This is a genomic window from Pantoea sp. X-Soil-TKNS-1207, assembly GCF_059730485.1.
Genome location: NZ_AP035958.1, coordinates 403,700 through 518,664 on the forward strand (window position 1 = coordinate 403,700; position 114,965 = coordinate 518,664).

100 protein-coding genes and 1 tRNA gene (2 of these 101 running past the window's edge) are annotated in these 114,965 nt (G+C 57.3%); 53 read left to right on the plus strand and 48 right to left on the minus strand.

Annotation, left to right across the window (positions count from 1 at the left end; translation table 11 throughout):
* Nucleotides 1-556 carry the 5' end (the start) of an acetate--CoA ligase gene (acs, locus tag AC6I8V_RS01775; RefSeq protein WP_497844232.1) on the minus strand. The gene continues 1,400 nt to the left of window position 1, outside the view, so 556 of the gene's 1,956 nt are visible here — the first part of the coding sequence; its start codon is at nt 554-556; the stop codon falls past the left edge of the window.
* A gap of 571 nt (nt 557-1,127) precedes the next feature.
* On the opposite strand from acs, the gene gltP reads away from it, so the two are divergent.
* From gltP to AC6I8V_RS01805, 6 genes are all read left to right on the plus strand, one after another.
* Complete coding sequence (gene gltP / locus AC6I8V_RS01780) at nt 1,128-2,423, plus strand: glutamate/aspartate:proton symporter GltP (protein WP_497844233.1); 1,296 nt, start codon at nt 1,128-1,130, stop codon at nt 2,421-2,423.
* Between the two features lie 218 nt (nt 2,424-2,641).
* Entirely contained in the window at nt 2,642-2,917 is a 276-nt protein-coding gene (locus AC6I8V_RS01785; protein ID WP_497844234.1) for a type II toxin-antitoxin system RelE family toxin, read from the plus strand.
* Between the two features lie 81 nt (nt 2,918-2,998).
* The gene (locus AC6I8V_RS01790; protein WP_497844235.1) at nt 2,999-3,370 is read left to right on the plus strand and encodes a helix-turn-helix domain-containing protein; all 372 of its coding nucleotides are present in this window, start codon (nt 2,999-3,001) and stop codon (nt 3,368-3,370) included.
* 253 nt (nt 3,371-3,623) lie between these two features.
* Nucleotides 3,624-4,535 (plus strand): N-acetylmuramic acid 6-phosphate etherase, encoded by a 912-nt coding sequence (murQ, locus tag AC6I8V_RS01795; protein ID WP_497844236.1) that lies wholly within the window; start codon nt 3,624-3,626, stop codon nt 4,533-4,535.
* Nucleotides 4,535-5,956: a PTS N-acetylmuramic acid transporter subunit IIBC gene (murP, locus tag AC6I8V_RS01800; RefSeq protein WP_497844237.1), complete on the plus strand. Its 1,422-nt coding sequence runs from the start codon at nt 4,535-4,537 to the stop codon at nt 5,954-5,956. Before murQ ends, murP begins: the two co-directional genes overlap by 1 nt.
* 253 nt (nt 5,957-6,209) lie before the next feature.
* Complete coding sequence (locus AC6I8V_RS01805) at nt 6,210-7,754, plus strand: methyl-accepting chemotaxis protein (RefSeq protein ID WP_497844238.1); 1,545 nt, start codon at nt 6,210-6,212, stop codon at nt 7,752-7,754.
* On the opposite strand, the gene AC6I8V_RS01810 is transcribed toward AC6I8V_RS01805, so the two are convergent.
* Complete coding sequence (locus AC6I8V_RS01810; protein WP_497844239.1) at nt 7,751-8,710, minus strand: cupin domain-containing protein; 960 nt, start codon at nt 8,708-8,710, stop codon at nt 7,751-7,753. The two genes, AC6I8V_RS01805 and AC6I8V_RS01810, sit on opposite strands and share 4 nt — an antisense overlap.
* A 103-nt stretch (nt 8,711-8,813) precedes the next feature.
* Between AC6I8V_RS01810 and AC6I8V_RS01815 the strand changes: the two genes are divergently transcribed.
* The 4 genes from AC6I8V_RS01815 to AC6I8V_RS01830 all read left to right on the plus strand — a co-directional run bounded on the left by AC6I8V_RS01815 (nt 8,814) and on the right by AC6I8V_RS01830 (nt 13,619).
* On the plus strand, nt 8,814-10,001 hold the full coding sequence (locus AC6I8V_RS01815; protein ID WP_497844240.1) for an MFS transporter: 1,188 nt from the start codon (nt 8,814-8,816) through the stop codon (nt 9,999-10,001).
* 374 nt (nt 10,002-10,375) lie between these two features.
* Complete coding sequence (locus tag AC6I8V_RS01820; protein WP_497844241.1) at nt 10,376-10,585, plus strand: YdgH/BhsA/McbA family protein; 210 nt, start codon at nt 10,376-10,378, stop codon at nt 10,583-10,585.
* 210 nt (nt 10,586-10,795) lie between these two features.
* Nucleotides 10,796-11,851, plus strand: a complete 1,056-nt coding sequence (gene yncE / locus AC6I8V_RS01825) for a 7-bladed beta-propeller protein YncE (RefSeq protein WP_497844242.1) — start codon at nt 10,796-10,798, stop codon at nt 11,849-11,851.
* A gap of 121 nt (nt 11,852-11,972) precedes the next feature.
* Nucleotides 11,973-13,619: a dihydroxyacetone kinase subunit DhaK gene (locus AC6I8V_RS01830; RefSeq protein WP_497844243.1), complete on the plus strand. Its 1,647-nt coding sequence runs from the start codon at nt 11,973-11,975 to the stop codon at nt 13,617-13,619.
* A gap of 91 nt (nt 13,620-13,710) precedes the next feature.
* Here the strand turns inward: AC6I8V_RS01830 and sbmA are convergent, their stop codons facing one another.
* Complete coding sequence (sbmA, locus tag AC6I8V_RS01835; RefSeq protein ID WP_497844244.1) at nt 13,711-14,946, minus strand: peptide antibiotic transporter SbmA; 1,236 nt, start codon at nt 14,944-14,946, stop codon at nt 13,711-13,713.
* 295 nt (nt 14,947-15,241) lie between these two features.
* Here sbmA and AC6I8V_RS01840 point away from each other — a divergent pair, with 295 nt between their 5' ends.
* From AC6I8V_RS01840 to AC6I8V_RS01850, 3 genes are read left to right on the plus strand one after another with little or no spacing between them, the layout of a single operon-like run.
* Nucleotides 15,242-15,976 carry a gluconate 2-dehydrogenase subunit 3 family protein gene (locus tag AC6I8V_RS01840; protein ID WP_497844245.1) on the plus strand — a complete coding sequence of 245 codons (735 nt, stop codon included), beginning with the start codon at nt 15,242-15,244 and terminating at the stop codon, nt 15,974-15,976.
* 2 nt (nt 15,977-15,978) lie between these two features.
* Nucleotides 15,979-17,763, plus strand: a complete 1,785-nt coding sequence (locus AC6I8V_RS01845; RefSeq protein WP_497844246.1) for a GMC family oxidoreductase — start codon at nt 15,979-15,981, stop codon at nt 17,761-17,763.
* Nucleotides 17,764-17,774: 11 nt separating this feature from the next.
* Nucleotides 17,775-19,094, plus strand: coding sequence for a c-type cytochrome (locus tag AC6I8V_RS01850; protein WP_497844247.1), 1,320 nt, complete (start codon nt 17,775-17,777; stop codon nt 19,092-19,094).
* A gap of 553 nt (nt 19,095-19,647) precedes the next feature.
* Here AC6I8V_RS01850 and AC6I8V_RS01855 read toward each other — a convergent pair.
* The 4 genes from AC6I8V_RS01855 to AC6I8V_RS01870 all read right to left on the minus strand — a co-directional run bounded on the left by AC6I8V_RS01855 (nt 19,648) and on the right by AC6I8V_RS01870 (nt 25,628).
* Nucleotides 19,648-21,057, minus strand: a complete 1,410-nt coding sequence (locus AC6I8V_RS01855) for an MFS transporter (protein ID WP_497844248.1) — start codon at nt 21,055-21,057, stop codon at nt 19,648-19,650.
* Nucleotides 21,058-21,256: 199 nt separating this feature from the next.
* Nucleotides 21,257-22,777, minus strand: coding sequence for a p-aminobenzoyl-glutamate transporter (gene abgT / locus AC6I8V_RS01860; RefSeq protein WP_497844249.1), 1,521 nt, complete (start codon nt 22,775-22,777; stop codon nt 21,257-21,259).
* A 95-nt stretch (nt 22,778-22,872) separates the two neighbouring features.
* A complete protein-coding gene (locus tag AC6I8V_RS01865; RefSeq protein WP_497844250.1) occupies nt 22,873-24,318 on the minus strand; it encodes a M20 family metallopeptidase in 1,446 nt (481 codons plus the stop codon).
* Nucleotides 24,315-25,628: an amidohydrolase gene (locus AC6I8V_RS01870; RefSeq protein ID WP_497844251.1), complete on the minus strand. Its 1,314-nt coding sequence runs from the start codon at nt 25,626-25,628 to the stop codon at nt 24,315-24,317. The genes AC6I8V_RS01865 and AC6I8V_RS01870 overlap by 4 nt, the downstream gene beginning before the upstream one ends.
* Nucleotides 25,629-25,744: 116 nt before the next feature.
* On the opposite strand from AC6I8V_RS01870, the gene AC6I8V_RS01875 reads away from it, so the two are divergent.
* Nucleotides 25,745-26,647 carry a LysR family transcriptional regulator gene (locus AC6I8V_RS01875; protein ID WP_497844252.1) on the plus strand — a complete coding sequence of 301 codons (903 nt, stop codon included), beginning with the start codon at nt 25,745-25,747 and terminating at the stop codon, nt 26,645-26,647.
* Nucleotides 26,648-26,726: 79 nt separating this feature from the next.
* Nucleotides 26,727-27,152 carry a VOC family metalloprotein YjdN gene (gene yjdN, locus AC6I8V_RS01880; protein WP_497844253.1) on the plus strand — a complete coding sequence of 142 codons (426 nt, stop codon included), beginning with the start codon at nt 26,727-26,729 and terminating at the stop codon, nt 27,150-27,152.
* A gap of 128 nt (nt 27,153-27,280) precedes the next feature.
* On the opposite strand, the gene AC6I8V_RS01885 is transcribed toward yjdN, so the two are convergent.
* From AC6I8V_RS01885 to AC6I8V_RS01895, 3 genes are all read right to left on the minus strand, one after another.
* Entirely contained in the window at nt 27,281-28,147 is an 867-nt protein-coding gene (locus AC6I8V_RS01885) for a nucleoside-specific channel-forming protein Tsx (RefSeq protein ID WP_497844254.1), read from the minus strand.
* Between the two features lie 354 nt (nt 28,148-28,501).
* The gene (locus AC6I8V_RS01890; RefSeq protein WP_497844255.1) at nt 28,502-29,857 is read right to left on the minus strand and encodes a sensor histidine kinase; all 1,356 of its coding nucleotides are present in this window, start codon (nt 29,855-29,857) and stop codon (nt 28,502-28,504) included.
* Complete coding sequence (locus tag AC6I8V_RS01895) at nt 29,854-30,513, minus strand: response regulator (RefSeq protein WP_497844256.1); 660 nt, start codon at nt 30,511-30,513, stop codon at nt 29,854-29,856. The genes AC6I8V_RS01890 and AC6I8V_RS01895 overlap by 4 nt, the downstream gene beginning before the upstream one ends.
* Before the next feature lie 167 nt (nt 30,514-30,680).
* Here AC6I8V_RS01895 and AC6I8V_RS01900 point away from each other — a divergent pair, with 167 nt between their 5' ends.
* The 3 genes from AC6I8V_RS01900 (at nt 30,681) to AC6I8V_RS01910 (ending at nt 33,372) form a co-directional block, all read left to right on the plus strand.
* Nucleotides 30,681-31,049 carry a helix-turn-helix domain-containing protein gene (locus AC6I8V_RS01900; protein WP_497844257.1) on the plus strand — a complete coding sequence of 123 codons (369 nt, stop codon included), beginning with the start codon at nt 30,681-30,683 and terminating at the stop codon, nt 31,047-31,049.
* A 106-nt stretch (nt 31,050-31,155) separates the two neighbouring features.
* Nucleotides 31,156-32,052 carry a LysR family transcriptional regulator gene (locus AC6I8V_RS01905; protein ID WP_497844258.1) on the plus strand — a complete coding sequence of 299 codons (897 nt, stop codon included), beginning with the start codon at nt 31,156-31,158 and terminating at the stop codon, nt 32,050-32,052.
* A gap of 111 nt (nt 32,053-32,163) precedes the next feature.
* Nucleotides 32,164-33,372, plus strand: coding sequence for an MFS transporter (locus AC6I8V_RS01910; protein WP_497844259.1), 1,209 nt, complete (start codon nt 32,164-32,166; stop codon nt 33,370-33,372).
* An 89-nt stretch (nt 33,373-33,461) separates the two neighbouring features.
* Here the strand turns inward: AC6I8V_RS01910 and AC6I8V_RS01915 are convergent, their stop codons facing one another.
* Nucleotides 33,462-35,852 (minus strand): glucose/quinate/shikimate family membrane-bound PQQ-dependent dehydrogenase, encoded by a 2,391-nt coding sequence (locus AC6I8V_RS01915; RefSeq protein ID WP_497844260.1) that lies wholly within the window; start codon nt 35,850-35,852, stop codon nt 33,462-33,464.
* A 283-nt stretch (nt 35,853-36,135) separates the two neighbouring features.
* Nucleotides 36,136-36,534: a hypothetical protein gene (locus tag AC6I8V_RS01920; protein ID WP_497844261.1), complete on the minus strand. Its 399-nt coding sequence runs from the start codon at nt 36,532-36,534 to the stop codon at nt 36,136-36,138.
* Nucleotides 36,535-37,154: 620 nt separating this feature from the next.
* Here AC6I8V_RS01920 and AC6I8V_RS01925 point away from each other — a divergent pair.
* The gene (locus tag AC6I8V_RS01925) at nt 37,155-38,393 is read left to right on the plus strand and encodes an MFS transporter (RefSeq protein ID WP_497844262.1); all 1,239 of its coding nucleotides are present in this window, start codon (nt 37,155-37,157) and stop codon (nt 38,391-38,393) included.
* A 103-nt stretch (nt 38,394-38,496) separates the two neighbouring features.
* Here AC6I8V_RS01925 and AC6I8V_RS01930 read toward each other — a convergent pair whose 3' ends face one another.
* On the minus strand, nt 38,497-39,657 hold the full coding sequence (locus tag AC6I8V_RS01930; protein ID WP_497844263.1) for a Gfo/Idh/MocA family protein: 1,161 nt from the start codon (nt 39,655-39,657) through the stop codon (nt 38,497-38,499).
* A gap of 281 nt (nt 39,658-39,938) precedes the next feature.
* On the opposite strand from AC6I8V_RS01930, the gene AC6I8V_RS01935 reads away from it, so the two are divergent.
* Nucleotides 39,939-40,805 (plus strand): glucosamine kinase nucleotide-binding domain-containing protein, encoded by an 867-nt coding sequence (locus AC6I8V_RS01935; protein WP_497845742.1) that lies wholly within the window; start codon nt 39,939-39,941, stop codon nt 40,803-40,805.
* Nucleotides 40,806-40,833: 28 nt separating this feature from the next.
* A complete protein-coding gene (locus AC6I8V_RS01940) occupies nt 40,834-41,955 on the plus strand; it encodes an ROK family transcriptional regulator (protein WP_497844264.1) in 1,122 nt (373 codons plus the stop codon).
* A 741-nt stretch (nt 41,956-42,696) separates the two neighbouring features.
* On the opposite strand, the gene AC6I8V_RS01945 is transcribed toward AC6I8V_RS01940, so the two are convergent.
* Both AC6I8V_RS01945 and AC6I8V_RS01950 read right to left on the minus strand, forming a co-directional pair.
* Complete coding sequence (locus AC6I8V_RS01945; RefSeq protein ID WP_497844265.1) at nt 42,697-43,788, minus strand: ABC transporter ATP-binding protein; 1,092 nt, start codon at nt 43,786-43,788, stop codon at nt 42,697-42,699.
* Between the two features lie 12 nt (nt 43,789-43,800).
* The gene (locus tag AC6I8V_RS01950) at nt 43,801-44,400 is read right to left on the minus strand and encodes a GNAT family N-acetyltransferase (RefSeq protein WP_497844266.1); all 600 of its coding nucleotides are present in this window, start codon (nt 44,398-44,400) and stop codon (nt 43,801-43,803) included.
* Between the two features lie 271 nt (nt 44,401-44,671).
* On the opposite strand from AC6I8V_RS01950, the gene AC6I8V_RS01955 reads away from it, so the two are divergent.
* The 5 genes from AC6I8V_RS01955 to AC6I8V_RS01975 all read left to right on the plus strand — a co-directional run bounded on the left by AC6I8V_RS01955 (nt 44,672) and on the right by AC6I8V_RS01975 (nt 49,414).
* Entirely contained in the window at nt 44,672-44,827 is a 156-nt protein-coding gene (locus AC6I8V_RS01955) for a hypothetical protein (RefSeq protein WP_497844267.1), read from the plus strand.
* Nucleotides 44,828-44,929: 102 nt separating this feature from the next.
* Nucleotides 44,930-46,270: an ABC transporter substrate-binding protein gene (locus AC6I8V_RS01960; RefSeq protein WP_497844268.1), complete on the plus strand. Its 1,341-nt coding sequence runs from the start codon at nt 44,930-44,932 to the stop codon at nt 46,268-46,270.
* 45 nt (nt 46,271-46,315) lie between these two features.
* The gene (locus AC6I8V_RS01965) at nt 46,316-47,188 is read left to right on the plus strand and encodes a carbohydrate ABC transporter permease (RefSeq protein ID WP_497844269.1); all 873 of its coding nucleotides are present in this window, start codon (nt 46,316-46,318) and stop codon (nt 47,186-47,188) included.
* Nucleotides 47,188-48,003 carry a carbohydrate ABC transporter permease gene (locus tag AC6I8V_RS01970; RefSeq protein WP_497844270.1) on the plus strand — a complete coding sequence of 272 codons (816 nt, stop codon included), beginning with the start codon at nt 47,188-47,190 and terminating at the stop codon, nt 48,001-48,003. Before AC6I8V_RS01965 ends, AC6I8V_RS01970 begins: the two co-directional genes overlap by 1 nt.
* Before the next feature lie 79 nt (nt 48,004-48,082).
* Complete coding sequence (locus tag AC6I8V_RS01975; RefSeq protein ID WP_497844271.1) at nt 48,083-49,414, plus strand: glycoside hydrolase family 28 protein; 1,332 nt, start codon at nt 48,083-48,085, stop codon at nt 49,412-49,414.
* A 170-nt stretch (nt 49,415-49,584) separates the two neighbouring features.
* Here AC6I8V_RS01975 and AC6I8V_RS01980 read toward each other — a convergent pair whose 3' ends face one another.
* A complete protein-coding gene (locus AC6I8V_RS01980) occupies nt 49,585-50,655 on the minus strand; it encodes a tartrate dehydrogenase (RefSeq protein WP_497844272.1) in 1,071 nt (356 codons plus the stop codon).
* Nucleotides 50,656-50,740: 85 nt separating this feature from the next.
* Here AC6I8V_RS01980 and AC6I8V_RS01985 point away from each other — a divergent pair, with 85 nt between their 5' ends.
* The 4 genes from AC6I8V_RS01985 (at nt 50,741) to AC6I8V_RS02000 (ending at nt 55,477) form a co-directional block, all read left to right on the plus strand.
* Nucleotides 50,741-51,646: a LysR family transcriptional regulator gene (locus tag AC6I8V_RS01985; RefSeq protein ID WP_497844273.1), complete on the plus strand. Its 906-nt coding sequence runs from the start codon at nt 50,741-50,743 to the stop codon at nt 51,644-51,646.
* A gap of 549 nt (nt 51,647-52,195) precedes the next feature.
* Nucleotides 52,196-53,617 carry a sodium:solute symporter family protein gene (locus AC6I8V_RS01990; RefSeq protein WP_497844274.1) on the plus strand — a complete coding sequence of 474 codons (1,422 nt, stop codon included), beginning with the start codon at nt 52,196-52,198 and terminating at the stop codon, nt 53,615-53,617.
* A gap of 1 nt (nt 53,618) precedes the next feature.
* A complete protein-coding gene (locus tag AC6I8V_RS01995; protein ID WP_497844275.1) occupies nt 53,619-54,800 on the plus strand; it encodes a sialidase family protein in 1,182 nt (393 codons plus the stop codon).
* A complete protein-coding gene (locus tag AC6I8V_RS02000; protein WP_497844276.1) occupies nt 54,800-55,477 on the plus strand; it encodes an SDR family NAD(P)-dependent oxidoreductase in 678 nt (225 codons plus the stop codon). The genes AC6I8V_RS01995 and AC6I8V_RS02000 overlap by 1 nt, the downstream gene beginning before the upstream one ends.
* Before the next feature lie 52 nt (nt 55,478-55,529).
* On the opposite strand, the gene AC6I8V_RS02005 is transcribed toward AC6I8V_RS02000, so the two are convergent.
* Nucleotides 55,530-57,506: a sigma-54-dependent Fis family transcriptional regulator gene (locus AC6I8V_RS02005; RefSeq protein ID WP_497844277.1), complete on the minus strand. Its 1,977-nt coding sequence runs from the start codon at nt 57,504-57,506 to the stop codon at nt 55,530-55,532.
* A 196-nt stretch (nt 57,507-57,702) separates the two neighbouring features.
* On the opposite strand from AC6I8V_RS02005, the gene AC6I8V_RS02010 reads away from it, so the two are divergent.
* The 3 genes from AC6I8V_RS02010 (at nt 57,703) to AC6I8V_RS02020 (ending at nt 60,497) form a co-directional block, all read left to right on the plus strand.
* The gene (locus tag AC6I8V_RS02010) at nt 57,703-58,722 is read left to right on the plus strand and encodes a Gfo/Idh/MocA family oxidoreductase (protein WP_497844278.1); all 1,020 of its coding nucleotides are present in this window, start codon (nt 57,703-57,705) and stop codon (nt 58,720-58,722) included.
* Nucleotides 58,722-59,501 (plus strand): TIM barrel protein, encoded by a 780-nt coding sequence (locus tag AC6I8V_RS02015; protein WP_497844279.1) that lies wholly within the window; start codon nt 58,722-58,724, stop codon nt 59,499-59,501. The genes AC6I8V_RS02010 and AC6I8V_RS02015 overlap by 1 nt, the downstream gene beginning before the upstream one ends.
* 78 nt (nt 59,502-59,579) lie before the next feature.
* A complete protein-coding gene (locus AC6I8V_RS02020; RefSeq protein ID WP_497844280.1) occupies nt 59,580-60,497 on the plus strand; it encodes a substrate-binding domain-containing protein in 918 nt (305 codons plus the stop codon).
* Nucleotides 60,498-60,571: 74 nt separating this feature from the next.
* On the opposite strand, the gene AC6I8V_RS02025 is transcribed toward AC6I8V_RS02020, so the two are convergent.
* From AC6I8V_RS02025 to AC6I8V_RS02035, 3 genes are all read right to left on the minus strand, one after another.
* Nucleotides 60,572-60,862, minus strand: a complete 291-nt coding sequence (locus AC6I8V_RS02025; RefSeq protein ID WP_497844281.1) for a DUF1330 domain-containing protein — start codon at nt 60,860-60,862, stop codon at nt 60,572-60,574.
* Nucleotides 60,862-61,743, minus strand: a complete 882-nt coding sequence (yghU, locus tag AC6I8V_RS02030) for a glutathione-dependent disulfide-bond oxidoreductase (RefSeq protein WP_497844282.1) — start codon at nt 61,741-61,743, stop codon at nt 60,862-60,864. The genes AC6I8V_RS02025 and yghU overlap by 1 nt, the downstream gene beginning before the upstream one ends.
* A 101-nt stretch (nt 61,744-61,844) precedes the next feature.
* Complete coding sequence (locus tag AC6I8V_RS02035; protein ID WP_497844283.1) at nt 61,845-62,864, minus strand: LacI family DNA-binding transcriptional regulator; 1,020 nt, start codon at nt 62,862-62,864, stop codon at nt 61,845-61,847.
* A 101-nt stretch (nt 62,865-62,965) separates the two neighbouring features.
* Here AC6I8V_RS02035 and AC6I8V_RS02040 point away from each other — a divergent pair, with 101 nt between their 5' ends.
* Nucleotides 62,966-63,976 (plus strand): Gfo/Idh/MocA family oxidoreductase, encoded by a 1,011-nt coding sequence (locus AC6I8V_RS02040; RefSeq protein WP_497844284.1) that lies wholly within the window; start codon nt 62,966-62,968, stop codon nt 63,974-63,976.
* A gap of 90 nt (nt 63,977-64,066) precedes the next feature.
* Here the strand turns inward: AC6I8V_RS02040 and AC6I8V_RS02045 are convergent, their stop codons facing one another.
* Nucleotides 64,067-64,951: a sugar phosphate isomerase/epimerase family protein gene (locus AC6I8V_RS02045; RefSeq protein WP_497844285.1), complete on the minus strand. Its 885-nt coding sequence runs from the start codon at nt 64,949-64,951 to the stop codon at nt 64,067-64,069.
* A gap of 308 nt (nt 64,952-65,259) precedes the next feature.
* Here AC6I8V_RS02045 and AC6I8V_RS02050 point away from each other — a divergent pair, with 308 nt between their 5' ends.
* The 3 genes from AC6I8V_RS02050 to AC6I8V_RS02060 all read left to right on the plus strand — a co-directional run bounded on the left by AC6I8V_RS02050 (nt 65,260) and on the right by AC6I8V_RS02060 (nt 68,591).
* A complete protein-coding gene (locus AC6I8V_RS02050) occupies nt 65,260-66,288 on the plus strand; it encodes a LacI family DNA-binding transcriptional regulator (protein ID WP_497844286.1) in 1,029 nt (342 codons plus the stop codon).
* Nucleotides 66,289-66,481: 193 nt separating this feature from the next.
* The gene (locus tag AC6I8V_RS02055) at nt 66,482-67,405 is read left to right on the plus strand and encodes a TIM barrel protein (protein WP_497844287.1); all 924 of its coding nucleotides are present in this window, start codon (nt 66,482-66,484) and stop codon (nt 67,403-67,405) included.
* A gap of 10 nt (nt 67,406-67,415) precedes the next feature.
* The gene (locus AC6I8V_RS02060; protein WP_497844288.1) at nt 67,416-68,591 is read left to right on the plus strand and encodes a Gfo/Idh/MocA family protein; all 1,176 of its coding nucleotides are present in this window, start codon (nt 67,416-67,418) and stop codon (nt 68,589-68,591) included.
* A 92-nt stretch (nt 68,592-68,683) separates the two neighbouring features.
* On the opposite strand, the gene AC6I8V_RS02065 is transcribed toward AC6I8V_RS02060, so the two are convergent.
* From AC6I8V_RS02065 to nac, 7 genes are all read right to left on the minus strand, one after another.
* A complete protein-coding gene (locus tag AC6I8V_RS02065; protein ID WP_497844289.1) occupies nt 68,684-69,814 on the minus strand; it encodes a hypothetical protein in 1,131 nt (376 codons plus the stop codon).
* A gap of 243 nt (nt 69,815-70,057) precedes the next feature.
* On the minus strand, nt 70,058-70,795 hold the full coding sequence (locus AC6I8V_RS02070; RefSeq protein ID WP_497844290.1) for an amino acid ABC transporter ATP-binding protein: 738 nt from the start codon (nt 70,793-70,795) through the stop codon (nt 70,058-70,060).
* Between the two features lie 9 nt (nt 70,796-70,804).
* A complete protein-coding gene (locus AC6I8V_RS02075; RefSeq protein ID WP_497844291.1) occupies nt 70,805-71,560 on the minus strand; it encodes an amino acid ABC transporter permease in 756 nt (251 codons plus the stop codon).
* 5 nt (nt 71,561-71,565) lie between these two features.
* Entirely contained in the window at nt 71,566-72,261 is a 696-nt protein-coding gene (locus AC6I8V_RS02080; protein ID WP_497844292.1) for an amino acid ABC transporter permease, read from the minus strand.
* A 22-nt stretch (nt 72,262-72,283) separates the two neighbouring features.
* Entirely contained in the window at nt 72,284-73,036 is a 753-nt protein-coding gene (locus AC6I8V_RS02085) for an SDR family oxidoreductase (RefSeq protein WP_497844293.1), read from the minus strand.
* Nucleotides 73,037-73,167: 131 nt separating this feature from the next.
* Nucleotides 73,168-73,593: an acetyl-CoA carboxylase biotin carboxyl carrier protein gene (locus tag AC6I8V_RS02090; RefSeq protein WP_497844294.1), complete on the minus strand. Its 426-nt coding sequence runs from the start codon at nt 73,591-73,593 to the stop codon at nt 73,168-73,170.
* Nucleotides 73,594-73,716: 123 nt separating this feature from the next.
* Nucleotides 73,717-74,640, minus strand: a complete 924-nt coding sequence (gene nac, locus AC6I8V_RS02095; RefSeq protein ID WP_497844295.1) for a nitrogen assimilation transcriptional regulator NAC — start codon at nt 74,638-74,640, stop codon at nt 73,717-73,719.
* Between the two features lie 517 nt (nt 74,641-75,157).
* Between nac and AC6I8V_RS02100 the strand changes: the two genes are divergently transcribed.
* Nucleotides 75,158-76,366 (plus strand): pyridoxal phosphate-dependent aminotransferase, encoded by a 1,209-nt coding sequence (locus AC6I8V_RS02100; RefSeq protein WP_497844296.1) that lies wholly within the window; start codon nt 75,158-75,160, stop codon nt 76,364-76,366.
* 292 nt (nt 76,367-76,658) lie between these two features.
* On the opposite strand, the gene AC6I8V_RS02105 is transcribed toward AC6I8V_RS02100, so the two are convergent.
* The 4 genes from AC6I8V_RS02105 to AC6I8V_RS02120 are packed head-to-tail and all read right to left on the minus strand — an operon-like array spanning nt 76,659 to nt 79,983.
* Nucleotides 76,659-77,426: a 5-oxoprolinase subunit PxpA gene (locus tag AC6I8V_RS02105; RefSeq protein ID WP_497844297.1), complete on the minus strand. Its 768-nt coding sequence runs from the start codon at nt 77,424-77,426 to the stop codon at nt 76,659-76,661.
* 20 nt (nt 77,427-77,446) lie between these two features.
* Nucleotides 77,447-78,433 (minus strand): 5-oxoprolinase subunit C family protein, encoded by a 987-nt coding sequence (locus AC6I8V_RS02110; protein WP_497844298.1) that lies wholly within the window; start codon nt 78,431-78,433, stop codon nt 77,447-77,449.
* Nucleotides 78,430-79,131, minus strand: coding sequence for a 5-oxoprolinase subunit PxpB (gene pxpB, locus AC6I8V_RS02115; RefSeq protein WP_497845743.1), 702 nt, complete (start codon nt 79,129-79,131; stop codon nt 78,430-78,432). Before pxpB ends, AC6I8V_RS02110 begins: the two co-directional genes overlap by 4 nt.
* Before the next feature lie 12 nt (nt 79,132-79,143).
* On the minus strand, nt 79,144-79,983 hold the full coding sequence (locus AC6I8V_RS02120) for a transporter substrate-binding domain-containing protein (RefSeq protein WP_497844300.1): 840 nt from the start codon (nt 79,981-79,983) through the stop codon (nt 79,144-79,146).
* 271 nt (nt 79,984-80,254) lie between these two features.
* Between AC6I8V_RS02120 and AC6I8V_RS02125 the strand changes: the two genes are divergently transcribed.
* Nucleotides 80,255-81,163, plus strand: coding sequence for a DMT family transporter (locus AC6I8V_RS02125; protein WP_497844301.1), 909 nt, complete (start codon nt 80,255-80,257; stop codon nt 81,161-81,163).
* A gap of 81 nt (nt 81,164-81,244) precedes the next feature.
* On the opposite strand, the gene AC6I8V_RS02130 is transcribed toward AC6I8V_RS02125, so the two are convergent.
* Both AC6I8V_RS02130 and AC6I8V_RS02135 read right to left on the minus strand, forming a co-directional pair.
* Nucleotides 81,245-81,940: an RraA family protein gene (locus AC6I8V_RS02130; RefSeq protein ID WP_497844302.1), complete on the minus strand. Its 696-nt coding sequence runs from the start codon at nt 81,938-81,940 to the stop codon at nt 81,245-81,247.
* An 11-nt stretch (nt 81,941-81,951) separates the two neighbouring features.
* Complete coding sequence (locus tag AC6I8V_RS02135) at nt 81,952-83,472, minus strand: sialate:H+ symport family MFS transporter (RefSeq protein ID WP_497844303.1); 1,521 nt, start codon at nt 83,470-83,472, stop codon at nt 81,952-81,954.
* A gap of 290 nt (nt 83,473-83,762) precedes the next feature.
* Between AC6I8V_RS02135 and licT the strand changes: the two genes are divergently transcribed.
* Entirely contained in the window at nt 83,763-84,626 is an 864-nt protein-coding gene (gene licT / locus AC6I8V_RS02140; protein WP_497844304.1) for a BglG family transcription antiterminator LicT, read from the plus strand.
* An 84-nt stretch (nt 84,627-84,710) separates the two neighbouring features.
* Here licT and AC6I8V_RS02145 read toward each other — a convergent pair whose 3' ends face one another.
* The 3 genes from AC6I8V_RS02145 to AC6I8V_RS02155 form a co-directional block, all read right to left on the minus strand.
* Nucleotides 84,711-86,105 (minus strand): glycoside hydrolase family 1 protein, encoded by a 1,395-nt coding sequence (locus tag AC6I8V_RS02145; protein WP_497844305.1) that lies wholly within the window; start codon nt 86,103-86,105, stop codon nt 84,711-84,713.
* Nucleotides 86,106-86,121: 16 nt separating this feature from the next.
* Complete coding sequence (gene bglF / locus AC6I8V_RS02150) at nt 86,122-87,984, minus strand: PTS beta-glucoside transporter subunit IIABC (RefSeq protein ID WP_497844306.1); 1,863 nt, start codon at nt 87,982-87,984, stop codon at nt 86,122-86,124.
* 271 nt (nt 87,985-88,255) lie between these two features.
* Complete coding sequence (locus AC6I8V_RS02155; protein ID WP_497844307.1) at nt 88,256-89,194, minus strand: LysR family transcriptional regulator; 939 nt, start codon at nt 89,192-89,194, stop codon at nt 88,256-88,258.
* A 147-nt stretch (nt 89,195-89,341) separates the two neighbouring features.
* On the opposite strand from AC6I8V_RS02155, the gene AC6I8V_RS02160 reads away from it, so the two are divergent.
* The 9 genes from AC6I8V_RS02160 to AC6I8V_RS02200 all read left to right on the plus strand — a co-directional run bounded on the left by AC6I8V_RS02160 (nt 89,342) and on the right by AC6I8V_RS02200 (nt 98,253).
* Complete coding sequence (locus AC6I8V_RS02160) at nt 89,342-90,298, plus strand: PDR/VanB family oxidoreductase (RefSeq protein ID WP_497844308.1); 957 nt, start codon at nt 89,342-89,344, stop codon at nt 90,296-90,298.
* Nucleotides 90,295-91,503, plus strand: a complete 1,209-nt coding sequence (locus tag AC6I8V_RS02165; protein WP_497844309.1) for an amidohydrolase family protein — start codon at nt 90,295-90,297, stop codon at nt 91,501-91,503. Before AC6I8V_RS02160 ends, AC6I8V_RS02165 begins: the two co-directional genes overlap by 4 nt.
* The gene (locus AC6I8V_RS02170; protein WP_497844310.1) at nt 91,493-91,948 is read left to right on the plus strand and encodes a RidA family protein; all 456 of its coding nucleotides are present in this window, start codon (nt 91,493-91,495) and stop codon (nt 91,946-91,948) included. Before AC6I8V_RS02165 ends, AC6I8V_RS02170 begins: the two co-directional genes overlap by 11 nt.
* 14 nt (nt 91,949-91,962) lie before the next feature.
* Nucleotides 91,963-92,841 carry a creatininase family protein gene (locus AC6I8V_RS02175; protein ID WP_497844311.1) on the plus strand — a complete coding sequence of 293 codons (879 nt, stop codon included), beginning with the start codon at nt 91,963-91,965 and terminating at the stop codon, nt 92,839-92,841.
* Nucleotides 92,842-92,854: 13 nt separating this feature from the next.
* Nucleotides 92,855-93,826: an ABC transporter substrate-binding protein gene (locus AC6I8V_RS02180; protein WP_497844312.1), complete on the plus strand. Its 972-nt coding sequence runs from the start codon at nt 92,855-92,857 to the stop codon at nt 93,824-93,826.
* Nucleotides 93,823-94,659: an ABC transporter ATP-binding protein gene (locus tag AC6I8V_RS02185; protein WP_497844313.1), complete on the plus strand. Its 837-nt coding sequence runs from the start codon at nt 93,823-93,825 to the stop codon at nt 94,657-94,659. The genes AC6I8V_RS02180 and AC6I8V_RS02185 overlap by 4 nt, the downstream gene beginning before the upstream one ends.
* Entirely contained in the window at nt 94,656-95,456 is an 801-nt protein-coding gene (locus AC6I8V_RS02190) for an ABC transporter permease (protein ID WP_497844315.1), read from the plus strand. Before AC6I8V_RS02185 ends, AC6I8V_RS02190 begins: the two co-directional genes overlap by 4 nt.
* A 23-nt stretch (nt 95,457-95,479) precedes the next feature.
* A complete protein-coding gene (locus AC6I8V_RS02195; protein WP_497844316.1) occupies nt 95,480-96,871 on the plus strand; it encodes an FAD-binding oxidoreductase in 1,392 nt (463 codons plus the stop codon).
* Between the two features lie 104 nt (nt 96,872-96,975).
* Nucleotides 96,976-98,253, plus strand: a complete 1,278-nt coding sequence (locus AC6I8V_RS02200) for a TonB-dependent receptor (RefSeq protein WP_497844317.1) — start codon at nt 96,976-96,978, stop codon at nt 98,251-98,253.
* 60 nt (nt 98,254-98,313) lie between these two features.
* Here the strand turns inward: AC6I8V_RS02200 and queF are convergent, their stop codons facing one another.
* From queF to AC6I8V_RS02215, 3 genes are read right to left on the minus strand one after another with little or no spacing between them, the layout of a single operon-like run.
* Nucleotides 98,314-99,150: an NADPH-dependent 7-cyano-7-deazaguanine reductase QueF gene (gene queF / locus AC6I8V_RS02205; RefSeq protein WP_497844318.1), complete on the minus strand. Its 837-nt coding sequence runs from the start codon at nt 99,148-99,150 to the stop codon at nt 98,314-98,316.
* Nucleotides 99,141-100,016: a queuosine precursor transporter gene (locus AC6I8V_RS02210; RefSeq protein ID WP_497844319.1), complete on the minus strand. Its 876-nt coding sequence runs from the start codon at nt 100,014-100,016 to the stop codon at nt 99,141-99,143. Before AC6I8V_RS02210 ends, queF begins: the two co-directional genes overlap by 10 nt.
* Nucleotides 100,017-100,046: 30 nt before the next feature.
* Nucleotides 100,047-100,658: a helix-turn-helix domain-containing protein gene (locus AC6I8V_RS02215; protein WP_497844320.1), complete on the minus strand. Its 612-nt coding sequence runs from the start codon at nt 100,656-100,658 to the stop codon at nt 100,047-100,049.
* A 338-nt stretch (nt 100,659-100,996) separates the two neighbouring features.
* Between AC6I8V_RS02215 and AC6I8V_RS02220 the strand changes: the two genes are divergently transcribed.
* Nucleotides 100,997-101,245, plus strand: a complete 249-nt coding sequence (locus AC6I8V_RS02220) for a helix-turn-helix domain-containing protein (protein ID WP_497844321.1) — start codon at nt 100,997-100,999, stop codon at nt 101,243-101,245.
* Nucleotides 101,246-101,277: 32 nt separating this feature from the next.
* Here AC6I8V_RS02220 and AC6I8V_RS02225 read toward each other — a convergent pair whose 3' ends face one another.
* Nucleotides 101,278-102,687 (minus strand): alpha,alpha-trehalose-phosphate synthase (UDP-forming), encoded by a 1,410-nt coding sequence (locus tag AC6I8V_RS02225; RefSeq protein ID WP_497844322.1) that lies wholly within the window; start codon nt 102,685-102,687, stop codon nt 101,278-101,280.
* A gap of 228 nt (nt 102,688-102,915) precedes the next feature.
* Between AC6I8V_RS02225 and kup the strand changes: the two genes are divergently transcribed.
* Entirely contained in the window at nt 102,916-104,781 is a 1,866-nt protein-coding gene (kup, locus tag AC6I8V_RS02230) for a low affinity potassium transporter Kup (RefSeq protein ID WP_497844323.1), read from the plus strand.
* Nucleotides 104,782-105,166: 385 nt separating this feature from the next.
* On the opposite strand, the gene AC6I8V_RS02235 is transcribed toward kup, so the two are convergent.
* Nucleotides 105,167-106,456 (minus strand): hypothetical protein, encoded by a 1,290-nt coding sequence (locus AC6I8V_RS02235; RefSeq protein ID WP_497844324.1) that lies wholly within the window; start codon nt 106,454-106,456, stop codon nt 105,167-105,169.
* An 81-nt stretch (nt 106,457-106,537) separates the two neighbouring features.
* Entirely contained in the window at nt 106,538-108,187 is a 1,650-nt protein-coding gene (locus tag AC6I8V_RS02240; RefSeq protein ID WP_497844325.1) for a hypothetical protein, read from the minus strand.
* Between the two features lie 760 nt (nt 108,188-108,947).
* Here AC6I8V_RS02240 and AC6I8V_RS02245 point away from each other — a divergent pair.
* On the plus strand, nt 108,948-109,202 hold the full coding sequence (locus AC6I8V_RS02245) for a helix-turn-helix domain-containing protein (protein WP_497845744.1): 255 nt from the start codon (nt 108,948-108,950) through the stop codon (nt 109,200-109,202).
* A gap of 222 nt (nt 109,203-109,424) precedes the next feature.
* Nucleotides 109,425-111,347 carry a hypothetical protein gene (locus AC6I8V_RS02250; RefSeq protein WP_497844326.1) on the plus strand — a complete coding sequence of 641 codons (1,923 nt, stop codon included), beginning with the start codon at nt 109,425-109,427 and terminating at the stop codon, nt 111,345-111,347.
* A gap of 49 nt (nt 111,348-111,396) precedes the next feature.
* Here the strand turns inward: AC6I8V_RS02250 and AC6I8V_RS02255 are convergent.
* The 5 genes from AC6I8V_RS02255 to AC6I8V_RS02275 all read right to left on the minus strand — a co-directional run.
* Nucleotides 111,397-111,472 (minus strand) — tRNA-Phe (locus tag AC6I8V_RS02255).
* A 108-nt stretch (nt 111,473-111,580) separates the two neighbouring features.
* Nucleotides 111,581-112,159, minus strand: a complete 579-nt coding sequence (dicD, locus tag AC6I8V_RS02260; RefSeq protein WP_497844327.1) for a division control transcriptional repressor DicD — start codon at nt 112,157-112,159, stop codon at nt 111,581-111,583.
* A gap of 66 nt (nt 112,160-112,225) precedes the next feature.
* A complete protein-coding gene (locus AC6I8V_RS02265; RefSeq protein ID WP_497844328.1) occupies nt 112,226-113,926 on the minus strand; it encodes a protein-disulfide reductase DsbD in 1,701 nt (566 codons plus the stop codon).
* Nucleotides 113,902-114,225, minus strand: coding sequence for a divalent cation tolerance protein CutA (cutA, locus tag AC6I8V_RS02270; protein ID WP_497844329.1), 324 nt, complete (start codon nt 114,223-114,225; stop codon nt 113,902-113,904). The genes AC6I8V_RS02265 and cutA overlap by 25 nt, the downstream gene beginning before the upstream one ends.
* Nucleotides 114,226-114,298: 73 nt before the next feature.
* On the minus strand, nt 114,299-114,965 hold the 3' portion of the coding sequence (locus AC6I8V_RS02275; RefSeq protein ID WP_497844330.1) for an anaerobic C4-dicarboxylate transporter. 635 nt of this gene lie beyond the right edge of the window; the window shows 667 of its 1,302 coding nt (coding positions 636-1,302); its start codon lies beyond the right edge, outside the window; the stop codon is at nt 114,299-114,301.

A 114,965-nucleotide genomic window follows, 5' to 3' on the forward strand; every position in this document is an offset into this window, starting at 1 on the left:
CGGTAATCACCAGCTTCGCGCTGGAGTCAACGATACGTCCGGCCACCGCTTCCGGTGAGAAGCCGCCGAAAATAACCGAGTGCACCGCGCCGAGGCGCGCACAGGCCAGCATGGCGACGGCAGCTTCCGGCACCATCGGCATATAAATGGCGACCACGTCGCCTTTCTTCACGCCGAGGCCAATCAGCACGTTGGCAAAGCGGCACACTTCGCTATGCAGCTGGCGGAAGGTGAGAGTCTTGCTTTCACTGGCGTCGTCACCTTCCCAGATAATGGCGGGATGGTCACCACGGCTTTGTAAATGGCGATCAAGGCAGTTGGCCGCAAGGTTAAGCGTGCCATCTTCATACCAGCGAATGGAGATATTGCCTGGCGCAAAGGAGGTATTCTTCACGACGCTGTAAGGCGTCATCCAGTCGAGAATTTTGCCTTGCTCGCCCCAAAAGGTTTCGGGATCGTCAACCGACTGTTGATACAGCGCCGCATACTGCTCGGCATTAATCAGGGCATTTTCTGCTATGGCAGAAGGAACGGGATGCTTATGTACTTGGCTCATGGCTGACCTCCTTGAAGATGTTAATCATATGTCAATCAATGGTTAATTGAACCTTAGGCAGCAGGCTTTGTTTCTGTTTTGCAGTCTGGATCACGGCCTAAGGTTGTGGCTATTCAGGCGAAAAATGCCCCCTGTGGAATACGGTGCTGGCACAAGTAAGCCTAAGAAAGTTCTGGGCTTGCTGCGCAAAATAACAGCAAACGAACCCGCTGCCTTTTTGCACCATGATGCATAGCTATGCGGAAAATTATCGAATTAAAACTTTTCATAACAGCGGGTTATGGTTATGGGGTGGCGGCAGCATTTTATGCTACTGCGCAGGATAAGATTTAAGCTAACCCCCCAGGGGTTGCATTTACTGTAGTGAAAATGGTACTTATCTCGGCCCTGTTCAGCAGGTATCCACTCAGGCTGCATCACAGGACGCGCGCAAAACGCCCGCAAAAAAGTACCGGATGCAGTCGATTATAACCCTCTATTTTTATCGGGCTTTTGCTCACTTCCCTGTGTGTACCGTCTTCTGCACCTTCGCAGCAGAGCAAAGGGGTTTTAACTGAGGAAATAACGCGTTATGAAAGGTTTTAAACTCAGCCTCGCCTGGCAGATATTGATTGCGCTCATTCTCGGCGTAGTGGTCGGCACGGTGCTGCATAATCAGCCGGACGATCGTGAATGGTTAATCACCAATATTCTCAGCCCGGCGGGCGACATCTTCATTCATCTGATTAAGATGATTGTGGTGCCGATTGTCATTTCATCATTGATTGTCGGCATTGCTGGCGTAGGTGATGCGAAAAAGCTCGGACGCATTGGTGTCAAAACCATCGTCTATTTTGAAGTGATCACCACCATTGCCATTGTGGTCGGCATCACGCTGGCCAACGTATTCCAACCCGGCAGCGGCATTGATATGTCAACGCTGGCAACGGTGGACATCTCTAAATACGAAGCAACGACCCAGGCGGTGCAGGGTGCGCCACACAGCCTGGTCAGCACCATTCTGTCGCTGATCCCGCAGAACATTTTTGCCTCGCTGGTGAAAGGCGACATGCTGCCGATTATCTTCTTCTCGGTGCTGTTTGGTCTGGGGCTGTCATCACTGCCGTCAGAGCAGCGCGATCCGCTGGTGGGTCTGTTCCGTTCGGTTTCCGAAACCATGTTTAAAGTGACGCATATGATCATGCGCTACGCCCCGGTGGGTGTGTTTGCGCTGATTGCCGTCACCATTGCCAACTTCGGCTTTGCCTCGCTGTGGCCGCTCGCCAAGCTGGTGCTGCTGGTGTATGTGGCGATTCTGTTCTTCGCCTTTGTGGTGCTGGGCGGCGTGGCGCGTCTGTGTAAGCTGCGCATCACCACCCTGATGCGTATTCTGAAAGACGAGCTGATTCTGGCTTATTCCACCTCCAGCTCAGAAACCGTGCTGCCGCGTATCATGCAGAAGATGGAAGCCTACGGCGCGCCGAAGGCCATCACCAGCTTTGTGGTGCCGACCGGTTATTCGTTTAACCTCGATGGCTCCACGCTGTACCAGAGCATCGCCGCGATCTTTATTGCCCAGCTGTACGGCATTGATCTGTCGCTGACCGATGAAATCATTCTGGTATTGACGCTGATGGTGACCTCGAAAGGCATTGCTGGCGTACCTGGCGTCTCCTTTGTGGTGCTGCTGGCGACGCTGGGCAGCGTGGGTATCCCACTGGAAGGTCTGGCATTTATCGCCGGTGTTGACCGCATCATGGATATGGCGCGTACCGCGCTGAACGTGATTGGCAACGCGCTGGCGGTGCTGGTGATCGCCCGCTGGGAAAACCAGTTCGATACCGAGCAGGCCGCGGCTTACGAGCTGCAATTACGTACCCAGTCTTAACCTCAGACTTCCGCCAATCGGCGGAATAAGCCGAAATCTACCTTCACCCTGTCAGCGCTTCGTTGACAGGGTTTTTTTATTTGCAGGCGATCCCGGCTGAATCTTTATGGTTATATTTATATAACTAAAAGACAATAAAAATGACTATAATGTTTGCTGTGTGACTTTTTATGGTTATATTGCCTCTGCCCATCGTTCTTTTAACCATGGAGAGGAAAATGCCAGAGCTGGAATGGAAGGCAAGAGCGGTAAAGCAGCTCAGCAAGCTCCCTGGTAACGTCGCCGACGATATCGAGGAAAAGGTTGAGGAGCTGAAGAGGTGGCCGGATATCGCTCATCTGAAAGTGGAAAAGCTGACAGATGACAAGGAGAAGCGGTTAAAACTGGTGATAGGCAATTACCGTGTACTCTGGAAAATTATCAAAGGAGCACCCGTGATTATCGAGATTCAGGAAGTTCTGAGACGAACAACGACCACTTACAATAAGCGTTAACAGTGCTGCAAAAACACCCGTCAGCCTCGTCTGAACGAAAGTCGTCGTAGTCTTGCAGTCTATTTCTTTGGAGTTTAGCCCATGAGTACAATCCAATTCCTGACCGACGCGAATGGTAAAAGGCGCAGCGCCGTAATACCCATTGAGCTTTTTAATAAGCTGGTTGCGGAAAGCCTTCTGGACGCGTTTTTCGAACCCGTGCCTTATGAAGCTGGCGATAACGACGACGAGACGTTCCCCAACGAAGTCGTTAAGCTGCATCGCAAAAACAATGTTCCAATGCATGTTGCCTGGCGCTTGTATCGCGGCATGTCGCAGGATGATGTCGCTGCCGCGCTGGGGATCACCCAGGCAGGCGTATCGAAAATGGAGTCACGTACCAAACCGCAAAAGGCCACACTGGAGAAACTGGCGAAGATCTACGATTGCCGCATCACCCAGCTGTACCTGTGACACCGCATCTCCTGCACGATAGTGGAAAAATAGAACGGCCATAGACAGTCTGATCATCCTGATGATTTCTCCCATTCAGAGGGATCGCTTCTATGTCCGTTCGCATTGATGCCAGAAATTTTTCCGCAACGCATTGCCCCCATATCCTCCGTGCCGACACAAAACTGAAAAAATTTTCCCCACCTGAGTGAATTAAAAATTCATTGTGATATATATTTTCACCAATAAATTATTCTTTCACGGGAGTGGGTGCATGAAGATCGATCTCAGCCAGATGATCACCGAGGGCCGTAACCCGGCCAGCCAGAATATTGATGAGTTGTCGACCGAAGCGATGCTGCGGGTTATCAACGACGAAGATAAGCGGGTGGCGCTGGCGGTGGAAGCGATCGTGCCACAGATTGCCCGCGTGGTGGATGCTATTACCACGGCCTTCAGCCGGGGCGGTCGCCTGATTTATTGCGGTGCCGGCACGTCCGGCCGCCTCGGTATTCTGGATGCCAGTGAATGTCCCCCCACCTTTGGCACGCCGCGCAGCCAGGTCGTCGGTTTGATTGCCGGTGGACATACCGCCATTTTGCAGGCGGTGGAAAACGCGGAAGATAATTTTGCCCAGGGCGCGCAGGATCTGCGTGATATCCAGTTCAGCAATAACGACGTGCTGGTAGGCATTGCCGCCAGTGGCCGCACGCCCTACGTGCTCGGCGCGCTCGATTACGCAAAGCAGCAGGGAGCGTTTAGCGCGGCATTAACCTGCAACCCCAACAGCGCGATGGCGCAGGTGGCCGATGTGGCGCTGACGCCGGTGGTTGGCCCGGAAGTGGTCACCGGCTCCTCGCGTATGAAAGCGGGCACCGCGCAAAAGCTGGTGCTGAATATGCTGACCACCGGCGCGATGATTCGCAGCGGCAAGGTATACGGCAACCTGATGGTGGATGTGGAAGCCACGAATCAGAAGCTGGTGCAGCGTCAGATTAACATCGTCAAACAGGCGACCGAATGCGACGACGCCACGGCGCAGCAGGCGCTGGAGGCCTGTCAGGGCCACTGCAAAACCGCGATTGTAATGGTGCTGGCGGGTTTACAGGCGGAAGAGGCGCGCGCGCTGCTGAGTGATAACAACGGCTTTATTCGTCAGGCGTTACGCGAAGCAGGAGCGCAATAATGGCCGCCATCACGGAAACTCTGCTGCGCGATATTTTGCAGGGCGTCGGCGGTGGCGCGAACGTGGTGCAGTGCGGTCACTGCATGACGCGGCTGCGCCTGACGCTGGCCGATGCGCAGCTCGCCGATCACGCGCGGCTAAAAAGCCTGCCGGGCGTGCTTGGCGTGATCAACAGCGATGATCAGTTGCAGATCGTCCTCGGCCCTGGCAAAGCGCAGACCGCCGCTGAGAAGATGCAGGCATTGCTGGATGCCGGCGATCTGCACGCCATCGCCAGCGCGCAAAAGCAGCAGCTGAAGGCGAAGCAGACCAGCCGCCTGCATCAGTTTCTCGCGCGCTTTGCCACCATCTTTACCCCGCTGATCCCCGGCTTTATCGGGGCCGGTTTGCTGCTGGGATTTGCCACGCTGATTGAGCAGCTGTTCCATCTCACCACGCCGGGCGATCATCCCCATGCGCTGCTGGCGACCGTGGCCTATATGAAGGTTTTCGGCAAAGGGTTGTTTACCTTCCTCAGTATTTTGATTGGCTACAACGCGCAGAAAGCCTTTGGCGGCACCGGGGTGAATGGCGCGATTATTGCCTCATTATTTGTTCTCGGTTATGTGCCCACCGCCACCGTGGGTTATTACAGCGGCATGGAGAATTTCTTCGGTCTGACCATCGATCCGCGCGGCAATATTATTGGCGTGCTGCTGGCGGCGATATTTGGCGCCTGGCTGGAACAGCAGCTGCGGAAAATCATTCCCGACAACCTCGACATGATCCTCACCTCGCTATTTACGCTGCTGATTACCGGCGCGGTGACCTTTCTGGTGATTATGCCGATTGGCGGGGAGTTATTTAAAGGCATGTCGTGGCTGTTTATTCACCTGAATAATAACCCGTTTGGTTGCGCGCTGTTGGCCGGGCTATTTCTGATAGCGGTGATGTTTGGTATTCATCAGGGCTTTATCCCGGTTTATTTCGCGCTGATGGAGAGCCAGGGATTTAACTCGCTGTTTCCCATTCTGGCGATGGCCGGAGCCGGTCAGGTTGGCGCGGCGCTGGCGCTGTGGTGCAAAGCAGAGAAACATTCGTTGCTGCGCGCCCAGATTAAAGGCGCGATTGTGCCGGGTCTGCTGGGGGTGGGCGAACCGCTGATTTACGGCGTAACGCTCCCGCGTCTGAAACCCTTTATCACCGCCTGCTGCGGTGGCGCGCTGGGCGGCTTCTTTATTGGTCTGGTGGCGTGGCTGGGGTTGCCGGTGGGGATGAACACTGTGTTTGGCCCGTCCGGGCTGGTGACGCTGCCGCTGATGACCTCATCGCAAGGCATTTTTGCCGGGATGGCGGTCTATCTGGCCGGGCTGATGGTTGCCTGGGTGGGCGGTTTCCTCTTTACCTGGTGGGGCGGCACGCGCGGGGTGGATTTGAGTTAAGCGGTATGCCGGACGTTGGTTGCGCATGGATGCGCCCTGGCAACAGGCCACAAATTAAAACACTGATTTTATTTACCCTAAATAAAATTTTATTGATTCACGGCGTGAAAAATTCTGTCAAAGCGGGATATTTCCAGCTTTATTCGGGATTAAAATTAAACATTGGTGCTAAAGCCAGGTCCTTGTTCTGCCGAAAAGGTAAAAAAGCGTTATCAATCCCTTTTCCTCAGCGCGGTATTGCAAGGACTCACACATGCGTAACAACCAGCCTATTACCCAGCGCGAATACGTCTTTGACGATCATGCGACGCTAATGTCCACCACCGATCTCAACAGCAACATCACCTACGCCAACGACGCCTTTATCGCCGTCAGCGGGTTCAGCCCGGAAGAGATCAACGGCCAGCCGCACAATATGGTGCGCCACCCGGATATGCCACCAGAAGCCTTTGCCGATATGTGGTCCACGCTGAAACAGGGGGAACCCTGGACTGCGCTGGTGAAGAACCGCCGCAAAAATGGCGATCACTATTGGGTACGCGCCAACGCGATTCCGGTGGTGCGCGGAGGGAAGGTGCAGGGCTATATGTCGGTGCGCACCAAACCTTCCGCCGCAGAAATTCGTCAGACCGAAACGCTGTACAAAGATTTCCGTGACGGTAAAGCCAAAGGGCGACGTTTTCACAAAGGGCTGATTCTCGGCACCGGTTTACGCCGGATGGGTTCGATACTGAAAACCCTGCCGCTGCGCTGGCGCATCCGTTCTACCCTGGTGACGCTGCTGCCGCTGTCCGTGCTGGGCGTCTGGCTGCTGGGGATGACACCTGTAGCGCTGAGCGGCTTTGCCGCGGGCATGGCGCTGTTGCTGCTGCTGGCGAGCCTGTGGCTGGAGCAGCAGATTTCGCGCCCGATGGAGCGCATGTGCCGTCAGGCGCTGAGCGTGGCGACCGGAGCCAGCCATAAAGTTGAACAGATCGATCGTGTCGATGAAATCGGTGTCACCTTGCGCGCCATCGGCCAGCTTGGGCTGATGTTCCGCTGGCTGGTGGATGATGTCAGCGGTCAGGCGATTAACGTGCTAAGCGCCAGTGACGCCATCGCGCGCAGCAACGATGAACTGAGCCGCCGCACCGAACAGGCTGCCGCCAATGTGCAGCAAACGGCCGCGACCATGAACGAAATGACGGCGACGGTGCAAAGTAACACCGCAACCGCCAGCGAAGTGAACCACCTCTCGGTCAACACCAGCCAGGCGGCGGTGAAGGGCGGCCAGGTGATGCAGGAGATGGTCGGCATGATGGCCGAGATCGCTGACAGTTCGCAGCGTATCGCCAACATTACCAGCGTGATTGACGGCATTGCCTTCCAGACCAATATTCTCGCGCTGAATGCGGCGGTAGAAGCGGCACGCGCGGGTGAGCAGGGCAAAGGGTTTGCCGTGGTCGCCGGCGAGGTGCGCAGCCTGGCGCAGCGCAGCGCCACCGCTGCCAGCGAGATCAAAACCCTGGTGGAAACCAGCGCCAGCCGCGTGCACTCAGGCAGCAGTCACGCCGATGCCGCCGGTCGTACCATGCAGGAGATTGTTGATCAGATACAGAACGTCACCGCCCTGATTGCGCAGATCAGCGCGGCCACCGCCGAGCAAGCGGTCGCGCTGAGTGAAGTAAGCGGCGCGGTGGACGATCTCGACGATATCACCCATCGGAACGCGGCACGCGTGCAGGAAGGCGCGGAAGCGGCCAGCCGTATGACCAACCAGGCCAACCGGCTGGTGGAAGCCATCAGCGTGTTCCGTTAAATCTCGGGGATGATCTCCCGGCGGGCGCGCAGAGCGCCTGGCGGTTGACCGACAATTCGCTTAAACGCCCGGCTGAACGCCGCCAGCGAGCCGTAACCAAGGCGAAACGCCACGCTTTCCATCGCTTCGCCTTCATTGACGATGTGCTGCACTGCCAGCCGCATCCGCAGCTCGGTAAGGTAGCGCAGCGGCGTCATCCCGGTGGCCGACTGGAAACGGGCGGCAAACACCGAACGCGAACTGCCGGATTCCCGTGCCAGCCGCTCAACCGTCCAGTTCTCGCCGGGATCGCGGTGCATCGCCGCCATGGCCAGGCTGAGTCGCGGATCGCGCAGTGCCTGTACCAGCCCGCTGCCTTTGCCACAGCCGTTCTCCACCCAGCCGCGCACAATCTGCGCCGCCACCACATCCGCCAGCCGCGACAAAATCCCGGCGAAACCCGCCTTACGCTGTTGCGTTTCACGCTCCATCGCATCGAGGATCGGCTGAATCTCCGGGTACTGCGCCAGCAGCGTGCTGACCAGCATTACATCCGGCATGGTATGCACCAGCGGCTGCATCCCGCCCAGCTCAAACGCCATGCAGGCACTGAACAGCACCACATCGGCGTTATCCGGGCACTCGCCCTGCGCGCCGTCGATGGCGCAGACGCTGCCGCAAATCGGTTTGCTGTTAAAGGTGCCGATCGGTTCACACGGCACCCCCTCCGCCGAGCTCAGCGTATGCGCCCGGCCATGCGGGAGCAGGATGGCGTCGCCGGCCTCAAGCGGATAGATCGTCCCGGAGGCTGAACGGATCAGCAGCGATCCACGCCCGACAAAGTGCAGCTGCGCGCGCCCCGGTGCCGCGTCGTAGCACAGGCCAAACGGGGCGTTCAGCGCGATTCGCTGATATTTAACGCCGTACAGGCGCATCCCCATCAGCAGTTCGCTGGTCAGATCTTCATAGCGGCTCATGTGATTCCAGACGAATTATCAAAAAACAAAGTTTTTGTATCATAGATCGTCTTGACGTTGCTCACTATGCTCACATCTTAATATTTTGTGATGAGGATCGCAGATGAGCCTGAATAGTGATGTCGTCGAACATAGTCTGCCGGTAGAGAAACCCGCATGGGGCGCGGTCTTTGCCATGGCTTTCGGCGTATTCGGCCTGATTACCGCTGAGTTTCTGCCGGTCAGTCTGCTGACGCCCATTGCCGATGCGTTGCAGGTCAGCGAGGGGCAGGCGGGGCAAACGGTAACGGTGACTGCGCTGGTGGCGCTGGTGACCAGCCTGGTGATTGGCAATCTCACGCGCCGTCTCGATCGTCGCGTCGTGATGATGGCCTTTACTTTGTTGATGATCGCCTCGGCGCTGGTGGTGGCCTTTGCGGTGGATCTCACCATGATCCTGCTGGCGCGTGTGCTGCTGGGTGTGGCGATTGGGGGGTTCTGGACGCTATCGACCGCCATTACCATGCGTCTGGTGCCGAAAGAGCAGGTGCCGCGTGCGTTGTCGATTGTGTTTAGCGGGATTTCGCTGGCAACCATCATCGCAGCACCGCTCGGCAGCTACCTTGGCGGGCTGATTGGCTGGCGCAATATCTTCCTGCTGACCGGTGCGTTAGGCGTGCTGGCGCTGTTCTGGCAGTTCTTTACTCTGCCCGCCATGCCGCCGGAAAACAGAGCGCGCAGCGGTGGGGTGCTGGATCTGCTGCGTAACAGCCTGATGCGCTGGGGTATGCTGGCGGTGATTATGATGTTTACCGGTCATTTTGCCTTCTTTACTTATCTGCGCCCGTTCCTTGAAAGCGTTGCACAGCTCAACGTCAATCAGCTGTCGCTGGTGCTGCTGGCGTTTGGCGTGGCGAACTTCTTCGGCACCTCGCTGGCGGGTTATCTGGTGACGCGCAGCGTGTCGCTGACGCTGAGCAGCATGGCGCTGGTGATGAGTGTGACGGCGCTGGTGCTGGTGAGTTTTGGCGGCGTCTCCTGGCTGGTGGGGGCGGGCGTGGCGCTGTGGGGGCTGGCGTTTGGTTCAATGCCCACCGGCTGGTCAACCTGGATTTCCCGCGCGGTGCCGGATGATGCCGAGTCAGGCGGTGGCCTGCTGGTGGCAACCGTACAGCTGTCGATCACCGCAGGTGCCGCCGCCGGTGGCTGGATGTTTGATTTGCAGGGCGCAGGCGGGGTGTTCCTCTCCAGCGGCGTGCTGATGCTGCTGGCCGCGATAACCATCTTTACCCGCGTGCGGCATCACGGCTAAGCCATAGCGGATTTTGACCCGGTCGGCATAAATGCCGTCATTGATTCCCTGCGGTTTTTAACACGGTCGGCATAAATGCCGACCCTACACCGTTGTAGGGTGCGCATTTATGCGCACCGTCCCAAAGGCCGCACAATGTGGATGACGCATTTATGCGCACCTCGGCTATCGCAGCAATATATTCTGCCTTTTAACCAAAACGTAGATTATTAACACTTTGCGTGAAGGCTAATCATATCGTGCCTTTTATATTCAAAATTTTTGAGCGATAGCCGCAAATCTCTCCGCTTTTTGTTGATCAACTTCCGGCCTATTATTTATCTCAACAAGGCGATGACGCCTTAACCAATCAAACATTGACCGAGGAATTGACCATGAAATCTATCAAAACTTTTGCTGCTGTTGTTGCCCTTTCCGTTCTGCCTTTCGCCAGCTTCGCTCAGAGCATCACTGCAACCGCGTCTACGCTGGACGGTGCTGAAGCGAAAATTGCTGCTCAGGCGCACGAAGCTGGTGCTTCATATAAAGTGACCGAAGCTACCGTTAACAACCGTGTGCATATGACGGCTGAACTGACTAAATAAGTTGGTTAACAATCTGTGCTGACAGGGCGCCTTAGGGCGCCCTGGCCGCGTTTAAGCGGATAAAATCCTGTCACTTTTCTTCGTAAATGATTACTATTCTCACTAATTAATTATCCTTCGTCGGCCTGCCTCGGGCTGCTTTTAACTTTCTGGTTGCAATGTCGGGCTTTCATTCACTGCCTTGAGGCGGTGATTTGCTATGGAGAAGTCATGAAAGCGATAAAAACTACTCAGTGGGCTTTTCGTCCACTCCTGCTGGCGACAGCACTGTTCTCTACCTCTGCAGTAATGGCGGCTGATGCTCAGGAACTGAATCAGCCAATTTCAAAAGGGGCCTATGAACTGGCGTTCAGCAACAGCGACAACGCGCTGTTCCTCGCCACGTCACAAAACGCCACCAATGAAAAAGGCGGTGCCGTCTACCGTCTTGACCCGCAGAATCTGGCGGTTAAGCAGACCATCAACACCGATCTGAAAACCTTTGGCGCCACCATCAACCAGAAAACCAACGTCCTGTACTTCGGCAACACCGTGAATGCGGCGCTGACGGCGGTGGATGCCAGCAGCGGTAAGGTGCTGAATACGCTGGTGCTGGACGCGCGTCAACGCAGCGAAGATGTACGCCCGCTGCAACCGCGTGAACTGGTCGCCGATGCGGCAACCGATCGCGTGTATATCACCGGCCTGGGCCAGCAAAGCGTGGTGTGGGTGGTGGATGGCAAAACGCTGCAATTGATCAGCACCGTGCCGAACACCGGCAAAATGGGTGCGGGTCTGGCGCTTGATTCCGCCGCGCAGAAGCTCTACGTCACGAACGCTGACGGCGAGCTGATTACCATCAACACCCGTCTGAATGCGATTGAAAAACGTCAGAAAATTGATGCCGACAAGGATCATTTCTTCCTGAATATCGCGCTCGACACCCAGGGCCATCGCACCTTCCTCAGCGATGCCAAACAGCCGCAGGTGCTGGTGCTGGATACCCGCACTCAGCAGGTGATCCACCGTATCGATGTCCCGGAGTCGCTGGCGGTGCTGTTTAATGCCGACCGTAACGAACTGTACGTGACGCACCGTAAAGCGGGCGAAATCAGCATCATCGACGCCAGCAGCTACAAAGTGAAACGTACCGTGAAAGCGCCGGGCCTGCCGAACAGTCTGGCACTCTCGGCCGATGGTAAAACCCTGTTTGTCAGCATCAAACAACCGGGGACACGTAAAGAGCCACCGAAAAACCCGGATAGCGTGCTGCGCATCGCGCTGTGATCATCATTATCTGAATTTACAGGGCGGCGAGTGCCGCCCTTTGCATTTCCCGCATCTGCTTCACGTTTCCCCCGCTTTCTACGCTACCTTTTAGGACGACAACACCATAGGAGAGGACGTTATGAGCCAGTTTTTTATGCATGAGAAGAACGATCTGGTTAACGAAGCCATCGAAGGTGTGTTGCTCAGCACGCCGTGGCATAACCTGAGTCGGCTGGATCTGGGCGATGAGATCCGCGTTGTGGTGCGCAATGACTGGGATAAAAGCAAGGTCGCGCTGATCTCCGGCGGCGGCTCCGGTCATGAACCGGCACATGCGGGTTTTGTTGGCAGAGGGATGCTGACTGCGGCGGTGTGTGGCGATATCTTCGCCTCGCCGAGTGTGGATGCGGTGCTGAGCGCCATTATCAATGTCACCGGCGATGCAGGCTGTTTGTTGATTGTGAAGAATTACACCGGCGACCGGCTCAACTTTGGTCTGGCCGCCGAGAAAGCGAAAAATCTCGGCTACAAAGTGGAACTGGTGATGGTGCAGGATGATATCGCCCTGCCGGAAAACCCGCAGCCGCGCGGCATTGCCGGAACCGTTCTGGTGCACAAAATTGCCGGGTACGCCGCGGAACACGGACGCACGCTCGCGGAGGTCAAAGCGCTGGCGCAGCAGGCGATTGATGCCACATCGTCGATCGGCCTGGCGTTTGGCACCTGCCATATTCCTGGGGAAAAGCGCGATGATCGCGTACGCGAAGGGCACAGCGAGCTGGGCATGGGCATCCACGGCGAGCCAGGCGTAGTGACGCTGGATACGCAAAACAGCCGTAAAATCAGCGGCATCATGACGGACAAACTGGCGCAGACGCTGGCGGACGGTAAGCAGGCGCTGCTGCTGATCAATAACCTCGGCGGCTTCTCGCAGCTGGAGCTGGCGCTGCTGGCGCGCGAAGTGTTGCAGTCGCCGCTGGCGGCGCGCGTGACGCATCTGATCGGTCCGGCCACGCTGGTCAGCGCGCTGGATATGAAAGGTTTTTCGCTGTCGCTGCTGGCGCTGGAGCCGGTATTTCTTGAGGCGCTGAACGCCCCGGTGCAGGTGCTCGGCTGGGTGCCGATGTATAAATTCGCCCCGGCGAGCCTGCAAACGGCGACGGCGGTTGCCAGTGAACTCGACATTACGCCATCGCAGGACGACGCGGTGGCGCAGGTGGTGTCGCGTATCACGCAAACGCTGATCGGGCTGGAAAGCGAACTGAATGCGCTGGATGCCAAAGTGGGCGACGGCGATACCGGCTCGACCTTTGCCGCCGGTGCCAGAAAGATTCAGCGTGGTTTGCAGGAGGAGCAACTGCCGCTGGCGGAGCTGTCGGTGCTGCTGGCGCTGGTGGGCGAGCAGCTCTCCACGGTGATGGGCGGATCGAGCGGCGTGCTGATGTCGATCCTGTTTACCGCCGCCGGACAGCGGCTGGATGAGGGCAGTGAACTGTCGGAAGCGCTGATGTATGGGCTGGAGCGGATGAAACATTATGGCGGCGCGCAGCCTGGGCATCGCACCTTAGTGGATGCGCTGGAGCCTGCGTTGCAGGCATTGATGGCGGGGCAGTCGCTACAGGCCGCCGCCGCCGCCGCGAAGCAGGGGGCTGACGCCACGGCGCAGATGCAGAGCGCCAAAGCGGGCCGTTCGGCGTATCTGAATCAGCAGAGTCTGGACGGGGTGAAAGATCCGGGGGCTTATGCGGTGGAGCAGGTGTTTGCGGCACTGGCGCGGTCGGCATAGATGCCGGGCGTAGGGAGCGCATTGATGCGCTCCTGCCTGCTGGCGGCGTTCATTAACCAGGTCGGCATCAATGCCGACCCTACGCTGACCCTTATTCCGCGGCTTCGCGCATCATCTCTTCGTGCGGGATATCCTGCAAAATCTGCTCGAAACTGCGCAGACGTTTGTAGATCGACATCAACTCCACCAGCGTTGACCACGAGGTAATCAGGTACTGGAACGACGAACGGACCTGGTCAAACACGTTGGTGATCTGGTTGAGCAAGCCGAGCGTAATGGTGCCCGCCACAATCGACGGGAACAGCAAAAACAGCCCGAACACGTTATCGACCTGCAAATAAAGAATGCGGGTGATGTTGAAGTACAGATAGTGGAAATAGAGGCGGAAATAGTTAAAACGCACGCGGCCAAACAGCTCGGTCACCGTCGGCGGTGAGGCGCGTTCGGCATCATCTTCCCCGTACACCAGCTCTTTACGATACGCGGCTTCCACCCGCTGATTGCGGAACTCCAGCCCCGGGAGTTTAATCCCCACCAGCGCCAGCAAACCGGTGCCGAAGATTGACCACAGCACCGCCGCGATCACCAGCGCGTAAGGGATATTGCCCAGCAGCGGGATATCTTTCACATGGTGCGACAGGCTAATCAGCACCGGCAGAAAAGCAATCAACGTCATAATGGCCTGAATAAAACTCACGCCCCAGTCTTCCAGCGTGCTGGCGAAACGCATGGTGTCTTCCTGCACACGCTGCGCGGCACCTTCCACATGGCGCAGACGCTGCCAGTTATGCATGTAGTAGTTATTCATCGCGGTGCGCCAGCGGAAGACCCAGTGGCTGATAAAGAAGGAGTTCATCACCCCAATCACCACCGCAATTAACGCGATACCTAAAAAGGCGAGAACCTGCTGATAAAATTCGGTGATCTGCACCGATCCCGCTTTAGTTAATGCTTTCTGGATTAAGTCGTAGAACGGACCGTACCAGGCATTCACCGCCACGCCCACCTGCACGCCAAACCAGGTAACAAAGATAATCAGCGCTGAACCAAGCACTGACCAGCGCTGCCAGGGATGGTTATCGACAATGCGCCAGGCGATAGCAAACAGTCCTGCCGCCAGCCAGTAATAGGCGTAGAACCACAGCTGACTGGCAGCGATAAAGCGTAATGCGTTATCCGGTAGCGGTTTGTTCATCGCCGCAGCGAGAGAAGGCCACATCGAAGGTAAATCGCTGGCGAAGCCGAACCAGGCAAATATAACGACCAGACTCCAGATCGCAGCCGAGCTGAAAAACAGCGCTGGCCGGGGAAAATAAGACTTAAACATAGGCTCTCCGCTGTTATGAACACCCTTTATACCGTTTCGGGCGCTTGATTGTCTCTAAGCTGTTGTATCAGACAATGACAATGCTGCGCGGGTTGTGTAAAGCACCCACGCGAAATGTTAATTATTTTGTGCGAATTTGTATCCTTCCGCTAAATTTTTAGCAGTAGCGGTGTTACAATCGTCTCAATGTTACCGGTAACGGTAGCGCTGTATCCTTAAGCCCGCACATAAAAATCATTACAACGCAATTAGTTAACCTTTCATGCCGCATTATATGCGGTACTGAGGCAATGTCATGTCAGAACAAAAAAATGGTCATACACGCAGGGATTTTCTGCTGAGAACCATCACCCTGGCGCCGGCTATGGCGGTCGGTTCAACGGCGATGGGCGCGCTGGTCGCGCCGATGGCTGCCGGGGCAGCAGAGCAAAACGGTGCGCCGCAAAAGGCTCGCGACTATCAGCCGACCTGGTTCACGGCCGAGGAGTTTGCGTTTATTACCGCCGCGGTGGCCCGTCTGATCCCCAACGATGAACGTGGTCCTGGCGCGCTGGAAGCCGGTGTGCCGGAGTTTATCGATCGCCAGATGAATACCCCCTACGCCACCGGCAACAACTGGTACATGCAGGGACCGTTCAACCCCGATCTGCCAAAAGAGCTGGGCTATCAGCTGCCGCTGGTGCCACAGCAGATCTACCGCCTTGGCCTGGCCGATGCCGATAGCTGGAGCAAAAAGCAGCACGGCAACGTGTTCGCGGCCCTGAGCGGCGAACAGCAGGATGCGCTGCTGGGCGAATTTGAAAGCGGCAAAGCCACATTCAGCCAGCTTCCGGCCAACGTCTTCTTTTCTTACCTGCTGCAAAACACCCGCGAAGGCTACTTCAGCGATCCGATCCACGGCGGCAACCAGGGCATGGTTGGCTGGAAGCTGATTGGCTTCCCAGGCGCACGCGCTGACTATATGGATTGGGTGGAGCGCGGCGAACGTTATCCGTTCCCGTCGGTGGATATTCGCGGGGAGAGGGCGTAACCGTGGCAAATGAAATGAAGAAAGTGGACGCGGTGATCGTTGGTTTCGGCTGGGCCGGAGCGATCATGGCGAAAGAGCTGACCGAAGCCGGACTGAATGTGGTGGCTCTGGAGCGCGGTCCGCATCGCGATACCTACCCGGATGGCGCTTACCCGCAATCCATCGATGAACTGACCTATAACGTCCGTAAAAAGCTGTTCCAGGATCTGTCGAAAAGCACCGTCACCATCCGTCATGATGCGTCGCAAACTGCGGTGCCTTATCGTCAGCTGGCGGCGTTTCTGCCGGGCACCGGTACCGGCGGTGCAGGCCTGCACTGGTCTGGCGTGCATTTCCGCGTTGACCCGCAGGAGCTGCGTCTGCGCAGCCGCTATGAGGAGCGTTACGGCAAAAACTTCATCCCGGAAGGGATGACGATTCAGGATTTCGGCGTCACCTACGACGAGCTGGAACCCTTCTTCGATAAAGCTGAGAAAGTGTTCGGCACCTCCGGCAGCGCCTGGACCATCAACGGCAAGCTGGTGGGCAAAGATAAAGGCGGCAACCCGTACGCGGGCGATCGCTCCAGCGACTTCCCGCTGGCACCGCAGAAACGTACTTACTCGGCGCAGCTGTTCGCGCAGGCGTCAGACGCGGTGGGGTATCACCCGTACGATATGCCGTCGGCCAACACCTCTGGCCCGTACACCAACACCTACGGCGCACAGATGGGGCCGTGCAACTTCTGCGGTTATTGCAGCGGTTATGCCTGCTACATGTACTCGAAAGCCTCGCCGAACGTGAACATCCTGCCTGCGCTGCGTCAGGAGCCGAAGTTTGAGCTGCGCAACAACTCCTACGTGCTGCGCGTCAATCTGACGGATGACAAAAAGCGCGCCACCGGCGTGACCTATGTCGATGGCCAGGGACGTGAGCAGGTGCAACCGGCAGATCTGGTGATCCTGTCGGCGTTCCAGTTCCACAACGTGCATCTGATGTTGCTGTCCGGTATCGGTCAGCCCTATAACCCGATCAGCAACGAAGGGACGGTGGGGCGTAACTTTGCTTACCAGAACCTGTCGACGCTGAAAGCGCTATTCGACAAAAACACCACCACCAACCCGTTTATCGGTGCCGGTGGCGCAGGCGTGGCGGTGGACGATTTCAACGCCGACAACTTCGACCACGGCCCGCTCGGTTTCGTCGGCGGCTCGCCGTTCTGGGTGAACCAGGCAGGCACCAAGCCGGTATCCGGTTTGCCAACGCCGAAAGGCACCCCGAACTGGGGCAGCCAGTGGAAAGCGGCGGTAGCGGATACTTACAACCATCATATCTCGATGGATGCCCACGGCGCGCACCAGTCGTATCGCGCCAACTACCTCGATCTCGATCCTAACTACAAAGATGCCTACGGCCAGCCACTGCTGCGTATGACCTTTGACTGGCAGGACAACGACATCAGGATGGCGCAGTTTATGGTCGGCAAGATGCACAAGATCGCCGCAGCCATGAACCCGAAAATGATCATCGGCGGGGCGAAAGCGCCGGGCACCCACTTTGACACCACCGTTTACCAGACCACGCACATCAGCGGCGGCGCGATTATGGGTGAAGATCCCAAAACCAGCGCCGTGAACCGTTATTTGCAGAGCTGGGATGTACCGAATGTCTTCGTACCGGGCGCGTCCGCGTTTCCGCAGGGACTGGGCTATAACCCGACCGGCATGGTTGCGGCGCTGACGTACTGGTCGGCTAAAGCCATTCGCGAACAGTATCTGAAAAACCCTGGTCCCCTGGTGCAGGCATAAGGAAAACGGCGATGATGAAGAGCATTCTGGCCCTGGTTCTGGGCACGATGACGTTCGCCGCGCTGGCGGACGATCAGGCAAATGACGCCCTGGTAAAGCGGGGCGAGTACCTGGCGCGCGCCGGTGACTGCGTGGCCTGCCACAGCGTAAAAGGCGGTCAGCCTTTTGCCGGTGGTCTGCCGATGGCGACACCGATTGGCACTATCTACTCCACCAATATCACCCCGGATAAAACCACCGGCATTGGCGACTACAGCTACGACGATTTCCAGAAAGCGGTGCGTCATGGTGTGGCGAAGAACGGCGACACGCTCTACCCGGCGATGCCGTATCCCTCCTACGCGGTGGTGAGCGACGACGACATGAAAGCGCTGTATGCCTACTTTATGCATGGCGTGGCGCCGGTGGCGCAGGCCAATAAAGACAGCGACATTCCGTGGCCGCTGTCGATGCGCTGGCCGCTGGCGATCTGGCGCGGTATGTTTGCGCCGGACGTGCAGGCATTCCAGCCTGCCAGCAATGAAGATGCCCAGCTGGCGCGCGGTCGTTATCTGGTGGAAGGCCTCGGCCACTGTGGTGCCTGCCACACGCCGCGCAGCATCACCATGCAGGAGAAAGCGCTGAGCAACGACGATGCGCATGATTACCTCTCCGGCAGCAGCGCGCCGATTGATGGCTGGACAGCCAGCAACCTGCGCGGTGACAACCGTGACGGCCTGGGCCGCTGGAGCGAGGACGATCTGCGTCAGTTCCTGCGTTATGGCCGCAACGATCATACCGCTGCGTTTGGCGGTATGACCGATGTGGTGGAGCACAGCCTGCAACACCTGAGTGATGACGATATTGCGGCGATTGCCCATTACCTGAAATCACTGGGGGCGAAGGACGCCAGCCAGACGGTGTTTACCCAGGATGACAGCGTCGCGCAGGCGTTGTGGAAAGGGGATGACAGCCAGCCGGGAGCATCGGTGTATGTCGACAGCTGTGCTGCCTGCCATAAAACCGACGGTAGCGGTTATCAGCGCTTCTTCCCGGCGCTGCGCGGCAATCCGGTGGTGCTGGCGGATGACCCGACCTCGCTGATCCATATCGTGCTGACTGGCGGAACGCTGCCGGGCGTGCAGGGTGCGCCGACGCCCATCACCATGCCCGCGTTCGGCTGGCGCCTGAATGACCAGCAGGTGGCGGATGTGGTGAACTTTATTCGCGGTAGCTGGGGCAATGGTGAGAAGGCAACGGTGACGGCGAAAGATGTCGCGTCCTTACGTAAGGATGAAACCGTGCAGCAACATCAGGGCAGCGCGGATATTCGGGTGCTGGAAAAGCAGTAATCGGTGCGGTTATTGACCCGGTCGGGATGAATCCCGACCCTACGGTGTAGGGTGCGCATTTATGCGCACCTGGTCGGTTTACGGTACCGGAAAAGCGGTGCGGTTATTGACCCGGTCGGGATGAATCCCGACCCTGCGTTGTAGGGTGCGCATTTATGCGCACCTGGTCGGTTTACGGTATCGGAAAAGCGGTGCGGTTATTGACCCGGTCGGGATGAATCCCGACCCTACGGTGTAGGGTGCGCATTTATGCGCACCTGGTCGGTTTACGGTATCGGAAAAACGGTACGGTTATTGACCAGGTCGGGATAAATCCCGACCCTGCGTTGTAGGGGGCGCATTTATGCGCACCTGGTCGGTTTACGGTATCGGAAAAACGGTGCGGTTATTGACCCGGTCGGGATGAATCCCGACCCTGCGTTGTAGGGTGCGCATTTATGCGCACCTGGTCGGTTTACGGTATCGGAAAAACGGTGCGGTTATTGACCCGGTCGGGATGAATCCCGACCCTGCGTTGTAGGGTGCACATTTATGCGCACCTGTTCCCAGCCGATCAAATATTCTCCAAATCAATCCCGCGCGTTTTAGGACCGTAAATCCCCACCGACAGCATCACCATCAACATACTCAGCACGATAAAAGCAATCACACCCTCACTGCCAGCGTACTGCAAAATCAGGCCAATCAGAATGCTGCTGAACACCGTCGACAGACGGCTGAACGAATAACAAAAACCCACCGCACGGGCGCGGATATGCGTCGGGAAAATCTCGGTCTGATAAGCGTGATAACTAAAGGTCAGCCACGCGTTGCTGTAGGTAATCAGGAAACCGCAGATAATCATCAGCACCGGGCTGGTAATAAAGGCAAACAGCGTGCCGAACACCACCGTCATCAGCGAGGACAGAACGATCTGCCATTTGTTCTCGATCTTATCGGCGTAGCGGCTGCAAATCAGCGAACCCAGTGGGTAGGCGAGGGTGATAAAAAACGCATACAGCAGGCTGTGCGTCACCGTCGCGCCTTTACCGGAGAGCAGCGCAGGCAGCCAGTTACCAAAGCCGAAGAAACCAATCGCCTGGAAGAAGTTCATCACCACCAGCATCAGGGTGCGTTTGCGGTATGCTGGCGCCCAGATCTCGCTGAAACGTCCTTTCTTCGGCAGCTGCGCCGCCGCATCATCATTGGAGAAGTCTTCACCCGGCGCGATGCCGCAGCGTTTTTCCATCTCGCTCAGCACGCGATGCGCTTCCTGATGACGTCCCTGCTGCGCCAGCCAGCGCGCCGATTCCGGCAGGTTCTTACGAATAACCCAGATCACCAGCGAGCAGATCGCACCGGCAATCACCACCCAGCGCCAGCCTTCCAGGCCGAGAATGGTTTGCGGCACCAGCCACCAGGACATCAGCGCCACCGCAGGCACCGACAGAAACTGAATAAAGAATGAGAAGGCAAACGCACGGCTGCGCAGCTGCGTCGGCACCCATTCGGAGAGGTAGGTGTCGATGGTCACCAGCTCAATGCCCAGACCAATGCCCACCAGGAAGCGGCACAGGATAATCGTCTCGGCGCTTTGCTGGAATGCCATCAGCAGCGAAAACGCGCCGTACCAGGCCAGCGCGCACATAAAGGTCAGACGACGGCCAAAACGGTCCGCATAGGGGGCCAGCAGGCTGGCGCCAACAAACAGGCCAAGAAAGGTGGCGGAGGCAAACGCCGCCTGATCGGCGATGCCGAACACGCCTGCGCTGCCGGTATGAAACACGCCTGATGCCAGTAGCCCGGAGCTGATATAGCCGGTTTCAAACAGATCGTAGAGTTCAAAGAAACCGCCCAGCGCCAGCAGCGCGATAAAACGCCACAGGCCAGCGGAAGAGGGAAGCGCGTCAATGCGTCCGGCTAAGGTGCGGCGATCCGCAGCGATAATATAGGTAGCCATCCCTGTCGTGCAGGCTGTTGTCATTTTTGTATGAACCTCGGTATGACGGTGTTTGCAAAACTCGCGAACGGCGGAGATTAGTTTTAAAAATAATTAACCGTTAGCAAGCGAAGGAATAGCAGAATAATAAAATCGACGCGGATTGCCGAGAGGCGAGGCGGTGAGATTTTAGCAACGTACGTTGCAGATTCGCGTAAGTGTGATCGCCGTCCCTGGCGATGCCTTAGTGCAGGCGGGGATAGACCCCCGGACCGATCGGCAAACCGAGCGCGTACCAGGCAAGCAGCAGCACAATCCAGGTGATAAAGAACACCACCGGATAGGGGAAGATCAATACATAATAGCTGCCAAGTTGCGCATCTTTCTGATAGCGCTGTAGGAAGCCGAGGAACAGCGGCAGGAAGGGCGACATCGGCGCCAGCGGCAGAACTGCGGAGTCGGCAATACGGAAGATCATCTGGGCAAAGGCGGGATGAAAGCCGAGCAGCATAAACATCGGCACAAACACCGGCGCGAGAATGGACCAGATGGCGGAACCGCTGGCGATAAACATACACAGGAACGCCGAGAGGAACATCAGGCCGAGAAACGCCGGCGCGCCGCTGATGCCCGCGCTTTCCAGCATGTCGGTCAGGCCAATCGCCATAAACTTGCCCATGTTGCTCCAGTTGAAGAAGGCAACAAACTGCGACAGCGGAAACACCATCACAATAAAGCCCGCCATACTCTTCATCGGATCGACCAGCAGCTGCGGGATGTCATCCGGGCGGCGAATCTGCCGGGTGACGGCGCCATAGGCAATCGCCACCACAAAAAAGAACAGGATGATGATCGGCACAATGCCCTGAATAAACGGTGACGGGATGATGCCGCCGGTTTTCGGGTTGCGCAGCGGCGCATGTTCCGGCACCACCAGCAGTGCCACCAGCGCGATAAATACCAGCGCGGCGATACCGGCGACGCGCAGGCCACGGTTTTCCAGCGCGGTCAGCGGCGGCAGTCGATCGTGATTGCCACCGTTCCAGACCGGCAGACGCGGTTCGATAAATTTATCGGTCAGCAGCGCACCGGCAATGGTCAGCACAAGCACCGAACTCGCCATAAAGAACCAGTTATCAATCACGCTGACGTGCACCGTGTCGCTCACCGCTTTGGCCGCCTCGGTGCTGATACCGGACAGCAGCACATCGGTGGTGACGATCAGCAGGTTGGCGGTAAAACCGGATGCCACCCCGGCAATCGCCGCCATTAAGCCCGCCACCGGATGACGCCCTACGGCGAGAAAGATCAGCGCCCCGAGCGGCGGCATCACCACCAGCGCGGCATCGGAGGAGATATGGCTGAAGAAGGCGATAAACAGCACCATATAGCTGGCGTAGCGACGGCTGACGCGTGACGCCATCTTCACCATCAGCGATTGCAGCAGGCCGACTTTTTCCGCCAGACCGGCACCAATCACCAGCGCCAGAATCGATCCCAGCGGGGTAAAGCTGCTGAAATTTTTGATGATGTTGGGCAGGATCCACTGCAATCCGGCGACGCTCATCAGATTATTGACCCGTACCAGCTCGCCGCTGGCGGGGTTTTTTACCGCCACATCAAAGCTGCTCAGAACCGCAGTGGCGACCATCAACACCACAATCAAATAGACGAAAAGTAAAAAAGGGTTCGGCACTTTATTTCCGACCCGCTCAATCCAGCTAAACAGCTTCCCTGGGCTGCGGTTCTCCGTGGTGACTTCCATCGGCATTTCCTCGTGTTGTCATGTTGTATTTGCGTATATGTTTTATTTTTTTATGGGGTGCTACGTCCCGCGCCTGCGTGGGCGCGGGTTGGTTATCAGGATGCCAGCTTCGAGGGTTGCACGCCGGGCGGGATCGGGCATTGATACGGCTGCTCGCTGCGCACGCGGGTGAACTCCGCGCGACAGCGCGCCAGCGCCTCATCGTCGTTCAGCAGGGCAAGCGCGGTGGCGGCCAGCACCTTCGCCGCCAGACACATGCCTTTATGCGCGATGGCGGTGCGGCCCTGCGCCACCAGTTGCCAGGTGTGCAGCGGCGTGCCAAAGGCAAAACACGGCGTGAAGCACTGCGCGGTCGGCGTTACCCAGCTGACATCGCCGACGTCGGTGGAGCCGTACAGCAGCTCGCGCGTTACCGCATACGGAGCAACCTCGTCCATCAGCACCTTGTCGCCCAGCGCCTCGGTCCAGGCCATCCCGGCGTCACCGCCGGTACGGGCCGCGTTGAGCCGCGCATTGCGCAGATCATCTTTGCTCAGCGTGGCGCGGATCTGCGTGGCGAACGCGCGCTCCTCGTCGCTGTAATCCGGTAAGCCAAACTGATGCAAATAACGCTCCATCACCGCCTCCAGCGCGCGGTTCGGCACGTAGTTGGAGCAGGCTTTGTCGAAGCGCACCGTCATTTGCGTGTCGGTCATCAGCGCTGCGCCGGTGGCGATATTGATCACCCGCTGATAAATATCCTGCGCCTGGTCGAGCTGCGGCGCGCGGATCAGGTACAGCACCTCGGCATCGGCCTGCACCACATTCGGTGACACGCCGCCGGTGTTGGTCACCGCGTAGTGGAGTCGCGCCTCCTGCACGATATGCTCGCGCAGGAAGTTGGCGCCGGTGTTCATCAGCGTCACCGCATCGAGCGCGCTGCGTCCCAGATGCGGTGAATTGGCGGCGTGCGCGGCCACCCCTTTGAAGTGAAATGACGCCTGGATATTGGCGAGGGTGCTGAGATTGAACATGCCGCTGAAACCTTCCGGGTGCCAGGTCACCGCCGCATCAACATCGTCAAACAACCCTTCGCGCACCATAAAAGTTTTGCCCGACCCGCCTTCCTCGCCGGGGCAGCCGTAAAAACGCAGCGTGCCGCGCTGCCCGTGCTGCGCCCACCAGGCTTTGATGGCAAAGGCAGCGGCAAGCCCTGCGGTGCCGAGCAGGTTGTGGCCGCAACCGTGGCCGTTGCCATTGGCGACCAGCGGCTGTGGCTCGGCGCAGGCGGCACGCTGGCTCAGTCCGGCTAAGGCATCAAATTCACCGAGGATGGCGATCACCGGTTTGCCGCTGCCGATGCTGGCGATAAACGCGGTGCTGATACCGCCGACGCCGCGCTCAACGGCGAATCCCTCCTGCTCCAGCGCATCGGCCAGCAACGCAGACGATTGCGTCTCTTCGAAACGGGTTTCGGGCACATCCCAGATGGCGTCGCTGATGGCGCTGAAACGCGCCTGATGCTGGTCAATATAGTGGTCGATAAAGTCGCTATGGCTCATCGCTGGCCTCCAAACTGCGCCTGATTGAGCGCCAGGGTTGCGAGGGTCTGAACTGCCGTGGCCATAATGGTTTCATCGAAATCGAACTTCGCATTGTGATGGCCCGCGGCCAGCTCGCAGCCGAAAATCACGTAGGAAGCCTGGCCGCCATGCTGCTGCACGCGCTCCAGCATATAGGTGGCGTCTTCGGAACCGGCGGCCTGCTTTTTGGTGTCCACCACCGAGTTGAACAGCCCGAGCGCCTCGGCCTGCTGGTGAATAAAGGCCACCCACGGCTGGCTGGGGGTACAGCTGCGCGCACCGCCCATCAGCTTCACCTCCTGTTCCACGCCGTACATCGCCGCCGCACCGGCGACCACGCGCAGCGCCTGCTGATAAATATCGTCGTTCACCTGGTTGCTGACGCCGCGCGTTTCCACCTTCATCAGCGCAGTGTCGGCGACCACGTTGCGGCCGGTGCCGGCCTGGAGCACGCCAACGTTTACGCGCGCCACGCCACCGCTGTGCTGCGGCAGGTTGTGCAGCGCCAGCGTGGCCTGCGCCGCCGCCAGCAGGGCATTGCGTCCCTCTTCCGGGCGACCGCCCGCATGGGCGCCCACGCCGGTGAACTGCACATCAAGTTTGGTGGTGGCAAGGAAGCTGTCGCTGCCGCAGACGATTTCGCCCGCCGGTACGCCGGTGCCGAGATGGATAGCGGTGAACAGATCGACATCATCCACCACGCCCGCAGCGACCATGGCTTTGGCACCCCGCACGCCCTCTTCGGCAGGCTGGAAAATCAGTTTGATGGTGCCGCTCAGCTGATCTTTCATCGCCATCAACACCGTGGCGAGGCCGAGGCCAATAGTGGTGTGGCCGTCGTGACCACAGGCGTGCATCATGCCTGGGTTGCAGGAGGCGAAACCTTCACGCTGCGGCAGGTGATCCGCCGCGCTGCTCTCCACCAGATCGAGCGCATCCATATCGACGCGAAAACCCATCACCGGGCCGGGGCGACCGGTCTCCAGCGTGGCGACAACCGCGCAGAAACCGCCGGAGAAGTGGCTGATCCACTGCGGCAGCGCCCCCTGCGCCAGCGCCCGCGCTTCCTGCGCCGCCAGCACCGCCGCAGACGGCAGTCCCATGCGCGCATCGGCGTCCACCACGTCACGACCCAGCTTCAGTTGATAACCAAGACGATGCAGCGCTTCGGCAACAAGGGTGGCGGTGCGAAACTCCAGCCAGCCCGATTCGGCAAATTGGTGCAGGTCGCGCCGCCAGGTTTGCATCTGCGGCACCAGCGCGCTGACATGATCGGAAAGGGTTTTCATCGGCATATCCTTAGTGTTGGTTTTTTATGCATTGCCTCGAATCTACACAATGGCATTGGTGCGCATAAGATGCGAATATCTTGTGCCTGATAAACAATGGTTATCACCGGATGCCTATGCCCGCTAATTTAAAACTTCATCAGCTGCGCGCGTTTGTCGATGTTGCCCGTCAGGGCAGCATTCGTGCGGCCAGTCGCCTGTCAGGCGTTTCGCAGCCTGCACTGACCAAAGCGATTCAGGAACTGGAGCTGGCGCTCGGGGCGCGATTGTTTGAGCGACGGCATCAGGGCGTTACGCTCACCGACATTGGTGATAACTTTTTTCGTCATGCCAGTCTGGTGCTGGAGGAGCTGCGCGTGGCGCAGGAAGATATTCAGCAGCGGCTCGGGCTGGCGGGGGGACGGGTGAATATTGGCGTCGGCGGCAGCATTGCGCGCACCGTTATGCCGCAGGTGATCAATCATTTTCACCGCGAGTATCCGCTGGTGAAGGTACGCATTGTCGAAGGCCAGCTGGTGGCGATGGTGCATGAGCTGCGCCAGGGCGCGCTGGATTTCACCATTAATACCTACGATCAAAACCATCTCGATCAGGAGCTGACCTACGAGCGGCTGATGGAGCGGGATTATCAGGTGGTGGTGCGCAAAGGACATCCGATGGCCCATGCGCGATCGCTGGCGGAGCTGCAACAGTGTGACTGGACCATGCCGACGCCGCAGGGCAGCTACTATCGGCTGCTGCACGATCTGTTTGGCGAGCGCGGCATGGCGCCGAAAATCGTCGTCACCTGCGAGACCTTTATGGCCTGTACCAGCCTGGTGGCGAAAAGCGATTTTGTCAGCATTATCTCGCGCGATGTGATTGAAGATCCGACCCATGGCGGCCAGCTGGTGGCGCTGGAACTGGATGATCCGCTGCCGAAGGCGACCTTTTATCTGATTCAGCGTAAAGACACTGCGCTGACGCCGATGAGCGCCTATATGGCCCAGCTGTTCCGGCGCTATTGTCAACAAAGGTAAGAGTGCGGCCCGGCTCGCGTCCTGTATTGCTGCCGCGAACTACACTTTGCATCGGGATTTCCTTTATGGAGAACAGACCATGCAAATTACCCCTTATCTGTTTTATGACGGCCGCTGCGAAGAGGCCATCGCGTTCTATTTGCAGGCTACCGACGGCGAACTGTTGTTTAAAATGACCTTTGGCGATATGCCGGAGACCGAGTCCCTTGAGGGATGTCCGTCGGGCATGACCTTTCCGCCGGAACATATCATGCACGCGCATATGCGTATCGGGCAGGGCGAGATCATGCTGAGTGACGGTAATCGTGAGGCGCGCTACAGCGGTTTTGCGGTCAGCCTGTCGACCCCGGATGAGACCCAGGGCAAACGCTGGTTTGATGCGTTGTCAGCGGGGGGCCAGATAACAAAAAACTGGGAGCCGACGTTCTGGGCGAACGGTTTTGGTATGTTTACCGATAAGTTTGGTGTGCCGTGGATGGTGAATGCGTATAAGCCGCGGATTTAATTCGGCATCAATGATTCGGTGCGCGCATTAACCAGGTCGGCATAAATGCCGACCCTACAGGTGTAGGGAGCGCATTTATGCGCTCCTGGCCGCAGGCCGCACGTTACAGAGGGCGGCCTTTGACTGGCTTAGAAGTTATATCCCACCACCAGGTAATAACCCCAGCCGGTTGATTTCACTTCGAACGGACCGTTGCCGAAGTTCAGCTCTTGTCCATCCGCCCACTGACCGCCGTTGTGGAACCAACGCGCTACGGTGGAAACGTGCCAGTGATCGTAGTTCAGCGACAAGATGTGGCTGGAAGCGATCGAGTTGCTGGTACGGGACGGACCGGTTTCATCACGCAGATCGGAACCCCAGTCGAAGTTGGTGAAGCCGATGTAGCTCAGCTTACCGCCCCACAGGTCAGTAATCGGCACAAAGTATTTCACCTTAAAGCGGTAGCCATCCCAGCTGTTTTCGTTCGCCGCACCGTAGTTCTGCCACTGGTATTTGGCGTACACGTTCAGCGACAGGCCGACATCGCTATGGGTGTCGATATCGGTACCCAGACCCATATACCAGGTGTTCTGACGCTGCGACGCATTGCGGCCCATGTCGTAGATGTAGTTGTTGGCGAAGTACCACTCTTTAAACGGACCAAATGCCAGGCTGGTGCCGGTCAGTTTATCAATGGAGAAACGCGGCTCAATTTCCATAAACATCGGCGAACCGTGGTCGAAAATGCCGTTGGCGTTGCTGTTGCCCATGCCAAAAAAGTTGGTCAGGTCGAGGTAGCCGTAAAAATCAAACCAGTCCTTTTTCGCAAAGGCTTCGTATTCCAGATAGACGTCGTTATTAAACTGTGGCCCGAAACGGGTATGGTAACTTCCCACCACGTTGACACTCTGGTGCCACCAGTCAGAGACATATTGCGGGCTGCTGTCTGCCGCCTGGCTTGCGCCGGTCCAGCTGCTGGCCAATAAGGCCCCTGCTATCAATGCTTTATATTTCATTATCCGTAACCACATGCTCGTGATCGCTGCGTGAACGCGCGATCGTTGTCAGTCGATCCCAGGGGATGGGCAGTGAATTGTTTAACCCGGTCTGATCCGCCGGTTTTTAAAGCCCGCGTAGCGTGCCTGTAACAGGGCGATAGGAAATAGATTTTGGTCACGTTTGTCAAAAAGTGTTGCAATAGTATTCATTTATAATGTGATGTTGATCACATAAATGACAGGGGCGAACGGAACCCCGCAACCGTTTACGTTGTCGCGAAGATTAAGCGAGGGGATGACGGGGTAATCAGGTCGGGATGAATCCCGACCCTACCGGCGTAGGGTGCGCATTTATGCGCACCAGGGCGAAAATTAAGGAAGGGTAACGCGCACCTGCAAACCGCAGATCTTGCCCTGTGGGCTCAGGCAGTTAGAGAGTGCCACCTGCATACGGTGTTTTTGTGCCACGCTGCGTACAATCGACAGGCCCAGGCCGCTGCCCTGCGCCTGCACACCCGGCGAACGGGTAAAGCGGTCAAAAGCACGATCGATAAAGGATTCCGGCATACCCGGCCCGTTATCGACAATATCCACCACGGTATGATTGCCGACGCGATGCAGCAGCACATCCACCAGGCTGCCCTCCGGCGTGTGCAGCATGGCATTGCCGATCAGGTTGTCGAACAGGCTGCGCAGATCGGAACGGCTGGCCTGGATACGATAATGGGTGCCGCCGTTAAAGCCGATATCGATACCGCGCTTATCCGCCACCACCATCAGCTGTTCGATGCTTTCTTTCAGCAGCTCGTCCAGCTCAATATTTTCTACCGTCACCACCACCGACTGGTCTTCCTGACGCGAGATATTCAGCAGCTGTGTGACCAGATGGCGCGTGCGCGTGACGCCCGCTTCCAGCTGGTCGAACTGGCGGCTGGCTTCACCCGGCTGGATATGCTGGCGCAGGTTTTCCAGCTGTAGCGTCACCGCCGTCACCGGGGTGCGCAGCTCATGGGCCGCATCTTCGAGGAACTGACGCTGCGATGACCAGGCGGCGCGCAGCTTATCCAGCAGCGAGTTGTAGGCGGCGACCAGCGGCAGGATCTCATCCGGCAGGCCATCCGGCGGCACGCTGTCAGGATGCATCGTCTCCTGCGCTGCAATCTGGCGCGACGCCACGCGCAAATCACGCGTAATGGCCCGCACCACCAGCCAGATCACCAGCAGCGACAGCGGCATCATTAAAATCAGCGGGATAATGGCCGACAGCGCGCGTTTAACCATCACGCTTTTCATATAGCCGATGTTGTAGAGCACCTGAATCGAGGCGATATCGCTGCCCGGCTCGCCGGGGCGTTTGAAGACCCGCCAGTCACAATCTTCGCAGTCGCCAATTTTTACGTCATTCCAGCCTTTCTTGCTTTGCAACGGCGCCCGCAGCTCCGGCCAGGAGCTGGCGCGCAGCTGATCGTTAGCATCCCACAGCTGCACGACGTAGGCGCTTTTGAGTTTGTCGGCGTTGAGCATCAGCGGCATCAGCGCTGGAATGCGTTTGCTGCTGGCCCAGGCGTCGGCAATTTTCGCCAGTTGATCATCTTTCATGTTACCAATCATGTCGCCGTAACAACTGTAGAAATACGACGTTACGCCGCCGATCATCGCTAAATGCATCAGCAATAACGTGGTAAGCAGTTTATTACGCAGCGAACGCATAAAAGTGAAGGGTTTCATATTGCAGGGACTCGCCAGCCAAGGCCGCGTACGTTGCGAATTACCTCATTATCCAGCTTGCGACGCATACCGTGAATCAGGACATCCACGGCATTGCTGGTAACTTCTTCGCCCCAGCCGTAGATGCGGTTTTCCAGTTGTTCGCGCGATAAAATCGCGCCAGGACGCTCCAGCAGCGCATAGAGCAGGGCGTATTCACGCGCGGTGAGCTGCTCGCGTTGCCCTTTATAAAGGACTTCACGCGTCATCATATCGAGCTGCACATCGCCGCTGCCTAACAGGGAATCCGCCGCACCGTGACGGCGTCGGGTAATTGCTCGCATTCGCGCCAGTACCTCTTGTAAATCAAAGGGTTTCAGCAGGTAATCGTCGGCACCGCTGTCGAGACCCTGGATGCGCTGCGCTACGGTATCGCGCGCGGTAAGCACCAGCACCGGCGTCATATCGCCACGGGTACGCGCGCGGCGCAGCACATGGATGCCATCTTCACGCGGTAAACCCAAATCCAGCAATACGCAGCTGTAACCGCCTTCTGCCCAGGCATTGGTGGCAAAAACGCCATCCCGCACCCAGTCCACCGACCAGCCTGCCGCTTCCAGCGCCTGCTGCAGGTTGGCGCCAATCATTTCATCATCTTCTACCAGCAGCACACGCATGATGCTCTCCCCAGAGTCAATGTAAATAAGTGTAGCGCCGGAGAATTAGCGCAGAATTACACCCGTTTTCCCCTTTGCTAATTCTGCGCTAATTTTCCGCTAATTAAGGGATAAATTTACCGCGCTACAGTGGCTGTACTGGACACCACGTCGAATCAGGAGGAGCCATGAATCAGCGCGAATTTATCCGTAGTTTGCTGGGCTGGATAGAAGACAACTTAGGACACGATCTGCATCTGGATGAAGTAGCACGCCGTTCGGGATATTCCCGCTGGCACCTGCAACGTCTGTTTCGTCAGCACACCGGATTTTCACTGGCCGAGTACATTCGCCAGCGCCGGTTGACGGAATCGGCGCTGACGCTACTCAATAGTGATGAGGCGATCCTGCAGGTGGCGATGAGCTACGGCTTCGACACGCAGCAGGCTTACACCCGCACCTTCAAAAACTACTTCCGCGTGACACCGGGCCAGCTGCGTCGTCAACGCCGCGTCGAACCGGACCGTCTGCTGTTTCCACTGGCGGTGGCCAGTTGAGTCGCTAACCTGATTTCCCGTTGTTAAGTCGTCGCGGGAAATCGGGTGCTATTCCTTCCCAATCCTTTTAAGCTGCTGTTCTCCCTTACTCTGCCGGTTATGGACAATGGACAACAGCGACAATCTCACCGCCATGATGCTGTTTGCGCGCGTGGTTGAACGGCAAAGTTTCAGCGAAGCCGCGCGGACGCTTGGGGTATCAAAATCCTATGTCAGTCGTGAAATCGCCCGGCTGGAAGTACGGCTCGGCATCAAATTATTGCAGCGCACCACGCGCAAGGTGGCCCTGACCGAACTCGGCCAGGCGTACTATCCATTCTGCACCCGTTTACTGGACGAGATGCATCGCGCCGATGCCTTTGTGCAGCAGGTTCACCAGCTGCCAACCGGCAATGTGCGTTTGCAGGCACCGGTGACCTTTGGTTGCCAGTGCGTAGTGCCGACCCTCAATCGCTTTATCCGCCGTCATATCCATATCAACGTCGATCTCGAACTGACCGACCGCATCAATGAAGACCCGCAAAGCAGCGCCGATGTGGCGATTGTCATCCGTCCGCGCGCGCCGGAAGTGGCTAACTATCGCGAGCTGAACACCATCGACTGGGGGTTATATGCGGCGCCGGATTATCTGGCGTCACACCCGGCGATCGATCATCCCGAACGCCTTACGCGTCATGATTTGCTGCTGTTTCACGGCCCGGCCCATACCGCCGCGCTGCCGTTTCGCCGCGATAAACAGCGGCTGGCGCTGGATGTGCGCAGCCGTTTCCGCGCCAATAACAGCATGGCGCTGCTGAATGCGGCGCTGGCGGGCACCGGAATCGCTTACTTACCGGCGTATATGACGCAGGAGTCGCTGGCGCGCGGCGAAATTATCCAGGTACTGCCGGAGTGGCAAATGGATCGCCTGCACAGCTATCTGTTGCTGAAAACCCAGCCGGAACCCTCGTCGCCGGTCACGCTGTTGTGCGATGCCTTAATCACTGCCTTAGGGGAAAGCTGATTGTTGCTTTCTGGCAACAATGACAGGCTGCGTGGCAAATATCCGCGCCGATCTGTTATCGATGCTGAGCCGCTGTTAGCCTGAGAGTCAGTTCAAAACAGGGATATCATCATGCAGCAACCTCCAACGGCGTTAGCGCCTGAGCAGCAACACTGGAAGCGCAATCTGTTCGTCTGCGTACTCGGCTCCTTCAGCACCATCGTGGCAATGACGCTGCTGCTGCCGTTTCTGCCGTTGTATGTACAGCAGCTTGGCGTGCAGGAACCGGCGGCGATTGCGCGCTGGTCAGGCGCGGCCTATGGCGCGACCTTCCTCAGCGCCGCGCTGACTGCGCCGCTGTGGGGCAAGCTGGCGGATCGCTACGGGCGCAAACTGATGCTGATCCGCGCCAGTCTGGGCATGGCGATCGCGATGTCGTTGATTGGGATGGCGACCGCGCCCTGGCAACTGGTGGCGCTGCGTCTGCTGGCGGGTTTGCTGGGCGGTTATGCCTCTGGCTCCACCATCCTGGTGGCGGCGCAAACGCCGAAAGAGCAGACCGGCTGGGCGCTGGGCGTGCTGTCGTCCGGCATTATGGCGGGCAACGTGGTCGGCCCATTGCTGGGCGGGGTGCTGCCGCCGTTGATTGGTATTCGCCACACCTTCTGGCTGACCGGCGCGGTGATTTTCCTCGCTTTCCTCGCCACCACCTTTCTGTTGAAAGAAGCGCCACGTCAGCCGGGGAAAAAGACCGTGCAAAGCCACGGGGATGACAAGCCGGTTAATCTGCCGGTGGTACGTCTGATGTGGCTGTCGGGGATGCTGCTGATTTTCGCCAATATGTCGATTGAACCAATTATCACCCTGTATATCGGGCAGTTTGTCAGCGGCAATCATGCGATTACCGTCACCGCCGGGCTGGTGATGGCAGCGGCGGCGCTGGGCAGCATTTTGTCGGCGCCGCGTCTCGGGCGGCTGGCGGATCGCATCGGTCATGGCCGGGTGCTGGTGTACGGTTTGGGGGTTTGTGCGCTGCTGCTGATTCCTCAGGCGTTTATTACCGCAGCCTGGCAACTGGTGGTACTGCGTTTCCTGATGGGCATGGCATTGGGTGGGTTGATGCCGTGCGTCACGGCGTTGATTCGTCACAATGTGCCGCAGTCGCAGGTGGGGAAAATGCTGGGCTATTCGACCTCGGCGCAATATGTCGGCCAGGTCTCCGGTCCGCTGTTCGGTGGCTTTATCGGCGGCGCCTTTGGTATGCGTCCGGTGTTCCTGGCAACCTGCGTGGTGATGGCGCTGTGCGCGTTGATAAATGCGCGGGTGTTACGTAAGCCGTGAGGTGTGCATGACTGCGCACCCTATGATCCACCATCCATAAAAAAGGCGGGCTTCGCAGCCCGCCTTTCTCATCACTTCAAACCGGAAACTTACTTCTCATCCGGCAGTGCGTAGGCAATCACATAATCACCCAGCTTGGTGCCGAACGAACCGTGACCACCTGCGGCGATAACAACGTACTGCTTGCCATCCACTTCATAGGTCATCGGGGTCGCCTGGCCGCCCGCTGGCAGACGTGCCTGCCACAGCATTTCACCGGTGTTGGTGCTGAAGGCACGCAGGTAGTTATCTGCGGTCGCACCGATGAAGAACACGTTACCGGCCGTGGTGATCGGACCGCCGAGCATCGGCATACCCATCTTGAACGGTACTGGCACCGGCGCGCTGTCGCGAACCGTACCAATGCGTTTTTTCCACACGGTTTCGTTAGTTTTCAGGTCAACGGCTGAGACATAGCCCCACGCCGGCTGTTTACACGGCAGACCAAACGGTGACAGGAACGGATTCAGCTCCACGCCATAAGGTACGCCGTACTGCGGCTGTACGCCGGTTTCGGTACCCGAACCATCTTCCTTGCCTTTCGGCGGCTCGATCGGGTTCTCTGCACTGCGCGGAATCAGTTTGGAGACGAACGGCAGCGCCATCGGGTTAGCGATCGCGATCTGGCGATGCGGATCAACAGCGATACCGCCCCATTCGAACATACCGAGGTTGCCCGGGAACACCAGCGTACCCTGCTCAGACGGCGGGGTGAACGGACCATCATAGCGCAGACGCTTGAAGATCACGCGGCACACCAGCTGGTCGTACATGGTCGCGCCCCACATATCCTTATCCGTCAGATTCTGCTTCGGACGGAAGGTCAGTTCTGAGTAAGGCTGTGTCGGGGAAACATGGTCACCTTTCGCGGCACCCTGCGGTACCGGGGTTTCCGGTGCCGGGACAACTGGCTTACCGGTGCGGCGATCCAGTACAAAGATGTTACCGGTTTTCGCCGGGGCATAGATCACCGGAACGGTGTTGCCATCTTTGTCGGTGATATCGGCCAGCGTCGGCTGTGACGGCAGGTCCATATCCCACAGATCGTGATGCACGGTCTGATACGACCACACCAGCTTACCGGTGGTGGCGTTCAGCGCCAGGACGCTGCTGGCATAACGTTCCTGATCCGGCGTACGGTTGCCGCCCCAGATATCCGGGGTAGACACGCCCATCGGCAGGTAAACGGTATCCAGTTTCGGATCGTAAACCGCAGGCGCCCAGGAGTTCGGTGAGTTCATGGTGAAGCTGTGTTCATCGTCCGGAATCGCGTTAGGATCTTTCGCGCCCGGATCAAACACCCACTGCAATTTACCGGTGTTAACGTCGAAGCCACGGATGGCGCCAGACGGCTCACGGGTTGAGTAGTTATCGGTCACTGCACCGGCAACCACGATAGTGGTATCGGTGATGATCGGCGGTGAGGTCGGCTCATACTGGCCTGGGGTGGTCACCGGCTGTTTGTGTTGCAGATCCAGCTCACCGTTGTTGCCGAATGACGGGCAACGCTCGCCGGTCGCGGCATCCAGCGCGAACAGACGACCATCGTTTACCGGCAGGTAAATACGGCGTGAGCACAGCGCTGGCTGGGTGGCAGACGCATCAGCGGCAGCAGGCACTTCATGGTAAGACACGCCACGGCAGGTAACGTGCTGGAAGGTCGGATTCGGCTTCAGGCCTGGATCAAATTTCCACTTCTGCTTACCGGTCTTCGCATCCAGCGCAAACAGGATCTGGTGCGGTGAGCACAGGTAGATCATGTCGCCGATTTTAATCGGGGTCACTTCATCGGTGATTTCACCCGGATCGTTCGGGGTCTTCAGGTCGCCAGTCTGGAACTGCCAGGCTACCTGCAGATTCTTCACGTTGTCCGCGTTAATTTGCTTGAGCGGTGAGAAGCGGGTGCCTTGCTGGTCACGCGCATATGCCGGCCAGTCGCCATCCGCAATATTGCTCAGCGGCTGTGCCTGCGGGGCATTGGCCGCCGCGTCCGGCAGGGTGCCATTCAGCTCCTGCGGATCGTGGAATACCGCCCACGCCAGCACCAGTGCGCTGGCAATCAGGGCAACGCCCATGGCAGCGAGTGCACCTTTTCCGGCTCTGTTGAGGCTGCGATAAACAAACGGCAGCACCAGCCAGATACCAAAAATTACCAGTACGTCGGTACGCGGTGCCAGCGCCCAGAAGTCGAAACCGACTTCCCACACGCCCCACACCAGCGTGGCCAGCAGCAGCAGGGCATACAACACCAATGCTGAACCGCTACGACGCCACAGCAGAATAGCGGTGATTAACATAACCACACCGCCAATTACGTAGTACCAGGAACCTCCAATGGTGGCTAACCAAATGCCACCAACCAGCATAAACGCCCCTGTCAGCAGTGCAAACAGCACCGTCAGGAAACGAATTACGCCAAAAGATGAGGAAGCTTTCCCCATAATATAGACCTCTTTTTTCGCCATAAGACTAAAGGAAACAACGGATTGCGTGGTTTCCCGATATAAGGTACGAGGTGATTAAAATATCCGCTACAGAACTCTTCCGTTAAGTCTGATGATCCCTTTGCGTTAAATTTTATCTTAAAAACGTTAACAGGTTTGATTTTTTTAGTGCTTTACACTTTCGGCAGGGGATTGGCACGACATTTTATGGGGGATTGGCGACGTCAGGCCCGGATAATTCCGGGCCATAGACGCAATGGGCGCTATATTGTGTAACCGTTTACACTTCGAATAATTTGCTGCTGGTACGCTGTTCCTGCCAGCCGCTGATATGCAGTTGCGCATAGTGATCTTCAGCAAGGGCTAAACGTGGCGTGCGTAATATCACCTCTGCTTCTCTTTCGCGAAAGGCGGAGAGCATAAATGGAAAGCTGAACTTGAGATAATTATCGTTGAAAAACTCCTCAGTCAGCACAATGCCGCTCAGGGGAAAGTCTTCGATATTTCGCCAGCGCGTTCCCGGTGAGGCCAGATCATACAGCCAAAAATGAAAGGTTTTCGCCAGCGACTGCAACGCCGCTCCGGCCTGTTGCAACGCATCATAGTTGATTGCCAGCCGGACATTGTCGGTTTGCAGGCAGGAATAATTTTCCGGTCTCTGCAAAAAATGCGTCAGCATATTTCCCTGCAAAGGAATAATTATTAATTCGGGCGTATCCGGTAATTGGTTATGCAAAGAAATTATGTTACGTCCATTAAGTAAGCTATGACTTCCCTGCTCGCAATGCATAAAGGGTGCTGAATAACAGATGCCCGACAGGGTGCCATCAAAGCGGCGGATACGCTCAGAAACATAAGGGTTGTATGAATTGTTTTCCATTTATCTCTATGAATAAATTAATTAGCTGGAAGAGTGTCTTTATTATGAAATTGGTAAGACTGCTGCTGTGTTCTGTTTTCTAATATAGAACGTTTTCTTCGCTAAGATCATCTTTTTTATTTGTTTCTGATAGAGAGATATTAGTTAGCATTCGCGCGTTAATTAACAACCTTATTGTAACGTTCTGGAAAATGGCGTTATTTTCACGATAAAAAAATAAGCCTGCTAATATTCAGAACTCTATGCTTAGAACTTTTCCAGATAAGCGCCTGTTTTTAAAGCGCACGCCTTGCCGTTGCCTGAGCCAGAAAAATCCCGCACTCTGTCGGCTGAAAAAAGATAAGGAAAATCCACATGCGATTTTTCACCAGGTTGGTGCAACGACGCTGACCGGAACAACAATTCAGGATGGGATAAATATGGGTTTACTGGCAACAGCCGCAGATGGCTCGCTGCTGCGTCACAGGTCGTTCGTCGCCTTCTGGCTGGCACGCACCTGTTCATCGTTTGGTTTTCAAATGTTTTCGGTGGCGGTGAGCTGGCAGATTTACTCGCTCACCAACAGCGCGATGGCGCTGGGGATGATTGGTCTGATGCAGTTTCTGCCGTCGGTGCTGCTGGCGTTGCCAGCCGGGCACCTGGCGGATCAGTTTGATCGTCGCCGTATTGTCCTGCTCGGCCAGTTGGTGGAGTGGGGATCGTTGCTGGCGCTGGTGGCTTTAACGCTATTCCATTGGGCGGATAAAACCGCGATCTGGAGCCTGGTGTTTTTGATTGCGATGGCAAAAGCGCTGGAGTGGCCTGCGCTGACATCAATGCTGCCGTCGCTGGTGCCGCCGCAGATTCTGGCTCGCGCCACGGCCGCCAATGCGGTTGGCGGTCAGGCGGCGGTCATCATCGGACCGACCCTCGGCGGTTTGCTGTACGTGGCCGGACCGGATGTGGTGTATGGCGTCGCCGCGCTGTTTTATCTGTTCTCGCTGCTGCTGGTAAGCCGTTTACGTTATGAACGTCCGCCGCAAGCGCGCCTGCCCATGAACCTCACCAACCTGTTTGCGGGCGTGCACTTTATCCGTGAGCGCAAAGATGTGCTGGGGGTGATTTCACTCGATCTGTTCGCGGTGCTGCTGGGCGGGGCGACGGCGCTGCTGCCGATTTTCGCCAAAGATATCCTGCACACCGGTCCCTGGGGGCTGGGCATGTTGCGTGGTGCGCCTTCGGTTGGCGCGCTGCTGGTGGGGGTGTGGCTCAGCCGTCACAAGCTGGAAAAGCATGTCGGGATGATTATGTTCGGCGCGGTGGCGGGTTTTGGCGTGGCGACCCTGGTGTTCGCGCTCTCCAAACTGCTGTGGCTGTCGTTACTGGCGCTGGCGGCGCTGGGTGCCTTCGATATGGTCAGCATGGTGATTCGCGGTGCGCTGGTGCAGCTGGATACCCCGGACGATATGCGCGGACGCGTTAATGCGGTCAACGCCATCTTTATTAATACCTCCAACCAGCTGGGCGAGTTCGAATCCGGCATGTTAGCGGCGTGGCTGGGTGCCGTGCCCGCTGCGGCGCTGGGCGGCATCGGTACGCTGCTGGTGGTGGCTATCTGGATGACAATTTTCCCGCATCTGCGCAAGCGTCAGAAGCTGGAGAACGACGCGACGCACTAGCCAAAAACAAAAACCGGCCATCAGGCCGGTTAATGGTATTGCCAGTCTGCACTGCCATGATAAAGCTCGCGATCAGGGGGACTGGCATCGCGAGCGCCTGCCGTCACACGGCCGGTGTTTTCCCCAGGCTGGCGTCAAATTTTTTCCAGCTGTCTGTCATATCCACCACGGTTTTCGATTTTCGTGCTTCGTCGATTTTTATCGCGGTGAGACCCGCTTCCAGTGCATCCACCACCGTGACCTTCAGCGGTGTTCCCTGCTTAATGTGTTTCACAATCTCTTCGGCCATCAGCGCATCAGCGCCGTAGTGACCATCGTAAGCATTGCCGCTGTAGGCGGTATCCACTTCGCGTTCGCCGGTGCGGGCGTTGTGTACGCGGAAGTAGTTACGCACAAAGTCGCCTTCCGCCATGCCATCGGTGCCCATCACGCAGAAGCGACGGAACTCATCCGGCACGTTCAGGTTGGCGTGGAAGGCGAGGGTGGCGCCACCGGCGTATTCGATAATCGCGGTCTGGTAATCGACGATATCGGCATCGCTATCGAACACCGCATCGGTGCTCGACCAGCCGCTCGGCTTGACGTGATACACCTCAGAGGCCGCCGTCACTGCGCCCTGCGGGGCATGTTGCGGGGTAAAGGACTTACGGCCGCCAAAGCTGGCGACACGCACCGGACGCTCGCCCATCAATCCCTGGTAGAGATCGATATCGTGGCAGCATTTTTCCAGCATGTAGGGACCGGCGTATTTCTCCAGACGACGCCAGTCGCGCTGGAAGAAGGCACCGTGATACGGCTTGATGTGTTCGGTGGCTTCGATGGAGGTGATTTCGCCAAGGCGTTTATCATCGCGCGCTGCCAGCAGGTCGTGGTACAGCGGCGAGTAGCGCAGCACCAGACCGACCAGAATGCGCTCATGGCCATACTGTTGTATCAGCTGTGCCATCGCCATGGTCTGTTCTTCATTGATCACCACCGGCTTCTCGGTGAACACGGTGTAGCCGGCGGCCAGCCCCTGACGAATATGTTCGAGGTGCATAAAGTTCGGCGAGCCGACCAGCAGCAAATCAAAGCCGCCATGATTCAGCAGCGCTTCAACGCTGTCGAAGGCGCTGCCGGGATCGATACCGAAGGTGTGAAGATTGGGTAAACCCGCTGGTGCCGGATCGACATAACCCACGACGGAGAACTCTGTATCGGCTTTGCTGAACTCTTTCACCACATGGGAAAGACGAAAGCCAAGACCAATAATGCCCACTTTCATGTTGTACCCCTGAAGCCCGTTGCCTGTTAGCCGCCCGACCCATCAGGCTGCTGATAATATGACCGCTAACTTATTACGGCAGAAAAACTAATGTCAATGGATATCCAGGTGCTGAAAATGTGAATTTTTATTATTTATATGATTTTAATCATTTTTATTTAGTGTGACATTAGCCATGTTTATTTGTTATTGCGATTTAAGTTTTTTTGCCCTATCTTTCGCACATCTATAAAGAGTCATTCCGTGCGGTGTCAGGCTGGAGGAAATGCGTGCAGTCACTAATGCTGGGTATTGATGGCGGCGGTACGCACTGTCGCGGGCGTCTCACCGACGCTCAGGGGCGATTGCTGGCGGAAGCGCGTGGTGGGCCAGCCAATGTCTGGTCGCAGTTTGAGGCGGCGATTGAGGCTATCGATCAGGTTATTGACGATCTGTTTGCTCAGGCCCAATTACCGGTGGCCGCGCGGGCGCAAACCGTGCTGGTGGCGGGTCTGGCCGGGGCGAATGTCGCCTCTGTTCAGACGCGGCTGGCAAGCTGGCAGCCCGTTTGTCAGTCGCGCCATGTCTTCACCGACGTCGAGATTGCCTGCGCGGGCGCGCACGCTGGCGCGCCGGGTGCGGTATTTATTACCGGCACCGGCAGTCAGGGCGCGGCCTGGGATGGCGCAAACTTCACGCTGCTGGGCGGTTGGGGGTTTGCCCTGTCCGATGCCGGTTCCGGCGCGGTGCTCGGCCAGCGCGCGCTGCGGCTGACGCTGCTGGCACACGAAGGCATCGTGCCATCCTCAGCCCTGACGCAAGGGATCATGGCGCTGTACGCCAACAGCGCAGAACAGATGCTGATCTGGTCACGCCAGGCAACGCCTGCCGACTGGGGCCGCGTGGTGCCGGACATCTTCGCCGCCGCGCAGGCGGGCGACGTGCATGGCACGGCGCTGATTCAGCAAACCGCGGCGGATATTGTCCAAATGGTTCAGCCGCTGCTGGCGCGCAGCCACGGTAAACTGGCGCTGATGGGCGGCTTAGCCGCACCGATTCAGCCCTGGCTCCCGGCCGACATCGCTGCATTGCTGGTACCGCCGCAGGGCGATGCGCTGAGTGGCGCGTTACGACTCGCCACGCAGTTCAGCCTGAGCCAACCCGCGTAACCTTTTCATTCTGCTGATAAAGAGAACCATGACCGCTCCCAACGTAACCGCCCGCATTCTGCGGCTGATTGTCGAAAACGCGCCAATAAGCCAGTCCGATCTTAAAGTGCGCAGCGGCCTGAGCATGTCCACCGTATCGCAGGCGACCAATCGCCTGCTGACCGGCGGCATCGTGCAGGAGCTGGGCCTGCGTCGCGTGTCGATGGGACGGCCAAAAACCCTGCTGGGTCTCAATCCCGATCACGCCAGCGTGGTTGGCATCCAGCTGAATGCCGAACGTAACCTGATCGTTTTGACCGATCTCGGCGGCAACATTATTGGCGAACAGCAAATGCCCTCTGGCGCGATGACGCCGAAGCAGCTGGGCGACGCGCTGGCGAAGTTTCTGCGCGGCGTCGAGGGTAAAAAAGTCGGGGCGATTGGTCTGGCGCTCTCCGGGCTGGTGGATGCCAGCAACGGTTACTGCGTGCGTTCACGCGTGCTGGACTGGGACAACATCCCCATCGCCCGCCTGCTGGAGGAGCGTTTCTCGCTGCCGGTGTTTATCGAAAACGACGCCAATGCGCTGGCGATGGCGGCGCTGGTATTCGGCCAGCTTGGTCATGCGCAATCGGCGATTATCGCCACCTTTGGCAAAGGCATCGGCGCAGGCATTTTGCTCGATCGCCAGCTGTATCGTGGTCGTCATGGTAAAGCGGGCGAGATTGGCAATGCCTTACTGGGGGATGGTTCCGAGCGTTTGCTGGAAGATGTCGCCTCATCGCAGGCGATTCTGCAACGCGTCGCGGCCACGCTAAAAGACGATGTGCCGCAGACCCTGCGCGATCTGGATCTGCGTCCGACGCCGGAGGTGCTGAGCGCGCTGGCGGAGGCCGGACATCAGCTGGGGATGTCGCTGGCGAACCTGTCGGTGGCTTACGATCCCGACGTGGTGTATCTGGCGATGGAGCCGCAAATGGCGTCACGTATTTTGCTGGATCATATCACCCAGAGTTTCCAGACCTATCGTCTGAAGCTGACGCCACATATGACGCCGTTGCAGTTTCTCACCGAATCCAACCGGATGTGGGCGCAGGGCGCAGCGGGTTTTGCCGTCAATAAGCTGCTGGATCTGCTGGCGGCGCAGGCGGATGAAGAGATCGCATCGTAAATGGCGCGTTTTATCGCTTGTACTGCGCGGATTTTCGTTCGCCATAGGCTTGAGTAGTTTCAGTTCGCCCGTGCGGCGACCGAGCAGAGGGCGCCAGGCCGCGCCCTCTGCACTCCCCGGCCCTGTGCCAGCCTTCCTCGCCGCTTCGCGGTACCTTCGCTCCCTCACGCTTCCTGACGGACCGGCGTCGATTCGCTCCTGCTCAACGCCGCCTCTCGCCGCATCCATGCGGCTCATCCTGGCAGCGCTCCCTCGCTCAGCGAGTCCGGATGGCACCCACCATCGCTGTAACAACCGAAATCTTCTGTTGTTTTCTTGTGGCTGTTGGCCTTTATTCTGCGGCCTTGCAGGCGGGGATGTTGGCGGCATCCGCAGCGCCGAGCGCGGAGGGAAGGCCAGGACGAGCCGACAGGAGGTCGGCGAGAGTGCGGAATGAGCCAGGGAAGGCGAATCCGCGCGGTCCGTCAGGCCTGAGTGATAAGCGAGGGAACAGCGTGTAGCGCTGCGCGAGGACGCCGCAGGGCGCGGATTGCTAAGGCCCGCGCCTTCGGGCCTTAGCCCGTCCGCCTGCACGGCGGTGCTGAAACTGCGCTATGTCTGGCGGGCGGCACCCCCTCGGTGCCAAACCGCTGCTGAAACCGCTCAATACCTGGCGGGCGGCCCCCCGCGGTGCCAAACCGCTGCTGAAACCGCTCAATACCTGGCGGGTGGCCCCCCGCGGTGCCAAATCACCGCCAGCAATCACCGCAACCGCATTCCCTGCTCATCAAACAACAAACAATCCGCCGCGCTCAGCTGATAACGCATCGCTTCGCCCAGCGTATGATCGGCCACGTCACGCTCCTCAATCACCAGCAAGCGCTCCTGACCCACATCAAGGTAGAGATAATTGGTGTGGCCCAGCATCTCGCTGAACGACAGTGGGGCGCTGAAACTCAATGCCGCGTCGTTGCTGCTGGCCGGGCGGAAATGTTCCGGGCGCACGCCCAGCGTCACTTTCTGCCCTTCGCGGCACGGTGCCGCCATCTTCAGGGTTAACCCGTGGATACCCAGCGCCGGTACGCGCAGCTGCACTTCGCCTGGCGCCCGCGCCGCCACTTCGGCGGGTAGAAAATTCATCTTCGGCGAACCAATAAACCCGGCGACAAACAGATTATCCGGGTCACGGTATAGCTCCAGCGGCGCGCCAACCTGCTCAATTCGCCCCTGGCGCAGCACCACAATGCGGTCGGCCAGCGTCATCGCTTCCAGCTGGTCATGGGTCACGTAAATCATGGTGTTACCAAGCGAGGCGTGCAGCCGGGCAATTTCGATGCGCATCTGCAAACGCAGCTCGGCATCAAGGTTCGACAGCGGTTCATCGAACAGGAAAATACGCGGATGGCGAATAATGGCACGGCCAATCGCCACGCGCTGACGCTGGCCGCCCGAAAGCGCTCGCGGCAGGCGATCCAGCAGCTCGGTGAGATGCAGGCGTGCGGCGGTCTGCGCAATCGCCCGCTCAATCTCCGCCTTCGGGCGCTTCATCACCTCCAGCGGATAGGCCAGATTGCCGCGCACCGTCATATTGGGATAGAGCGCATAGGACTGAAACACCATGGCGATACCGCGCTCGGTGGCGGGCTGGTGCGTCATATCGGCCCCTTCAATCAGCAGTTTGCCATCGCTGATCTCCTCCAGCCCGGCAATCATGCGTAACAGCGTCGATTTACCGCAGCCGGAAGGGCCAACAAACACCACAAATTCACCGCTGTTGATGGTGAGATCGATGCCGTGGATCACGTTCACCTGGTCGTAGGATTTCTTAACGTTTTGCAGATGCAGGCTGGTCATGCTGTGTCTCGCTTAAAGTAACTGGCCCATATAAATGGCGTTGCTGCGCACGATGGGGGTGAAACCGAGGCGCTGGTAAAACGCGCAGACCTGCTCGTTTTGCAGGCTGACGCCAAGGTGCACGCCAGGCACGCCGGCCTGACGCAGCAGCGTCAGCAGCTGCTCAATCAGTTTGCGTCCCCAGCCGCCCTGCTGCGCCGATGGCAACAGGTTGATATGCAGATGCGCTGGCCACTGGCTTACCAGCTGCGCGGCGGCGGCGTCGGGGTGATGGATAGCGTCCAGCACTTTGCTGTCGAGCGGCGCGCTGGCCGGGTGGTCGCGGTACTGCATCTGCAACAGCGGCCACCATTTTTGCGCCAGCTCGGCTTCAAATGCCCGCGTGTCCGGCACCGCCACGGCATAACCCACCACCTCGCCGTGCTGCTCCAGCACCAGCGCAAAGTCAGGCGCGAAACGCGCGTAGGGAATGACAAAGCGCAGGCCGGGCAGGGTAGGGTCGGAATACAACGCCGTGGCGTCTGTACCCGCATTGGCGGTTTCTAAGCAAATACGCGAGAGCGCGGGAAAGTCCGCCTCGGTGGCGTGACGAATAACACCTTCAGCCGTCATGGTGGAGCCTCTGTGGTCAGGAGATGAACAGTTTTTAACGGTAATGAAAGCCGACTTAGTTTTCAAGGTGTAATAATTGCGCTGACGCACAAAGCACAACATAAACATAACCCCAGCGCATGACCCGCCGCGTAGCCGCAGGCGAAAAACGAGGACGCAGGCCGCTTACCGATGGGCCATTCGGCGCAGCGCGCCTGATTCTCCGCGAAAGCTATACGATTTTCATATGCTCAATCAGTAAGTTAATCGGCAAACAAATAACGAGTGATTTATGCTGATGGTTGCATCAGGGGTGGCGTGGCTGGCGTCTTTATGCGCAATTACGCAGCATTCTCTGCTGATGCAGGCGCTTTTCTTCTCAGTTTTTGCACTGCATCACAGAGCCAAAATTCCGCTTCGCTCAGGTTTGACTTTCTTTTGTGCATAAAGTAAGTATGGATAAGTGCGTTATTTGTGCCGAATCAGCCTGCGGGAGCTGCGGGTGTCGAGATGAAGGGATGCCAGTCATCTGTTGGAGAAACCGAGCATTATGTGTGATTCAACCGTACGTTCGCAGTACTTCCAAAGTTCTCTGCGCACCCTGTCCCGTCTGGTTTCTGCCGGGGTGCTGCTCGGCGCAGCGATGACCTCGGCGCAGGCGGTCACCCTTAACGAATGGGATATTTATAACTATCCGCAGCAGACGGAAGCGGTGGATGACGCGATCAAGGTGTTTCAGCAGCAGAATCCGGGGATTGTTATCCAGCGTTCTGTGCACTCATTCGAAGATACCCGCATCCCGCTTAAGCTGGCGCTGACCGCCGGTGATGGTCCGCAGATCGCGCAGGTGAACCAGGGCGGCGGCGATATGGGTTCGCTGGTGAAAGACAAACTGCTGGTGCCGCTGGACGATTACGCCAAAACCTACGGCTGGACCACGCGTTTCCCGGACTCCATCCTCAAGCGTAACCGCTGGTCCGATCAACAGGACTTCGGCAGCGGCAAGCTGTACGGCGTTGCCAGCCTGGGTGAGATGGTCGGTTTGTACTACAACAAAGCGCTGCTGGATAAAGCCGGTATCGCGGTGCCGAAAACCCTCGCCGAGCTGGAGCAGGCGATGGCGAAGCTGAAAGCACAAGGCACGCCGCCGATGATGATGGGGCTGCTGGATGGCAACATGGGCCAGCAACTGCTCAGCACCATCTGGGAAGCGCAGATTGAAAGCAGCGACCGCAAAAAACTGGATGATCTGATTTACGACGTTGGCGGCACGTTCAAAGATGACAAGCTGGTCAGCGCCGCCAATATGATGAAAAGCTGGAACGATAAAGGCTATTTCTTCCCCGGCTTCCAGGGCATTGGTCATGACGATGCCGCCACCCTGTTCCAGAACGGCCAGGCTGCATTCCTGATCAGCGGCACCTGGTATCTCGGCCAGTTTAAAGACAACAAAGATATCCACTTTGCCGCCATGCCGATGGGCGCAGGCGTGCAACATGCGCTGATGGTGGGCGGTACCGACCTCGCGTTCTCCATCACCAGCACCGCGAAAAGCAAAGAACAGCAGGATGCGGCGGCGAAATTTATCGACTACATCGTGTCGGATGAGATGGCGAACCGCTGGCTGAAAGTGGGCTTCCTGCCCGCCAGCGCCAGCAAAAATGCGCAGATTCCCGCAGACAATCCGCTGCTGGCGGAAACGTATCAGGTATGGGTGACGCTCAACGAACATGATGGCCTCGGCCATTACGTTGACTGGGCGACCCCGACCATGAACGCCGAGCTGAACCAGAACGTGCAACTGTTGCTGGCCGGGCGGCTGACCGCTGAGCAGATGGTCACCAACTTTGACGACAACTATCAACGTTACCTGAAAACCCTCAAGCACTGATAAACCCGGTCCGGCAGCGATGCCGGACCGCAAGCGAGTAAGGTTATGCTGAACAAATCTGCCTGGCGCAATGCGCTCTATCTGCTGCCCGCGGTGCTGGTGTACGCGGTCTTTCTGTTGCTGCCGCTGCTGGCGTCGCTGGGCATCAGTTTTACCGAATGGGATGGCACCTCGCTGCCCATCTTCACCGGCATCAGCAACTATATGCGTATGTTCAGCGATCCGGTGTTCTGGGTGGCGCTGGGCAATAATGCGCTGCTGATGTTGTTCTACACGCTGTTGCCGATTGGCGTTGGGCTGCTGCTGTGCAGTTTCCTGTATGAAACGCGCAGCAACAAGGAGCGTAGCCTGCTGCGCATCCTCTTTTTCCTGCCGTATATCATGCCGATGGCGGTGCTGGGCGTGGTGTGGCGCTGGCTGTATAACCCGGCGTTTGGCCCGATTGACCAGTTCCTGCGTGCCATTGGCCTGCCGCAGCTGGCGTTGTCGTGGCTGGGCGACTTCACCTGGGCGTTACCGGCCGTGGGCTTTGTTGCCACCTGGTACTTCTTCGGCTTCTGTCTGGTGCTGTTTATGGCGGGATTGCAGCGTATGGACCCGTCGCTGCTGGAGGCTGCCGATCTTGACGGCTCCTCACGGCGACAGAAATTTATGCGTATCACGCTGCCGTCGCTGCGCCCGGAGTTGCGTATTGCGCTGCTGCTGACGGTGATCGCCAGCCTGAAAGCCTTCGACCTCGTCTACGTAATGACTCAGGGCGGACCCGGCACCGCCACCATGGTCACCAATATCTTTATGTATAAGCAGGGTTTTGACCTGCACTACTTCGGCTATGCCTCGGCTGTGGCGGTATTCAGCATGATGATTGTGTTGTTGATCAACGCGTTAATTCACTTTGTTATTCGGGAGCGTCACTGATGCGCGGCACGCCAATCGCTTCACGCGCGCTGATCTGGATTGTGGCGCTGATGACCATTATGCCGTTTCTGATGGCGTTGATGACCTCATTCAAAACCCAGATGGAGCTGTTCCAGGGCGTGTTCACCTTGCCCGCTTCGCTCAACTTTAAAAACTACGTCACCGCCTGGCAGCAGGGCCACTTCAACGTTTACTTTATGAACTCGGTGCTGGTGGTGATCCCGGTGGTGATTTGCAGCATCCTGCTTGGCATTCTGGCCGGATTTGGCTTTGCCTGGCTGAAGATCCCCGGTAAAAAACTGGTGGCGGCGATGCTGGCGCTGGGCATGGTGCTGCCGAGCGAGGCCTTTATTATCCCGCTGTATCACGAGCTGCGCTGGATGGGGCTGACCAACACCTATCTGGCGCTGATCCTGCCGCAGATCGCGTTGTCGCTGCCGTTCACCACCCTGATGATCGCCACGGCGTTGCAGCAGGTGCCGCGTGAATTGGTGGAGGCGTCGGTGATGGATGGCGCGTCACGACGCAAAATCCTGTGGGGCATTCTGGTGCCCGCCATCTGGCCGACGCTGTCGACGCTGGCGCTGCTGCTGTTTATCTGGACGTGGAACGAATTCCTGATCCCGCTGATCCTGGTGAACAAAGATGAGCTGCGCACCCTGCCGATCGGCATGATGTTTTTCCAGAACAAAAACACCATTGATATCCCGGTGCTGATGGCGGGCGCGATGATCGTCATCCTGCCGCTGGTGGTGGTGTTCCTGGTGTTCCAGCGAAAATTTATCAGCGGTGTGACCGAAGGCGCAGTGAAATAAGCGCCTTGTCCATCAGCGAAAGGTTTTCAACGCGGCGTGCGTGTTGCAATAGCGCAACGCTGCTATTCAGGAGGATCCCATGCAGGTTTCACTGGCTGATTTCTATCCCATCGCCGATGGCGAAACCCCCGATACCGCCTGCTTCCAGCGCGCGCTGGATCATCTGGCGCAGCAGGGCGGCGGTACGCTGACGGTGCCGCCGGGGCGCTACCGGCTCGGCACCCTCACGCTCGGTTCTGACCTCAATCTGCATCTGGCGGCGGGGGCCGTGCTGCTCGCCAGCCAGCGTGTCGACGATTATCAACACCAGCTGGCGCAGAGCCAGGCGGAGCTGTCGCAGCATGTGCTGCTGTACGCCGCCGGTCAGCGCAATATCACCATCAGCGGCAAAGGGGTGATCGACGGTGACGGCGAAGCCTGGTTTGCCGCGGAGAAAGATGAGCAGGGTTATCGGCTGCCGCGCCCGCAGCGGCCGCGCATCATCGTGTTCGAGGATTGCGAGCAGGTGACGCTGGAGCAATTCACCATCGTGCAGGCGCCGATGTGGACCGTCCATCTGGTGAGTTGCCGCCATGTACATATCGACCATCTGACCATCGATAATGCCATGACTATGCCGAACACCGATGCGCTGGATATCGACAGCTGCGAAGCGGTGTTCGTCAGCAACAGCTATCTGAGCGCGGCGGATGACGCCATCTGCATTAAAACCACCGCGAAACCCGCGCCGCTGCGCCGTGCCGCGCGCCAGATTATGATCAGCAACTGCCTGCTGCGTTCCTACAGCTGCGCGTTCAAAATCGGCACCGAAACCTTTGATGACGTGGAAGATGTCACCGTGACCGGCTGCACCATTTTTGATTCCAACCGGGCGATTGGCCTGCTGTCGCGCGACGGCGGCAGTTTCCGCCGGCTGCAATTCAGTAACCTGACGCTGGCCTGTCGCCATGCGCCGCCATGCCACTGGGGCAAAGCCGATGCGCTGTTTGTCTCGGTGCGCGCCCGCGATCCGGCGATCGTCCCCGGCAACATCGAGCAGCTGCAATTCAGCAACGTCAGCGGGGTGATGGAGGGGGCGATCAATCTGCACGCCGAACGGCAGGGGCAGATCCGCGAGGTGATGATCAGTAATGTGCAGCTGCGTCAGGTGGTGGCGGCAAACGCGGAGCAGGGGCATTACGATGTGCGTCCGCCGTGTAACCCGGCATCGCCGACCGGCATGGGACTGGATAACGCCTATAAGCTGGACAGCCAGACCGGGCTGGCGTACGGCGTGGCGGCCTACCCGCAGGGGCTGCCTGGCTTGTTCGCGCGGGGTGTGGAGAACCTGCAACTGCACAACCTTGCGATTGTGCGTCCGCAATCGTTGCCCGCTGGCTGGTATGGCGAAACAGTGCAGATTCTGCCGTAATCCTGGTGTACATCGCACATCGTCGGGTCGCCATTGATGGCGACCGTATTGATGCATGCACCGCACTCGTCGGGTCGCCATTGATGGCGACCTTATAATGCACGCACCGCACTCGTAGGGTCGCCATTAATGGCGACCTTATTAATGCCCGCACGGCAATACTGACGGCCTTAAAGCGCAGCCGCGATGGCCGCACCCAGCTCCTCCGTTGATGCCTTGCCGCCGAGATCACGCGTCAGGCTATTGCCCGCCGCCAGCGTGCGTTCAATGGCATCCAGCACCGCCGCACCGGCTGCGGCATAACCCAGATGCTCCAGCATCATCGCACCACACCAGATCTGCCCAATCGGGTTGGCGACGCCTTTGCCCGCGATATCCGGTGCCGAGCCGTGTACCGGTTCGAACAGGCTGGGGAACTTCCCTTCCGGGTTGATATTGGCGGATGGCGCGATACCGATGGTGCCGGTACAGGCCGGGCCGAGATCCGACAGGATATCGCCGAACAGGTTGCTGGCGACCACCACATCAAACCAGTCCGGGTGCAGCACAAAGTTAGCGGTAAGAATATCGATATGATATTTGTCGACTTTTACATCCGGATAGCTGGGCGACATGGCTTCCACACGGCTGTCCCAGTACGGCATGGTAATGGCGATGCCGTTGGATTTGGTGGCGGACGTCAGGTGTTTTTTCGGGCGCTTCTGTGCCAGCTCATAAGCAAACTTCAGGATGCGATCGACGCCGGTCCGCGTCATCACCGTTTCCTGAATCACCACTTCACGATCGGTGCCGGGGAACATGGTGCCGCCAACGCTGGAGTATTCGCCTTCAGTGTTTTCACGCACCACGTAGAAATCGATATCGCCTGGCTGACGATTGGCCAGCGGCGCTTTGACGCCCGGCATCAGACGCACCGGACGCAGGTTGACGTACTGATCAAACTCGCGACGGAACTGCAACAGCGATCCCCACAGCGAAACATGGTCCGGCACCACTTCCGGCCAGCCCACCGCGCCGAAGTAGATCGCATCAAAAGTTTGCAGGGTGGCAAACCAGTCATCCGGCAGCATTTTGCCGTGCTGCTGCCAGTACTCCGCGCTGGCGAAGTCAAACCATTGCCACTCCAGCGGGATATTGAATTTTTTTGCTGCCGCATCCATCACGCGGATGCCTTCCGGCATCACTTCTTTACCAATGCCATCGCCAGGGATGACGGCGATTTTAAATGTTTTGCCGCTCATAGGGTCTCTCGCAGGTTGCTGTTGATGTTCTGACCGCAGTATAACTCTGCCTCATGGGGAAATAATTAGCCTGAGCAGCAAGCCAATGTTGAATAAAAGTAGAGAATCCCGCACCTCCACCGACGATCTGGCGTTCTTCGTGCGTATCGCCACCCTGGGCAGCCTGACGGCGGCGGCGCGTGAGCTGGGGCTGTCGCTACCGGCGGTGAGTAAACGGCTGAGCCAGCTGGAGCTGCGGCTGGGGGTGCAGCTGCTGCGCCGCACCACGCGACGGCTGGAACTGACGGCGGAGGGTAAACGCTATCTGGAAGGGGCGCGTCCGCTGCTCGATCAACTGGCGGAGCTGGAGGAGTCGGTCAGCAGTCAGACGGCGGTGCTGCGCGGCACCCTTAATATCAACGCCTCGTTTGGTTTTGGCCGCCGCCATGTGGCGAGCTGCGTGTCGCGCTTTGCCGCGCTGCATCCGGAGCTGACCCTCAGCCTGCAACTTAGCAGCCAGCCGCTTAATTTCCTCGACGCCCATATCGACATTGATATCCGCGTCGGCGAGCCGCCCGATGCGCGGTTGATGGCGCGCAAGCTCCGCACCAATCCGCGCGTCCTCTGCTGCGCCCCGGCGTACGCGGAACGCTGCGGCCTGCCAGACAGCGTGGCGGCGCTGGCACAACATAACTGCATCCTGCTGCGTCAGTACGAGAGCGATTTCGCGCTGTGGCGACTGAGTGATGGCGAGCAGCAGCTGACGCAAAAAGTGCGCGGCACGCTGGTGACCAATGACGGCGAGGTGGCGATGCTGCTGGCGCAGGATGGACACGGCATTCTGCTGCGCTCGTGGTGGGATGCTCAGGAGAGCATTGAGAGCGGCGAGCTACTGCATGTGCTGCCGGCATGGACGGCACCAGACGGCGATATCTTTGCCGTGTGGCAGCCGCAACGCCAGCTTCCGGCGCGCATCAGCGCCTTTGTGGATTTTTTGCAGCAGACGCTGTAAAGGACCGCGCCACTCCGAACCCGCCTCTTTTGTCGGGTCGGCATTTATGCCGACCAGCAAAGCGCACCATAACGAATCTGCCCCTTTTGTAGGGGCGGCATTTATGCCGACCAGCAAAGCGCACCATAACGAATCTGCCTCTTTTGTAGGGTCGGCATTTATGCCGACCAGCAAAGCGCATCATAACGAATCTGCCCCTTTTGTAGGGGCGGCATTTATGCCGACCGGGAAAGCGCACCCGCCGCTACTTCCGCCTTCCATCGTAATTTTTCCTGACTGCTGCGCGAGCGAAAGAGAGATGACGGTTTGATTATTTGTAATCAACATTGACTGTTTGTGAGCATGATCAAACAAATCCATCGCGCCATCGCCTATAAAGTAGCCCTGCCAGTGCGTGATTCTGCTCTGTATTGAGCGATATAAATCATTTTACCGTAAGCGGTGGCGCAGGGTGCACAGACGCCTGCCAATATAACAACGCCACCCTTATCTCACGGCGCGCGTGAAGCCCAGTGCGTGTCACGACCCTACGTTATCGATGAGGCTGAAATGAAACAATTCTCTGCTGAAGGGATGGTGATTATTATCGGGATTGTGATCGCTTACATCCTGTTTACCACCTGGCTTACCTGGCGTTTACGCAGTAAAAACAACGGCGACTTTATGGAAGGCTCGCGCGTCATGCCGGCGTTTATCGTCGGGGTGATGCTGATGTCTGAATATATCGGCGCAAAATCCACCATCGGCACCGCGCAGGCGGCGTTTGAGGATGGCTTTGCCGCCTCCTGGTCGGTGATTGGAGCGGCGATTGGCTTCCCGCTGTTTGGAATGCTGCTGGTCAAACGCATCTACAACACCGGCAAAATCACCATTTCCGGCGCGATTGCCGAACGTTACGGCAACTCCACCAAAAACATCATTTCACTGATCATGATCTACGCGCTGCTGCTGGTGAACGTGGGCAACTACGTCAGCGGCGCCGCCGCCATCTCCACGGTGCTGAACCTCAATCTCACCACCGCCGCCTTTATCACCGCCATCGTCAGTACCTTCTATTTTATGTTTGGCGGCATGAAGGGCATCGCCTGGGTGACCTTGCTGCATAGCGGACTGAAATATATCGGCATTCTGGTGATTCTGGGGGTTGCCCTGCATATGACCGGCGGCGTCAGCCCGATGATTCAGCAGATGCCGCATTTCTACTGGACCTGGGACGGTAACATCGGCGGCAGCACCATTTTTGCCTGGCTGATTGGTACCATCGGTTCCATCTTCTGCACCCAGTTTGTTATTCAGGCGATTGCCTCAACCAAAAGCGCCGCCGCGGCGAAGCGTGCCACCTGGGTGGCGTTCTTCTTCTGCCTGCCGATCGCCGTCGCCATCGCGCTGATTGGGGTGGCGGCGAAATTCCTCCATCCTGATATCAAAAGCCTGTATGCGCTGCCGGTGTTTTTGCAGGATATGAGTCCGTGGCTGGCCGGTATCGTCACCACCTCGCTGGTGGCCTCGATTTTCGTCAGCGTCAGCACCGTGGCCCTCGCCATTGCTTCGCTGGTGGTGAAAGATTTTTACGTGCCGTACCGCAATCCCACGCCGGAACGCGAATTCCGCATGACGCGCTGGCTGTCGCTGATCATTGGCTTTCTGCCGCTGATCTTCGTTCTGTTCGTGCCGGAAGTGCTGAAGCTGTCGTTCTTCACCCGCGCCATTCGCCTGTCGATTTCGGTGGTGGCCATCATCGCCTTTTACCTGCCGTTCTTTAAAAGCACGCGTGGCGCCAATGCCGGTCTGATCGCCGCCTGCGTGGTGACCTCGGTGTGGTATCTGCTGGGCGATCCCTTTGGTATCAACAATATGTATGTGGCGCTGATCACCCCGGCGGTCGTCATGGTGATTGACCGCCTGATCCCGTCGCGCCAGACGCAGGATAAAAAGTCCCGTAAACCGACGATGCAGAACAGTGGAGCCTGATATGACCGACGCAATGATGACCCGTGAACCTAACGGCCAACTTCATCCTCACGCACAGGACGCGCAGCAGCTTACCGCGATGCTGCCATCGGTCTGTCCGCAAAATCATGCCGCGAATGTGCTGCCGCTGCCGAATGGCGACCTGTTGTGCGTGTGGTTTGGCGGCACTCAGGAAGGGATCGCCGATATTTCTGTCTATAGCTCGCGTCTGACGCAGGGCAGCGATCAATGGAGCGCAGCGCAGCAGCTGTCGGATGATCCCACGCGATCCGAACAGAACCCGGTGCTGTTTCTCGATCCCGATCAGGTGCTGTGGCTGCTGTGGACGGCGCAGAAGTCCGGCAATCAGGACACCGCGATTGTGCGCTATCGCCAGTCGCGTGATTTTGGCCACAGCTGGAGCGCGATTGAGACGCTGCTCGACCAGCCCGGCACCTTTATCCGCCAGCCGATTGTGGTGCTGCCCAACGGCAACTGGCTGCTGCCGGTGTTCTACTGCCGCACCCAGCCGGGCGTAAAATGGGTCGGGAACGAGGATGTCAGCGCGGTGAAGATCTCCAGTGATAAAGGCCAAAGCTGGCGCGATGTGGCGGTGCCGGACAGCCTTGGCTGCGTGCATATGAATATCACGTTGTTGCAGGATGGCAGCCTGTTGGCGCTCTATCGCAGCCGTTGGGCAGATTTTATCTACCAAAGCCGATCTGATGACGGTGGCGAAAGCTGGAGCGCGCCGCAGGCGACGGAGCTGCCGAACAACAACTCATCGATTCAGGTCACCACCCTGCGGAATGGTCATCTGGCGCTGGTGTTCAATGCCATGAGCGCCAGCGGTGCCAGCGAACGGCGTCTGTCGTTGTATGACGAGATCGAAGATGAAGACGAGGTCGCCGTGGCGGCGGAGCCACTGGCGCACAACGGTCGCAGCGCGTTCTGGGGCGCGCCGCGTGCGCCGATGACGCTGGCGATCTCCACTGACGGCGGCCGTAGCTGGCCGTGGCAGCGTAATCTCGACGAAGGGGATGGCTACTGCATGACCAACAATTCTCAGCAGAAGCTGAACCGCGAATTCTCCTATCCGAGCATTAAGCAGAGCGACGATGGCGCGTTGCATATCGCCTATACCTGGTACCGTCAGGCGATTAAGTACGTGCGCGTCGATGAGTCGTGGGTCAGGGGGGCGTGATGAACCGACATGCGCTGGTGACCGGCGTCAGCTCCGGCATAGGCGCGGCCATTGCCGACCATCTGTTGCAGCAGGGCTGGCGGGTGACGGGTTTTAGCCGTAGCCAGGTGCAAAAGGATCACCCAGGTTTCACTTCGGTCAGCGTGGATCTGTTTGATGTCGCGCGGCTGAAGCAGGCGCTGGCGGAACTGCCAAAAGTGGACGCGCTGGTTCATGCGGCGGGCATGATGGCCGCCGCGCCGCTTGGCGATCTGGATGAGGAAGCAAGCAGCCGCCTGTGGTATCTGCATGTGCAGGCGGCGCAGATCATGGCGAATGCGCTGCAACCGCAGATGCAGCAGGGCGACCGTATCCTGCTGATTGGCAGCCGCACGTCACGCGGCGCGGCGGGGCGCAGCCAGTACGTCAGCACCAAAGCGGCGATGGTGGGGATGGCGCGCAGCTGGGCGGCCGAGCTGGCTCCGCAGGGGATTACGGTGAATGTGATTGCGCCGGGTGCGACGGAAACGCCGATGCTGCTGCAACCGGGACGCGCCAGCTCGCCACCAAAACTGCCGCCGATCGGGCGTTATATCCAGCCGGAAGAGGTCGCCGCGCTGGCGGGGTTTGTACTGTCACCTGCCGCAGACGCCATCACCGGTCAGGAACTGGTGATTTGCGGCGGGGCGTCGTTGTAAGTGCGCATTGATACCCTCTCCCGTCTTGCGGGAGAGGGTTAGGGTGAGGGCATCAGGCCGCACCATTCCCCCGACGCAGCGCCCCCACATCCACCTCCCACTGATTCAGCTTGTTATACAACGCGGTGCGGGAAATCCCCAGCAGCTGCGCGGACTGGCGCAGATTGCCTTTTTGCTCACCCACCACTTGCAACACATGCTGGCGTTCATTCTCCTGCAATGACGAGAGCGATCCGCTAACCATCGCCGGTGGCTGGGTGCGCACCATCTCATCCGGCAGATCCGGCAGATCGATCTCCAGCCCTTCGCATAAATTCACCATCCGCTCGACCAGGTTCTCCAGCTCGCGCACGTTGCCCGGCCACGGCCACGCCTGCAAACAGCGCATCGCCTCCGGCGAGACCTGGGGGGCAATGCGTTTCAGCCGGGCGCACAGCGCCAGAATAAAGGTATTCACCAGGCCGGGAATATCCTCCTGACGTTCGCGCAGCGGTGGGATCTCCAGCGAGACCACATTCAGGCGATAGAAGAGATCGCGGCGGAACGCGCCTTTCTCCACCGCATCCAGCAGGTTGCAGTGGGTGGCGGCGATAATGCGCACATTGACCTTCAGCGGATTAGCCGCGCCAATGCGCAGCACCTCACTCTCCTGCAACACGCGCAGCAGGCTGGTCTGCGCCTCCAGCGGCATCTCGCCGATCTCATCCAGAAACAGCGTGCCGCCATCGGCCAGTTCGAATTTCCCGGCAGAACCGCCGCGTCGGGAGCCGGTAAAGGCGCCATCGACATAACCAAACAGCTCGCTCTGCACCAGATCGCGCGGCAGCGCGCCGCAGTTGATGGCGATAAACGCCTCCTGCTGTCGCGGGCTGGCGTTATGGATCGCCTGGGCAAACAACTCCTTACCGGTGCCGCTCTCGCCGGTCAGCAGCACTGTGCTGTCGGTGCGGCTGCTGGCGCGCGCTTTCTGGATCGCCTGCTGTACCCGTGGCGCATGGCCGCGAATCATCTCGAAGGTGTAACTGGCGCTGACACCCATCACGCGACGGGTAATGGCGCGGATACGCTGATTCTCGCGCAGCGACAGCACGCGGCCGCCGTCGGGCGCGGGCATCAGTGAAATCAGGCAGGAAATCGGCTGGATGCCATCCGGCATCAGTTGCAGCTCACGGTCGTTGCAGAACGGCATGGTAAGCAGCGATCCGCCCTGCGGCTGGAGCAGCACGTCAATCGGACCGGCATCCGGATCCAGCCCGCTGAAGATCTGGCGCGCATAGCGGTTCAGGGTTTTGATCCGGCCGTGGCGATCGCAGACGATCACCCCTTCATTCAGGGTTTCGAGGATCGATTGCTGCTCGGCCAGCAGGCGGCGCAGCATCAGCTGCTGCCCGACCGCTTCCGCCGCCGCCTGTACCGTGCCCAGCGTGTGCGCGTTGAAGTTGTCCGGCGTGGCGGTCAGGGTCAGCACGCCAATCAGCTGGCCGCTGGCGTCACGCACCGGCGCGGCGGCGCACTGGCGATGGCGTTTGCGCAGGGCGAATTTCCAGTTCTCGCCGCTCAGCACATACACCAGCCGCTGTTCAATCAGGCAGCGGGCGGTGCAGTTGGTGCCGAGCACCTCCTCGCGCAGAATGCTGCCGACCGGCGTCATATCCGCGCCGCAAAAATGCAGCGTCACCCCCTGCGCATCGGTCAGGTTGATATGCCCATCCGGGTTATACGCCAGCAGGTTCTCCATAATGCTGCGCGCGACATGGATCAGCTCGGCGTTGTGTTCAAGGATCGCCGCCAGCTCCTCTGGCGGCGGGCAGATATAGCAAAACACCTCAGGATCGATGTTGCGCTGCTGCGACCGTTGCCACGATTGCAAAATGCTGTGCCGCATCCAGCCGGGTTGTTCACCGCGCTGAAAGCTGTGCCAGCCCTGCCGCAACAAATTATCCCAGTCGCCGACTTCCGTACCGCCAGGCAGGCTGAAGATTGGATCGCTCTCATCTTTGAACGGTAATTGTTCACTCAGGGATCGCATAACGCACTCCGGTCACTTATGGAATGTCCATTTTATTTACATGTTAAGTTGACATGTAAATTTTGTTTCCACTTTGTGAGCTGCATCTGTGTTATGCCTCACAAATTCCTGCGCTTTTAAGTTGGCATCAGCTTTGCAATATCTTCCCCATATTCGTGTCCCCCAGGGGCACACCCTACATAACAAGGAGTTAGCAATGAGTTTTCCTTCTCCAAAGATTCGCGTTGGCCTGATTGGCGCAGGCCGTATGGGCAGCTTCCATGCGGAAAATCTGGCGTGGCGTGTACCGGGCGCGACCCTCGCGGCCGTGGCCGATCCGCAGCCGGGTGCGGCACAGAAGCTGGCCGATCGTCTCGGCGTCAGCACCGCCTACAGCGATTTGCAGGCGCTGCTGGATGATAAAAATATCGATGCGGTGGCGATTGCGGCCCCGGCGCGTAGCCATGCTGAGCTGGTGATTGCCGCTGCGCGTGCGGGTAAGCATGTGTTCTGCGAAAAACCGATGGCGGTAACGCTGGAAGAGGCGGATCGCGCCATCAGCGCCGCCAAAGAGGCGGGCGTGGTGTTGCAGGTTGGCTTTAATCGTCGCTTTGTCTCAGGCTTCGCCGCAGCGATCGCGGCGGTGAAAGCCGGAGAGAATGGCACCACGCAGTTGAGCCGTTCAGTAACGCGCGATCCGGCACTGCGCGATCCGGCACCGATTCCACCCTGGACTATCTACCTGGAAACCTTAATCCACGATTTCGACACGCTGCTGCACTTCAACCCCGGTGCGAAGCCGGTAGAAGTCTACGCGCTGGCCGATGCGCTGGTACGCCCGGACTTCAAAGACAAAGGGCTGCTGGACACTTCGGTGGTGACCATCCGTTTCGACAATGGCGCGATTGCCACCGCCGAAGCCAACTTCCAGGCGGTCTACGGCTATGACGTGCGCGGCGAAGTGTTTGGCAGCAAAGGCATGTTCCAGGCAGGCAATATCAATCTGAACAACAGCGTGCGCTACCACGAGGGCGGTATCGCGGTAGAAACCTCACGCATGGATACCGATCTGCTGCGCGACGCCTATGTTGCCGAGATGACCGAGTTCGCCCATTGCATCCGCAGCGGCGAAACCCCACGCGCCACCGGCGAAGATGCACGCAATGCGCTGGAAATCGCGCTGGCCTGCATCGAATCCGTTAAGCAGGGTCAGCCAATCAAACTGGGAGCGCGTTAATGGCCAGCTATCAACTTTCCGTTTGTGCCGAAATGGTGTTTCTCGACCTGCCTTTTATCGAACGCGTAAAACGTATTCACGCGCTGGGTTTTGGCGTCGAAATCTGGGGCTGGGCAAATAAAGACATCGATGCGCTGGCGGCTACCGGCGCGCGCTTTACCTCGATGACCGGCTATCTGACCGGCAACCTGACGGATGACGATGAGATCGCCCAGCTGCTGCAAAGCGCCGAAGCCTCACTGGCGGTGGCGGAGCGGCTAAACTGTCCAGGGCTGAACCTGCATGGCACCGGACTGGACGACAAAGGTCTGCCGGTGAAGCCGGTGGAGGTGGTGACCGGGGCGATGTGGCTGAAAGCGGCCGACACGCTGCGTAAAGTGGCGCAGCTTGGCGAACGCGCCGGACGCGTATTCACGCTGGAGAACCTGAATCTGCCGGTTGACCATCCCGGCACGCCGTTCGCACTGGCCGCCGATACCCTGGCGCTGGTGGAAGCGGTCAACAGCCCGGCGCTGAAGATGAACCTCGATCTTTATCACGCGCAGATCGGCGAAGGCAATCTGATTGAACTGATCCGCCGTGCTGGCCCGGCGATCGGTGAGATCCAGGTGGCGGATGTACCGGGCCGTCAGCAGCCGGGCACCGGTGAAATCAACTATCGCGCTATTGCCCGTGCGCTGCACGATATTGGTTATCAGGGCACGGTGGCGATGGAGGGCTGGGCCAGTGGCGACAGCACCGCCGCACTGCAACAGTTCCGCGATCACTTCAGTTTATAAGCGTTATCCCGCCGGGTATTTGCCTGTTACCCGGCAATAGAACATCACAATAATATCTTAACCCTACAGGATTTAATCATGAAAATCAGAACGTTAATTATAACACTCTGTGCAATGTTGTTTAGCCTGGGTGTCAGCGCCAAGACCTTCACTGTTGGGGTGGCGCTGGCGAATTTCGACCTTAACTTCGTCTCGATTCTGCGTACCCAGATGGTGGCGGAACTGAAGGCGAACCAGCTGAATGGCCAGTTTGTTGATGCCAAAGGCGATGTGGCGTTGCAGGTGCAGCAGGTGGACGACTTTATCAACCAGGGCGTGGATGCCATCATCCTTAACCCGGTAGATACCCAGGGCGTGTTACCGATGATCACCGCCGCGAAAAACGCCGGGATTCCGCTGATTTTCGTCAACCGTAAACCTGAGGTGAAGTTGCCTGCGGATATGGCGTATGTCGGTTCCGATTCGGCGCTGGGCGGTGAAATGCAGATGGAAGCGCTGGCGAAACGCATGAATTACCGTGGCAACGTGGCGATTCTGATGGGCGCGCTGTCGAACGAAGAAGCGCGTGAACGCACCCGTGCGGTGGAAGCGGTGATCGCCAAATATAAAGATATGAAGGTGGTGGAGAAGCAAAGCGCCAAATGGCAGCGCAACGAAGCGGTGGATGTGGTGTCAAGCTGGCTGCTGAACCAGCGTCCGATTGATGCTATTGCTGCCAACAACGATGAGATGGCGATTGGTGCGATTATGGCGCTCAGCCAGGCGAAGAATGAAAAGATCCTGGTAGCGGGTATTGATGGCACGCCAGACGGGCAGCAGTTCGTGAAGAACGGCAAGATGGCGCTGACCATTTTCCAGGATGCTAAAGGCCAGGCTACCGGCGCGGTACAGGTGACAAAAGCGCTGCTGGATAAACAGAAAGTTCAGGTTTACAACTGGGTACCGTATAAAACCATTACCCCAGAGAATTACACGCAGTTTGTTGCAGCAAATTAATCCTCAGCCAGGTCGGGATCATTCCCGGCCTGGCTAAAAACCTGCGCGCTACATCGCGCCGCTACCACACCGGCTTACGCCACGCCCTGTACCAGCAGCACGCGATATTTCGCCCCTTTCAGACGATGCTCTTTCGCTTGCTGATAGGCCGGGCTGTGATACCAGCCTTTGGCCGCATCCACGTCCGGAAACTCCAGCACCACCACGCCTTCCGCCTCCGGGCCTTCCAGCGTTTCCAGCGCGCCGTAAAAGGCCAGCGCCTTCAGCGGATGATCGCCACGGGCCTGATCGGCTTGCTGCGCGTAAGTCGCCATTTCGCTGTCGTTCAGGGTTTCATCGCGGATAAAGATGACATATGCGCTCATTATTTCTCTCCCCGTGCCTGACGCTTGTCTTCGGTGTTGGTATCAAAATCGGATGCGTCATGGCGTTCCAGCAGCTGGTCTTCCGGGGCGGCATTAAACGCACGGTTAACCTTGCGCCCGCGAATCACAGCCGGACGCTGCGCAATCTCTTTCGCCCAGCGCAGCAGATGTTGATACGACTGCACATCAAGGAACTCCGCACCGCTGTATTGATCGTTCAGCACCAGGTTGCCGTACCACGCCCAGGTGGCGATATCGGCGATGCTGTACTCATCACCGGCCAGGTAGCGGTGATCTGCCAGCTGACGATCCAGCACGTCGAGCTGACGTTTGGCTTCGAGGGTGAAACGGTTGATGGCGTACTCAATTTTTTCCGGCGCATAGAAATAGAAGTGGCCGAAACCGCCGCCGAGGTAAGGCGCAGACCCCTGCAACCAGAACAGCCAGTTGAGTGCTTCAGTGCGACCGGCAAGCTCTTTCGGCAGGAAATGGCCGAATTTATCCGCGAGGTACAGCAGGATATTGCCGGATTCGAACACGCGTAGCGGCGGGGTGACCGAATGGTCGCGCAGCGCCGGGATTTTGGAGTTCGGGTTGACCTCAACGAAGCCGCTGGAGAACTGATCGCCATCGCCGATGCGGATCAGCCAGGCATCGTACTCGGCTTCCTGCACGCCGATTGCCAGCAGTTCTTCCAGCAGGATGGTAATTTTCTGGCCGTTGGGGGTGCCGAGCGAATAAAGCTGCAACGGATGTTTGCCTACCGGCAGAGTTTTCTCATGCGTGGGGCCGGCAAACGGACGGTTAGTTTTCGCGCCGTTGCCTTTGGCTTCCGGGTCCCAGGTCCAGACTTTCGCAGGTTGATACTGATGCTCCGACATAATATTTCGCCTTGTTGTGATTGCATTTTTTGCTGCTACTGAGTGTAGCAGGCAGGGTCACAGGCGATTTAACCGCGCTGGCGGTGAAATGCAAAGTCCGGTTATGCAAAGTTCTCTTGCGTAAATAGCATAAAGTCCACTTTGCCGGGCTGATAGGTTTCCGGCTGCTCGCCCTCCTCCAGGTGACGCAGCAGCAGCGTCAGCGCCAGCTGCGCATGGCGCAGGGTGTTTTGATCGAGGGTTAGTGTCAGCACCTGCTTCTCCAGCAGCTGACGCGTGGTGGCATAGAGTTCATGGGTGATATACACCACTTTGCCGCTCAGGCGATGGCGCGCCAGCGCCTCATAAATCTGTGTGTTGCCCATGCCGGTATTGTAGAGGCCGACAATCTGTTTCGATCCCGCCAGCGCTTTCTCCAGCAGACGGCTGATGCGCTCGCGCTCATCCTGTCCGGCGAGAATGGCGTTGAGGCGCAGCTGCGGGAAGCGCTGCGCCAGCACAGTCTGGAACCCTTCGATGCGCTGCCGATGGGCGCGATAATCGGCGCGACCACTGACCAGCACCACCTCACCCGGCTGCGACAACATGCTGCCCAGCATCAGGCCGGCGGTGCGTCCGGCTTTGTATTGATCGATGCCGACATGGCACAAGCGCGCGGCGTCGGGCAGGTCGGTCACCATGGTGATTACGGGGACACCGCGTTCCCGGCAACGCGCCAGCGCCTGATAGATCAGGGGGTTCTCATGGGCGAAAACAATCAGCGCATCCATTTTTTTGCTGCTGGCTTCGATATGCGCAGCCAGCTTCTCAGGGGCGTTTTCCGGGATCAGGGTGCGATGCAGCCGCAGGCGGCGATAGCCGAGTTCATCGGCGAGGGTGGCGAAATCCTGCGCCAGCTGCTGGAAGAAAAACGAACCGTTGCCGCTCAGCAGCACTTCAATCTGCCACGGGTGGCGATGCTCCTCCGGCAGAATGCGTTTTAACCCGGCTTCACGCGCGAGTTGTAATACTTTTTTGGTCATCGCCGGTGAGACGCCGCCACGCTCGTTCAGGACCCGGTCCACCGTGGCAACGCCCACACCGGCACGCTTCGCCAGTTCGGCCAGCGTTATTGCTTTCATCTGAGTGAATTCCATCAAAAACCGCGTTCAGACAGCCTGCCAGATCCGGCTATTTTGACAAGGATGCCACCTCTGAAGTGTGAACAAACAGGAGAATTGCCATGCGGTCACCGCAACGTTTTGCCTTGATTGGTAGTGGTTTTATTGGTCAGGTCCATGCCGGGAATCTGGCCGCGCATCCCGGCGTGACGCTGGCGATGGTATGCGATCTTGACGCCTCGCGTGCGGAGGCGGTGGCGCAGCGCTATGGTGCCACCGCCGCCAGCGTGGCACAGGCGCTCGCCAGCGATGCCATTGATGGGGTGCTGATCGCCAGCGCCACCCCGACCCATGCGGCATTGCTGGAACAGGCGGTGAGGGCGGGTAAGGCGGTGTACTGCGAAAAACCGATCGATTTGTCCCTCGCACGGGCGCGGGAGGCGGTGGAGAACATCTCGCCGCTTCAGGTGCCCGTCACCGTTGGTTTCAACCGGCGTTTTGACCACAGCCATCAGCAGCTGAAAGCGCAGTTGCAGCAGGGGGTGATTGGACGCGCCGAGCTGATCCAGATGGTGTGCCGTGCTTCTGTACTGCCACCGCTCAGCTATTTGCAGGCGTCAGGCGGGCAGATGCGCGATCAGGCGATCCACTTCTTCGATCTGCTGCGCTGGCTGACCGACGATGAAGTGACAACCGTGGGGGCGATGGGCGCCGCGCTGGCGATGCCGGAGCTGCACGGTGTCGATGTCGATACTTCGGTGTTGATTATGCGTATGCAGCAGGGCGCGCTGGCGCAGCTGGATAACACGCGGCGCACCGCTTACGGCTATGACGAACGCATCAGCGTGATGGGCAGCGACGGGATGCTGGCATCGGAAAGCCAGTCGATGCGCGGCGTCACGCGGTATCACGGGCAGGGGATTACTCAGCCGGGGTTATATGCCGACTGGTTCAGCCGGGTACGTGAAACCTACTACCAGCATCTGGACGCGTTTGTGCGGCAGATGGCGGGGGAAACGGTGGCGGGATTGCCGGGGCTGCGGGATGGCCTGCGCGCGCAGGCGATTGCCGAGGCGGCACAGCTGTCGTTAACGCGCGGGGAGTTTGTGGCGGTTGAGTTCGCTGCGGACTGAAGGTGCGTATGAATCCGACCCTGCGAGAAGGGGCAGGGTCGGTATTTACACCGACCAGACTTCTCTCCGTTCCGGGATACCCTACCCGGTTTAATTGCTTAACAACTCACGCTCAATCAATTCGCGGGTCTCGACTGCCTGATACTTCATCTTTTCGGGATAGCCGAACAGCGCCGCAGAGATAATCGATTCCCCGCCCACCTTAAAGTTACGGTTGGCGAAATCCATCTCACGTAAGGCGGCAAACAGCGCATCGAAATTAACCTCGCCTTCGCCCACGCCCACATGCTGGTGGATGGTGGCGTCTACGCCCGGTGGGTTGACGATATAGCGGCAATGTTTGGTGTGGTTCATGGTATCGGCGATCAGCATATGCGACAGGTCATCACCGGCATAATGCAGCATGTTCTTCACGTCGCCTTTGCCTTTGTCGTAAAAGAAGGTATGCGGCGCGCTGTAGATATACTTCACATGATCGCTGCGAAACGACTTCACGATATCGGCGGTTTCGTTGCTCTCTTCGCAGAAATCCCACGGATGCGCCTGAATTTCCACGCGAATGCCTTCCCGTTCGATAATCGGCAGCAGTTCTTCCATTGAGCGGTAGAACATCTCTTCGCAAATTTCCGGCTCGTTCGGATTGCCGGACAGCTCGGTGTTGATCACCGGTACGCCCATCTCCACCGCGATCTCAATCATGCGTTTCCAGTTCTTCACGGCTGCCTGACGGCGCGCTTCATCCGGGCCGGACCAGCGATACACCACGATAAACGAGGAGATCTCCAGGCCGGTGGAACGCAGCGCGTTTTTATATTCCGTCATGATTTCCCGGCTGGCTTTCGGGTGTTTATAGAACGGATTGATTTGCGGATGCGGCGACTGTTCGATGTACCTGTAACCCCATTCCGCGACCTGATGCACCATGCGGGTGATGCCCAAATCCCGGATTACATCCACGTCAAAAGCGATTTTCATTGTGTTCTCCTGCGCGTTAAGCCGGACTTTCTTCCACCACTATAGAAAGGCCATCGGGACGGCTCTAACGCTTTGCTGATGCAAATCCATCAACCGGGCCTCAGATGTCGTCGGCAAAAATAAGTATCAAACATTTATTCCGAATGATATTTACGAGAGATTATTCATTTCATTTTTGCGAGATCGATCAAACTAATGAGAGGTTCTCTATCAGGCATGGCGATTTTCTTCACGCGTGATTGGCACTTTTTCTGCGCCTGAGGCATTATTTTTGATAAGTTTTCTATCATTTATTTCGGGGATGCCTGATGAGTAAAATCACCATGAACGCCATCGCGGCGGCTGCCGGGGTTGGCGTTGCCACGGTTGACCGTGTGATCAACCGCCGCGCGCCGGTACGTGCCGCCACTGAGCAGAAGGTACTGGAAGCCGCGCAGAGCCTCGGTTATCACACCGGACTGACGCCGCTACGCAGCAGCGAGCAGGCTGCGCCTGCCGTTAGCCTGCGCATGGGGTTTATCCTGCTGGCGAAAAGCTATTCGTTTTATCATTCGCTGACCGAGGCACTGCGCCATCAGGCGCAGCCGCTGCATCCGGCTGGCAGCGAACCGCAGTTTTGCTGGCACGATATTGATGATGTGGAGGCGGTGGTGGCGTCGCTGCACGCGCTGGCGCCACAGGTCGATGCCATTGGCCTGGTGGCGCTCGACCATCCGCTGATCCGCCGTGCGATTGAGAGCGTATCGCGCCAGGGCGTCCGGGTTTATGCGCTGTTTTCCGACTTCTCGCCCTGCGGCCACGCGGGCTACTTCGGGCTGGATAACCAAAAAGCCGGGCGTACCGCAGGCTGGATGGCAACCCATCTGCTGCATCAGCCGGGACCGGTGGCGGTGCTGGTGGGCGACCACCGTTTTACCTGCCAGGAAAGTTGCGAAATCAGTTTCCGCTCCTATCTGCGCGAGCAGGACAGCACGCGCCGGGTGCTGGAGCCATTAAAAACCCATGAATCCATCGAAGGCGGTTATCAGGCGGCGCATCGCCTGCTGAACGAACATACCGATCTGGCGTTGATTTATGCGCCCTGCGGCGGAGTTGAAGGCGTGATCCGCGCCCTGCGTGAGCAGCCGCAGCGCAGGGTCGCGTTGATCTGTCACGGTCCGATCAGCGACGGCGATCTGGCCCTGATTGATGGCACCATCACCGTGATGCTGCGCCACCGTATTGAGGATCTGGCAGAGACGCTGGTGCGTATCCTGCAACAACGTCAGGCGGAGCGCGGCGCACATTTTTCCCAGGTGACGCTGCCGTTCGATATTGTCACGCGAGAGAATCTGTAACGGCGCGGGAAAAACGCGCGATAAATGACGGCACATCCCGTAGCGGCGCGATTTATCGCGTTTTATGATAGAAAATCTATCATTTAAATGATAAAAAATAATATGATCGCTATCAAAAAATGAATGTTTCATGGTTGTTGTAGATGAAATTTTCATTTGATACTTGCTGCATCAATCACAGCAAGGACCGATCATGACTATCCATATCGCCAATGCGCCCTGTAGCTGGGGCGTTGATGATCCGAAAAACCCCTTCCTGCCGCCGTGGCAGAAAGTCCTGAGCGAAGCGGCGCAGGCGGGTTACCAAAGTATCGAACTGGGTCCGTGGAGTTATCTGCCGGTCGAAGCCAGCGAGCTGCGTCAGCAGCTGGAGCAGCATGACCTGTCGCTGGTGGCGGGCACCCTGTTTGACGACCTGGTAAGCGAAGCCAATTTCCCGGCGCTGGTGGAACTGACCCATAACATCTGCCGCAACCTGTCCCGTGTGCCGACCGCAGCGAAAACCCACGGCGTGAATAAACCGGCGCCGTATCTGGTGATTATCGATTTCGGCAACCCGGAACGCGCGCGCTATGCCGGCCAGTCGGATCTGGCGCCGCGTCTGTCCGCCGATGACTGGCAGCGGATGATGCAGCACATCACCATCCTGAGCCAGATCGCCCGCAACGACTATGGCGTGCGCGCGGTGATCCATCCCCATGCCGGTGGCTGTATCGAGTTCGCCGACGAGCTGGCGCAGCTGGCGCAGGACATCCCGCACGAGGTGGCTGGCCTGTGCCTGGATACCGGCCACTTGTACTACTCGGGCATGGACCCGATCTCCTCGCTGGATCGCTACTGGGATCGCATCGATTACCTGCACTTCAAAGACGTGAACGACGCGGTATGGCGCGATGTGATTGCGCGCGGCGTCGACTTCTTTGCCGCCTGTGCCGAGGGCGTGATGTGCCCGATAGGTCAGGGGGCGATTGATTATCCGGCGGTACGTGCCTTCCTCGCGGAGCGCAACTATCAGGGCTGGATCACCATCGAACAGGAGCGTGACCCGCGCCATGCCGACACCAGTCTGCGTGACGTGACCGCCAGCCTGCACTATCTGCAATCGGTCGGATTCTGAGGAAAACAGCATGATTAACGGCATCAAAGCACGCGATCGTTCACTGCGCTGGGGCATGGTTGGCGGCGGTGGCACCAGCCAGATTGGCTATATTCATCGTTCCGCCGCGTTGCGTGATGGCAATTTTATCCTGCAAGCCGGCGCGTTTGATCTCGACGCCGATCGTGGCCGTGCGTTCGGCACCGCGCTGGGCGTGGCGGCGGATCGCTGCTATGCCGATTATGAAACCCTGTTTGCCGCAGAGGCAGCGCGTCAGGATGGCATCGAGGCGGTTTCTATCGCGACACCCAACAACACCCACTTTGCGATTTGCCGGGCAGCACTCAATGCCGGGCTGCATGTGGTATGCGAGAAGCCGCTGTGCTTCACCGCAGCGGAGGCCGACGAGCTGGAAACACTGTGCGGCGAAAAGAAAAAAATCATCGGTGTGACCTACGGCTACGCGGGCCATCAGCTGATCCAGCAGGCGCGTGAGATGATCGCCGCGGGGGTGCTGGGCGAGATCCGCATCATCAATATGCAGTTTGCGCACGGCTTCCATAACGAGGCGGTGGAGCTGCAAAATCCTAGCACCCAATGGCGTGTCGATCCGCGCTTTGTTGGCCCGAGTTATGTGCTGGGCGATCTGGCGACCCATCCGCTGTTTATCGCTGAAACCATGGTGCCGCAGCTGAAGGTGACGCGTCTGTTGTGCAGTCGCCAGAGCTTTGTGAAAAGCCGTGCGCCGCTGGAAGATAACGCCTTTGTGATGATGGAGTATGACAACGGCGCGCTCGGTACCATGTGGGCTTCGGCCGTTAACTGCGGCTCCATGCACGGCCAGAAGGTGCGGGTGATTGGCGAGAAGGCCAGTCTGGAGTGGTGGGACGAGCAGCCAAACCAGCTGCGCTATGAAGTGCAGGGCGAACCGGTGCAGATTCTGGAACGCGGCATGGGTTATCTGCATGGCCGTGCCTTAGAGGAAGATCGGATTGGCGGCGGGCATCCAGAAGGGTTGTTCGAAGCCTGGTCGAATCTGTATCGTCGTTTCGCACTGGCGATGGACGCCACTGACCGTAATGACCAGGCCTTTTTACAGGATTTCTGGTACCCGGACGTTCATGCCGGTTTGATGGGGGTGCGCTGGGTTGAGCAGTGTGTGAAATCCGCCGATGCGGGTGCGGTATGGGTGGATTGCCGAACGTAATCGCTGCACAGAACTTATACGCGCCATAAATTGCGTCGCTATAAACCCGCGTTCCGGGCCATAGCGGCGCGATTTATCGCGCAGTTCTCATGCTAAAAATAGTAAATCTCCACATTGGCAGAAATGGGGTCGCCACTGATTAAGGGCGTAAAGACCGCGCCTTTTTCAATAAATATGCGACACCTTTGTCCCGCCGTTTCGATAGCATGAAGGGTGGAGCCACTCGTGAGCCTGATCTCAGTATCATCGAAATCTCCTGTGACCTCATGTGCTGGCGGTAAACAGACCTTATCAACACTCGACTGTTGTTCGATAGTCAGAATATGTCCCTTCAGCTGCACGGATCCATGGAGCGTTGAGGAGGAAATCCTGTTTATCCTGCCCCCCAGCATGGCACCATATTTGATGACAGAATGATTATGAATATGCGTATCACTGCTCACGCTATAAATATAATCGACCTCAGAGTTATTAATTTCGGTTCTTTGTGCGTTACTAAACACGGCTTTTGCACTGCTTCTTTCCAGCAAGGTACTGCCGGTGCGGTTGATAATGCACCCCGCCACCATTGAATCAAAGACGTTAATATCTCTGGTGGGGGATGCAATATCAAAGAAGTCGTTAACTATATCACCATAGATTTTGCATTCATGCCGACAATCGATATCGTTATCGTCGGCCGAAATCGCAATATGATATAAGCCATAATATTCGGTTTTCATATCCAGCAGTTTGCTGTAGCGGTCGATGTCGGTGGTATTAAACTGATAAATTTCATCATCATTATCTTTGAGCGGATTTATCCATTCGCCAAAGCCTGATTCCGGCACGGCCTGACTCTTTGTATAGTCCTTACTTCTGACTTCCGTTGTCATCAGCATTATCGGTGCATTGCGACCTGCTACCTTTCCCATAATCAGGCAGTTATTCGTCACAGTTGTGCCATTTGGCGCGTAGACGATGCCTTTAATGGTACATTCACTCAGCTGTATCTTGCCATCAGCGGAGAAAACCGCTTCCCATATCTCCGGTTCTCTGTTTTTAATCCCCACCTTACAATTATCAAGCGTAATGTCATTACTGTTTGTCGCCATAACATCGATGATGTACTTGCTTATATCAACAGGTTCCCTCCCTGCGCCGACGCTATGCTTAAATGTCCAGTTGGTTTCAATATTATTTGCAGTCGTCCCGTATGCGACTGAATGAAATCCTACGTGCATAAATTCATTCCTTTGTATTGATAAGAATGGGCAGTCAGGTCTGTTAACTATACTTAAGCACGGGAAAATTAAAGTGAAGGGCGGGGCACTGCAATTAATTTCAGGGAAATATCATAAAATATCAGTCAGGGCGGGGGTAAAAGGGGCACGCGATAAATCGCGCCGCGCCAGAGTGTGGGATATTTAACCTCGGCGTTAAATTCCGTACATACCGTCGCGGCGCGATTTATCGCGTTATAGGCATCAGTGCGAGCGCAAATCGCTTAAAAACCGCTGCGCGCGCGGGTGCTGCGGTTGGGTGAAGAATTTCTCCGGCGTGGCTTTTTCCAGAATCTGGCCCTGATCCATAAACCAGATGGTATCGGCCACTTCACGGGCGAAGTTCATCTCGTGGGTGACGCACATCATCGTCATCCCTTCCTGCGCCAGACCGCGCATTACCGACAGCACTTCACCGACCATCTCCGGGTCGAGCGCGGAAGTGGGTTCATCAAACAGCATCACCGGCGGTTTCATCGCCAGCGCACGGGCAATGGCCACGCGCTGCTGCTGGCCGCCAGACAGCTGGGCCGGATAGGCATCCGCCTTGTGCGACAGGCCCACGCGTTCCAGCAGCTCACCCGCCTGCCTGCGCGCTTCCGCACGCTTCACGCCCAGCACCTTCATTGGCGACATCATAATGTTCTCCGCCACCGACACATGCGGGAACAGGTTAAAGCTCTGGAATACAAAACCAATGCGCGTGCGCAGCTGGTTGAGGCGGGTGCTGCTGCCGTGGATATCGATGCCGTCAAAGACGATCTGGCCGCCTTCAATCGGTTCCAGTCGGTTGACGGTGCGGATCAGCGTCGATTTGCCGGAGCCGGACGGGCCGCAGACCACCACTACTTCGCCGGGATTGATCTCGGCACTCAGGTCGGTCAGCGCCTGATACGCGCCGTACCATTTGTTGACCTGATTAAACAGAATCATCGGGCTCATAGCGGTTCCTTATTGCGATTGGGTTTTGGTGATCATCACCGCCGGGGCCACGGTGGGGGTCTCTACCGGCGGCTGACGACGTTTCTGCGCAATACGCGCCTCAAGTTTGTTGGCGAGCCACGTCAGGCTGAAGCAGATGATGTAGTAGCTCAGCGCCACAATGGCGAACACCTGAAAAGGTTTAGTCAGCAGCTGGTTGCTCACCTGGTTGGCGGCAAAGGTCAGCTCCGGCACGTTAATCACGTAGCCGAGGGTGCTGTCTTTAATGATGGAGACCAGCTGGCTCACCAGGCTGGGCAGGGTGTTGTACAGCGCCTGTGGCAGGATCACCACCCGCAGGGTTTTGATGTGTCCCATACCCAGCGCACGCGCCGCTTCATACTGGCCGTGCGGCAGCGCCTGAATGCCGCCACGCACGATTTCGGCGATATAGGCGCTTTCATAAATCACCAGCGTACACAGCATGGTGGAGAAGCCGCTGATGTTATGGCCAATCAGCAGCGGGACGCAGAAGTAGGTCCAGAACACCACCATCATCAGCGGAATGCCGCGCAGCAGATAGACCCAGCAGGTGGCGGGCCAGCTCAGCCAGCGCCACGGCGACAGGCGCGCCAGTCCCAGCAATACGCCCACCGGGAAGGCGAACAGCACCGCCAGCAGCGAGATCAACAGGGTGCACAGCACCCCGCCGAGCGGGCCATTCGGGTACTGACCCATTAACAGCAGCAAGCCGTTGTCATGCAAAATGGTGAACATCTCAAACATCGCCATTACCTCGCATAGACGCGTTGAAAGCGGCGGGCCAGCAGCGCGCCAAGTCCCATCAGCATCAGGGAGAAGAACAGATAGCCAACGGTTGCCACAAAATAGGACTCGAAAGTACGGAAGGTCTGGTTCTCAATATCGCGCGTCACATAGGTCAGCTCCGCCACGCCAATTACCATCGCCAGGCTGGTGTTTTTAAACAGCAACACCGTGTGGTTGATCAGTGCAGGCAGCGCATTGCGGATGCCCTGCGGCAGCACCACCGACCACATGGCGCGCACATAACCCATACCGAGCGCACGCGCCGCTTCATTCTGACCATCCGGGATGGCGCGCAGGCCGCTGCGGATATCTTCCGAGAAATAGGCCGCCTGGCACAGGCCGAGTGCGGTGAGCGAAAACAGAAACTCCGCGTTGTAGTTGTTGATCCACATTTGCAGCGCTTCCGGCAGCAGCGTCGGAATGGCGAAATACCACATCATTAGCTGAATCAGCGTTGGCACATTGCGGTGATAGGAGACATACGCCTTCACCAGCCCGACCGCGATGCGTTGATCTGTCAGGCGGATCACCACCAGCAACATGGCGAGGATCATCGCCAGCAGCCAGGCACCCAACGCCAGTTCAAGGGTGACCACCGTTCCGTCAACGATCATCTGGCCGAAGTGGCCGGTTATCACACTGCTGAAATTGAGTGCCATGGTTTTACCTCGTGTTGCGTCATTACTCGGCGCGGTCGCCCGGTCGCATGGTGGAGAGACCGCCAGGCACCTGCAACGTCGGGGTGATTTCAATGTTGCCGATATTCACCGCCACCGGGGCAGACAGGGCAAAGGCCACGCAGTCGGCGATATCTTTTGCCTGCGGCAGCTCAAAGCCATCGATAAAGCGACGGCGTGCTTCTTCGTGATCGCCGGAGACGTTGCCGAAAATATCGGTGGCGACGCGGCCTGGGCAGATTTCGGTGATACGCACACGTTTGCCATAGCAATCGACACGCAGCTGGCGTGACAGGGCATGGACCCCGGCTTTGGTGGCGTGATAGACCGAGTTGCCGCCGAAGTTGTAGATCGCGGCGATGGAGGTGATGTTGAACACATGGCCGCGATCGCGCGCCACCATGCCCGGCACCAGCAGACGGCACAGATGCAGCACGGCGCGCAGGTTGACATCGACCTGGGTCTCAATCACGTTTTCATCGGCATCAAGAATCGATCCCGGATGCGACAGCCCGGCGTTGTTGACCAGAATGTCGATCTGCAAATCCTGGCACAGCGCGGTCAGCGCGCTGAGATCGCTGACATCCACCGCGTGCGGGATGCAGCCGGTGCGATCGGCCAGCGCCGCCAGTTGTTCTTTACGACGCGCGACGGCGTGTACGGTGATCCCTTCCTGGCACAGACGCTCAACAATCGCTTCGCCCATCCCGGCAGATGCGCCGGTGACCAGTGCGGTTTTGTAATCTGAAAATGGCATTTGCCTCTCCTGTCATCGCCGGGCCTGCTGGCTGCGGCGTGTTTCTGATCTTTTTCTGACTTTATGCAGTTATGTTCAATGGGGGTAAGACATAAATATTTTGAGGCAATAAGCGACCCTTATAACCGCGCTTACGCCTGCTTATCTTCCTGAATCATCAGGATTTCTTCATCATATTCCACTGGCGCGCCATCGCTAAGCGATAGTTGTTGCACCCTGCCGCGTACCGGGCTGGTGACGGGCAGATACAGCGGGCCGACCTGCACCAGCGCCAGCAGTTCCGCCGGCTGCACCGTCTGGCCGGGCTGGACAAAATCCTGCTGGCTATGCGGATGGCGCAGCAGCAACCTGCCGGGCATCGGTGCGCCGATGGCCAACGCCGCCACGGGTGCGGCCACACAAGCTGGCGCGGGCTGTGCAGGTGAAGGGGGGACAGCGGCGTACGTCAGGCGTACCGACCAGTCTTTGCCGCCCAGCTCAAGGCGACCCAGCCCGGCGGTTTGCATCTTGCGCGCCACAGCGCGCAGCGTCGGCAGCGGTATTGCGGTTTTTTCCATAGGGTTCCCGTCAAAGCGAAACAGGCTACATAGCCCGCCGGAGCGGGCAGCTTATGCAGTCAATCTAGCGCGTTCGGTAAGACGGGCTGTAAGAGGGTTTCGCTTTGCGGCAATAAGCGCGGCTTATCCCACCAGCGTCAGCGGATGGTTTTCCACATTGCGGCGTGACATCAGCGACAGCAGGATCGATTTCACCGCTTCTGCGGGTTGCGACAGCGGCAGATGATCTGACATGCAGAACGACAGCGACGCCTGCACATCCGGCTCGACAATCTTCGCCATCCACGCATCAGAGGTTTTCAGCATCGCACGCGCGGCGGATTCCGGCATGATGGTGGTGCCGAGTCCGGCGGTCAGCGCGGCATTCAGGGTGGTTTGCGATTCAATCTCGCACTTCACGCGATATTGCAGGTTGTTCTGCACGAAGGCATCGTCCAGCACCTTACGCATGATGTTGTAGATGCGCGGCAGGAACAGATCGAATTTCGCCACTTCTGCCAGCGGAATCTCTTTCACCGGTTTCGCCAGGCTGAATGGACAGACGAAGCACAGATCTTCCTTCATCAGCGGCATAAAGCGCAGGCCGTGGATGTTGCGATGGTCGTAGATCACCGCCATATCCATGCGGCCATTCATGATCAGCTCGCTGAGGGTGGTGCCGAAGTTTTCATTGAAATACAGCACGATGCCCGGATGTTGCTGCTGCACCTCCATCATCAGGGGCAGCGCGAGGTTTTGTGCCGCCGTGCCCGGCGCAAGGCCGACAGAGACGCTGCCGGTAAGCGATGCGCCGACACGATCAATCGCACTTTGCGCCTGTTCGCACTGGCGCAAAATGGACTGGGCATGTGAATAGAGCGTTTTGCCCGCTTCGGTGGGTGTGACGCCACGCTTGGTGCGGATCAGCAATTGCTGATTCACTTCCCCCTCCAGAGTAGCCAGCTGCTGGCTCAGGGCGGGTTGGGCGATATGCAAAATATCGGCGGCCTGCGTCAGACTGCCGACATCGACAATTTTAACGAAGTATTTAAGACGGCGAAGATTCATGGTCATTCCCTCCAACAGAACGCATATCAACATCAAGCAAAGTTGATGCCAGAATAAGATTTAGCGATGAACTCAGACAGGAGGGTGCTGCTCTCATGCCTCCTAAGGCTTTTGCTGAGTTAGCCGGGTGGCGGTACAACACGGGTTCAGATGGGGTGTGTTGCACTGCGATGGTGCACTTTCCCATCAGCAATACCGATGGCTGACGTGAGCGATGCGCCGCAGTGGCGCGTAAATCCGCTCAAAAGTAACACTTTTTTAACATATTCAGCGCAGCGGCGGAGTGACCCGCCGCGCATTTCAGGGCAATACGTCAGCTTTGCAGCAAAAGTGTGCTGTCGGTCGTGTCATCGTTTTGTGTTATATCGCCACAACAAAGCACTATTAGCGGTGGCTTCGGGCGAAAACCTATCCTCTGTGCATATCGTGTCTTCAGCCTGCTGGGGACTTTGCTGGCTCTGCGCGTTTTGGCGTGCCGCGCCGTTTCTGCTGACACTGAGATCAGGAAGTGTTCCACATGCCCGAGATAGCCGATCGTTTAAAGAATGTCACTGTTTCCGCCTCTGTCGCCATGACCCAGAAAGCCCGCGACCTCGCGGCGCAGGGTATTGATGTGGTGGCGCTTTCCACCGGCGAACCTGATTTTCCGACGCCGGATCACGCCATTGAAGCCGCCTATGCCGCGGCACGCGCGGGAGATACCCGTTACCCGCCGACCGACGGCACGCCCGCGCTGCGTAAAGCGATTCAGCTGAAATTCAAACGCGACAACCAGCTGGATTACGATATCAGCCAGATCCTTACCGCCGGTGGGGCCAAGCAGATCATCTTCAACGCCATTCTGGCGACCATCAATCCGGGCGACGAAGTGGTGATCCCCACGCCGTCGTGGATCAGCTATGCCGATATCGTGAAGTTTGCTGGCGGGATTCCGGTGCCGCTGCCCTGTGCTCAGGAGAATGGCTTCAAGCCACTGCCCGCGCAGCTGGACGCGGCGATTACCGATAAAACCAAATGGTTGCTGCTGAACTATCCGAGCAACCCGACCGGTTCGGTGGCGACCAAAGCGGAATTGCAGGCGCTGGGCGAGGTGCTGCTGCGCCATCCGCAGGTGTGGATCATGACCGATGATATCTACGAACACCTGATTTACGACGACGTGCGTTTTTACACGCTGGCGCAGGTGGAGCCGCGTCTGTATGACCGCGTGCTGACCGTGAATGGCGTCTCTAAAGCCTATTCCATGACGGGCTGGCGACTTGGTTTCTGTGGCGGCCCGGCACCGTTGATTAAGGCGATGAGCAACGTCAATACGCAGAACAGCGGTGGCGTGACGACGCTGACGCAGGCGGCGGCGGTGGCGGTGCTGGAAGGCCCGCAGGATCTGTTGCAGGAGCGCGCGCGTATCTACCGTGAACGCCGTGACTATGTGCTGGAGCGTCTGACCTCGATTGATGGCCTGCGTTGCCATAAGCCGCAGGGCGCGTTTTATCTGTTTGTGAATATCGCTGGTTATATCGGCAAAGTCAGCGCCGGTGGCCGTACGATCAACAACGATGCGGATTTTGTGCTGGCGCTGATTGAGGAGCAGCATGTGGTGACGGTGCAGGGCGCGGCGTACGGCATGAGTCCGTATATCCGCCTCTCCTACGCCACCAGCATGGAGCGTTTGCAGACCGGTTGCGACCGTATCGCCGCATTTTGTGCGGGTTGCCGCGAGGCGTAATCGTTCAGGTTTTGGCTGAACCGCGGAATGGCCGTCGTATGACGGCTATTCCGGGATAAGCAGAAGGCATTTCAACCGCACCGCGTTAAATACCAGGCATGACTTTTGCGGGTCAGTCAGGTTAATCAATTTATCAACAGCAGTTTTGAGGTCGGCATAAATGCCGACCCTACGTGTAGCGGCGCGATTTATCGCGCATTTTTCCGGCGTGTAGGGTCAGCATTTATGCTGACCAACCCGTTTCTGTAGCGGCGCGATTTATCGCGCGTTTTTGTTTTTCCCTGCGACGAAATCATCGAATCACTTCAGAAGCCGGTGCCACCTGGTGGCCGCTGGCTTCGATTTCGCTGCGCACGATGGTCGCAAGCGCCAGCGAACCCGGCGTATCGCTGTGGACCAGAATCGAGCGGGCGCGCACCGGAATCTCTTCACCCTCAAACGTGGTGACGGTGCCGTGTTGCAGGAACTGGCGCACCCTGGCGCGCAGCGCGCTCTCCTCTTTAATCACCGAACCGGCTACGCCACGCGGCACCAGACGGCCCTGCGCATCGTACGCCCGGTCGGCGAGGAACAGCGTCAGGGTTTTCAGCCCGGCGGCCTGCGCGGCACGTTCAATAAGGGTATCCGGCTGGGCAAAGATAATCAGGTCGCTGTTAATACGCGCGACCAGTTCCATCACCTGTTGCGCCAGGGCGGCGTCGCGATTGACGATATTGCCCATCGCGGCGTGAAAACTGAAATGCGCCACCTGCGTGCCTTCCGCACGGGCAATCGCCATCAGCGCGCCCAGCTGATACGCCACCTGCTGGCAAATTTCCTCCGGCGAAAACGGCAGCTCGCGACGGCCAAAGCCCTGACGATCCGGCAGACCCGGATGCGCGCCAATGCCGACGCCGTGCTGTTTTGCCAGCCGCACCATTTTCGTCATGATCGCCGGATCGCCCGCGTGAAACCCGCAGGCGATATTGGCCGACGACACCACCTTCATCAGCGCGGCGTCATCACACAGCTGATAAACGCCGAAGCCTTCTCCCATATCGGAATTGACATCAATCTTCATGGTATTGGGTCCTTGCTCGGTTAAACGCCGACCGCTTTGCGCATCGGCAGACAGCTCAGGCGCAGCCGGGTGAGCCAGCGCGCCACCTCTTTCTCGATGGCAATGGCCTCACGCGCATCACTTTTGACTAACTGGATCGACTGGCCCGGCAATATCTGGCCGAGTAGCCACAGATCCTGCTCGATCACCCCGGCGATCTTCGGATAACCCCCGGCGGTGTTGGCGTCGCTCAGCTGGATGATCGGCTCGCCCGCGGGGGGCACCTGCACGATACCGGGGATCAAACCGTAGGATCGCATCTCCACCGTCTGCGACGGGAAGATCGGATCGCCCGCCAGCCGGTAGCCGGTGCGGTTGCTTTGGTTGGAAACCTGCCAGGATTGCTGCCAGAAACGCGCGGCGTCCGCAGCAAACAACGCGTATTCGCCTGAGGGAATGGCGCGCAGCTGGATCTCGCCTGCGCTGTTGCGGGGAAACAGCGAACGCAGCGCGCTGTCCGGCGGTTCGATGCCGATGCCTGACACCGGTAACGCCGGGCCGCTGGCCGCACCGAGCGGCAGGCGATCGCCGCGCTGTAATGCCCGGCCATGGTGGCCGCCAAAGGCGCCCCGCAACGCGGTGCTGCGCGAATTCAGCACCACCGGCACATCAATACCACCGGCGATGCACAGATAACCGCGCGCACCGCTGCGCGGGTAGCGCAGCTCCAGCACCTGACCGGCACGTACGCCACACCCCCACCAGGGCGGCAGCGGCGTGCCATCTAACGTGGCGCGGCAGTCGGCGCCGGTGACGGCAATGCTGGTGTCATGCAGGAAACGCACGCGAAACGGGAACAGCTGCACTTCAATCGCCGCCGCATTCTCGTCGTTGCCGAGCAGCAGGTTGCCCGCCCGCAGCGCCAGCGGGTCCATCACGCCGCTCACCGACACGCCCATATGGCGGTAGTTGAAACGACCTAAATCCTGCACCGTATTGAGCGCACCGCTCTGTTCAATCTCAATCACAGCTCAATCCTCTGCGGCAGAAAGCGGATGCGATCGCCGGGAGCCATTAGCGCCGGGGACTCTGCCAGCGGATCAAACACCTCCAGCTCCGCATAGCCAATGGCGTTCCAGCCGTTCGGACCGGTCAGCGCCGACACGCCCGCCTGGGCGCCGCCGATGGTGACGGTGCCTTTCAGCATACTGAGCGACGGCACTTTTTTGCGTGGCGTCGCCAGCGCTGGATCCAGCCCGTGCAGATAACCAAAGCCTGGCGCACTGCCGAGGGCAAACACCGTGTATTCGCTTTGATGATGACGACGTACCACCTCGCGCGCGCTGAAGCCGGTATGGCGACACACCGCGTCGAGATCGATGGCGTGTTCACCGCCGTAATCCACCGGAATTTCAATCAGCTTGCCCTGCGGATGGATCGCCTGCGCCTGTTCCCAGGCCGCCTGCAATCGCGCGCGCACCTGCGCGTCGTCGGGGGGGATCTGGCGAAACAGCACCAGCAAATTGGTCACGCCGGGGATCAGCGATTCAACATCGTCGCTGCTCGCCAGCAGCCGAGCCAGCGACCAGATACGGCGCTGGGACGGCAGATCAAAACCACCGGGGGCTTCCACCAGCCAGGCGCGCGCGCCGATGGTGGAGAGGGTAATCGTGGAGGAGCAAGCCAGCGCGGGCGCGCTGGCGGGCTTGATATCAGCTTGCGACATCACGGGCATCGGTTATTCCAGCGGTTCAAATTTCAGACTGGAGAGTGGCTGCACGCGCTCTTCTCGCACCATTTTGTATTCGGTCTTCGGCCCAATCCAGGTATCCCAGATTTTGTCGATAGTGCCGTCATCGTCCATCGCTTTCAGGCCGCCGTTGACGCTGGCGAGCAGGGCCGGTTCGTCACGTTTCATACCCACGCCAATCGGCTCCAGCGCCATCGGTTCTTTGATCATCGCCAGATTGATGCCGTCTTTCTTCGCCTGGGTGATCATCTTGATGGCGGTCATGGTGTTGGTGACAAAGCCCAGCGCTTTGTTCTGCTCAAGGGCCAGGAAGGCAGACGCCGCATCCTGGAAGGTCACGGCACGCGCGCCTTTCAGGTAGATCGACTGCTCGGACGTGGTGCCTTTGGTGGCGCTGATGCGCTTGCCTTTAAAGTAGGTAAGCGGCTTATCGGCCAGCGGCGCTTTTACCAGCAGCATCTCTTTGGCGACGTAGTACGGGTCGCTGAACTGGATCTGGCTGCCACGGGTTTTGGTGTAGGCGAGGTTGGCGATCAGCACATCGGCACGGCCGGTGGCGATAACCGCGATACGCGCTTCAATTGAGGTCGGCACCAGGGTGGCTTTCACCCCCATCTTTTGCGCCAGCGCATGGCACAGATCCACGTCCATGCCCGCCAGCTGACGGGTCTGCGGATCCGGTGAGGAGAACGGCGGGACATCTGAATAAACCGCGCACTTGAGTTCGCCGCTCGACTTAATGTTCGCCATCAGATCAGCATGGGCGGAAGAGATGGCCAGCAGCGGCAGCAATGCCAGCCCGATGGTGGTACGTCTTTTCATGGTCATGTGATTCCCTCAATTAAGGTTACCGCGGCGGCGCCGGGAAAATGCGTAAATTCTCGCTTGGATGGACTATATCGGCTTTATTTTGTGGCGAGTAAGAGGGAAACCCTGTCACGCGATAGCGAAATGCTATGACGGATGACGATAAGTTATTGCTATTCAGGCAGAGCAAAATAGTGTTATCGCCCTGCTGCGTCTCTCCCTAAGGTATGCCCGTTGTCCTCTCGGCAATCAGGTCGGTTGCGAGTGGTAGAGAGAGAATAGGGTTAAAGCAATGAATGCCAGATTAGGCGTATTACTTAAGATAATGGCGGCGCTGTGCTCTACCTTGATGCTGGCGTGCGTCAAAGGGCTGAACGGCACCATTCCCACCGGGGAAGTGATCTTTTTCCGCAGTTTTGTCGCGTTGTTTCCCCTGCTGTTGTGGCTGAAAATTCAGGGCAACGTGCTGGAAAGTCTGAAAACCCGCAACCTGTTTGGTCATCTGATTCGCGGCTTCTCCGGCACCGGCGGCATGTACTTCAACTATCTGGCGCTGGTGTATATCTCGCTGGCCGATGCGACTGCGCTCAGCTATGCCGCTCCGCTGTTTACCGTGATTATGGCGGCGATTCTGCTGAAGGAGCGGGTGCGGGCGTCGCGCTGGCTGGCGGTGATGGTCGGGCTGTCTGGCATTCTGATCATGTTGTCATCCAGTCTGGCGGCAAGCGGGGCGCTGTTCTCCGGCAGTGTGGCCCATGCCAGCGCCGGTCTTGGCGTGGTGTGCGCGCTGATTGCCGCACTCTGTACCGCCACCTCCAACGTGCAAATCCGCTTTCTGAACGGCATCGAAAAACCGGGCGCGATTGTGTTCTATTTTTCGCTGATGACCACGGTTATCGGCCTCACCACCGTGCTGTTTGGCTGGGCGATGCCGGGCGGCACGCAGCTGCTGCTGCTGATTGGCTGCGGCCTGTTTGGCGGTCTGGCGCAGATTCTGGTGACCCTCAGCCTGCGCTATGCTGACGCCTCGCTGCTGGCGCCGTTTGATTACACCACGCTGGTGTGGTCGATGGTGATTGGTTATCTGTTCCTTAATAGCCTGCCCGGCTCCACCACGCTGATGGGCGCATCGATTGTCGCGCTGGCCGGGATTTTTGCCGTGTGGCGCGAGCAGCGTCAGCGCAAGCTGGTGACGGCCTGATTGATAAAAACGCGCGATGAATCGCGCCGCTGCGGTACATTGCACGGATTTGTAGCGGCGCGATTTATCGCGCAATGGCGATCAGCGATAAATATCATCGATAATTTCCACGTTCTTATTGCGCAGCGTCTCGTCCAGCCAACCGCGCTCCAGCGAGCCGGTTTTCGCCAGCTCGAAGTTGCGTTCATCCACCTGCAAATAAGCCAGCGCATCTTCGAGGATGCGCGCCGCATCCTGGCGCGGGATCACAATCACGCCGTCGGCGTCGCCGAGGATGATATCGCCCGGCGCGACGTGGATTTTGCCGCAGGCGATGGGCACGTTGATCTCACCAGGGCCATCTTTGAACGGACCGCCCGGCGTGACGCCTGCGGCGTAGATCGGGAAATCCATGCGCGATAAGCCATCGATATCACGCACCGGGCCATCCAGCACAATCCCTTCCATGCCGCGCTGTCTGGCGTAGGTTGCCATGACTTCTCCCATCAGCGACTGGCTGCGATCGCCTTCATTCGACAGGACGATAACGTCGTTGCGACTGGCGATATCCAGCGCTTTATGCAGCATCAGGTTATCGCCAGAGCGCGCCTTCACCGTGACCGCCAGGCCGCACATAATCGGTTTTTTCGGCGCAGTTTTCAGGCTGATCTCCGCTGACAAAGCGGGCAGGCGGCTCATGCAATCCGCCACCACCGCCGCCGGCAGCGTGCGGAAGGCTTCCAGCAACGGTTCTGCATCGGCCGGGCGGCGTAAATAAATGCGGTTTCCTGCGGTCATGTTATCTCCTTTCAGGGTTTGCCTGAGTTAATAGGGGTAAGAGCCTGGGCGTCGCGTTCTTCGCGGGTGAACGCGCCGGAAAGTGGGGTGCCATCAACGGTGTCGTAGTGGCGCAGAGCCTGCGGTTTCAGCCAGCGCTGCACGCGGGACGGCATATCAAAACCAATCAGCAGCATCACCACGAAGGTCAGGCCGAACGACAGGCCGCCAAGGGCGCTGCCGAGTGAGGCGTGCTGGGCGATCAACGCACCCAGCACCGGCGCAAGCGCCCCGCCGAGCGAGCCGATGTTGTAGATAAAGCTGAGGTTGGCCGCGCGTTGTTCGGTATCGAAATAGCCGCTGATCATCTTCGCCAGCAGCCCGCCAACACCCTGGCTGAACAGCTGTTGCATAAAGATCAGCAGACACAGCAGCCAGACGCTGGAGCCGTTAAGCATAAACACCGGGATGATGAGCAACTGAGCGACCAGCAGGCTCAGCACATAGGTTTTGCGTGTGCCGATGCGGTCCGCAGCGATGCCCGCCACGCAGCAGCCGAGGCCCATGCCGAAGCGGCTGAACGAGAACACCAGCGCCACCACTTCCGGCGAATAGTGCAGATCGGTTTTCAGGTAGGTGGGCAGCAGCGCGTGGATCGGCCAGCCGTAGAGAAACACGCAGACGATGGTGACGGTGAGCATCAGGCTGGTGGGCCAGCGGTCGCCGCCGCTCTGCACCAGAAAACGGATAAAGATCGCCGCCGTGATCACCGCCAGCACCCCAATCACCAGCCCGGAGGTTTGATGATCAAAGCAGAAATAGAGCGCGACGGCCGCCAGCAAACCCAGCAGCAGGTTCACCGCGTTACGCGCGCGATTTGGCCCACGAAACAGCGTATCGATCATGGTTTCCGTCGGTTTATCGGCTTTGGCGGCTTTCGCTTTGGCCGCCGCCCACTCTTCGGCTTCCGGGATGGCGCGACGCAGCCACAGGGCATAAATCACCGGGATAATGCCGAGGTAAAACAGCGAGCGCCAACCCCACAGCGGCACAATCCAGCTGTAGGCGAGAACCGATAAAATTGCCCCGGCGGAAAAACCCGAATTGAGGAAGGCGCTGGCTTTATTGCGCATATCCTTTGGCCAGGTTTCGATGGCATACGCCGAGCTGGTGCCATATTCACCGGCCATGCCGATGCCGACTAATACGCGGGCGATAAACATCCAGGTATAATTAGGCGCAATACCACAGGCGAAAGTGCCACCGGCAAATAAAATAATGCTGGTGATCATCGCGCTTTTTCGACCATATTTATCGCCCATTGCGCCGAGTGCTAATCCGCCAAACCAACGTAAAATAAATGCCGCCGAAATTAATGCCGCCGCTTCTGCGGTAGTGACATTAAATTCCGCCATTATTTCTGTCAGCACTAAGGTAATAATGACGAAATCAAAACCGTCCAGCAGATACCCCATCCATGCGGCCCAGAACGCTTTCCATTGCTGACGATTCAGTCGTTTATACCAGGGTAACAGCACAGATTCTTCAGGCATGACTGGCTCCTGATGGTTTTAATAGGGTAAGAGAAAGAGGGGCGTGCAGGCACGTCCGGTTTATATTACTTATTTTTGTATTGGTCAGATCCTACCGGATAAATAGCGTGTTACGGATGTTGTGTTACGTCTAACGGTGGGACGATCACGAAATAAAATCCAGTTGTGATTTAACTCAATGATATTTAACTTTATTGGATTTTATTATGGGGGGATAAATTTATTGTATGGTGCTCTGGTATCATTAGGGAAAAGAAACAGAGCTGGGTCACATTTTTTCAGGGTGCAGAATGAAGATAACGAAAATACTTAATAATAATGTGGCCATCGTGCTGGGCGAGCAGGGCCAGGAACAGGTGGTGATGGGACGCGGGCTGGCGTTTAACAAACACGTAGGCGATCAACTGGATAACCAATTGATCGAGAAAGTGTTTGCGCTGCAAAACCATGCCCTGACCCGTCGGCTGAGCGAGTTGCTGTCGGAGATCCCGATCGAGGTGATCACCACCACCGAATTGATCATCGCGCGAGCTAAACAGCAGCTGGGATCGTCGCTGCACGAAAGCCTGTCGATCGCGCTGTGCGATCACTGCAATTTTGCCCTCGAACGACACCGGCAAAACCTGCCGATCCGCAACGTGTTGATCTGGGAGATCAAAACCCTTTATCCCAACGAATACGCCCTTGGGCTGGAAGCGCTGACCCTGATTGAGAAGCGCCTGGGTGTGCGGCTGCCGGAAGATGAAGCGGGTTTTATCGCCATGCATCTGGTTAACGCGCAGCTCGATAGCGATATGTCAGATGTCGCGCATATCACGCGTTTTATGCAGGATATTTTGCAGATCGTGAAGTATCGCCTGCAACTCGATTACCGCGTCGAAAGCCTGAGCTACAACCGTTTCGTTAACCACCTGAAATTCTTTGCGCAGCGAATGCTGGGTAAACGTGGCGTATGCAGTGAGGATGAATCGTTGCACGATGTGGTGCGCGACAAGTACCCGGAGTCTTACCAGTGCACCCGCAAAGTCGATCAGCACATTCAGCAGAAATACCAGTATGCGCTGTCAAATGAGGAGCGGATGTTTCTCACCATCCATATCGAGCGGGTACGCAAAGAGACGCTGGCGTTGCAAATCCAGGATGATGAAGCCTGAGCGTCCAATGATGTGGTGCGAATAAATTCGCATCCTACAAAAGGCATCTGGTCGGCATACATGCCGACCAGACAACGCACAGATTTATTTCAGGGCGGCGCCGTGGCTGCCAATCACTTCCTGATACCAGAAGAAACTTTTCTTGCGTGAACGCGTCAGCGTACCGTTACCGTTGTCATCACGATCGACGTAGATAAAGCCATAACGCTTGGAGAACTCCGCTTTTGAGGCGCTGACCAGATCGATCGGTCCCCAGCAGGTGTAACCCATCACCTCCACGCCATCTTCAATCGCTTCACGCACCTGCACCAGATGGTCGTTGAGATACTGGATGCGGTAGTCGTCGTTGATGCTGCCATCGGCTTGCTGAGTATCTTTCGCGCCGAGGCCGTTTTCCACGATAAACAGCGGCTTCTGATAGCGGTCATACAGCAGGTTCATCAGGATACGCAGCCCTTCCGGGTCGATCTGCCAGCCCCAGTCAGAACTGGGGAGATGCGGGTTCGGCACCATCGACAGAATATTGCCGCGCGCTTTCTGATTCTCTTCTTCATTGGTGGTGACGCAGCCGGTCATGTAGTAGCTGAAGGAGATGTAATCGATAGTATTTTGCAGATCGCGTTTGTCCGCATCGGTGATAGCAATCTGGATCTGACGATCGGCAAAGAAGCGTTTCATATAAGCCGGATAGTAGCCGCGCACCTGGACATCGCCGAAGAACAGCCACTCACGGTTTTGTTGCAGGGTCTCCATCACATCCGCCGGACGGCAGCTGAGCGGGTAGAGCAGCGCGCCGAGCAGCATGTTGCCGATTTTGCCGTCGGCGACGATCTCATGGCAGGCCTTCACCGCACGGCCGCTGGCGACCAGCTGATGATGGATGGCCTGATAAATCGCCTGCTGATCGCTCTCCTCAGGCAAGCCAACGCCGGTAAAAGGCGCGTGCAGCGACATATTGATTTCATTGAAGGTCAGCCACAGTTTCACCTTGTGCTGGAAGCGGGTGAACACCGCGCGGGCGTAGCGTTCAAAGCAGTCGATGGTGGTGCGGCTGCCCCAGCCGCCGTACTTTTTAATCAGCCCATAGGGCATTTCATAGTGCGACAGCGTCACCAGCGGCTGGATATTGTATTTCGCCATCTCATCAAACAGACGATCGTAAAAGGCCAGACCCTCTTCGTTCGGCTCGGCTTCATCCCCCTGCGGGAAAATACGCGTCCAGGCAATTGAGGTGCGCAGTACGGTAAAACCCATCTCGGCGAACAGTTTGATGTCCTCCGGGAAGCGATGATAGAAATCGATGGCGGTGTCTTTGATACCGAAATCACCGGCGTGGCGCTCAACGCGATCGCCAAAAATCCCCTTCGGTTGCAGGTCGGAGGTGGACAAACCTTTCCCCCCGGTCTGATATGCGCCTTCTACCTGGTTAGCGGCAACGGCGCCGCCCCATAAAAATCCATCCGGGAAACGTGGGTTCATTCTTGTAGCTCCTCAGTTATTTCACCGCGCTCAGTAACGGCGCACAGGCTGTTACCGCAGACGGCTGAAGGGATAAAACATCAATAAATTCATCGCTGTTGCTGACCACCACCGGCGTGGTGAGATCGTATCCGGCGGCCTGAATGGCGCTAAGATCGAACTCCAGCAGCAGATCGCCCACTTTCACCACATCATCGACGGCGACGTGGGGGGTGAAAAACTTACCGTCGAGTTTGACGGTATCGAGACCGACGTGGATCAGCACTTCCGCGCCATCCGCGGCCGTCAGTCCGATGGCGTGGCCGGTGCGGAAAAACGACGACACCACGCCATCAACCGGTGAAACCACGCGGCCATTATCCGGCACTATCGCCACCCCTTTGCCCAGCAGGCCGCTGGCGAAGGTCTCATCGTTGATCGTTTCCAGCGCCAGGACCTTGCCCGAGATCGGGCTAAACACCGTTTGTTTCCGCACCAGCGACGGGGCAGGGGCTGGCGCTGTTTCTGCCACCGGGGCCGCCACGGCGGGCAGGCCGAACAGATAGGTGGCGATCGCCGCAAACAGCAACGCGACGGCAGCGCCAGCAAATGAGGCGTAGACGCTGGCATCAATGCCGCTGGCGGGCACCACCTGGATAAAGGTGAAGATGCTGGGGAAACCAAACGAGTAAATGGTGGTGTGCCAGAAACCGAGGATTGCCGCCCCGAGCGCGCCGCCGATGCAGCCGAAAATAAACGGACGACGATACGGCAGGGTGATGCCGTACACCGCCGGTTCGGTAATGCCAAAGATGCTGGCGCTAAAGGCGGAACCGGCCATCGCCTGCAATTTCGCCTCGCGGGTACGCAGCATCACGCCGAGGGTGGCGCCGGCCTGCCCGAGCACCGCAGGCATCAGCAGCGGCAGCAGGGTGTCATGGCCAAAGTTGGCGAGGTTGTTCAGCATGATCGGCACCAGTCCCCAGTGCAGACCGAAGATCACGCAAATCTGCCAGATCGCGCCCATTACCGCACCGGCGACAGTGGGGCTGAGGCTGTAGATCCACAGATAACCTTCCGCCAGCATTCGGCTCAGCCAGGTGGCCGCCGGGCCGATGGCGAGGAAGGTGAGGGGCACGGTAATGATCAGGCACAGCAGCGGCGTGGTGAAGTTACGCACCGCGCCGGGGAAACGTGGATGCACCACGCGCTCGATCAGGCTGGCGACCCATGAGGCAAAAATAATCGGGATCACCGAGGCGCTGTAATTCAGGATCTCCAGCGGAATGCCGAGGAAACTGAAGCGCTGGCCCTGCTGCTGCTGTTCAAACGCCGTCAGCATCAGCGGATGCACCAGTGCGGCGGCGATTGCCATGCCGACAAACGGATTGCCGCCGAATTTCTTGCTGGCGCTGTAGCCGAGCAGAATTGGCAGGAAGTAGAACAGGCCATCGCTGGCGACAAACAGCAGCTTGTAGCTGCCGCTTTCCTGCTGCATCACGCCCAGCACCAGCGCTAATGCCAGCAGGCCTTTGATGATGCCGGAAGCGATCATCACGCCGATAAACGGGGTGAAAATGCCGGAGACCAGATCGATAAAGCGTGCAAACAGCGTCTGCTTTTGCCCCTCGTCGCTGCTGTCGTTGCTGCTCTCCAGCGCGTGGCGGCTCACCAGTTGCTGGTAGACCTCGCCGACATGGTTGCCAATCACCACCTGGTACTGACCACCGCTCTCCACCACCATAATGATGCCGGGATGGTTCTTCAGCTCAGCGGTTTGCGCCTTGCCCGGTTGTTTTAGTTTGAAGCGCAGACGCGTGGCGCAATGCATCACGCTGATAATGTTGGCCTTGCCGCCAACCCCGGCGACAATTTCGTCGGCCAGTTCCTGATATTGCATACCACTCTCCCGCTTTTTCGGCTGTTGTTGTCGGGTTTTCCCGGATTGGAGGCAAAAAAAAACCTAAATCGCACCGCGCTCGGGGGTCCGAATGCGGTGCGATTTAGGTTTTGCCTGCGATGCAGTAACAATCCAAATCGCCGCCATCTTCAGCAATGGACGACGAACTGGCAAGAGGGGGGATGACGGAAGTGTGAGCAGGTTCAAATTAGCAACGGGTTTTCGGCCAGGCCGACAACAATGCCGACCCTGCGTATGCGCACCCGGTCACTCAGCGATTTTGGTTCTGCCCCGCCAGCGCTTCCTCGTTCTGCATCAACGCGAAAAACGACTCCAGCTCGCGCAGCATCATCGAGGCGGCAATCGACAGCTGGCGCTGCGGCGCGACGCACAGCGACAGGGTAAACGGTTTCAGCATCCCATCAATCAGCGGGATAAATTTCAGCTCGCCGCGCCGGTACTCATCGACAATATCCAGCCAGCACATCAGGCTGATGCCGACGTTGTCGCGCACCAGCGAACGCAGCATATGAATATTATTGGTGCGGCCCACCTCATTCAGCGCAATGCCGGAGCTGTTGACCAGCGCCTCCAGCGGTTCCGCCAGCATCAGCGGCGCGGCGGGTACGATAAACGGCCAGGATTCACAATGGCTGAAGCGAATGCTTTCCAGCTGCGCCAGCGGATGCTGGCTGCTGACCACAATACCCAGCCGTAAATCCGCGAAGGATTTCACCAGCAGCTCGCGCGAACTCTGCGGGTTCAGCATGATGCCAAAATCCGCGTCACCGGCGGTCAGCGCGTTGGCGATATGGATGTTGCTCATGGTGGTCAGCGTGAAGGAGATGCCGGGATACTCTTCGCGGATGCGTTGCAGAATCGCCGAGAAAAAGCCGCGGTTGATGGCGTCGATGGTGGCGATATGGACGTGGCCGTGGCGCAGACCACGCAGATCGTCCAGCTGGGTACAGACGCGACCAAACTCGCGCTGCCAGTTCTTCGCCGCGTTCAGCAGGATTTCACCCGCCGCCGTCATACGTAATCCTGATGGATGACGCTCAAACAGCGGCATGTCCAGTTGCTGCTCGACGCGCAAAATCTGCCGATCAATCGACGATGCCGAAACGTGCAGCGTCTCAGAAGCCTTACGCAGTGAACCCTGGCGGGCCACCTCGGTGAAATAGATCAAAAACCGGGAGAAGGCGAACATATTGGGTGCTCTCTTTTTTGCAACGCTTCGTGCGAATTAAACAGATGGACGCTTACACACCGGCAAAATAATAATCGCAATCACGATAAAAACAAGACTACGCGCGGCCTCCCGGCTGATGACGTATCTGTCGTATGCAGGTTGATTATGAAGCAGGCAGAGAATCTGGCTGTCACCGTCATCGCAAAGCAGTTCAACGGTGCAGGCAATGTATTACTGACGCTGGCCAGTGCCAGTGAGCATCCACTACCGGCGTTTACCCCCGGTGCCCATATTGATGTGATCATTCCCGACTGCGGCAAGCGGCAGTATTCGCTGTGCGCGGCCGCCGGGGAGACGCACTACCAGATTTGCGTCCGTCTCGATCAGCTCTCGAGCGGCGGTTCACGCTGGCTGCACCAGCAGGTGCAGGCGGGCGATGTGCTCCACATCTCCGCACCGCGTAACCACTTTCCCCTGCCACTTGCCCCGCGCACGCTGCTGTTTGCCGCCGGTATCGGTCTGACGCCGCTGCTGGTAATGGCTGAAGCCCTGGCGGCGCGCGGCGCAGCGTTTCGGCTCCATCTCTTCCTTAAACGCCATGATGAGCTGGCGTTTAGCGCCCGTCTTGCTGCCCTTGGTGATGGCGTGGTGCTGCATTACAGCAGCGAAGGCGATGGCCTGCGCCAGCGCGTGCCGCAGGATTTACAGCAGCCGCATAACAGCGTGCTGGTGAGCTGTGGACCGGCCGGATTTATGGATCATCTGCACCAGCTGGCGCTTCAGCACGGCTGGCGGGCCGATCAACTGCATAGCGAACTTTTTAAGCCTGTTTCGTTAGCGCAATCGGTTGCTGGCGGCACGTTCGAGGTCGAAATCGCCTCCAGCGGGGCGCGCTATACCATCGCCGCCGACGAAAGCATTGCTGACGTGCTGGAACGCGAAGGGATTGCCATCGAACTCTCCTGCGAGCAGGGGATGTGCGGAGCCTGCATCACTGGCGTGCTGAGCGGGGAGCCGGACCATTGCGACGAAGTGCTGAGCCAGAGAGAACGCGCCGCTAACGATTGCATCGTGCTGTGTTGTTCGCGCGCCCGCTCGCCGCTGCTGGTACTCGACTTATGAGCGCGTATCAGGGCGTGACAGGCGCGCGTTTACCTCGCTGGCTGCTGCCGGAGGGCTGGCCGATGCACGAAGGCCAGCCGACGCTGGCAACCTTACATTTCACCGAAGATGGCACCCGTATCGACGCGGATAGCGACACCCATGGCTATCTGGCGCTGAACGGCGCGCTGGTGCTGCCCGCGCTGATTGAACCCCATGCGCATCTGGATAAAACCTTCACCGTGCAGCGCAGTCCGGCGCAGCAGCCAGGCCTGCTGGCGGCGATTGCCGCCATGCATCAGGACCGCGCCCGCTGGAGCGCTGACGATCTGCGTTGCCGGGCCAGCCAGGCGCTGAACTGGGCGGCGGAAGCCGGTGTCGGTCTGCTGCGCACCCATATCGACTGGTTTTCTGCCGAGGCGCCGCTGGCGTGGCAGATCGTCGGGGAATTGCAGCATCCGTTATGCGCTATCGAACGCGTGGCGCTGGCACCGCTCAGCTTCTTTGCCGACGCCGCTCAGGCGGAACATATCGCCGCTCAGGTGGCCGCCAGCGGCGCCTTGCTCGGAGGGTTTATTCACAGCAGCAACTGGGATGCCACGGCGTTTACCCATCTGTTGCAGGCGGCGGAACGCTGGCAGCTGGACATTGACCTGCACATCGACGAGGAACTCAGCGATGCCGCGCAGGGGCTGCGCTGGCTGGCGCGCTATTTGCAACAGCATTCGTTTAGCGGGCGCATTACCTGTAGCCATGGCTGCGCGCTGGCGCAGCAGGCCGGGGGTGAAGCGATTCTTGATGAACTGGCCCGGCATCGTGTGACGCTGATTGCGCTGCCGCTGACCAACCTGCTGTTACAGGATGCCGAGCCAGGCCGTACGCCGCGTCAGCGCGGCCTGACGCTGATTAAAGAGGCGCGGGCGCGCGGCATTCCGCTGCTGCTGGGGGCGGATAACGTGCAGGACGCGTTTTGCCCGCTGGGCAGTTACGACCCGCTCGACACGCTGTTTAGCGGCCTGCTGAGCGCGCAACTTGGCGCGGCCTTTGATGACGCGTCGCAGCTGATTTGCCAGCGGGCGGCGCTGCATGACGGTGCAACCGGGCTGAGCAACGATTGGGTCATTTTCCCTGATGCCGATGCGGCCAGCTGGCCGTTGCGCCAGCGCAGTCGCTACCGGCTGAAACAGGGTATCCGTTATTTGGGAGAACCTTGCGATGGTGCTTGATGAAGGCGCGGGTAAACCGCTGGCGAAGTATGCCGCGTGGCGACGCGCGGGCGATTTTATCTTTCTCTCCGGCATTATCCCGGTGAACCCGCAAACCGCGATGATCGTGCGGGGCTACGACGATATTCCGGCTGCGGCGCAACAGCTGCTGGGGCGCACCGGCGAGTTTTCCACCGATATCAAAGAGGGGCCAATTCTGGCGCAAAGCTGGTACGTGCTGGAGAGCATCCGCACCACCATCGAGAGCGCGGGCGGCCAGATGAGCGACGTTATCAAGCTGGTGCAGTACTTCCGCAATCTCGACCACTTTCCCCACTACAGCCGGGTGCGCAAGCTGTTTTACCCCGATGCGCCGCCGGTCTCGACCGTGGTGCAGGTGAGCGAAATGCTGCCCAGCGCGGACGTCTTAATTGAAGTTGAAGCGACGGCGTGGTTGCCGCAATAACACGAGGATGCGAGATGTTACATGGTTATATTCCGGCAAACCGCTTTTTGCCGTACCTGAGCTGGACCGATATCGCCACGCTGGACGACAAAGCCAACACGGTGATTGTGCTGCCAACCGGCGCGATTGAACAACATGGCCCGCATCTGCCGTGTGCGGTGGACAGCGTGATCTCCTCCGGTGTGGTCGGTCATGCGCTGGCGCGCTTACCGGCGGAGATCCCGGCGTACGCCATTCCGCCGATCACCTATGGCAAATCCGACGAGCATCTGCATTTTCCCGGCACCCTGACGCTGACCGGTGAGACGCTGCTGCACACCATTCTGGAGATTGGCGAATCGCTGTATCGCGCCGGTTTCCGCAAGTTCCTGATGGTGAATGGCCACGGTGGTCAGCCGCAGCCGTTGCAGATGGCGATGCGTGAGCTGCGCCTGCGCCACGGCGACATGATCATCATCATGCAGGACACCTTCAAAGTGCCGAACTGCGCCGAAAGTTTTATGGACGAGAAAGAGCGGCAGATGGCGATGCACGCCGGTCATGCCGAGACGGCGCTGATGCTGGCGCTGGCGCCCGATACGGTGCAGATGGATAAAGCGGTCGCCAACTATCCGCCCGCTTTCCCCTGTCCGACCCTCTCCAGCACCCGCCCGATGGCGGCCTGGGCTTCCTATGACTTTGGCCCAAGCGGCGTGATTGGCGATCCGTTGCCGTCCACCCCGGAACAGGGTGCCGCGATCCTCGACTCCCTCGCCAGCAGCTGGGCGCAGGTGATCACCGAAGTGCACCAGATGGCATGGGTGACGCGCGCTGAACCGGCGTGGGGCAAAGGGCAGTGGCAGGGCAAAATGTTGGACCACAACGACGCAGCATCACTATTACAACCGCGCTAATCGGGGATCGGCTATGAAAAAAACATTGAGCATTGTTGCCGCACTTGCCGTGGCACTGTCGGCCCCAGGGATGGCAGCCGAGCAATTCACCTTTATGACCAACTGGTATGCGCAGGCCGAGCATGGCGGTTTCTACCAGGCGCAGGCGCAGAATCTTTATCGCGATGCCGGTCTGGACGTCACCATCAAAATGGGCGGGCCGCAGGTGCATACCATGCAGCTGATGGCGGCGGGCCAGGCTGACTGCATCATCAGCGACAATATGCAGGCGCTGGAGTCCTGGCAGCAGGGCGTGGAAGCGGTGCCGGTGGCCACCACCTTCCAGCATTCGGCGATTGTGTTTATCACCCACCCGGACGTGAAAAGTCAGGCTGATTTGCAGGGCAAAACCTTCCTGCTGGCCGCCGAGGCGTACACCTCCTACTGGCCGTGGGCGCAGAGCGCGCTCAACCTGAAAGGGGCGCATGTGCGTCCGTATACCTTCAGCGTGCAGCCGTTCCTCGCCGACAAAAGCCTGGTACAGCAGGGCTACGTCACCTCAGAACCCTTTGCGGTGCAGAAGGCGGGTGCGCAGGCCAATGTCTATCCGATCAGCGACTGGGGCTACCCGCCGTACGGCAACAGCATCGTGTGCATGAAATCGACCATCGAGAAACGTCCGCAGGCGGTGGCGGCCTTTGTTAAAGCCTCCATGCAGGGCTGGAAAAATTATCTGGAGAATCCGGCTCCCGGCAACGTGCTGATTAAGAAAGAAAACCCGCAGATGACCGACGATCAGATCGCCTTCAGCATCGCGCAGATGAAGAAGTACCAGATGCTGACCGGCGGCGATGCGCAGACCGGCGGTATCGGCATCATGACCGAACCGCGCCTGAAGCAAACCTGGCAGCTGCTGGTGGACAACAAGCTGATCGACCCGGCTAAAGTGCCGTTTGACGGCAGCTACACCCTGAAATTCATTCAAGACGTGAAGGTTATGCCATGAATGCCGCCAGCCGACTGACCCTGATGAGCAAGGATGCGCAGCCGGTGTCGCTTCATGCGGCGCCGCCAGCGATTGAGGTGCTCTCTGCCGAGAAAATTTATCCGAACGGTACGCGCGCGCTGCTGCCAGTGGACCTGACGATTCGCCAGGGCGAATTCGTCTCGCTGCTCGGTCCGTCAGGCTGCGGCAAGAGTACCCTGCTGAAAATGATCGCCGGGCTGATTGAGCCGAGCGACGGCAAACTGATGCTGTTTCGTCGCGATCGACGGGAAAAACAGCGCGATTTGCCGCTATCGTTCGTGTTCCAGGAGGCCACGCTGATGCCGTGGAGCAGCGTGCATAAGAACGTGCGTCTGCCGCTGGATTTGGCCGGGGTGCCCCGTGCCGAAGCCGATACCCGCGTACGGGAAATTCTTGAGCTGGTCGGCCTCGGCCAGTTTGGCCATGTGCTGCCGCGCGAGCTTTCTGGCGGGATGCAGATGCGCGTATCGATTGCGCGCGGTCTGGTGACGCGACCGAAAGTGTTGCTGATGGACGAACCCTTCGGCGCGCTGGATGAAATCACCCGTAACAAGCTGGATAGCGATCTGCTGCAACTGTGGCAGGAGCAGAAGTTGACGGTGGTGTTTGTGACGCACTCGATTCAGGAAGCGGTATTCCTGTCGCAGCGTGTGATCATGATGGCCGCGCGTCCTGGCCGCGTGGTGGACGACATCAGCATTGATGCGACCTTCCCGCGTGATGATGAGTTCCGCGTCAGCCAGCAGTTCACCCACTATGCGCAGCAGTTGCAGCGCGGCCTGTTCGCCGCCAGCCAGGAGAGCAAATCATGAAAACGCCTTTAGCCGCGCAGCGTAAATTTCAGCAGTGGCTGTTTCCGGCGCTGGTCGCCATCGCGCTGTTGTTATTGTGGCAGTTTCTGGTCACGTCGCTGAAAATCCCGGCCTTTCTGGTGCCGTCACCGCTGGTGGTGGCGCAAAGCCTGGTGCAGAACTTCCCGTCGCTGTTTATGTCGCTGCTTTATACCCTGAAGATCACCGTGATCTCCTTTGTGGTGGCGATTGTGATTGGCTCGATTGTGGCGTTTTTGCTGGTGCAGAACCGTTTTATTGAGACTGCGCTGTTCCCCTATATCGTGTTTTTACAGGTGACGCCGATTGTGGCGATTGCGCCGCTGATCATCATCTGGGTGAAGGACACCACCATGTCGCTGGTGGTATGCGCCACGCTGATGGCGGTGTTCCCCATCATCTCCAATACCACTCAGGGCCTGCGCAGCGTATCGCCAGGGTTGCTGAGCTATTTCAAACTTAATCATGCGTCGCGCTTGCAGATTTTGTTGCGCCTGCGCATTCCTTCGGCGCTGCCGTACTTTTTCGGCGCGCTGCGTATCTCCAGCGGCTTGTCGCTGATTGGCGCGGTGGTGGCGGAGTTTGTCGCAGGCACCGGCGGCACCGATACCGGACTGGCGTACCAGATTTTACAGGCCGGTTATCAGCTGAATATCCCGCTGATGTTCGCCGCGCTGTTGCTGATTTCCCTCGCCGGATTCCTGCTGTTTGCTTTGATGTCATGGCTGACGCGCCGCGTGCTGGCCGCGTGGCATGAGAGCGAACTCAGCCCGAGCTGATCCCTTTACTACAGGAAATGAAGATGTCTGATTCCGATCGTCAGTCTGCACTGGCGGCGCTGGTTGCGGCGTTGCCTGAACTCGACTGGATTAAAGAAGCGCCGAAGGTAAAACGTCTGTCGCGTGATTTTCACTGGTTCAGCCCGGTGCTGAAACCGCAGCTGGAAGAGAAGTTTGCTGAGCTGGCGGTGCACCCGCGTGATGAACAGGAGCTGGCCGCCGTGGTGGCCGCCTGCGCCGTCCGACGCATCCCGCTGAATCTGCGCGGTGGCGGCACCGGTAACTATGGTCAGCTGATCCCGCTCCAGGGTGGGGTGATGGTGGATATGACCCGGCTGAACGCCGTGGTGGCGATGGGGCAGGGCACGGTGCGCGCCCAGGCGGGGATTCGCCTCGGCGATCTGGAAGCGTATACCCGCCCGCTCGGCTGGGAGCTGCGCTGTATGCCATCGACCTGGAAGCTGGCGACGCTCGGGGGGTTGTATGGTGGCGGTTTTGGCGGCGTAGGTTCAATCAACTATGGCCCGCTGGCGGCACCCGGCAACGTCTTGTCGGTGAAGCTGATGACCATGGAAGAGACGCCGCGCATCCTGAGTTTAGCGGCGCCCGAGGCGCTGCTGCTGCATCATGCCTATGGCAGCAACGGCATCGTGCTGGAGATTGAGCTGGCGCTGGCGCCGCGTCATGACTGGATCGAACGCCTCGATCTTTTCGCGGATTTCCCGGCGGCGATGGCGTTTGCCGATGCGCTGGCAAAATCGCCGGGGCTGGTAAAGCGTCAGGTGGCGGTGATGGCTGCGCCGGTGCTGGATTACTTCACCGATCTGGCCGACGCCGGGGTGGCGGGGCAGCATGGCGTGATCGCCGTGGTTGGCGCGGAGAGCGACGGGCTGATGCCATCACTGCTGGCGCAGCACGGCGGTCGCAGCGCGCTGCATTTTGCCGAGGGCGAGAATCCCGGCCATTCGCTGATTGAATATTGCTGGAACCACACCACGTTGCAGGCGCTGAAAGTGGATAAAACCCTGACCTATCTGCAAACCGCCTATGCGCCGGAGAGTTATCACCAGCAGGCGCTGGCGATGGAAGCGCAGCTGTCGGATGAGGTGATGTCGCATATCGAGTTTCTGCGCGATATGAATGGCACCTTAACCTGTAGCGGGCTGCCGTTAGTGCGATTCAGCAATGAAGAACGCCTGAATAATATCATGAAAATATATCGTGATAACGGCGTGAAAATTAATAATCCGCACGTAATTCATATTGAAGATGGTAAACAGGGGATGGTGCGCGCCGATGTTGTGGCTATGAAACGCGCCTGCGATCCGTATAATTTACTTAATCCCGGCAAATTACGCGGCTGGGATGTTCGTGATACGTTGCCGGATGTGAAAATAACCGGCGTAAATAATTAACCGATAATAAAACTATTTAAGGCAAAGCCGATGGCTGGGCGGTTCATTTATCGCTCAGTTGGCCGCGCTTTGCTCTTTTAAGACGAGTGACAAGGCTTGGGAATATGCAATTAAAAACACTGAGTGGTGCGTGTCTGGCTGCGCTGTTTTTCCCTCTGGCTCCGGCAGCACTGGCTGCAACACAGAGCAATATCAGCGATTGTCAGTATGATGCGAGTGGCGTTAATAGTTTCACCGATATTTTTACCTGCGGCACCGTAAGCGGCAGTTTGCGTACGCTCTATTATTCGACGCATAACGCCTATTTCGCCAAAGGCTTTAATCAGGACACCATCAGCTACGGTGGCACCCTTAAATATGAAACCGCGCCGGTTTATGGTTTCCGCGCCGGGGTGAGTGGTATTTTTTTGCGCGGTATTAATCACCCGGATGAAGCACACACCATCAGCGATATTGGCGAAAATCAAACCAATATCGGTGAGGCTTATTTAAGCTGGCAGCAGGATGATTTTAAAATCACGGCCGGTAATCAACGAATTAATATTCCCTTTGTCGGTGATTATGACTGGCGTATTACGCCAATTCTGTTCCGCGGCGTAGATGCTAATTACGGCGACAGCACCAATTATCTTCACGCCACTAAAGTCTGGCGTTACAAGCCGTGGGGGGACGATCAGTTCCTCAGTACCACCGCCTATACCGATATTGATGAGCGCACCAATGGTATGTGGGCATTGGGTGGCGGTCGTGGCACGCAGTGGGATAACAGGCAGCTGACCGGGCAGCTGTGGTATGAAGAGTATGCCGATTATTCACGTCTGGTGTATGGCGAAAGCCATCTGCAATGGCAGGACGTCTCGTTCCGGCCAGATGTCGGGGTGCAGTTTATTCGCGGCACCAGCGCAGGCAAAGCACTCGCCGGTGAGGTCAACAGCACCTCCTGGGGCGCGCAGCTGGCGTTAACCTTCACTCCGGCGCTGAACTGGAAGCTGGGCTACGACCATATCGCCGCCAGCGGCAACAGCTGGAATAACGGTTCGCTGGTGGTGCCTTATGCGCACAATACCTCATCCGGTCCCTATTTTGCCCAGCCGTTCTTTACCAGTACCCAGGATCTGGGCAGCGGCAATGCCTATATGACTAACCTGAACTACGTCCTGAACGAAAATCTGTCGCTGGGGACGCAGTACTCCTTTATGGATCTCAAACCGTCACCGTCTTCCGCCAGCATCAATCAGTCGGAATATCTGGTGTATTTCACCTGGAGTTTCAGCGGCGTGCTGAAAGGGCTGAGCCTGACCGATTTTGCCGGGGTACAGACGTCACCGCTGTATGATTCTCACTTCTGGCAGAACCGTTTAAGTCTGGAATACGATTTCTAACTAACACAGGGGAGGCATTCAGGCCTCCCCTGTTGCGGTGGGTATTGCAGGGTGTGCGGATTATTGTCTGATTAAACGTGTCACATTGGGTTGTTGTTCGAAGTTGCTGCGGAAAGGATTAATATCCAATCCACCCCGGCGCGTATAGCGGGCGAAAACGCTTAACTTCTTCGGGGCGCAGTAGCGGTTTATATCACTAAAAATGCGTTCGACGCATTGCTCATGAAATTCATTGTGCATTCTGAAAGAAATGATGTAGCGCAGGAGTTTTTCTCGATCTATTTTATTCCCTTCATACTTAATCACTACGCTGCCCCAGTCTGGCTGATTGGTCACCAGACAATTCGATTTTAATAAGTGGGATGAGAGCGTTTCGGCAACATATTCCGCGCTGGTGGCGTTGATAAGATATTCAGGATTGAAATTGTAGTTCTCAATACGAATATCCAGATGATCAATACACTCACCCGGTAAGGTGCTGATGCCTTGCAGATAGCGATCGGGTTCCGGGTAGATATTAACATCTACCACGCCATTAGCAGCCAGTGACAAATCTTTTCCCAGTGTGGCAATAACGTCAGCCGTAGAATCAAATTTTGTCTGATTAAAGCTGTTAAGGTAGAGCTTAAATGATTTGGATTCGATCAGATTGCTGCTGGTTGCTGGTATAACAAATTCCGCAATCGCAACCACCGGTTTCCCTTTGTGGTTTAGCCACGAAAGTTCGAATCCCGTCCATAAATCAAAACCCGAAAATGGCAGGTTATCAGACTCGATATCGATTGTGCGGCGGTTTTTCGATCGCGGCAATGCCTCAAGCAGTTCCGGGGAATAATGCTGAATGTAGCCGGTTACGCGGCCTAAAAAGGTAACTTCATCATTGATTGTCATAAACATTCCTTTGTGGTTTCTGTGTTGACGTAACGCCTGAATAATTCACGCGTTAAGTAGATGGGGCCGACGCCGAGGATAGCGTAAGCTAACTTTATAATGAATTGAGATAGGATCATGGTTTTTATAATTTCGATGCTCAGAACATGATAAAAAGCCAAAAAACAAAATATAATGCTATCAATTGCAGATGCGATAACCGTACTGGTTATCACGCGGACAAAGAGATATCTGGAGTTTGTCAATTCCTTTATTTTACATAACAAATAGGAATTAATGTTTTCCGAGACAATATATGAAACCGAAGAGGCAAAAAATACGGAGGTGATACTGTTAACAAAGGTGGTGTAGGATGCACCTAAGCCCCATTCGGACAGTGCGGGAACTATGCTGGTGAACCATAGTCCACTAACAAATATCATATTTGCTAAAAAAGAGAAGAGTATCGTCCTTCTGGCCATTTTTAAGCCATAGAATTCGTTCAGCATATCAACCAGAATAAACGATACTGGATAGAAAAATATCGCAGCAGGTATGATGAGGTTTAATGCAGAAAGATGAATGGGTTTGACGCCACCAACGGTACAAAGGATATAGATAACTGAAAGCGTAAGGCTAATGATAAAGTAGGCATACCATGAGCGTTCATGCCTGTCGCCCAATTCATAGGACGTTTTGGTATCCGTTTCACAATATAACCGACGATAAAGTGCTTTGAGTTCATCCCGATTTAGATCATCAGTTATTATGCTGCTTTCCAGTTCCGGCAGCCCAATGCTGATATATTTTCCTGTTGCGATAACCATAACATTGGCAGTAATAGTATCCGAACGATCAAAACCGATTAATTTAAATTTTTTATTGTGGCTCATGAATATTTATCCTTAAATATTTATGGTATTTTACACGATTCGGTCTTCAATGACCGCACCAAGTAATAATTCACCTGATACAGGAGCGTAACTGACTAACTCGTCGGCACGTCTGGAATAAAATCCTTTTTCATCTGAGTAGAATAAAGCGAGTTGTTTTTGGTCAGGCAGGGTTTTCCGTTTGATAATCAGCATATCGCCGGGGAAGAATATATTGCTGATATTCTTCTCAACGCGTAACGCCATCATATTTGACACATCGCCAAAATACCATGTCAGCGGATAACGTGTGGCAAGATCGCCAATCCTGCATTCCATACCCGATATAAAATCAGATTGCGGGATAATGGGGATGGCCGCCGGGTTTTTGTCACCTTCTGGCGATAATGTCCTTTCAATTAATTCAATCTGTTCCAGATTGCTATTTTCGATAACGTCGCAAGAGACACCAAAAAAATCGGCGATGCGCGTTATGGTGGATTGCTGGACATTGCCAACTTTGCCTTCAAGGATTTTATACAAGGTTGCACGAGTCACGCCAGTGCGACTGGCGAAAGACGCCTTACTCTCACCACGACTTTTGATTAAATACTCGATGTTGTTAATTATATTCTCTTTTCTTTTTAGTCCAGAGGTTTTCATAGAAGAACGTCCTTGTATTGACTATCCACTTGAATGACATAAACAAACTTAATAAATTACCTGAATCATTAGATTCGAAGATAACATAAAAATAATTTTATGGCATGGTTTTGTGTAAGGGTATTCTTTTAAAAATTATATACTACAATCAATGGATTAAAATACAATCTAGTATAAGTTGTCATTAAAATGATCATTTTGCATACGTTTTTGTTGACTTGGTTTTAGGGTGTGGATAACGTATTCGCTTAAAAACATGCTGATTTTGAGTAGTTAACCTAATCATAGGTTATTCATCAAAGCGGGGTCTTCAGCTTAATTTTCACGGAGAAACACGAATGGAATCGAATCAATCCTTATCCGACTGGCACAGAGAAGATATTCTGGCGGAAATACGGAAAAAGAAGAAATCACTGGCCTCAGTTTCGCGAGAGAACGGCCTTTCATCCGGGACATTGAACAATGTCCTTAACCGCCCATGGCCGCGTGGCGAGCGTATTATTGCTGATATTATTGGGGTGGCACCCGAGAAAATCTGGCCAAGCCGTTATCAAAAAAGGAAATATAAGCCCCGGAAGGAAATATAAATCCGCCACGCGGAAAGGCGGCGCAATAAATATTAATAGCGCGCGCGTCCACTGACGCCGTAAGAAAGCATCAGACCGCCCGCTGCCGATCCGGCGGCGGCGTCGGAATGACACAAATCCTGCAAAAAATGCCCGGCCCACCAGTGGCAGTCCTGATGGTAAATCCCCTTCATCAGCCGGGCATGGCGATTCTGACGTTCGCTGAGCGGGATGCGCAGCGCGGTATGAATGGCGTCGGCAATGTCGTCGGGATCGTAGGGATTGACGATCAACGCCCCATCCATATGTTCCGATGCGCCTGAAAACTGCGACAGGATCAGCACACCGGGATTGGTCGGATCCTGCATGGCCACGTACATCTTCGCCATCAGGCTCATGCCCGCCATCAACGGCGTGACCAGCGCAACACGCGAAGCACGGTAAATTCCCGCCTGTTCCTCACGGCTGTAGGATTTTGTCAGGTAACTGATGGCGCGCCAGTCGGCACTGTTTATGGCGTTACTCAGGCTTTCGGCAGGGTTCTGCCCGGCGGTTTGCGGCGCGTAACCGGCCGCCGGAGAGGCCAGCTGCAACAACATAATGTTGCCCGCGTAGCCCGGATGTCGGCGCATCAGCACCTCCAGCGCGCTGATGCGCCAGGGCAGCCCGGCGCTGTCATCGAGATGTCCGCCGCTCAGAATGGTGTTTTCCGGCAGCGTGTGGCGGCATTGTTGTTCCATGTAGCGGCAGCTGTTGCTCTCTTGCAGGCAGTGCGCATCTTCGAGGTCGATCCCAACCGGATAAACACCCATGCTGATGATGCGTCCGTGGACACGGCAACGGCTGGCGCTCAGACGCTCGCTGCGAAATGCGCTGTGGAGCCACAGCTGGAAATTGTTCATATCCTGCACGGTCTGGAAACCAATCAGGTCACAGCAGCACAGTGATTCCGCCAGCCACTGCCAGTCCGGGATCGCGCAGAACCCCTGGCCCGCCGGAAAGGGTTGATGAAAGAAAAAACCGATACGGTTGGTCAGGCCTGCGTCGCGCAGCAGCTTCACGCTCGGAATGAGGTGATAATCCTGAATCCAGATAACGTCATCAGGCATTGCATATTCGCAGATGGCGCTGGCATAGGCCTGGCTGATGTTCCGATACTGGCTCAGGCTCTCCTGACTAAAACGCGCCAGGTCAGGGCGTTGATGAAACACCGGCCACAGCCCCTGATGCACATAGTTGTGCAACCCCTGTTCGATTTCATCGTGAGTCAGCGGGAAGCTGAGGGTGTCAAATCTGTGGCCGTTGCGGAAGGTCAGAACGCGCGCCGTTTGCGCGGCAGCCTCCCCGGCGGTGCCGTCCCAGCTAACCCATAATCCACCACGCCGCGACAGAATGCTGTCGTACAGCGCGGATAAGGTCGCCGGGCGCGACAGATTGTGCGAAACCAGAATTAAACCTGACATAGCCTTTTCCGCCAGTGAGATCGTTTCCTTAGATTTAAGCGGTCCGCATATAAAAAAGGCGTAAAAAAAACCATGACGGGTATAAAAATCAGGAAAAAATGCGGTCTTCAGTCTCTGCCACGACGGCAGAGGGCAACAGCTATAATATCCTCATCTGACCTGTGGTACGTGCCGCAGCGCGCAGGTGATTTGCTGTCCGTGATAACCCTCTGAAAGGATGCATCTCTTATGGCTTCAACAAAACAGTCTCTCCCTGCGGGCATGGTGGCAGCGGCGGGCATCGTGTTTGGTGATATCGGCACCAGCCCGTTGTATACGTTGAGAGAGTGCCTTTCAATTTTGCCCGACGGTGGCACCACAAAAGCGGCCGTGATGGGTTTTCTCTCGCTGATCTTCTGGGCGCTGACGCTGATCGTCACCGTGAAATACGTCTGTTTTGTTATGCGAGCCGATCATGATGGCGAAGGCGGGATCCTGACGCTGATGTCGCTGGCGCGGCAGCATATCAGTGGCCGCGCCGGGCATTTTATTGTGCTGGCCGGACTGATCGGCAGCGCGTTTTTTTATGGCGACGGCGTGATTACCCCTGCCATTTCCGTGATGTCGGCAATTGAAGGGATTGAGGTGGTGGCGCCAGCGCTGGAACGCGTGATTGTTCCGCTGTCCGTAATTATCCTCACGCTGCTGTTTGTCATCCAAAAACATGGTACCGAGCGGGTCAGCAAGGTGTTTGGTCCGGTGATGCTGATCTGGTTTCTGAGCCTTGCGGCACTCGGGCTGCGCGGAATTATGATGAACCCCAGCGTGCTGCACGCGTTGAGTCCGCTGTTTGCGCTGGAATTTCTCGATGGTCATAAGGCGCTCTCCTTCGCGGCTCTGGGCATGGTGGTGCTGGCTGTGACCGGCGCAGAAGCGTTGTATGCGGATATGGGGCACCTGGGAAAAGCGCCGATCCGGCTGGCGTGGTTGATCATCGCCATGCCTTCGCTGGTGCTGAACTACTTTGGGCAAGGTGCGCTGGTGCTGGCAAATCCTGATGCGGTGCGCAATCCCTTTTACCTGCTGGCGCCAGGCTGGGCGCAGATCCCGCTTATCGTGCTGGCCACAATGGCGACGGTTATCGCTGCGCAGGCGGTGATTTCTGGCGTGTATACCCTGGCGCATCAGGCCATACGTCAGGGATTCCTGCCGCCCGTGCGTATCGTCTACACCTCTTCGACGGAGTCCGGGCAGATTTATATTCCGGTCGTTAACTGGCTGCTGTTTGTCGCGGTGACGGTGATCATCATCTCCTTCCGACAATCTTCTGCGCTGTCGTCGGCGTACGGCATCGTGGTAACGGGGACGATGGTGATTACCGCGTGCCTCGCGAGCGTGGTGGCATGTAAAAACTGGCGATGGCCGCTGCCGCTGGCGCTGGTTTTCCTCGTCTGTATGCTGACCATCGATATCCCGTTATTTAGCGCCAACCTGCTTAAGCTGTTGTCCGGCGGTTGGGTGCCGGTGTTGCTGGCGCTGACGATGCTGGTGCTGATGTGGATCTGGAGCAGCGAGCGCTCCCTGCTGATTCGCCGTCTGGCTGACGATCCCGTGGGGCTGAAAGCGATGATTAGCTCACTGGAAGCCTCTCCGCCTAAGCGGGTGGAAGGCACCGCCATTTTCCTGTCGCGCAAAGAGTATGAAATTCCGCAGGCGCTGCTGCATAACCTCAAACATAACCGCGTGCTGCACGCCCGCACGGTATTGCTGCATATCCGTACGGTGGATACGCCGCGGGTGCACAACCAGAAGCGCCTGCGTATGCAGCAGCTTTCGCCCTCGTTCTGGCAGGTCACGGCGGCGTATGGCTGGCATGAGGTGCCCTCGATGCAGGACATTTTGCATCTTTGCGGGCTGGAGGGATTTGGTTGTACCCTCAGTGAAGCCTCGTTTTTTACCTCGCACGATACGCTGGTGATGAAGAGACGCAGAGGGCTGGCGCGGGCGAAAGGGGCGATCTTTCACTTCTTTCAGCGCAATGCTTTGCGTGCGCATGAGCAGTTTATGATCCCGCCAAATCGCGTGATTGAGCTGGGGGGACAGAGGGAATTTTAAGGGTGGATGGGGCAACCCAATGCCCCTCGTCACCGGGGCTTTGGCCCCGCCGCCATGGCCAAAAAATTATCTATACGGTTATTAAATCCACAGCAGATAGCGATTTTGTCGCCACTAAACCAAGGTATAGTTATCATCCTTTTGGTTAGCGAGTGGTAATGGTATGGCGATAGCACACTTTTTACATCTGCGGGAAATGCTGCAAATACTTTTTGTTATTATGTGTGTGATTTTAAAGCATTTTGCTAACCGCAGTTTGTATTCAAAAATCGTTCTGGCTTGTATTATTTATGTGTCTCAGGCGCTGATGGTGATTTTCTTTAACCAGCCCTGATTGCCCGACAGGATGGTCATCCTGTAACCTGGCTGACCATCCCGCGGCGCATTACTGCCAGCCTCTTGCCTCCTGCAACTCCTGAAAAAGCGTCCCCATGTCGACGCGTTCCAGCCAGCGGCCTGGATTAGCTAAAAATGCACCCGCAACGGCATTGCGTAAGTCATCGTCAGTTAACCCGGTTATGCCTTGCTGCCTTAATATCTGGTTAATGCTCTGGTAAAAGCAGTTTCCATCAGACCGGATAGTATCGGGGCTTGCGGCGGGATCCATCGGAATAAAATGCGCCGCGCCGTCACCGCGGGCGGATGAGGCGGGCAGGTTTCTGTTACGCGACAGAAGAAGGTTGATATAGCGCTCGTTCTCCTCGGGTTCGGGAGCTAAGCGTATGATTCGCGTATCATTGCCATCTTCCCGCCGCTCGGTAATGGTAATTACGGTTCTTGCCGGGAGTATTCCGGAAGCCAGCAGCATGACAGGTGCATCATCTGACAGCTGATTGTTGAAACGTCCCGGCTGGTGCAGCATGAGACGACTCATATCGTCGATTTCCCGTTCTGATGGAACCCACACCGAGACCTCTCCAGCTGCCTCTGGCTCCAGCAGCATACTGAAATCAATGGGCGTCCCGGGTCGGGAGGAGACAGGCGTGTTTATCTCGCTGAAATTTATCGGGGAAAACGCGTCTGAGGAGCTGGGGATTGGCACCCATCCGCTATATTCAGCGTCGGGCGACGGCGTCCGATTGTGTCGATCTGGCGCCGGGGAAGCGGCCGGGCGACGTCGCTTGCTGGCAGTGGGTGTCGGTATAACGAAATTCTGTGCGTCTCTGACCGGAGCCTCTTTGGGAACCCCCATTTTGCGCAGTTCCCGCATATCCTCTTTCGCCAGGTAGCTGAGGTCGCTGTATAAAATACCCGGAAAACACCTTTGCAGACGCAGGGCAAAATCCTTCGAACTCTCCTTATCCTCACGCTCAGTGGTCTTCTCAGCCAGCTCTCCCACCTCTGACAGCGTCTGATATTCCCAGCGATAACGCAGCTGCCGTTCACTCACCCCTGACAGAATTCTGATATCCCGGTAAGACGGTTTGGGGCGCACCTTAAGCAGGCGGAGGGCGTAATTCTCGTCGGACTCCCCGCCATTGCGGGGCATACTGATCTCTAATTTCTCACCATCAGGCGACAGTATCAGGAACGCGGGTAAATCACGCAGCGTCTGTTTACTTAAGCCGGTCAGCGTTTTTATCTTCTCCTGAGGTAATGCGGAGAAGGTTTGACGCAGAAAAACGGCGAACTCCTCTGGCGACTTATCTCCCTGCAAAGTTCGCAGGTAATTCATCGCGACATCATTCTTTCCGGGGTGCCTTAAATTCACCATCTCCTGAATGGCGTTGACATTGTCGTTGCATGGGGTGGAATGCTATGTGTTCAGCGGCCGGGGCTTGCGACGTGGGCCTGATTTCGCTTGCTTACTGTCAATGATCGATCTGAGTTCCCCGGTTCTGCGCAGGGTCGAAGGGTATACCAGGGTGATGGAGCTGAGTTCTCTGATCGTCAGGTGTTTATATTTCTTATGCAGACGTATGGCCCAGTCTACGCCTTCCTCGCCTATTTCTTTCCCTCGGGGGGTTTCCAGGCGTGCCGCCTCAGCGTCTTTTGTCAGCGGTATCAGTGCCGGTACCTGATGCAGCGCCTGGAGGCTTGCTCCTGAGGCAGCGCTGAGTTCATGGAAATTCAGGTGGGGATGAGCCGCTTTCAGGCGCACCGCGAAAACCGTATTGCGCTCATTATCGCGTCGAGGCGTGATCGCCAGAGCCGCCTCAACGACGTCCGAATGCTCTTTGAACTCGGACCTGCCGCGCATATTCGATTCGGTCATCCCCGCGATATAGCAAAGATCGGCGTAGGGCAGTCGGAATTGCGTCCAGATACGGATGGCCCACGCCAGCGGGAGTTCTCCTTCATCCCTCGGCAATCTGGCTATGGCTTCCTCACCCAGCGGCGACAGCGTTTTAAATTCAGGTCGCTGCCACAGGTCGTTTTCGTCCATTTCTGAGACGGCGCTCAGCTCACTGATGGTCAGCGTGGGAAACAGGATATGCATGATGCGAGCGTACTCCAGCGGGGTTTCATCTGCTCCTTTGCGACGTTGGTTCATGGCTTTCGCCGCCGCTATGGTTAGCATTTTGGTCATTCCCAGCTTGCGCAGCTGCCGGATATCCAGCTGAGTTATAACGGCAAGATCATCCTCGCTCAGGTCGGAATTCGCGGTAATGACGCGTCGGGCAAAAGCGGCGCCCGATTCATCCTTTCCCTGTGGCTCGAGGCTTTTGCTCACTGCCTCTCCCTTTGGGGACAGGATTTTATACTCCGGCCGGTAGCGCAGGTCCTGTTCAGAGACGCCAGAGCAGGCACTGATATCCTGCAGGCGCAGCCCAGGGTTTTGCATCATACGCAGCACAAATTCTGGCCGGGATTCCGCCTTCTGAGGAGCAGTGGCACTGCCGGCGCTCTCTGCGGAATTTGCTGACTCAGACGATTGCTGTTTCAGACGGCCTTTTTTTGCCGGCTGCGGCAGGTTGGTATCGTTATTTCCCTGACGTTTTGCCATGTACACCAGCAACGCCTGCTGCGGGAAAGTCGCCGGATAATCACCCTTGCCCAGTTCTGCCAGTTCCAGGCTGAGCTGGGTGAGGTTAAGGGCATTGGCCGCAGGAAAGGTCGTGTCTTTTCTGGCAACGAAGCGTTTTACCTGGTTATCACTCTTCAGGGCGGGTGGCGGAGCGAAAGATATCTGATGATGAGAGGCCAGTGACCCCAGGCGCGGCGGAGATGGCAAAACAGGCGGAGGGGCATAATGTGGCGCAGCAGGGGGAATTCGCGGGTGCAGAGTCGCGATGCTGTTGCTGAAGGCTGGGGCAGATGGCGCCACCGCCGCTGGCTTCAGCGATGATGGTAGATGCATGGCTGGGATAATATTGCTGATGTGCAGACGAGGCGCGCTAGTGACAGACTGGGGTCGCGGCGTCGTCAGTGGTCTGGCATAGGGTGCAATGTGGTTGTCAGACATAAAAATTCCCTTTTTGATGCTGGGTCGCTAATGGGAAATAACGGCGTGATAATAAACGAGAGCTTTTTAACCATTTTTCTGACAACAACATTAATAGCAGGGATTTAAAATAAATTTTTCTGTGATAATTAAATGATGCTCTCAAAATCAGGGGTGTTTTTTATTGCGGATGGGTGCTGACGTTTTTATTGTGGGGCGATTTAATTGTGATGATTAATCCGATGTGCTTCATTGAAGTATGAGAAAAAAGCTGTCATTAAATGTGGCGAAAGTAGAAAAAATGTGATGGTGCGTTATAGTGTATATTGTTTACCGCTGTTGATGGTTCGATTTTCGCCAATCCGCCGCTATCTGATCCTATGAAGTCCAAATGAAAGCGTTGAGAGTCTGATGTTAAGCTGAATAAATTATGAGAATAAGGTGTTGCCGGTATTCATCCGGTAATGGACTATTTTTTCTTATGGGTCATATTCTCTTGTCAACTCAATGAATAGTAATATTTTTTTATTTTATCCTGATCGGCATGGGGGGGGGGTTGCTTTTCATGTCGGCACTCTGAGGATTTCAGGAAGCGTTTTACCCACTTCCATCACGTTGCTGTCTCATTTATTTTCATCTATGCATACTCAATCTGTTAAGGGGGAGGGTGATTATGAAATCTGATGAACAGGTGGATGTTAAGATAATTAACAGCCTGGCTACTGATGCAAAGCCTTTGCTGAAAAAATCGAACGGAGATAGACAAATGGAACTGGAAAATATCTCAACTGACTGGCACAGGGAAGATATCCTCGCTGCAGTAAGAAAAAAGAAGAAATCGCTATCCGCCCTTTCAAGGGAGAGCGGCCTCTCGTCAGGAACATTAGGCAACGCGCTTAATAAGCCCTGGCCGAGGGGAGAGAATATTATTGCCAGCATCATTGGCGTGCCGCCGGAAGAGATATGGCCTAGCCGCTATCAGCAAAAAAAGTTTAAGCCCAGGCCCCTGCAGGAGCCTGCCGTATTAGACGATTGAGTCTGGTGTTTAAACGTGGCGCTGTAAATAGAGGCGCCAGAAAGCAAAAACCCGGCCTTATGGCTGGGTTTTCTGATTATCCGGTTGGTTTTCTTTTGGGGAATATTATCCTGGTCAGGATCATGTTTAATTCATAAATTACTGGCAGGCAAATTATTTAACTCGCATGGCGGGTATGCGACGATTTTCATTCTGTTTATTTTTCATCAGGATGAACCAGATATGAATAAAAAGGGTTATTTTCTCCTTTCTCTTTTTACGCTGGCATTTACATGCAGCGTGCAAAGTGCGGAGCCACAGCTTGTCCAGACGTACCCGGAAATCATTTTAGGGCTGGAAAAATCAAAGCAAAACAATGTTTATATTATTACTCCTTCGGGATATGCGGATTTAAATACCGGTAAGCATATTACCCCTTTTTTGTCTGACACAACGCTGGAGCCATTCTATGCCGGGTCGGGTTCAGACGGATCTTTTTATCTCACCACGAATAACTTTGAAAAAGAGCTGACGCAGGTCTGGCGTCATCAGCCAGAAGAAAAACGCAGTGAACTGATCTTTGAAGAACATTTCAGGAAAAACTATTCGCCCGAGCTGCTGATCCCCGCGGACAGCCGCCATATTGTCTGGATTAATCGAAGCGATTTGATGGCGCTGACAAGCGTTAGGGTTCTTAACCCTGCCGAAAAACAGACGGTTTTTGCACAAGATCTTCGTGTCTGGGGGCGCAATGCGGCAGTCAGCAAAGATGACCACTTTCTGCTGCTACAGGGGCAGTACAGGCCCAATTCCTGTCAGATGAATGAGTGCGATAAGGCGTACAGGATTGGCCTCCTGCCGGATGACAATAGTGTGTCCGAGGAAAATACGGCGCCGGTGACTGAAAATCAGGAAGGGATTGCGGTTAAAGATAATCTGGTTTGTGGCTTTAATGCGTTTTCTCCGGCTTTTGGCTGCAACGATGTCCTTGCCGGGCAAGGTAAAAACACCATTAACTGGAGTAAAATACTGAGCGGAGCCGGCGTGATTCGATATGCATTATTGCCTCAGTTCCAGCACCAAAAGAGGCCACTGGTTTATGCCGGAACATCCTCCACGCTCTATGCGCTGGACGCCATGACCGGGCATGAAGTGGCGAAAGTCGCCACTCCGGAAACCGAAGAGGGTCATCACCAGTATCATTTCGTGGAAAAAATGGTTGAGTACCCGGCTACCGGCGATGTTTATCGGTTGTTCCGGAGCGTGGACGTTGACAATGAAATCCTCGGCGTTGCCCGATTCTCCCCGGAGAGCACTGCATTCACCCCGCTGTTTACCCTGCCGCTTCCTCGTCTTGCCCGCCTGACATCCCCGGTTATTCAGGGCGACACGCTTTACTTTACGGTGAATAACGAACTCTACGCCTGGCCGCTGGGCGCCATCGGTGACGAATATGACGACACCGGGCTGGCGATTAGCGGCTCGCAGCCGGATGAGCAGGGCACCCCGCTCGACAGCCATCGGCAGATCACCTGGCAAGTGATCTCCGCTGACGACGAAATCCTGGACGGCGGCACGCTGAGGTTGCCCGCCGCCGATGCGTCCATCCTTGACGCCGGTGTCTGGCCGTTGCGTCTGGCGGAAACCATTAACCGTAGCGGAGGGTCACTGAAGGCCGGTGTGATGGAAAACGGTGTTATTACGCCGCTGGCCAGTTCGTACCGCAACCATTTTTGGCTACCAAAAGGCGAGAAATGGCAGGGCGCTACTGTCCAGCTTGCGTTTCTTCCGGCTGTGGCGACTGACGAGAAATGGCGTATGAACAACCATGAGGACCACGCATTGCCTGCCGGACTCTTTACCCAGGAGCTGTCGACGCTGCCGGAAAAAATGGTGTTTCAGATCCGCCATAAAAAGAGCGGGGTGCAAATTCCGCTGGAGATCGGTGGGCTTCATACCACGGACCGTTTTGCCTGGGCAGAAGAAGTGGCAGAGAAAGTTAACGCGCAGTCTGAGTTGCTAAAAATCGGGGAGCTGTCCCTTGATGGCAGCCAGTCAATCAATCCGCTGGCAAGTCAGTACCGCAACCTGTTGTGGGTTGCCAGCGACAGTGATGTTACGGTGGTTGGCTGTACGCCTGCGATCTTTTGTCAAAAGGGAAATTAAGGACGCAGAAAAGCAAAAACCCAGCCATAAGGCTGGGTTTTCTGAATTTTGGTGCCCGAACCCGGAATCGAACCAGGGACACGGGGATTTTCAATCCCCTGCTCTACCGACTGAGCTATTCGGGCAACGGGGCGCATTAAACCCTAATGGCTTTCGGTCGTCAACGGCTTTTGCGAAAAAACCGGAGGAAACGTGATTGATTGCCTGCTTTTCAGTCAGAGCGGTCAAAATCGTCAGGTTAGTGCTCCGTTCTGGCGACACAGCGCAATGCTCAGCACGTCTTCGGCCAGACGGCGCGCCATCGCGACATCCTGTAGGTTACGTTTCACCAGCAGCCTGCTCAGGCAACCTTCGAGGATTAACTCCAGCTGATCGGCGACCATCGTCGGGTTATCCAGCGCCAGTTCGACCAGAATCTCATGGGTGAATTGCCAGGAGGCGCGTTTTTGCTGTTCGGCCAACTGATGTATCGGTTGATCGGGCTGGGGATAGAAACTACAGGCGGCAATAAACAGGCAACCGGGGAAGCGCCCCTTGCTGACGTGTTCCGCCAGCACTTCATAACGTGCGAGCAGTTTGGTGGCGGCGCTGAGGTGTTCATTGAGCTGAATCTGGCGTCGCCAGCTATCAATTTGCTGACCGTGATAACGCAGCGCGTCATACAGCAGCGCATCGCGATCCGGCCAGTAGCGTTCCAGCTGCTGCGGCGACAGATCGCTTTCGCCAGCCAGTTGCTGCAATGAGGTGGTCGCGGCAAGGCCGCGCTGTTCGAGCACATTCAACGCATGCTCGAGTATCTGTTCACGGTGCAAGTGACTCTCCTCTGGTATGCGGGCCAGTCCGGCGTGCGAACGGGCAGTGTCCAGCTCCAGTGTCGTTTAACGCGACAGATTGTGCAAATGTGCGCGGAAATCGTCGGCGTTAAGGAAACCGGTAACGCGTGAGTCGGGGATCTCTTTGCCCTGCGCATCAAAAAACAGAATGGTTGGCAAACCCAGTACCTGCAAATGCTGCAACAGGGCGTTGTCCTGCGCATCGTTAGCGGTCACGTTGGCCTGCAACAGCTGCGCCTGATTCAGGGCGTCGCGCACTTTAGTGTCGCTAAAGGTGTATTTCTCAAACTCTTTACAGGCGACACACCAGTCGGCATAGAGATCGACCATGGTGATGCGCCCCTGCGCCTGTTGCAGCGCGGAATCAAGCTGTGCCGCGCTGGCAATCGGCTGGAAAGGCAGATGCGCCACGGTTTGTTGCGCGCTGCCGCTACTGCCGAACGCCCAATCCTGCAACGGACGGGCGCAGACCAGCGCGGCGGCGAGCATCACAACCTGCATGATGCGCCATTTACCCTGCGCACGCAGGCTCAGGCTGAATGCCCAGGCAAAGAACGCCACGCCCAGCAGGCTCCACAGACGCAGGCCCCACAGGTCGCCAATGACGCGCTCCAGCAGGAACACCGGCAGCGCCAGGATCACAAAACCAAACCCTTCTTTAACGCTCTGCATCCAGGGGCCGCTTTTCGGCAGCAGTTTATTGCCAAACAGCGTGACGGCAATCAGCGGCAGGCCCATACCCAGGGCATAGAGCCACAAGGTGCCCGCCCCGGCCAGCAGATTGCCGCTCTGGGCGATATACAGCAGGATGGCGCTAAGCGGCGCGGTGGTGCAGGGCGAGCAGATCAGACCCGCCAGCGCGCCCATCATAAATACGCCGGGCAGCGAGCCGCCCTGCTGGCGGTTGCTCCACAGCGCTAAACGCGTTTGTACGCTACCGGGCAGTTGCAGCGTGAACAGGCCAAACATCGACAGCGCCAGCAGCGTAAACACGACCGAGAGGCCGATTAGCACGTAAGGATGCTGCAATGCCGCCTGGAAGCGCAGACCGGCGGCGGCAACAATCACCCCCAGCAGGGTGTAGGTCAGCGCCATGCCCTGGACGTAAACCATCGCCAGGGCAAAAAGCCGTCCGAGCGAGAAGCGACGCGGGCCGCCGAGAATAATGCCGGAGATCAGCGGGTACATCGGCAGCACGCAAGGGGTGAAGGCGACGCCAATACCAATCAACAGCGCCCACAGCGGCGAGAACGGCAGCGGGGTGCTCTGGCGGATCGGTTGCGTGCTGACCGGCGCGGCCTGATTAGCGGCGACGGCGTTAAGCGGCACCGAGCGGGTTTCCGGCGGATAGCAGAAACCGGCGGCGGCGCAGCCCTGATAGGTAACCGTCAGGGTGGCACCGTCACTGGCCTGACGGATCGTTACCGGCAGCTGTAAATCCTGCGGATAGATTTCGCTTTTACCAAAAAACTCATCCTCATGCGGCTGCCCCTGCGGCAACGCCAGCGGCGCAATCTGCGCCTTCTGCGGCGTGACGTGGATTTGCTGACGATACAGGTAGTAGCCCGATTTCACTTTCCAGTTGAGATTCAGCTGATTGGCCTGCTGGCTGAAATCAAAGCCAAAGGCCTGATCAACCGGCACAAAGCGATTGTTGTTGCTGGGCGAAAAGATTGAGGCCTGAGCTGACAAGCTGATAAACAGCGCCAGGCAGATGCCGATCAGGCGAGAGATGCGTGCAGCCATGACAAGTATTCACTGTCTCCATGTTGTACCGGCAGCGCCAGCATTTCGGGCACATCATAAGGATGCGCCGCTTTGAGTAAATCCATCAGCGCCTGCTGATGTTGGGTATCGCACTTGAGCAGCATCTGTACTTCGCTGGTCTGCTCCAGCTGGCCTTCCCAGACATAAAATGAGGTCGCGCCCGGCAGCAGTGTGACACAGGCGGCCAGTCTGGCGCTGAGCGCGCGAGCGGCCAGTTGCTCGGCACAGGCCTGGTCCGGGGCCGTGCAAAGCACGACCACCGCAGAATTGATGCTCATGAAAAGCTCCGGTGGCGAAAGCGGTGATGATAACACGGCCTGTTTAACACAAGGTTTACAGGATGTAACCACGCTACAGGATCAGGCTGCCAAACAGGAAACCGAACAGCACCGAGAAGGCGATGGCCAGCACGCCGGGCACAATAAAGGAGTGATTAAACACATATTTGCCGATGCGCGTTGAGCCGGTGTCGTCCATTTCGACGGCCGCCAGCAGGGTGGGATAGGTTGGCAGCACAAACAGGGCGGAGACCGCGGCAAACGAGGCAATTGCCGCATGGGGCGATACGCCCAGCAGCAGCGCGGCGGGCATCAGTGCTTTGGTGGTTGCTGCCTGGGAGTAGAGCAGGGTGGCGGCAAAGAACAGCACCAGCGCCAGCAGCCACGGGTAGCTTTGCAACATATCGCCCGCCACGGCTTCAATAACGTCAAGATGCGCTTTGACAAAAGTATCGCCCAGCCAGGCCACGCCCATCACGCAGATACAGGCGCTCATGCCGGATTTGAAGGTACTGGCGCTGAGGATCTCGCCGGTGTCGATTTTGCAGGTCAGGCTGATTAGCGTTGCGACGGTCAGCATAAAGACCACGATGGCTTCGTTACGTGGCAGCAGCGGATGGGGAATTAGCCCGACGCTGTCGCTGATGGCGGTGGCGTACAGCACCACGGCGATAATGCCGATCAGGAACAGTCCTACCGAACGTTTCGCCCCCGGTTTAAGGTCAAACACCTGGGCGCCG

Excerpts from the sequence above, each read along its gene's own strand:
- gltP (WP_497844233.1), top strand. The coding sequence starts at position 1,128 with ATGAAAGGTTTTAAACTCAGCCTCGCCTGGCAGATATTGATTGCGCTC.
- AC6I8V_RS01785 (WP_497844234.1), top strand. The coding sequence starts at position 2,642 with ATGCCAGAGCTGGAATGGAAGGCAAGAGCGGTAAAGCAGCTCAGCAAG.
- AC6I8V_RS01790 (WP_497844235.1), top strand. The coding sequence starts at position 2,999 with ATGAGTACAATCCAATTCCTGACCGACGCGAATGGTAAAAGGCGCAGC.
- murQ (WP_497844236.1), top strand. The coding sequence starts at position 3,624 with ATGAAGATCGATCTCAGCCAGATGATCACCGAGGGCCGTAACCCGGCC.
- murP (WP_497844237.1), top strand. The coding sequence starts at position 4,535 with ATGGCCGCCATCACGGAAACTCTGCTGCGCGATATTTTGCAGGGCGTC.
- AC6I8V_RS01805 (WP_497844238.1), top strand. The coding sequence starts at position 6,210 with ATGCGTAACAACCAGCCTATTACCCAGCGCGAATACGTCTTTGACGAT.
- AC6I8V_RS01810 (WP_497844239.1), bottom strand. The coding sequence starts at position 8,710 with ATGAGCCGCTATGAAGATCTGACCAGCGAACTGCTGATGGGGATGCGC.
- AC6I8V_RS01815 (WP_497844240.1), top strand. The coding sequence starts at position 8,814 with ATGAGCCTGAATAGTGATGTCGTCGAACATAGTCTGCCGGTAGAGAAA.
- AC6I8V_RS01820 (WP_497844241.1), top strand. The coding sequence starts at position 10,376 with ATGAAATCTATCAAAACTTTTGCTGCTGTTGTTGCCCTTTCCGTTCTG.
- yncE (WP_497844242.1), top strand. The coding sequence starts at position 10,796 with ATGAAAGCGATAAAAACTACTCAGTGGGCTTTTCGTCCACTCCTGCTG.
- AC6I8V_RS01830 (WP_497844243.1), top strand. The coding sequence starts at position 11,973 with ATGAGCCAGTTTTTTATGCATGAGAAGAACGATCTGGTTAACGAAGCC.
- sbmA (WP_497844244.1), bottom strand. The coding sequence starts at position 14,946 with ATGTTTAAGTCTTATTTTCCCCGGCCAGCGCTGTTTTTCAGCTCGGCT.
- AC6I8V_RS01840 (WP_497844245.1), top strand. The coding sequence starts at position 15,242 with ATGTCAGAACAAAAAAATGGTCATACACGCAGGGATTTTCTGCTGAGA.
- AC6I8V_RS01850 (WP_497844247.1), top strand. The coding sequence starts at position 17,775 with ATGATGAAGAGCATTCTGGCCCTGGTTCTGGGCACGATGACGTTCGCC.
- AC6I8V_RS01855 (WP_497844248.1), bottom strand. The coding sequence starts at position 21,057 with ATGACAACAGCCTGCACGACAGGGATGGCTACCTATATTATCGCTGCG.
- abgT (WP_497844249.1), bottom strand. The coding sequence starts at position 22,777 with ATGGAAGTCACCACGGAGAACCGCAGCCCAGGGAAGCTGTTTAGCTGG.
- AC6I8V_RS01865 (WP_497844250.1), bottom strand. The coding sequence starts at position 24,318 with ATGAGCCATAGCGACTTTATCGACCACTATATTGACCAGCATCAGGCG.
- AC6I8V_RS01870 (WP_497844251.1), bottom strand. The coding sequence starts at position 25,628 with ATGAAAACCCTTTCCGATCATGTCAGCGCGCTGGTGCCGCAGATGCAA.
- AC6I8V_RS01875 (WP_497844252.1), top strand. The coding sequence starts at position 25,745 with ATGCCCGCTAATTTAAAACTTCATCAGCTGCGCGCGTTTGTCGATGTT.
- yjdN (WP_497844253.1), top strand. The coding sequence starts at position 26,727 with ATGCAAATTACCCCTTATCTGTTTTATGACGGCCGCTGCGAAGAGGCC.
- AC6I8V_RS01885 (WP_497844254.1), bottom strand. The coding sequence starts at position 28,147 with ATGAAATATAAAGCATTGATAGCAGGGGCCTTATTGGCCAGCAGCTGG.
- AC6I8V_RS01890 (WP_497844255.1), bottom strand. The coding sequence starts at position 29,857 with ATGAAACCCTTCACTTTTATGCGTTCGCTGCGTAATAAACTGCTTACC.
- AC6I8V_RS01895 (WP_497844256.1), bottom strand. The coding sequence starts at position 30,513 with ATGCGTGTGCTGCTGGTAGAAGATGATGAAATGATTGGCGCCAACCTG.
- AC6I8V_RS01900 (WP_497844257.1), top strand. The coding sequence starts at position 30,681 with ATGAATCAGCGCGAATTTATCCGTAGTTTGCTGGGCTGGATAGAAGAC.
- AC6I8V_RS01905 (WP_497844258.1), top strand. The coding sequence starts at position 31,156 with ATGGACAACAGCGACAATCTCACCGCCATGATGCTGTTTGCGCGCGTG.
- AC6I8V_RS01910 (WP_497844259.1), top strand. The coding sequence starts at position 32,164 with ATGCAGCAACCTCCAACGGCGTTAGCGCCTGAGCAGCAACACTGGAAG.
- AC6I8V_RS01915 (WP_497844260.1), bottom strand. The coding sequence starts at position 35,852 with ATGGGGAAAGCTTCCTCATCTTTTGGCGTAATTCGTTTCCTGACGGTG.
- AC6I8V_RS01920 (WP_497844261.1), bottom strand. The coding sequence starts at position 36,534 with ATGCTGACGCATTTTTTGCAGAGACCGGAAAATTATTCCTGCCTGCAA.
- AC6I8V_RS01925 (WP_497844262.1), top strand. The coding sequence starts at position 37,155 with ATGGGTTTACTGGCAACAGCCGCAGATGGCTCGCTGCTGCGTCACAGG.
- AC6I8V_RS01930 (WP_497844263.1), bottom strand. The coding sequence starts at position 39,657 with ATGAAAGTGGGCATTATTGGTCTTGGCTTTCGTCTTTCCCATGTGGTG.
- AC6I8V_RS01935 (WP_497845742.1), top strand. The coding sequence starts at position 39,939 with ATGCTGGGTATTGATGGCGGCGGTACGCACTGTCGCGGGCGTCTCACC.
- AC6I8V_RS01940 (WP_497844264.1), top strand. The coding sequence starts at position 40,834 with ATGACCGCTCCCAACGTAACCGCCCGCATTCTGCGGCTGATTGTCGAA.
- AC6I8V_RS01945 (WP_497844265.1), bottom strand. The coding sequence starts at position 43,788 with ATGACCAGCCTGCATCTGCAAAACGTTAAGAAATCCTACGACCAGGTG.
- AC6I8V_RS01950 (WP_497844266.1), bottom strand. The coding sequence starts at position 44,400 with ATGACGGCTGAAGGTGTTATTCGTCACGCCACCGAGGCGGACTTTCCC.
- AC6I8V_RS01955 (WP_497844267.1), top strand. The coding sequence starts at position 44,672 with ATGCTGATGGTTGCATCAGGGGTGGCGTGGCTGGCGTCTTTATGCGCA.
- AC6I8V_RS01960 (WP_497844268.1), top strand. The coding sequence starts at position 44,930 with ATGTGTGATTCAACCGTACGTTCGCAGTACTTCCAAAGTTCTCTGCGC.
- AC6I8V_RS01965 (WP_497844269.1), top strand. The coding sequence starts at position 46,316 with ATGCTGAACAAATCTGCCTGGCGCAATGCGCTCTATCTGCTGCCCGCG.
- AC6I8V_RS01970 (WP_497844270.1), top strand. The coding sequence starts at position 47,188 with ATGCGCGGCACGCCAATCGCTTCACGCGCGCTGATCTGGATTGTGGCG.
- AC6I8V_RS01975 (WP_497844271.1), top strand. The coding sequence starts at position 48,083 with ATGCAGGTTTCACTGGCTGATTTCTATCCCATCGCCGATGGCGAAACC.
- AC6I8V_RS01980 (WP_497844272.1), bottom strand. The coding sequence starts at position 50,655 with ATGAGCGGCAAAACATTTAAAATCGCCGTCATCCCTGGCGATGGCATT.
- AC6I8V_RS01985 (WP_497844273.1), top strand. The coding sequence starts at position 50,741 with ATGTTGAATAAAAGTAGAGAATCCCGCACCTCCACCGACGATCTGGCG.
- AC6I8V_RS01990 (WP_497844274.1), top strand. The coding sequence starts at position 52,196 with ATGAAACAATTCTCTGCTGAAGGGATGGTGATTATTATCGGGATTGTG.
- AC6I8V_RS01995 (WP_497844275.1), top strand. The coding sequence starts at position 53,619 with ATGACCGACGCAATGATGACCCGTGAACCTAACGGCCAACTTCATCCT.
- AC6I8V_RS02000 (WP_497844276.1), top strand. The coding sequence starts at position 54,800 with ATGAACCGACATGCGCTGGTGACCGGCGTCAGCTCCGGCATAGGCGCG.
- AC6I8V_RS02005 (WP_497844277.1), bottom strand. The coding sequence starts at position 57,506 with ATGCGATCCCTGAGTGAACAATTACCGTTCAAAGATGAGAGCGATCCA.
- AC6I8V_RS02010 (WP_497844278.1), top strand. The coding sequence starts at position 57,703 with ATGAGTTTTCCTTCTCCAAAGATTCGCGTTGGCCTGATTGGCGCAGGC.
- AC6I8V_RS02015 (WP_497844279.1), top strand. The coding sequence starts at position 58,722 with ATGGCCAGCTATCAACTTTCCGTTTGTGCCGAAATGGTGTTTCTCGAC.
- AC6I8V_RS02020 (WP_497844280.1), top strand. The coding sequence starts at position 59,580 with ATGAAAATCAGAACGTTAATTATAACACTCTGTGCAATGTTGTTTAGC.
- AC6I8V_RS02025 (WP_497844281.1), bottom strand. The coding sequence starts at position 60,862 with ATGAGCGCATATGTCATCTTTATCCGCGATGAAACCCTGAACGACAGC.
- yghU (WP_497844282.1), bottom strand. The coding sequence starts at position 61,743 with ATGTCGGAGCATCAGTATCAACCTGCGAAAGTCTGGACCTGGGACCCG.
- AC6I8V_RS02035 (WP_497844283.1), bottom strand. The coding sequence starts at position 62,864 with ATGAAAGCAATAACGCTGGCCGAACTGGCGAAGCGTGCCGGTGTGGGC.
- AC6I8V_RS02040 (WP_497844284.1), top strand. The coding sequence starts at position 62,966 with ATGCGGTCACCGCAACGTTTTGCCTTGATTGGTAGTGGTTTTATTGGT.
- AC6I8V_RS02045 (WP_497844285.1), bottom strand. The coding sequence starts at position 64,951 with ATGAAAATCGCTTTTGACGTGGATGTAATCCGGGATTTGGGCATCACC.
- AC6I8V_RS02050 (WP_497844286.1), top strand. The coding sequence starts at position 65,260 with ATGAGTAAAATCACCATGAACGCCATCGCGGCGGCTGCCGGGGTTGGC.
- AC6I8V_RS02055 (WP_497844287.1), top strand. The coding sequence starts at position 66,482 with ATGACTATCCATATCGCCAATGCGCCCTGTAGCTGGGGCGTTGATGAT.
- AC6I8V_RS02060 (WP_497844288.1), top strand. The coding sequence starts at position 67,416 with ATGATTAACGGCATCAAAGCACGCGATCGTTCACTGCGCTGGGGCATG.
- AC6I8V_RS02065 (WP_497844289.1), bottom strand. The coding sequence starts at position 69,814 with ATGCACGTAGGATTTCATTCAGTCGCATACGGGACGACTGCAAATAAT.
- AC6I8V_RS02070 (WP_497844290.1), bottom strand. The coding sequence starts at position 70,795 with ATGAGCCCGATGATTCTGTTTAATCAGGTCAACAAATGGTACGGCGCG.
- AC6I8V_RS02075 (WP_497844291.1), bottom strand. The coding sequence starts at position 71,560 with ATGTTTGAGATGTTCACCATTTTGCATGACAACGGCTTGCTGCTGTTA.
- AC6I8V_RS02080 (WP_497844292.1), bottom strand. The coding sequence starts at position 72,261 with ATGGCACTCAATTTCAGCAGTGTGATAACCGGCCACTTCGGCCAGATG.
- AC6I8V_RS02085 (WP_497844293.1), bottom strand. The coding sequence starts at position 73,036 with ATGCCATTTTCAGATTACAAAACCGCACTGGTCACCGGCGCATCTGCC.
- AC6I8V_RS02090 (WP_497844294.1), bottom strand. The coding sequence starts at position 73,593 with ATGGAAAAAACCGCAATACCGCTGCCGACGCTGCGCGCTGTGGCGCGC.
- nac (WP_497844295.1), bottom strand. The coding sequence starts at position 74,640 with ATGAATCTTCGCCGTCTTAAATACTTCGTTAAAATTGTCGATGTCGGC.
- AC6I8V_RS02100 (WP_497844296.1), top strand. The coding sequence starts at position 75,158 with ATGCCCGAGATAGCCGATCGTTTAAAGAATGTCACTGTTTCCGCCTCT.
- AC6I8V_RS02105 (WP_497844297.1), bottom strand. The coding sequence starts at position 77,426 with ATGAAGATTGATGTCAATTCCGATATGGGAGAAGGCTTCGGCGTTTAT.
- pxpB (WP_497845743.1), bottom strand. The coding sequence starts at position 79,131 with ATGTCGCAAGCTGATATCAAGCCCGCCAGCGCGCCCGCGCTGGCTTGC.
- AC6I8V_RS02120 (WP_497844300.1), bottom strand. The coding sequence starts at position 79,983 with ATGACCATGAAAAGACGTACCACCATCGGGCTGGCATTGCTGCCGCTG.
- AC6I8V_RS02125 (WP_497844301.1), top strand. The coding sequence starts at position 80,255 with ATGAATGCCAGATTAGGCGTATTACTTAAGATAATGGCGGCGCTGTGC.
- AC6I8V_RS02130 (WP_497844302.1), bottom strand. The coding sequence starts at position 81,940 with ATGACCGCAGGAAACCGCATTTATTTACGCCGCCCGGCCGATGCAGAA.
- AC6I8V_RS02135 (WP_497844303.1), bottom strand. The coding sequence starts at position 83,472 with ATGCCTGAAGAATCTGTGCTGTTACCCTGGTATAAACGACTGAATCGT.
- licT (WP_497844304.1), top strand. The coding sequence starts at position 83,763 with ATGAAGATAACGAAAATACTTAATAATAATGTGGCCATCGTGCTGGGC.
- AC6I8V_RS02145 (WP_497844305.1), bottom strand. The coding sequence starts at position 86,105 with ATGAACCCACGTTTCCCGGATGGATTTTTATGGGGCGGCGCCGTTGCC.
- bglF (WP_497844306.1), bottom strand. The coding sequence starts at position 87,984 with ATGCAATATCAGGAACTGGCCGACGAAATTGTCGCCGGGGTTGGCGGC.
- AC6I8V_RS02155 (WP_497844307.1), bottom strand. The coding sequence starts at position 89,194 with ATGTTCGCCTTCTCCCGGTTTTTGATCTATTTCACCGAGGTGGCCCGC.
- AC6I8V_RS02160 (WP_497844308.1), top strand. The coding sequence starts at position 89,342 with ATGAAGCAGGCAGAGAATCTGGCTGTCACCGTCATCGCAAAGCAGTTC.
- AC6I8V_RS02165 (WP_497844309.1), top strand. The coding sequence starts at position 90,295 with ATGAGCGCGTATCAGGGCGTGACAGGCGCGCGTTTACCTCGCTGGCTG.
- AC6I8V_RS02170 (WP_497844310.1), top strand. The coding sequence starts at position 91,493 with ATGGTGCTTGATGAAGGCGCGGGTAAACCGCTGGCGAAGTATGCCGCG.
- AC6I8V_RS02175 (WP_497844311.1), top strand. The coding sequence starts at position 91,963 with ATGTTACATGGTTATATTCCGGCAAACCGCTTTTTGCCGTACCTGAGC.
- AC6I8V_RS02180 (WP_497844312.1), top strand. The coding sequence starts at position 92,855 with ATGAAAAAAACATTGAGCATTGTTGCCGCACTTGCCGTGGCACTGTCG.
- AC6I8V_RS02185 (WP_497844313.1), top strand. The coding sequence starts at position 93,823 with ATGAATGCCGCCAGCCGACTGACCCTGATGAGCAAGGATGCGCAGCCG.
- AC6I8V_RS02190 (WP_497844315.1), top strand. The coding sequence starts at position 94,656 with ATGAAAACGCCTTTAGCCGCGCAGCGTAAATTTCAGCAGTGGCTGTTT.
- AC6I8V_RS02195 (WP_497844316.1), top strand. The coding sequence starts at position 95,480 with ATGTCTGATTCCGATCGTCAGTCTGCACTGGCGGCGCTGGTTGCGGCG.
- AC6I8V_RS02200 (WP_497844317.1), top strand. The coding sequence starts at position 96,976 with ATGCAATTAAAAACACTGAGTGGTGCGTGTCTGGCTGCGCTGTTTTTC.
- queF (WP_497844318.1), bottom strand. The coding sequence starts at position 99,150 with ATGTTTATGACAATCAATGATGAAGTTACCTTTTTAGGCCGCGTAACC.
- AC6I8V_RS02210 (WP_497844319.1), bottom strand. The coding sequence starts at position 100,016 with ATGAGCCACAATAAAAAATTTAAATTAATCGGTTTTGATCGTTCGGAT.
- AC6I8V_RS02215 (WP_497844320.1), bottom strand. The coding sequence starts at position 100,658 with ATGAAAACCTCTGGACTAAAAAGAAAAGAGAATATAATTAACAACATC.
- AC6I8V_RS02220 (WP_497844321.1), top strand. The coding sequence starts at position 100,997 with ATGGAATCGAATCAATCCTTATCCGACTGGCACAGAGAAGATATTCTG.
- AC6I8V_RS02225 (WP_497844322.1), bottom strand. The coding sequence starts at position 102,687 with ATGTCAGGTTTAATTCTGGTTTCGCACAATCTGTCGCGCCCGGCGACC.
- kup (WP_497844323.1), top strand. The coding sequence starts at position 102,916 with ATGGCTTCAACAAAACAGTCTCTCCCTGCGGGCATGGTGGCAGCGGCG.
- AC6I8V_RS02235 (WP_497844324.1), bottom strand. The coding sequence starts at position 106,456 with ATGAATTACCTGCGAACTTTGCAGGGAGATAAGTCGCCAGAGGAGTTC.
- AC6I8V_RS02240 (WP_497844325.1), bottom strand. The coding sequence starts at position 108,187 with ATGTCTGACAACCACATTGCACCCTATGCCAGACCACTGACGACGCCG.
- AC6I8V_RS02250 (WP_497844326.1), top strand. The coding sequence starts at position 109,425 with ATGAATAAAAAGGGTTATTTTCTCCTTTCTCTTTTTACGCTGGCATTT.
- AC6I8V_RS02265 (WP_497844328.1), bottom strand. The coding sequence starts at position 113,926 with ATGGCTGCACGCATCTCTCGCCTGATCGGCATCTGCCTGGCGCTGTTT.
- cutA (WP_497844329.1), bottom strand. The coding sequence starts at position 114,225 with ATGAGCATCAATTCTGCGGTGGTCGTGCTTTGCACGGCCCCGGACCAG.